Origin of the sequence: uncultured Paracoccus sp. (assembly GCF_945915435.1) — a bacterium.
In the GTDB taxonomy this organism is placed as follows: domain Bacteria; phylum Pseudomonadota; class Alphaproteobacteria; order Rhodobacterales; family Rhodobacteraceae; genus Paracoccus.
In genome coordinates this window covers 1-112503 of sequence record NZ_CAMEFG010000004.1, presented here as the reverse complement: position 1 = coordinate 112503, position 112503 = coordinate 1, and the positions used below count along the sequence as shown (strand labels likewise).

Below are 112503 nucleotides of genomic sequence, written 5' to 3'. Positions count from 1 at the left end.
CCACCATGCTGTTCGCGATGAGCGTGCTGTTCATCTTCCTGCTGCTGTCGGGGCTTTACGAAAGCTGGTCGATCCCGCTTTCCGTGATGCTGGTCGTGCCCCTGGGCATCCTTGGCTGCGTGCTGGCGGTGATGCTGCGCGACATGCCCAACGACATCTATTTCAAGGTGGGGCTGATCGCGATCATGGGGCTGTCGGCGAAGAACGCGATCCTGATCGTGGAATTCGCCAAGGACCTGCGCGAGGAAGGCCAGACCCTGATCGAGGCTGCCGTCAACGCTGCCCGCCTGCGCTTCCGCCCGATCCTGATGACCTCGCTGGCCTTCACGCTTGGCGTGGTGCCGCTGGCCATCGCGACGGGTCCCTCGGCGGCCAGCCAGAACGCCATCGGCACCGGCGTGATCGGGGGCATGGTCGCCGCGACGGTGCTGGCGATCTTCTTCGTGCCGGTCTTCTTCGTCTTCGTCCTGGGGCTGGTCAGCCGGTTGAGGGGTGAACACCGGGCAAAACCCGCAGCCTGACGAAAACCCGCGAACGAAAAGCCAAAAGGCCCCGGCATCCGCCGGGGCCTTTGTTCATGAGCAGCCCTTGCAGGCCGCTCCAACGCCCGTGGCAGCCCGCCCAGGCCGTGCTTGTGGTCCTTGCCGCGTATGGGTGGCCTGCGCCCGTCACAGCGCCGCGTGGCGGCTGCCAGGACTGCCCCATAGCCTTGGCTGCGCCCTGCCCCGGCCCACCGCTTTGCGCCGCCTGCAGCGCGTCCATTGCGCGAATACATGTTGCGGCCAGTTCGGGCTACCACCACCCCAGACGGCGGGCCATCCGGTCGCCCTCGCTGCGCGTGAAGCCCTTGGGCAATTCGCCACGCCGCTCTTTCATCTGCAAGATGAAGCGCAGCCGGTCGCGGCGGTCGCGCAGCGTCGGCTCGGCGGTGATCTGGGCCAGTTCGCTGCGCGTGAACAGGTGCGGGTCCAGGCCCAGGACGCGGGCTTCGGCGATATGACCCTGCGACAATTCCTGCGCCGCGCCACCGCCGGCGGTCAGCAGGAACAAGGTAATGGCAAGGGCGTGACAGGCTTTCATCATCCGATCATGCCAGCGGCCCGCCGAAAAGTCAGCCCCGTGCCGCCAGCCAAGACCTTTTTGCCCTAGCCCGTGGTCACCTCGACCTCTGCCACCGTAGGGTCGACGCGGCGCACCGCCGTGCGAAGCCGGTCGAAAAGGTGGGTGCGGACATAGGTTGCGTGAAACCTGCTGGGCGCCATCAGCACCAGCCGACCGTTCGCCAGGTCAGTCTGGATCAGGGGCGCGAACCAGGCCCCGTAACCCGCGGGGTCCTCGGCCAGCAGCCGGCTTTGGACCTGCGGCCAAAGCCCTTCGCCCGCAGGCGGTTGCGGACGAATGAAGGGAACGACCTTGTCGTCACGCGGCGTTTCCTCGGCGGGTCCGCCAAGACGTTCGACGAAATCGGGACCGATCCGTTCCCATTCGGGCCGAGTGTCCAGCAGGATGCGTGCAATGCCAAGTGAGAACACGGCCACCCTGCCCCGCGCACCGGCCCGGCGTTGCTCCAGCCAGCCAAGCGACCTGAACCGGGCCATCTCGCGCTTGACGGTGCGCTCATCGACGGACCAGAGCCGGGCGATCTCGCGTTGCCCGATGCAGAGTTCGTCCCTTTGCCAGTTGTAACGCGTGGTGATCAGCGCGATCAGTCGCAGAACCAGCCGCTGGCGGTGCTTGTCCCCCGCAAGGCCATGCGCCATCAGCGCCGACAAGAGGTCGTATTTCTTCGACGCCGCCTCGCGCCCGACTGCCCTCAACAGTTGCATCCGCTCTGCCCATTCATCAAGCCCGGCCCGGTTTATCCGGTCGGGTCGCGTCGCTGGCCTATTCTGGCCATTCGGAACGCTTTTCCTTCCACGGTGCCAATTTGCGTTCCGTTTTCCGATTCTGTCAAGCGGGTCCGTGACAAATGCCGGATAACTCTTCTGAACGGAATGAAAAATCCGGTATCAATGGTATTAGGGGACTCATATGGTGTCCCCGATTCGGCCAGGTTATGACACCCTATCTGCGGTTGTCCGGGGCGTTGCGTCACCAAATCGAATCCGCGCACCCACCCCTTACTTCCCCGACCGATTCGCGATTCGGTGCCTGGAACGGTGCGAATCGGCCAGTTTGGAACGTAAATTCCTTGAAAAACGCAATCCGGCGTAAATCGACAGTTGCCAGAAATTTACGATCTGCTAATTCGAAGAATATAATGAGCAGTATGGGACGGCAATATGTTCAATCACACCGATCTGGCGCGCCTTCAGGCCCAGTCACTCAAGATGCAGGGGTGGATCCGGCGCCAAACCTTCAGCCCCCTGGATGAGAAGACGCTGCGCCGCTTTTCGTCATGGGAAGTGTCCGAGCTGATCTTCAAGATGAATCAGTCGACCTTTCGCGGCAAGCTGGCGGCCGAGCCGAACCTTCCCGGCGGGGAAGTCGAAGAGGACGGGCGCCAGCGCTGGTTCTCGCTGGATGAGATCAATGAGCTGCGGCGCCGGATCAAGGTCAACCGCAAGTCGCTGATGCCCCCCCGGCCCGAAGGCAAGCGGGCGATCCGGGCGGCGATCGCGAACTTCAAGGGCGGTGCGGGGAAGTCGACGGTGGCCCTGCACTTTGCCCATGCAGCGGCTCTGGACGGTTATCGGGTGCTGGTCGTCGATTTCGACCCGCAAGCTACGCTGAGCCATTCGATGGGTCTGAACGACGTGGCCGAGGATCACACCGTCTGGGGCATCATGGCGCGCGACCTGGAAAAAGAGACCGACCGGATGAACCAGGCAGGTTCCGGCGCCGAAAGCGGCACCGCCCTGCCCCGCCGCAAACTGCCCGCCTCGATCCGCGACATGGGCCTGTCGCAGTTGCGGACCTCGGATTTCGTCAAGCCCACGGCCTGGTCCACGATAGATATCGTGCCCAGCTGTGCCAACGCGGCCTTTGTCGAATTCGCCAGCGCGCAGTATCGGCATCTCAATCCCGAATGGACCTTCTTCGGTGCGGTGTCACGCTTTCTGGACGGATTGCCGGACGATGCCTATGATCTGATCCTTTTCGATTGTCCGCCCGCGATTGGTTATCAGTCCATGAACGCCGTCTTTGCCGCGGATGTCCTCTATATCCCGTCGGGGCCGGGCTACTGGGAGTATGATTCCACCACCAGCTTTATCGGGCAGTTGTCCGAGGCGCTTGGGGATCTCTCGCATGGTTTCGATGCCTTCCCCACGGGGAAGATCCGTTTGCCCAAGACTTTTGCCGATATTCGTTTCCTGATGACGCGATATGAGCCGTCGAACGAATTGCATGTGGCGATGCTTGGCGCCTTCCAGCAGGTCTTCGGGGAACGGATGGCGACGCATCCCATTGAACTGACGCGCGCGGTCGAGCAATCCGGCCGCTTCCTGTCGTCGGTCTATGAAATCGACTATCGAGAGATGACACGGGGCACCTGGCGCCGGGCGCGCAGCACCTTCGACCGTGCTTATGAAGAGTTTCGCAGCCATCTGGTCGTTGCCTGGCACAAGTTGGAGGATGAGGCATGAGCCGTAAGCGCAGGGTTTTCGAAATCGACATGCCGGATGAGGATGCGGTTGAATCCGTAGAGGGCTTCCCCGTGGGGAAGGGTGGGCGTCGTGGCCCGATGGCTGCCGCAATTTCCGAAACGGCGGAAAGTTCGCGCAGTCGTGCCGAGTTGGAGGCCAGGATCCGGGCCGAAAACGATGCATTGGCGCAAGAACATGTGCGGTTGAAAAAGGCGGGGCTGATCACCGACCTGGTGCCGCTGGATCAGGTGATTACCGAAAAGCTGATCCGGGACCGTGCCGATGGGCCGGATGAGGAACTTTCCGAACTGGTGGCCTCGATCCGCGATATCGGACTGTCCAACCCGATCCGGGTCGAGCCGCGCGATGATGGCCGTTACGAGCTTATTCAGGGTTGGCGTCGGCTGTCGGCCTATCGCAAATTGCTGGAAGAAACGGGCGATACGGAGAAATGGGGCCGGATTCCGGCCGGCATTGCGGCCAAGGGTGAGCAGCTTGAAGGGCTTTATCGGCGCATGGTCGATGAAAACCTGGTGCGAAAGGATATCTCCTTCGCCGAGATGGCGCAGCTTGCACTGGGTTATGCGTCAGACCCTGACACGCAGGAAAACGACCCGGACAAGGCCGTTTCGCTGCTGTTCAGGTCGGCCGGATACCAGAAACGCAGCTATATTCGCGCCTTTATCAAGCTGATTACCGCCATTGGCGATGATCTGCGCTTTGCATCCGACATTCCGCGCGCGCTTGGCCTTGCGCTGGTCGCGCGTTTGGACGAGGTCCAGGGCCTGGCCGCAGCGGTCCGGGCCGAACTTGAGGGTTGGGAAAACCGCTCGGCCCAGGATGAGCTTGAGGTGTTGCGCCGGTTTGCGGCAGGGGCGGCGGCCCGCAAGAAGGGTGACGGAGAGCAATCCGCCACGACGACGCCCACGGGTCGCGCCAAGACCACCTTTCAGGTTCAGCGGCCGCAAGGCATGGCCAAATGCACCGCGTCCAATGGGCGGTTGGAGATCCGTTTGCAGCGGGATTTCTCGGCGATCGAACGGCGACGGCTTGAGGCGGCAGTGCAGGCCATGCTGGAGCAACTCGACTGATCTTCCCTGCGGGGAAGGTCCTTCCCACACCGCTGTCCAGGTGGTCCGCATTATGGCAGTTTAATGCGGATATGATGGGGAGGGACCTGCAAAGGCTGGCTTGAAGCAGCCCGCGCTCAAGACGCATTTAGGCATGTTTCAGGGCTGAAAACAACCTATTCCTTGCCGGACCGCACCGGGCTGTGGCGCTGGAACCTCACCCGGCGGGGCAGGGTTCAGGCTTCGGGAAGGGTGGTCAGGCTGGGGGCGGAATCGATCAGCGGCGCGGCGTCAGGCTCGGCATCCAGCATATCGGCAACGCGGATCAGGCTGGAGACGATGGCCATCTGTTCCCAGCCTTGCAGCTTGCCGAATTCCGAGGCGAATTTTTCCTGCAACCCGTCGGGTGTGCCGCGCAGCGCATCCTGCCCCAGGGGGCTGAGCGACAGCCAACTGCGGCGGCGGTCCAGACTGCATTGGCGGCGTGCGATCAGTCCGCGGGCCTCCAGCTTCTGGATCATGACGGTCATGGTCGCCTGGCTGACGCCAAGGCGCGCGGCAAGGCTGCTTGCCGTCAATTCTGTCCCGTCCAGCTTCTGCAACAGGACCAGTTGCGAGGGCGTCAGCCCCGTCCTGGTCATCAGCGCCCTGGCTTGGGTCTCGGTGCTGCGCAGGATGCGCCGCATCGCCGAAAAGGCCAGTTTCGTATTGCCGTCCATAACCGCATCCATCGTGATCTCTGGTCAACTATCTGTGCTGCCGATCATGCGGAAGCAAGCCCCGCGACATTTAGGGAAAGCTAACGATCACGGGAACCAAATCACGTTTTCGCGCCTGTTATGAACAGAACCCGGCGAAAGAATATCAGTGTGCCGTTCAATTCGCCTGTCGTTGACAGGAAATTGTTTAGCCAATACTAAGTATCACAGCCGGAAAATCTGTCGTGCCGTCAAGCGGCATCGGTTGGCCAGCACGGTCGGCAAGCGTCGCGGCACAAGAAGGAGAGGACCCCTGATGTCAGTAAGATCATCCGCCCGACTGAGGAAATTCCTTGCCAGCGCCGCCCTGGTGGCGCTTGCGACGCCCGCCGTCGCCGGTCCCCTGACCGACCGGATCGAGGCAGGCCAGCCCATCCGCATCGGCTTTGCCAACGAGGCCCCCTTTGCCTATCCCGGCGACAATGGCGAGCCGATGGGCTTCGTCAACGCCTATACCCTGGGGCTGCTGGCCGAGATGGGCCATGAGGATATCGAGGTCGTCGTGACCGATTGGGGCGGGCTGATCCCCGCGCTGAATGCGGGTCGCGTCGATATCGTGACCGGCGGGTTGAACATCATGGGCAGCCGCTGCGAGAACGTCGCCTTTTCCGAACCCTTCCTGATGGCGGGGGATGCCTTCATCGTCCCTGCCGGCAATCCCAAGGGGATCAACACCTATCAGGACCTGATCGACCAGGATGGCGTCTTCGTGACCGGCGCCGGTTACAACCAGGTCGAGATCGCGCGGCGCGAAGGCGTGCCCGACGGCCAGATCATGCAGGTGCCCGGCCCGACCGAGATCCTTGCTGCCTTGCAGGCCGGTCGTGCCGATGCCGGGGGCGTCACCCATTTCACCGCCATCGAAATGACCGAGGACCGCGACGATCTCGAGGTTTCGGACGTCACTCAACTGCCCGAATGGACGCTCAACTGGGCCTCGATCGCCTTCCGCAAGGACGATCAGGACTTCGTCGATGCCTTCAATCAGGCGCAGGAAAGCTATCTGGGCAGCAATGCGATGATGGCCGAGGTCGCGGAATACGGCTATGGGCCGGATAACATCCCGACCGGCCAGACCGCCGAATGGGTCTGCCAGAACCGCTGATGCCAACGCGGGCCTCTGACGCAAGAAGGCCCGCGTCCCTCGTCAACGATCAGGGAAAACCTGCGTGACCTATCCCGAGTTCATTTCCGCCCACGGCCCAAGGCTGCTGGACGGAACGCTGGTAACGATCCAGCAGACCATTCTTGCCGCCCTGCTGGCGGTGCTGATCGCCCTGACGTTCGGAATGATGAAGATCTCGCCCCTGCGGCCCGTGCGCGCGCTGGCGACGGTCTATATCGAGATCTTTCGCGGCACCTCGCTTCTGGTCCAGCTTTACTGGATCTTCTTCGTCCTGCCGCTGTTCGGGCTGACCATCGACAAGTTCACCGCCGGTTTCGTCGCTGTCGGCATGAACCTTGGCGCCTACGGGGCCGAGGTCGTGCGTGGCGCGATCCAATCCGTCCCCCGCGGCCAGTGGGAGGCGGGCGTGGCGCTGAACCTGTCCCCCGCGCGGCGCATGTGGCGCATCATCCTGCCGCAGGCGCTGGTCATCATGCTGCCCGCCTGGGGCAACCTGATGATCGAGGTGCTGAAGGGCACGGCGCTGGTCGCGATGATCTCGGTCGCCGACCTGATGTTCGCGGCGCGCCAGATCAACGGCACGACCTATCTTTCGGCGCAGGTCTTCGGCACGGCGCTGGTGATCTATTACGTCCTGGCGCGCTTTGGCATCACGCCCTTCATGCGCTGGCTGGAACGCTTCGTCGCCCGCCGCATGGGAAGGGTGTGACATGGGCGGCAACTGGAGCTGGGACTTCACCCTGCAAATCCTTCCCCGCCTGATCGAGGCGACGGGCTACACCCTGCTGGCCGCGCTGATCGGTTATCTGATTGCGATGGTTCTTGGCCTTGTGCTGGCGCTGGCGCAGCGCACCCCCTGGCGGGTGCTGACCCTGATCGCGCGGGAATTCGTGGAATTCATCCGCTCGACCCCGCTGATCCTGCAAATCTTCTTCGTCTTTTACGTCGCGCCGCAATTCGGGGTGCGCCTGTCGCCCTGGACCGCGGGGATGATCGCTATCGGGCTGCATTACGCCGCCTATCTGTCCGAGGTCTATCGCGGCGGGCTGGAAAGCGTCGAAAAGGGCCAGTGGGAGGCGGCGACGTCCCTGAACCTCGGCACGGCGCATTGCTATCGCCGCATCATCCTGCCGCAGGCCCTGCCGAACTGCATTCCGGGCATGGGCAACTACCTGGTGGGCATTCTCAAGGATACGCCGATGCTGTCGGTGATCGGGGTGGCCGAACTGATGCATACCGCCAACGCCATCGGCACGGAAACCTATCGCTTCCTTGAACCGTTCACGCTGGTCGGGCTGATCTTTCTTTGCATATCGCTGCCGCTGGCGGAACTGGTCCGGCGGGCCGAAACCCGGCTGCGGCGCAAATTGGGACTTGTGAAATGAAACAGGAACTGACCGGCTATCCGTTGACGCTGGATGGTCCCGACCGTCCGATGATCCGCTTTGCCGATGTCTCGAAAAGCTACGGCGACCTGCAAGTGCTGGACCGGCTGAACCTCGACGTGGCCGAGGGCGAGATGGTGACCATCATCGGCCCTTCGGGTTCGGGCAAGACCACGGTGCTGCGCATGCTGATGACACTGGAAACCATCGACGAGGGCGTGATCTATGTCGATGGCAATCCCCTGACCCATATGCCCAAGGGCGATCTGCTGGTGCCCGCCGACCGCCGCCACCTGCGGCGCGAACGGGCCAACATCGGCATGTGCTTTCAGCATTTCAACCTGTTCCCGCATATGACGGCGCTTGAAAATTGCACCGAAGGCCCGATCCACGTCCTTGGCCTGTCGCGCGATGCCGCCCGCGAAAGGGCCGAGGAACTGCTGGAAATGGTCGGGCTGATCGACAAGCGCGACGAATATCCCGCGCGGCTGTCGGGCGGTCAGAAGCAGCGCGTGGCCATCGCCCGCGCGCTGGCGATGCGGCCCAAGGTGATGCTGTTCGACGAGGTGACATCCGCGCTTGACCCCGAAGTCACCGGCGAGGTGACCGAGGTGATCCGCAAGCTGGTCGGCAAGCACAACCTGACCATGCTGATGGTGACGCATCAGATGGGCTTTGCGCGCGACATCTCGGACCGGATCTGCTTTTTCCACAATGGCCGAATCGAGGAACAAGGCCCGCCGTCGGAACTGTTCGGCAACCCGCAGTCCGAGCGCACGCAGCAATTCCTGTCCGCCGTGAACGAGGCGATCTGAGACCCGTAGGGCAGGGGGCATTGACATGAAAGGGCCGCCGTCCAAGACTGCGGACCCGACGGGTTCCGAGTCGAGGATGATCCGGCCGCCCCCTTCCATTCGTTTTCCCCTGTGCCGCGCCATGACCGATCCGATCCGTTCCTTGCCCCTTCCCCTGCGTCCCGCGCGGGTGCATGAGGCCGAGGGACCCCTGGCCTGGGGTTTTGCCGCCATCACCTGTGCGATGCGTGGCGGCAATCTCATGTGGATCAGGCCCGGCTGGCGGCGGGACGGGTTGCTGCCCCAGGCCCTTGCGCCGATCCTGCCGCCCGAGCGCCTGCTGCTGGCGCGCACCCCCGATGAGACCGCCACCCTTGCCGTCGCGGAAGAGGCGTTGAAGGACGGCGCGCTGGCAAGCGTGGTGGTCGAGATCACGCGGCCCCTGTCCCTGCGCGAAGGCCGCCGCTTGCAGCTTGCCGCCAGCGCGGGGGGAACGACGGGCCTGTGCCTGATCCCGTGGGGCATGGGTTCGGTCGCGGCGGAAACGCGCTGGCATTGCGCGCCCGCCTTTGGTTCGGGGGTGATGCGGTGGGAGATGTTCAAGAACAAATCAGGAACAACAGGGGCGTGGCATCTGCGCTGGAACGAATCGCAGGGCCGGGTCGAGGTGATGTCCCGCGCCTTGCCCGTCGCGGGGCTGGCTGGCCGCGCGGCAAGCCGGTCCGGCGGGGTGCTGCCGCCGGTGGCGGGCAATGCCGCGCCCCTGTCTGAAAGGGCGGGCTGATTGCGGGGCCGGGCCGTGGGTATTTGGGTGATGAAGAAAGGGATTTTCCGCGCGCGGGCGGCGTTCGTGCCGGCGTGAACGTGGTCACAGGATCAGCGCGAGGATCACCACCCATGCCGAGAGGGCGATTCCGCCCACCAGGATATAAGACCCGTTCCAGCCGATGCCCGCCTGTCGCGGCGACACGCGCGACAATGCCGCCGAGATCAGCACCGAGGCCGTGAAGGGCGAGGTCGTGCCGCTGAGCGCCCAGCCTCCGGTGATCGCCGTGACCACCACGGCGGGCGGCACCCCCATCTGGACGGGCGAGGGCAGGAGCGGCACCAGCAGTGACACCGCCAGGATCGGGTTCATCCCCATCTGTCCGGTCAGCGGCATGATCCAGACCATTGCGACCAGGATCAGCAGGGGCGGGACCGACTGCATGTCCAGCCCCTGCGCCGTGACGATGGGCAGCAGCATATAGGCCCCCATGCTGCCGATGAAGCCAGCCATGAAAAGCAGGATGATCTCGCTTCGGTAGCCGGGCAGTTCGCGCGTGACGAATTGCACGATGCGGCTGCCGGTCCAGCCCATGCGGGACATGCCGCGGGGCCGGGGCTGCGTGGCGATCCACAGGACCGCGATGGCCGGGACCGCCAGCATGACGCCGCCGATGATCGAGATGCCGGTGGCAAGGTGCAATGCGGCGACCGTCAGCATCACCACCGCCAGCAGGCCCAGCAGCGGGCGCAGGCGGGTGGACCATCGCTCGGTCTCGGGCGCGCGGGGGGGCGGGGCCTTGGACAGTCGCGGCTTGAAGATCGCATCCAGCCCCCATCCCAGGGACAACAGCAGCGCCGCGCTGACGAGGCAGGGCAGGATGGCGGCGGTCCAGCTTGCGCCCGGCACGATCGCCAGCGTCAGCGCCATCGACAGCCCCAGCGGCGACCAGCACAGGGTCGCCGCGAAGCCGCGCTGGATCGCCACCATCATGCGCCGGATGCGGTTTCTGCGCAGCTCGGCATCGGTTTCCTTCGCGGCGCTTTCGGCGGCCAGCGTGCCCAGAAGCGAGATCGAGCCGTAAAGCAGGATCAGCCCGAAGAGATGCCCGCCCATCGTCAGCGCGATATAGCGCAGGCCGGGCCGCTGGCGCGCGAGGAAGCGGCCGCATTCCAGGATGTCGGGCGAGGTCGTCGCCGCGCTGCGGATCGCGCTTAGCGCAACGAAAAGCGTGATGACCAGCGTGCCGCGCTGTGCGGCCTCGATGCTGCCCTGGATCCAGTCGCTGCGCGTGGCGGCGGCCCAGGCGATCAGAAGCAGGCCGATCAGGACGAAGACCTGGCGCGACGGGGCCACCCGCAGGGCGAAGACCGCCATCGTCGCCGCAGCGAAGCCGATGGAGAGCGCGGCTGCCACGGGCGAGTCGGTATAGGCCAGCGCGACGCCGGACAGCATGGCGGCAAGCGGAAGGAAACCGGCGGGGTCGGTGCGGGTCTGGGGGCTGGACATGGGCAAGGCTTATTCCGCGGCGCCCATCTGGGCAACGGCATTTTCGTGCGCGCTGGCCGTGGGCCACCGGGGCAGGGGGCATGCCGTCGTCATGGCAAGCGCCGCGCCGCCGCCTAACCCGCCTGCCAGTCGCGGATCGCGTCCAGTGGCCACAGCAGCATCAGCACGTTCAGCGCCAGCCCGTCGCGGATGATCCATAGCGTCAGCAGCTCGAACCCAAGCACCAGCGCGACCGAGACCCGGACCGGCAGCACCCGCGCCAGCCAGAAGCCTGCGATCATCGCAAGGATGTCGGCCACCGAATTCACCACGCTGTCGCCGTAATAATCCAGCGAGATGGTGACGGCGCGGTAACGCTCGATGATGCGGTCGGAATTCTCGACGATTTCCCATGCCGCTTCGATCAGCGTGGCGATGGTCAGCCGCCAGCCGAAGGACATCCGCCCCGCGAGCGGCCACAGCAGCCCGTAAAAGAGGATTCCGTGCAGCAGGTGAGAAGGCGTATACCAATCCGCGATATGCTGCGAGTTTTCCGCGCTCATGGTCTGGCCGTGCCATAGCTTGACCTGCCCGCAGGTGCAGATCGGTTCGCGCCCCGCCGCAAGCAGCCACAGCGCCGCGCCCGCAACGATCAGGGCGGTAAGGATATGGGGGATGAAACGCCGCATCGTCTGCCCTGTCCTGTCCGGGCCGTCCTTGCCCGTCCGGCGTGGCATAGCGGTTGGCAAGGCGCAGGGCCAGCCCTGCGGTTCAGGGCGTGTCGCAGCGGCCCATTGCCTGGTCGAAGGGCGCGCCGCTTTCTTCCAGCGTGCCGCCGTCGATCTGGATCGGGCGGAAGGGCGGCGTCTCTTGCGCGCTGGGCTGGACCTGCGTCAGGCGGTAGCAGCCGGTAAAGACCGTTTCGGTCCCGTCCGGGCTGGTCGCCTTCAGGGCGACCGGCACCAGCGAATGGATCGACCCTGCCGCGCCTTCGGTCTGCACCTCGCCGATGCGCAGCTCGACATGTTCGGTTTCGGCATAGCCTTCGCGGAAATCATCCAGCGGCGGCGCGGTGTCCTCTTGGAAATAGCTCCATGCGCGCAGGTATTCCTGCCGGTTGATGGCGTTGTAAAGCGAGACCACCACCCGCTCGGCTGAGGACCGATCGTCGATATAGGCATCGGCCTGCGCCTGGGCCAGGGCCGGTGCCGCGAGGGCGAGGGGAAGGCAGAACGAAAGGGCGAAACGCATGGCGGACCTCGTGTCGGGGTTGTCGTCGCCCGCAAGGTTACCGCGGTATCGCCGCCTTGTCGCGCGTCGTTGCTTGCGGGCGGCGCATGCAGTTCGGCAGGCAAGGCAGGAACATCCCGCATCCTGCGCGGTTGTCCTTTCCGCGCCGCCACACGGTGCGAAGCACAAGGAAAGGAATACGACATGCCGAAGATTGCCGATGCGAGGGTCCTGATCCTTGCCACCGACGGGTTCGAGCAATCCGAACTGGAAGTTCCCCGCGACCGGCTGCGCGAGGCGGGCGCGACGGTCGAACTTGCCTCGCCGGACGGCAACGCCATCCGGGGCTGGCAGGATGGCGACTGGGGCCAGGTGGTCGAGGCCGACCTGGCCCTGTCCTCGGCGGATGCCTCGGATTACGACGCGCTGGTGCTGCCGGGCGGCCAGCTCAACCCCGACAAGCTGCGGACCGAGGCCGGGGCGGTCGATCTGGTGCGGCGCTTCCATGACGGCGGAAAGATCGTCGCCGCCATCTGCCACGGCCCCTGGCTGCTGGTCGAGGCGGATGTGGTCAGGGGGCGCAAGGTGACCTCTTACAAATCCATCCGCACGGATCTGGTGAACGCGGGCGGCGACTGGTCCGACCGCCAGGTGGTGATCGACGGCCCCCTTGTCACCTCGCGCAGCCCCGAAGATCTCGATGCGTTCTGCAATGCCATCGTGGCGGGGCTTGAGGGCGGCGGCGGGCAGGGGTAGCCTTGGCCGGGAAAGGGGATCGCGGATGGATATTCGCCGGGCGATCGAAATCGCGCGTGCTGCGCATGCGGGGCAGACGGACAAGGCGGGCCAGCCCTATATCCTGCATCCGCTGCGGGTCATGGAAGCCTGTCCGGGTGAGGCGCAGCGGATCGTCGCGGTGTTGCATGACGTGGTCGAGGACAGCGACTGGACGCTGGATTCCCTGCGCGCCGCGGGCCTGCCGGAGGATCTGGCCATCGCGCTGGATGCCGTCACCCGCCGCGAGGGCGAGGATTACCTGGATTTTGTGCGCCGTGCCGGACGAAACGGGATTGCCCGCGTGGTGAAGATCGCCGATCTGCGCGACAACCTGGACATGACGCGTATCGCTTCGCCCACCGAGGCCGACCGGCGGCGCATGGCCAGATACCGCCAGGCGCTGGAAATCCTCGGCGCCTTGCCGGATTGAAAGCCCGCGCCGGGTTGAGGCCGGGCCATCGCCCGGTGCTTGCCTTTCCGGTCCCGGTCTGGAATGACCGCCGCCATGAAACTGGATATCGCCGTTGTCGGAGCCGGGATCGGGGGCCTTGCCACGGCATTGCTGGCTGCCGCCGACGGCCACAATATCACGCTGTTCGAGCGTTTCGAGGCGCCGCGCCCGGTCGGCTCGGGGCTGGTGATCCAGCCGGTCGGCCTTGCGGTGCTGGACTTGCTGGGCTTGGGGACGCAGGCGCGGGCGCTGTCCAGCCCGATCCTGCGGATGTATGGCGATGGGGCCGGAACCGGGCGGCGGGTGCTGGATGTCGGCTATCCCACGGGCGCGCCGGGGCGGGCGTTCCATCGCGCCAGCCTGTTCGGGCTGCTGTGGTCGCGGATCGCGGCGGCGGGGATCGGCGTGGTGACCTCGGCCAGCGTTGCCGCCGCGCCGCTGGATCGCGCCCGCCGCCATGTCGCGCTTGAGGATGGCCGGCGCTTCGGTCCCTTCGATCTGGTCGTGGATGCTTCGGGGGCCGGGTCGCGGTTGTCGCCGCTGGCGGCGCGGATCCTGCCCTATGGCGCGATTTGGGGAACCGTGCCCTGGCCCGAGGGCACGGGTTTCGCGCGCGATCACCTGCGCCAGCGCTACCGCCGCGCGGATCGCATGGTGGGCGTGCTGCCGATCGGGCGGTTGCCCGACGACCCCACCCCGATCACGGCGGTCTTCTGGTCGATGCCGACCGCCGGGCTGACCCGCTGGCCCGAAGCCTCGCTGAACGATTGGAAGGCCGAGGCCACGGCGCTGTGGCCCGAGATCGCGCCCTTTCTGGCGACGATCACCCGCAACGACCAGATGACGCCTGCCCGCTATGCGCATGGCACGCTGCGGCGGCCCTATGCGCAGGCGCTGGCCCATATCGGCGATGCCGCCCATCGCGCCAGCCCGCAACTGGGGCAGGGGGCGAACATGGCGCTGCTGGACGCCCTGGCGCTGACCCTTGCCCTGCGCGAGCCGCTGGACGAGGCGCTGCCCGCCTATGCCCGGATGCGGCGCTGGCATATCTTCAGTTACCAGGCATTCAGCGCCCTGCTGACGCCGATGTATCAGTCCGACAGCCGGATCCTGCCCCGCATCCGCGACGGCCTGCTGGCACCGATGGCGACATGGCCGGTGATCCGGCCGATGCTGTCGCGCCTTGTCGCCGGGGACCTGCTGCGCCCTCTGGCGGGCGAGGGGTTTCTGTAAAGGCCCCCGGCCGGCCTACATGCAGCTTTCGAACAGCGCGCGGGTGTTTTCGCGCGTCATTTCCACAGGGTTGCCGCCGCAGCTTGGATCCTCCAGCGCCATTTCTGTCAATTCGTCCAGACGCTGGGACTGGACGCCCAGTTCGGTCAGGTTCCCGGGGATGGCGAGTTCGCTGCGCAACTCCATCACCCGCGCGCGAAAGCCGTCGAAGCCGCCCCTGATGCCAAGGTAATCGGCGGCGCGGGCCAGCCGGTCCTCGATGGCGGGGCGGTTGAAGTCCAGCACCATCGGCATGACCACGGCATTCGTCGTGCCGTGATGCGTGCCATAGACCGCGCCGACCGGGTGGGACAGCGAATGGATCGCGCCCAGCCCCTTCTGGAAGGCGACGGCGCCCATTGCCGCCGCGCTCATCATGTTGGCGCGGGCCTCAAGGTCGTCCGGCGTGGCATAGGCGCGGGGCAGGTATTCGTTGACCAGCCGCAGCCCCTCCAGCGCGATGCCCTGCGACATGGGATGGTAATGGGGGCTGCAATAGGCCTCAAGGCAATGGGCAAAGGCGTCCATGCCGGTGCCCGCGGTGATGAAGCGCGGCATGCCAACGGTCAGTTCCGGGTCGCAGATCGTGACGGCTGGCATCAGTTTCGGGTGGAAGATGATCTTCTTCTTGTGCGTGGCCGAATTGGTCAGCACGCCCGCGCGCCCGACCTCGGACCCCGTGCCCGCCGTCGTCGGCACCGCGATGATCGGTGCGATGGCATCGGCATCGGCGCGGGTCCACCAGTCGCCGATATCCTCAAGGTCCCAGACGGATACGGTCTGTCCCGCCATCAGCGCGATCATCTTGCCCAGATCCAGCGCCGAGCCGCCGCCAAAGCAGATCACCCCGTCATGCCCGCCCGCATTATAGGCGGCGATTCCGGCCTGCATGTTGCCCTCATGCGGGTTGGGATCGACGTCGGAAAAGACGGCGCGGCCAAGGCCCGCCGCGTCAAGGATGTCCAGCGCGGCGGCGGTGATCGGCAGGCCCGCCAGCGCCTTGTCGGTCACCAGCAGCGGCCGCGCGATGCCCGTGGCCTTGCAATGCTGCGCCAGTTCACCGATGCGGCCCGCGCCGAATTTGATCGCGGTCGGATAGGACCAGTTCGCTTGGGGTGTCATTTCTGCACCTTTTTCAGATGGTAGGATTTGGGCCGCGTCACGGCCAGATAGCCAAGGTTCGACAGTGCGGCCCCGCGCCCGGTGTCCTTGCAGCCGGTCCAGCACAGCGCCGGGTCCAGATAGTCGCAACGGTTCATGTAGACCGTGCCGGTTTCAAGCTGGCTGCCGATCTCAGTTGCGGCAACGGCGTTGGCGGTCCAGATCGAGGCGGTCAGCCCATAGTCGCAGTCGTTCATCAGCCGGATGGCCTCGGCGTCGCCCGAGACCGGCATGATGCCGACGACGGGGCCGAAGCTTTCCTCGCGCATCACGCGCATGTCGTGGGTCACATCGACCAGAACCTGCGGCGCCAGATAGGCGCCCCCGTCGTCGGCGGGGAAATGCGCGGGGTCGATCAGGGGCCGCGCGCCTTGGGCCACCGCCTCGGCCACCTGCGCGCGGATCAGATCGGCAAAGCGGCGATGCGCCATCGGTCCCATCGTCGTTTCCGGGTCGTGCGGATTGCCCAGCTTCTGCGCATTGACCCAATCGACGGCCTTGGCCACGAAGGCGTCATACAGGCTTTCGTGGACATAGATCCGCTCGATCCCGCAGCAGCATTGCCCGCTGTTGAACATGGCGCCGTCCATCAGCCCGTCCACCGCCGCGTCCAGATCGGCGTCGGCGCGGACATAGCCGGGGTCCTTGCCGCCCAGTTCCAGCCCGACGCCGGTGAAGGTGCCCGCCGCCGCGCGCTCGATCGCCCGGCCACCGGCGACCGAGCCGGTGAAGTTCACGAAGCCGAAGCTGCGCTCCGCGATCAGTGACTCAGTGGTGCCGTGGTCGAGGACGACATTCTGCATGACATCGGCGGGAACGCCGCCGCGATGCAGCGCATCGGCCAGTCGCTCGCCCGCAAGCAGGGTCTGGCTGGCGTGTTTCAGGATCACGGCATTGCCCGCCACCAGCGCGGGAACGACCGTGTTGACGGCGGTCAGAAAGGGATAGTTCCAGGGCGCGACGACAAGGACCACGCCGACCGGCTCGCGCCGGATCTGGCGGGTGAAGGCGGCGCTGTCCTCGACCACGGTGGGGGCAAGCGCCTCGGGCGCGATGTCCAGCATATGGCCCGCGCGCTCGTTGACGCCGCCGAACTCGCCGCCATAGCGGACCGGGCGGCCCATCTGGTCGGCCAGTTCGGGCACGGCCTGGTCCTTCATGGCACCCAGCGCCTCGATCCCGGCGCGGAGGCGGGCGATGCGCTCGGCCAGCGGCAGGGCTGCCCATGCGGGCTGGGCGGCGCGGGCGCGGGCAACGGCGGCGCGGGCCTGATCCGCGTCCAGTGCCTGCCGTTCGATCAGGGTTTCGCCGTTGACCGGCGAGGTCAGGGTGATGGTCTTGCTCATTCGTTCCTCATGTGCGGGGTCAGGCGCGCTCGAAGCCGCGGGACAGTTCCCAATCGGTGACGGCGCGGTTGAATTCTTCGACCTCCCATCGGGCGGCGTGGGTGTAGTGATCGACGACCCCGTCGCCCATCGCCGCGCGCAGCATGGCCGATCCGTCCAGCGCATCGGCGGCCTCATGCAGGGTCTTGGGCACCTGCCGCGCGTCTTGGGCGGCATAGGCGTCGCCGGTGAATTCGGGTTCCAGTTCCAGCTTGCGCTCGATCCCGTCCAGCCCGGCGGCCAGCAGCGCGGCGCAGGCCAGATAGGGATTCAGGTCCGAGCCGCCGATGCGGCATTCGACGCGCACCCCTTTGGTATGGTCGCCGCAGACGCGGAAGCCCGCCGTGCGGTTGTCTACCGACCAGATCGCATTGGTCGGCGCGAAAAGCCCGGTCACGAAACGCTTGTAGCTGTTGACATAGGGCGCAAGGAAACAGGTCAGCTCGCGCGCATGTTCCAACTGCCCGGCCATATAGTGCCGCATTAGGCCGGACATGCCATGTTCGGCGTCCGGGTCGTGAAAGAGGTTGGCGCCGTCACGAAACAGCGACTGATGCACATGGCTGGACGAGCCTGCATGGCCCTGCGCGATCTTGGCAAGGAAGGTGGCTGACAGCCCATGCTGGCCCGCGATCTCCTTGGTCGCGGCCTTGACCAACACATGCATGTCCGAGGTGTCCAGCGCGTCGGAATATTTCACGTTGATCTCGTGCTGGCCGGCGTTGGCCTCGCCTTTCGAGTTCTCGACGGGGATGCCCGCGCCGTAAAGGCCATTGCGCAACTCGCGCATTACGGGTTCGTCCGCGAAGGTGCCGGTCAGGGCGTAATCGACATTGTGCCGCGCGGTCGGGACAAGGCTGCGATAACCATTGTCGAAATGGTGCTTGAGCGATTGTTCGAACAGGTAGAACTCCAGTTCGGTCGCCATCATCGGCTGGAAACCCATCGCCTGCGCGCGCTGAATCTGGCGGCGCAGCACGCTGCGCGGGGCGTGGGGGACCAGTTCGTGCGTCCTGTGATCGAGAAGGTCGCACATGCACAGCGCCGTTCCCGGCGCCCAGGGCAGGCGGCGCAGGGTCGAAAGGTCCGGCTTCATCACGTAATCGCCGTAACCCGTCGCCCAGCTTGCCGCCGCATAGCCCGGCACGGTGTTCATTTCCAGATCGGTCGCCAGCAGGTAGTTGCAGCAATGCGTCTCGTCGTGGTTTTCAAGGAAATGGGCCGCGTGGAAGCGTTTGCCCATCATGCGGCCCTGCATGTCGGCGAAGGCGACGGTCACGGTGTCGATCTCACCGGCCTGGACCGCCTGTTTCAGGGCATCGAGGGTAAGGTTGGCGGGCATGAATGGCTCCGGTCAGGGGGCGCACCGCCAGCGGGTGCGCCCGGTCGCAGGGATCACGAATAGCGATAGGGCGGGCCTGCCTTTTCCATCGCCTCGTTATATTCCTTGATCTGGGCCACGACGCGGGCCTTGACCTCGGATTCCGCGGCGATCTCGTCCCAGAACTCACGCGCGGCGGCCTCGACGGTGGCCCATTCCTCGGCGGGGATGGTGGTCAGCGTCATCTTGTCGCCACCCACGCGCAACTGCGCCTCGCCCGCCCAATACCAGTGCTGGCGATAATAGTGCGACTGGTCGAAGACGGCCTTCATCGCCTCTTTCAGGTGGTCGGGCACCTCGTCCCAGCGGCCCTGATTGGCGAAGAAATGGCCGATCCATGCGCCCGAGATGCTGTTGGTCAGGAAATGGCCCGTCGCCTCGGCCCAGCCCACGGTGTAATCCTCGGTGATGCCGCACCACGCCACGCCGTCCAGCTCGCCCGTTTGCAGGGCGACCTCGATATCCTCCCACGGCAGGGTGACGGGGACGACGCCGAATTGCGCCAGGAACCGGCCCGCCGTCGGAAAGGTGAAGACGCGCTTGCCTTGCAGGTCGGCCAGGCTGTTGATCGGCTGCTTGGTCGCGAAGTTGCACGGATCCCACGACCCGGCCGAAATGTGCTGGATGCCGTGCTTGGCGTATTCCTCCTTCCAGATCTCATCCAGGCCGTAGTGGTGAAACAGCGCGGGCACATCCAGCGAATAGCGCAGCGCGAAGGGGAAATAGCCGCCGAAAACCGTCACTTCGGTCGGCGAGGCCATGCTGTCGTCATCCGACTGCACCGCGTCGATGGTGCCGTTCTGCATCGCGCGGAACAGTTCGGGCGTGGGCACGATCTGGTCGGCATAGTAAAGTTCGATCTCCATCTCGCCGTTGGCGATGCGGTTGAAGGCATCGACGGCGGGCTTGCAGACATGTTCGCCAAGGGCCACGCCCGCATAGGTCTGCATCCGCCATTTCAGGGGCGCGCCCTGCGCGATGGCGGGGGCGGCAAGGGCGCTGGCCCCGGCTGCGGCGACGCCGCTGGTCAACAGGTTCCGTCTGGTCGTTTTCATCGTCGTTACCTCCTTGTCGGTTGTTATTGTCCGTAGATCGAATGGGGCAGCCACATGGCGATTCCGGGGAAGGCGATGACCAGTCCCAGCGTCAGCAGCATGATCATCACGAAGGGAAAGACCGAGCGGTAGATCACCCCAAGCGTGAAGTCCCGCGGTGCCATCGCGCGCATCAGGAACAGGTTGTAGCCGAAGGGCGGCGTCAGATAGGCGATCTGGCAGGTGATCGTGTAGAGGATGCCATACCATACCAGGTCAAAGCCCAGGGTGCGCGCCATCGTGACATAGATCGGCGCGACGATCACCAGCATCGCGGTGTCGTCCAGGAACATCCCCAGGATCAGGAATGACGCCTGCATGATCAGCAGCACCTGCAAGGGGGTCAGTTGCATCTCGCCCAGGAACAGCCGCTCGATCGCGCGGCCCGCGCCAAGGCCGTCGAAGACCGCCCCGAAGCTGAGCGCGGCCATGATGATCAGCATGAACATGCAGGTGATCGCCAGCGTCTGGCGGGTCGCCACCTCGAACACCTGCCGGGTGAAGCGGCCCTTCACAACCGCCGCGATCACCGCCGAGACCGCGCCGATGACGCTGCTTTCGGTCAGCGAGGTCCAGCCCTTGACGAAGGGGATGATCATCGCGGCGAAGATGACGACCGGCAGGATGCCCGCGCGCAGCAGGCGGAAGCGTTGGGGCCATGTGATGGCCGCGCGTTCCTCGGGCGGCATCGGGGGCGCCAGCGAGGGGTTCAGCGCGGTGCGGATCAGGATATAGACGATGAACAGCGCCGCCATCAGCAGCCCCGGCCCGATCCCCGCCAGCCAGAGCTGGCTGACCGGCTGGCGCGCGATCAGCGAATACAGCACCAGCACGACCGAGGGCGGCAGCAGGATGCCAAGGCTGGACCCCGCCTGGATGACGCCCGAGATCATCGGCTTGTCGTATCGGTGCTTGACCAGTTCGGGCAGGGCGATGGTCGCGCCGATGGCCATGCCTGCCACCGACAGCCCGTTCATGGCCGAGATCATCACCATCAGCAGTACCGTGCCGATGGCCAGCCCGCCCGGCAGCGGCCCGAACCAGACGTGAAACATCCGATAGAGATCGTCCGCCAGCCGCGATTCCGACATGACATAGCCCATGAAGACGAACATCGGCAGCGTCAGCAGCGCGTTCCAGCGCATCACCTTCATCACCGCCGAAAAGCCCATGTCGGTGCCGCCCGGTCCCCACAGCAGAAGCGCCGCCACCACCGCGACGAAGCCGATGGCGCCAAAGACCCGCTGCCCCGTGATCATCATCAGCAGCATGGTCGAGAACATGAGGATGGCGATCCATTCGTAGCTCATCTGTTGACCTCGCCGGGGAAGGGGTGGGGGATCTCGACGCCGCGCAGGATGGCGATGTCGCGAAGCAGGTGGGCGATGGCTTGCAGGATCATCAGCGCAAAGCTGATCGTGATGACGATCTTGATCGGCCATAACGGCGGCCGCCATGCGCTTGGCGCGCGTTCGTTGATCCGCAGGCTGTAGGCGGTGCTGTCTACCGCCCCCCACAGCATCACGCCCAGATAGAAGAGCAGGCAGAAGATGGTGACGATGTCCCAGATCGCCTGTCGCCTGACCGGCAGGCGGGCATAGAACAGGTCCATCCGCACATTCGCGCCAAGCTGCATCGCATAGGGCGCGCCCAGCAGGTAATAGGCGACCAGCGTGAACTGCGCCATCTCCAGCGTCCACAGCGACGGCACCCGCATCACCTTGCTGAAGGACGACCACAGCAGGATGCCCATGATCACGAACAGCAGATACATGACGACGCGGCCAAGGCGGTAATTCAGCGCCTCGACGCCCCTGACGTAGCATATCGTCCATTTCGGCATCACAGACACTCCTTCACGGCGGCAAGGATCGCCGGGGCCAGCCGGTCGGCCATGTCCCGCTGCGCCTGCGGGGTGGCGATCAGGTCGTTGCGGATTTCCAGCATCGCATGGGCCAGCCCAAGGGGCGTGGCGTGCAAGGCCAGCGTATGCGCCACCCCGTCGGCGGCGCTGTAGGGGTCGTTCAGCCGGCTCAGCAGGCCGGTGTCGCGGGCCAGGATCGCGCGGGCCAGCCGGTCGTCGGCGTCGTGGATGATGCCGAACTCGACCTCGCGTCGGGCGCCGAAATAGACGGGGGTAAAGCTGTGGACGGTGATCAGCGCGGTCGGCCTGCCACCGGCCAGCCTGCGGGCCAGCAGGGAAAACAGTGCCGCGTGAAAGGGGACGTAATGCGCCGCAGTCCGGCCCTGCCGCTGTGTCGCGGTCAGGTGGCGGTTGCCGGGGACATCGTGCGATTCGCTGCGCGTGGGCATTGCGCCCGGCGAATCGGGGGGCCGGTTCAGGTCGTAGATCAGGCGCGAGGCGGTGGCGTGGATCAACACCGCGTCCATCGCGGCGGCCAGTCCCCGCGCCACGCCAAGCGCGCCGGGGTCCCATGCGATATGGGCGTGGCGTAACTCTGCACTCAGCCCAAGCGCATCGTCCGCCCCGCCGAGGTCGTTCGAGGCATGTTCGCAGACGATGACCGCATCACCGCGGCCTTCCACGTTCTCGACCCGGAAAAAGGATGCTTGATCGGACATGCCCACTCCTTCGACGTTCAGGTTGAAACAGCCGGGCCGGTTCTGTCAATTATTTTTCAGGATAGTTTTTTCCTGTTAAGATCGTTACGAACATGCTGCCAACAGGAGGGCTTCCGATTTCACGCGATGCTGACATTTCGGGCACGATCGAGGATCGCCTGTCGCAGCGATTCGGCGCCCTGACCCCGACCGAACGCCTGCTGGCCGGGCACCTGACGCGGAACTTTCCGGTCGCCGGGCTGGCCTCGATGACCTACCTGGCGAAAGAGGCGGGGGTGTCCACGCCCACCGTCCTGCGGCTGGTGCAGAAGCTGGGGTTTCGCGGCTATCCCGAGTTCCAGGCCCAGTTGCGCGACGAGATCGAGGCGCGGCTGGAATCGCCGCTGTCCAAGCACGCGCGCTGGACGGACGGGGTGCCGCAGACCCATATCCTCAACCGTTTCGCCGATGCCGTGCTGGCCAACCTGACGCGGACGCTTGGCCGGATCGACCACGCCGATTTCGACGCCTGCGCCCGGATGCTGGCCGATCCGCAGCGCCGGGTTCTGGTGACGGGCGGTCGGATCACCCATGCGCTGGCGGATTACCTGGTGACGCAACTGGGGATCGTGCGGCCGGGGGTGTCGGCGCTGCCCAGCCAGTCCAGCGCATGGCCCTCGGCCCTGCTGGAAATGCGGCCCGGCGATGTGCTGATCGTGTTCGACATCCGCCGTTACGAAAGCGCGACGCCGCAAATGGCCGAAATGGCGGTCGAGCAGGGCGCCGAGGTCGTGCTGATCACCGATCCCTGGATCAGCCCGATCGCGCCCCACGCCCGTTTCCGATTTGCCGCGCAGATCGAGGTGCCCTCGGCCTGGGACAGCAGTTCCGCGCTGCTGGTGCTGGTCGAAACCCTGCTGGCGGCGGTGCAGGAACTGAACTGGCCGCAGGCGCAGGACCGCATGACCCGGCTTGAGGCGCTTTACGAACGCGCCAGCCTGTTCCGGCGCGGCAAGGGCTGAGCCGCGCCCCTGCGCGTGGCGGTCGGGGCCGTGCGGTGGTCATGGCGACAGGTTCCGCCGATGCCGAATTGGTCGTTTACTCATCTGGACGAGGTGGATACCCTTGAAACATATTGTTCAATTTCTGATTCGGAGAGACCCGTGAGATCCCATACGGCCATCGTTTTCGCAGCATCCGCAGTTCTTCTGACCGCTTGCAGCGGGGGTGGCAGCAGTGGCAACGGCGGTCCGGGTGGCGGTGGTGGTCCGGTGCCCGACAGCTTGGCCGGGATGGTGTCTCACGGCGAAAGGATTGAAGACAGGATTGCGGCTCTGCAGTCGCACACCACCACGATGCCGACTAGCGGAACGGGCACTTATCGCGGCGTAGCAGGCTTTGTGGCAGGTGATGGGTTTGCCAGGCCAGCCATGTCCGAAGCCACTCTGGTTGCACAGGCTGAACTGACAGCAGACTTTGGCGCGAGGAATATATCGGGCGAACTCACCAATTTCCGCGACGATCAGAACCAGCGGATTGAGGGGAGCATGCAGATTCGAAACGGTACCGGCCTGCCCGGCGCCAATACTTACCATAATGCGGATGTGATGGGATCGCTCAACCTTGATGGGACGCCATCCCAAGTCAACGGGCGAATGGACACCCAATTCATTGGCTCGGACGCCGAACTGCTCAGAGGTAACTTCCGGAACCTCACGATTGGGGGTGAGAACTATCGGGGCGGCCTGGTTGCCGAAAGGTAGGGACGACACCGACATGGGCGGGCCGGGCGCGTTTCCCGTCCAGCCCGGTCATGCTGAAAGAGGTCGCGCGCTTGCGTTCCATCAGCCTGCTTGCCTGCCTGTGCCTGTGGTCACCCGCCGCCGGGGCGGAAAGCGTGATCCCTTTGCTTGTCGAGTTCGGAAACACGCGGTCCTTACTGTGGGGCATTCTTGAAGAAAGGCCGCGGGGCGCCGCCACCGCCGCATTTCGCCTGGCTGATCAGCTTGCCCTGAACCCCGACCGCGAAAGCCTGCCCTATCTTGTCGGGACCAGCCTGACCTTCGCGCCGGTGCTGAAATATGACCGCAATGTCAACAACGGCTTCAGGAACGGCACGATCCATATCTGGGGCCTGCCCTTTTCCGTGGAAGAAGCCCGGAAGGCGGTCACCATCGGGGGTGCCGTCTCGGGCGGGGTTTCGCTGGGTCTGGCCAAGGGCACCACGCTGACCCTGGGGGCGCGTTCGGAATATCAGCGCGCCATCGGCAAGAGGTTCGAGGTGTTCGACACCACCGGCTTCCTGAGCCTCGACCACACCACCCAGAACTGGACCTATCTGAACGCCACCTATCTCGTGAACGAGGAAAAGCGCGCGCTTGGCACCGGGAACGTCAAGATCGCCTCGTTCACCGCGGGCAAGCTTTTCGGACAGGGCGGAAGCCACCTGCACGATGTGTCCGGGACCTTCTCGCGTGTCCAGGACAATTCCACCTGGCAGAGCAGGGCGCGCGTGGACTGGACCGGAACCTTCGCAGGCCGCGGGGTGTTCAGGTTCGGCCTTGAGCGCGGGGAAACCATCGACGGCGTTTTGCTGCCCCGAACCATCGTCACGGGGTCTTACGCGAATATCATGCTGGGTGCGCCGACCACCCTGTCGGCCTATTACAGTGAAAGGGTGGGAGGCGATTTCTTCGATCCCACCCGGAAGGACGACATCTACAGGGTCGGGATCACGCGAAAGATCACGGACCGCGTCAGCCTCCACGGGTCCTACGAATACAAGGACTCGACCAATGACAGCTTCGACGAATCGGGCATCGACATCGGCTTCAGCGTGACGGGCTTTTCGTTCTAGCCAGGAACGACCGCGCCCATTGTTCAGGCGTGACCGCTGATGCCGCGCGCGACATGGGTGCCTGCGCGGGTTTCGGTCAGCGCCCCGTCCTGCATCACGACCTGCCCGCGCAGCATGGTCAGCACCGGCCAGCCGGTCAGTTCCATCCCCTCGTAGGGCGTATAATCCGCGCCGTCGTTCAGCATGGCATGGGTCAGGCGATGCTTTACCTCGGGGTCCCAGAGGGCGATATCGGCATCAGCGCCGACCGCGATCGTGCCCTTTTTCGGGTAAAGGCCGTAGATGCGGGCGTGGTTGGTCGCAGTCAGCGCCACGAAGCGGTTGATGTCGATGCGCCCCTTCATCACCCCTTCGGAAAACAGGATCGGCAGCCGCGCGCCCACGCCCGGAATGCCGTTCGGGACCCAGCGGAAACTGGTGCGGCCCTTCGGGGCCAGCTTGCCCTGCGGATCGTCGTAGCGGAACGGGCAATGGTCCGACGAAAACAGGTCGAACACGCCCTGTTGCAGCCCTTCCCAGCAGGCATCCTGGCTTTCGCGGTCGCGCGGCGGGGGCGAGCAGACGTATTTCGCCCCCTCCATGTTCAGCCCTTCCAGATCGTCCTCGGTCAGGGTCAGGTATTGGGTGCAGGTTTCGCCCAGGATCTTCAGGCCCTTCTGCCGGGCGCGGCGGATTTCCTCCATCGCCTCGCGGTTCGAGACGTGGACGACCATCAGCGGCACCTCGGACAGTTCGGCCAGCGAGATCGCGCGATATGTCGCCTCGCGCTCGGCGATGACGGGGCGGGACGTGGCGTGAAAGCGCGGCGCGGTCTTGCCCGCCTGCTCAAGCTGGTCGGTCAGGTAGCGGATGACGTCGTAATTCTCGGCATGGACCATGACGAGGGCGCGGGTCTCGCGCGCGACAGCCATCACCTTAAGCAGCTCCAGATCGCTGAGCGCCAGCCCTTCGTAGGTCATGAAGACCTTGAACGAGGTATAGCCCTCATGCACCAGCGCGGGCAGGTCCTGCCCCAGAACCTGATCGGTCGGGTCCGAGATGATGAGGTGGAAGGACACATCCGTATGGCAATTGCCCTCGGCCTTCGCATGATAGTCCTTCAGGCTTTCGCGCAGGGGCACGCCGCTTTCCTGAAGGCAGAAGGGCAGCACCGTCGTATTGCCGCCAAGCGCGGCGGAACGGGTGGCGCTTTCGAAATCGTCGGCCATCACGATCCCCTCGCCCGAAGGCTGCGAGATATGGACATGGCTGTCGATCCCGCCGGGCAGGACCCATTTGCCGGTCGCGTCGATCACCTGATCCGCCGTGCCGAGGTCGTGGCCAAGCGCGGCGATGCGCCCGTCGCGGATGCCGATATCGCAGTCGAACGTGTCCGAGGCGGTCGAGACGCGGCCGCCCGCGATGATCGTGTCGAAGCGCGTCATGCTGATTTCTCCTTCTTTCCTCGGGGCTTTTGCTCGGCGATTTCGGCAAAGGTGCGGATCATCGCCTCGCCCGTCAGGCGGTTGTGTTCTTGCAGCCGCTCGGCCAGGTCCAGCCGCGCGCGGGCGCGCAGGGCGATCATGATATGTTCGTGTTCCTGGTAAGAGGTGGCCAGCCGCTCGTCGAATTCGTTGACGGCAAAGCGGTAGCGCCAGATCTTCTGTTGCAGCGCCTCGTAGTTCTGCGCCAGCAGCGCGTTGCCGCTGGCCTGCGCCAGAAGCTGGTGGAAGGCATAGTTGAGCCGCGTATAGGCGTTCTGGTCGCGGCGGGCCAGCGCCTCGCCAAGCGCGTGGTGATGCTGCTCAAGCGCGGTCATGGCGGCATCATCGGCGCGCAGGGCGGCAAGGGCGCCGATCAGCCCCTCCAGCGCGCCCTTCAATTCGAAGATCGGGCCGATGGCGGTGACGTCAATGGGGGTGACGACCGCTCCGCGATTGGGGCGCAAGGTCACCAGCCCCTCGGCGGCCATGACCTTCAGCGCCTCGCGCAGCGGCGTGCGCGAGATGCCGAAGCGCGCGCAAAGCTGCGCCTCGGGGATGCGGCGGCCGGCGGCGAATTCGCCCTCCAGCAGGATGTTGCGCAACTGCCCGACGACCAGATCGTGCAGCGTGGCCGCGCTTTCCGGCGTCTCGGTTTCGGTTCCGACGGGTCGCAGCATGATCGGCGGGCCTCCCATTCTTGCCAATGCCCCCGATATGATCACCGGGACGGGACGGCGCGCAATCCGTCATCGTCCCCTGATGCGAACATCTGCCCGTAACCCGCCAGTTTCTGCATCGGCACGCCGGTCTCGCGCAGGCAACCCCACAGGGTGAAGGCCACCGAATCGAGGACCGGGATGCCGGTCTGCCGCTCAAGCTCGGGCGCGATCAGCGGGCCGCGCATGTTCGTGCAGACGATGGCGATGGCGTCGGGGCGGGCCTGCGCCACGTCGAGGCACATCTCGCGGATCTCGTTCTCGCTCACCTCGGCGAAGGAATGGTTGTCGGACCGCCCGCTGTGACGCTCGGCCACGGTCTCGATGCCGATGGCCGCGTAATTGGCGATGATGCGCTGCTGCACGTCCTGCGTGTAAGGCGTCACCAGCCCCAGCCGCTTCACCCCCATCCGGGCCAGCAGCGCGTTGAGGCTGAGAATCGCGCTGGTCGCGGGAATGCCCGTGCGTTCGGTGATCGCGGCGCAAAGCCGTTCGTCGGTGTCGAAACCCAGCCAGCTTGCCGAGGTGCCGTTCCAGGCGATGATCGCGGGCTTGGCATCGGCCAGCAGGTCCGCCGCCGCCAGGATCGGCTCAAGCGAGAACTGATCGTCGGAACTTTCGTCCAGTGCGATCTTGGTCACGCGGAAACGGCCGAAATGCACGGTCACGTCGGGAAACAATGGCCAGGCCATCGCGCTGGTATAGGGTTCCACGACCGTGTTCGAGGAAGGGGTGAGCATCGCAAGCCCGATCTGCCTGTTGTTTTGCATTCATTTTATCCGGGAAAATTCCTGTTCACGCGCAGGATAGGGCAGTTCTCGTTTTGAATGCAAGTCCGAGATGTGGGTTTCGTCTGCCTTTCGAATGGTCGAGGCGCTGGCGTGCATCTTATTAAATTGCTGTTTTGTAGATCATATTTTGAACTCCTTCCTGATGATGCGCGAGTTTTCAGCAGGATCGATCATTCTTTCTTGCAATGAAGATATGAATCCGCAACACTCGATCAAAACGGCTTTTACATCAAAATGAATGCAAAACAGGGAAGGATCGAAACATGAAACTGTCGCATACCCTTGCAGCCGCCGGCATGGCGCTGCTTGCAGGCGCCACCCTGGCCCCCGCCGATACGCCCCTGCGTGTCGCGGGCAATTTTTCGCAAAATGTCAGTCAGGTTGCCATCGAGCGCGCCTTTTTCGACGGTCTGGGCGAGGCGTCGGGCGTCGGCATCTCGATGAACTACAACCCGATGGATGTCGTCGGCGTGAAGGCCCCCGACGCCCTGCGGATGCTGCGCGGCGGATCGTTCGACGTGATGTCGGTGCAGATCGGCATGGCTTCGCGCGACGATCCGTTCTTCGAGGGGATCGACCTGATCGGCGTCGCCCCGGACATGGAGACGCTGCGCAAGGTCGTCGATGCCTATCGCGAGCCTTTCGATCAGCGCCTGCAAGAACGCTTCAACGCCAAGGTGCTGACGCTGTGGCCCTTCGGTCCGCAGGTGTTCTATTGCAACCATCCGCTGGAAAGCGCGGACGACCTGCGCGGGCTGAAGGTGCGGTCCTTCACCCCGTCCATGTCGGCGATGCTGGAAAGCTTCGGCGCGACCCCCGTGACCTTGCAACTGTCCGAGGTCTATCCTGCCCTGCAACGCGGCGTGGCCTCTTGCGGGGTCACTTCGCCCACTTCGGGCAATGCCGCCAACCTGCCCGAGGTGACGACCCATTACCTGCCGATGTCGGTCTCCGGCTCGGTTCAGGGGCATTTCATCAGCCTGGATGCCTGGAACCGTTTCTCGCCCGAGGAACAGGAAAAGCTGACGGCCGAATTCGCAAGGCTGGAAGAACAGATGTGGGATCTGGCCATCAACGCCAGCGCAGTCGCCGACGCCTGCAACACCGGGCAGGACGAATGCAAGGACTACCGCAAGTTCTCATTGCAGATGGTCGAAGTCACCGACGCCGACCGCGAGCGGCTGAAAGAGATCGCCGAAAGCACGGTCCTGCCGATCTGGAAACAGACCTGCAACGCCGTCGATCCCCAATGTTCGGAAATCTGGAACGAAACCGCCGGTGCCGCTGTCGGGCTGCGGATCGATTGACGCGACGGCGCGCCTTTTTGGGGCGCGCCCCTCAACAAGGGTCTTTCCCATGATTTCTGAAAATCCTCTCACGCGCGCGGTCAACCCTCTCGCCCGGTTTCTTGCCCTGATCGCGGGATACATGCTGCTGGGCGTGGCGCTGTTCGTCACGGCCGAGATCCTCGTGCGCCGCTTCTTCAACATCTCGCTGCAGGGCGGGGACGAGCTGGGCGGCTACATGCTGGCGATCCTGGCGGCCTTCGGCTTTTCCCATGCGCTGATCGAGCGCGCCCATACCCGCGTCGAGATCCTGATCGAGCGTGTCGGCCCGCGCATGCAAGCGATGCTGAACGTCTTTTCGGCATGGTGTATCGCGCTGATGGCCGCCTTCATGGCATGGCGCGCCTGGACGACCTTGATGGAAAGCGTCGAATACCGCTCACTTTCCGGCACGCCGCTGATGACGCCCCTGTGGCAACCGCAATCGCTGTGGTTCGCGGGGTTGCTGCTTTTCGCGGGAATCTCGCTGGCGGTGGCGGTCCATGCCACCCTGCTGATGCTGCGCGACCGGCGCAGGCTGAACCGCTTTTACGGCATCAAGACCCTTGAAGAGGTGATCGAAGAAGAAACCGCCACCCCTGAAACCGGCATGGAGGCCTTGGGCAAATGATCGGAGTTTTCGGAACCGCCGTCGGCTTTCTGATGATGCTGGGTCTGATGCTGACCGGGCTGCCGGTGGCAGTAGCGCTGTTTCTGACGGCTTTCGTCGGGGCATGGGCGTTTCTGGGCCTGCCCACGCTGCTCAGCTTCGGCAACCAGATGTGGAGCGGGCAGAACGACTTCATCCTGACCGCCATCCCGCTTTTCGTCTTTCTGGGTGAAATCCTCGTGCGTTCGGGCGTGACGGACGGGCTCTACCGCTGCCTTTCGGACTGGCTGCGGCGACTGCCGGGCGGGCTGCTGCATACCAATATCGGGGCCAGCACCTTCTTTTCCGCTGTCTCCGGCTCGTCGGTGGCGACGGCGGCCACCATCGGCACGGTGGCGATGCCGATCATGCGACAGCGCGGCTATGACGCGCGGCTGACCACGGGCTCCATCGCGGCGGGGGCGACGCTGGGCATCCTGCTGCCGCCCTCGATCAACATGATCATCTACGGCTCGATGACGAACACATCGATCGGACAGCTTTTCGCCGCCGGTGTCGTGCCGGGGCTGCTCTTGGCCGGGCTGTTCATGGCGCTGATCGCGGGGATCTGCATCCTGAAGCCCGAACTCGCCGGGCCGATGCTGCCTGCGCGGTCCTGGCCCGAAAAACTCGCAAGCCTGGTGGATATCATCCCCCCGATCCTGATCTTCCTGATCGTGATGGGGACGATCTATCTGGGTTGGGCGACGCCCACCGAGTCGGCGGCCATCGGTGTCACCTGCGCGCTTGGGGTCGCCATCGGCAAGCGGCGCTTTTCACTGCCGATGATGCATGAATGCATGGTCTCGACCGTGCGCATCTCGGCGATGATCCTGCTGATCATGGTGGCGGCGCATTTCCTGAACTTCGTGATCGGTGTGCTGGGCATTCCGCAGGCGCTGACGGGTTTCGTCGCGGATGTCGGCGCCGGACCTGTTCAGATCATCTTGTTGCTGGTGGTCTTTTACCTGGTCCTGGGCTGCTTCATGGAAACGCTGTCGATGATGATCGCCACGCTTCCCGTGGTCTTTCCGTTGGTCCTGCATCTGGGCATCGACCCGGTCTGGTTCGGCATCTTCCTGGTCGTGATGATGGAGATCGGGCTGATCACGCCCCCTATCGGCATGAACCTTTATGTGGTGCAGGGGGTCCGGGGGCACGGTTCGATCATGGACGTGATCTGGGGTGCGCTGCCCTTCGTGTTGCTGATGCTGGGTTTCGTGGGCCTGCTGATCATCTGGCCGCAGATGGCCCTGTGGCTGCCGCAGAAGCTGTTCTGAACAGGCCGATCACCTGGCCGCCCATGCCGCCGCGCCCTGCAAAACGGGCGCGGTGGTTGCCATTCGGGGCGCCGTTCCGGCCAAGGAAAAAGGGCAGCCTTGCGACTGCCCCCGGTCGGGTTGGCGGGGCACAGGCCCGCGTCGGATAGCTGGCTGGCTGTCTTGCAACCGATATACGCGCCGCCAATGGCCGGGTCAAGGGGCGATGCACAAAAAACCTTATATTATCAAATAGTTGACAAGTTCTCTAGGGTGTCTTCACCCGACTGTTTCGCTCGGGTTGCGCATCCGGCTGCGGGTTTCAGGCGGTCTGCGCTTGTCTCTGCCTGCCGGTTCTGGCAGCCTGCATGCACAATCGGCAAGCAAGGCTGTCCGCACCTCGGACGCCACGACAGCCAGCCCTTCCAGAGCCACAGCTTGAATGACGAGATTCGGAAGGAAGCGGATGAACATTCGCATGACAGAGACCGGGGATGAAACGTATCCGGCGCAGGCGGGCTGCCTGTTTTCCTTCGACGGCCCGCATGGCGCGCTGAAGGGGCAGGGGGGTGCGCGGCCTCTTCCCTCTGGCGGCGCCGACACGCTGGAATCGCGGCTGGCGGGCGCAAGCGGCATGATCGGTGGGGCGCTGCCCTTTTCGGACCGGGACGGGGATTGCCTCTGGCAGGCGGAAACGGTGCAGCCGGGGCCGCTGGCGCTGCAATCGGCGGGGCCCATGCCCGGCTTCGATGAAATACGGCCCGACCCCCCGGTGGACGATTTCGCGGCTGCCGTCGCGCGCGCCTTGCGGATCATGGCGGACGGCGCCGGGCAGCCGGATGCGCTGGCCAAGGTGGTGCTGTCGCGGACGCTGGCCCTGGCCGCCGACGCGCCCATTCCCGCGGAACTGGTGCTGGCGCGGCTGGCGCGGGACCGCAGCGTGACCACATTCGCCACGCGCCTGCCCGATTTGCCCGGACACACCGCCCCCCGGCTGCTGGTCGGCGCGACGCCCGAACTGCTGCTGCGCAAATCCGGGGCGCAGGTGCTGTCGCATCCGCTGGCAGGGTCGGCCCCGCGCAGCACCGATTCCGCCCGCGACCGCGCTGCGGCCGAGGGGCTGCTGCAATCGGACAAGAACCGGCGCGAACATGCGCTGGTGGTGGAATATATCCTCGACACGCTTGCGCCCTTCTGCACGGCCCTGGACTGCCCCGAGGGCACGGCGCTGACCCATACCGGCAGCATGTGGCACCTGGGCACGCGGATCGAGGGGCGGCTGCGCGATGCGGCGCTGCCCTCGATCCTGCTGGCCGCGCGGCTGCATCCGACGCCCGCCGTCTGCGGGTTGCCCGTGCGCCGCGCCCGCGACCTGATCGCCGAACTGGAGCCCGTCCCGCGCGGCTTCTATGCGGGCGCGGTGGGCTGGAACGACGCGCAGGGCGACGGCGCCTGGTTCGTGGCCATCCGCTGCGCCGAGATCTGCGGCGACATGGCGCGGCTGCATGCCGGGGCGGGGATCGTGCCCGGCTCGGACCCGCTGGCCGAGGCGGTCGAGACCGGCGCGAAATTCGGCGCGCTTCTGGACGCGCTCGGCCTGCCACGCGCGGCGGGCATGACCGGCATTTCCCCAGACTGAAGCCCCCAAAACCCAAGGACGACCCGATGGCCCTGCCGACGATCCCCGCCTATGACCCGCCCGCAGCCGCGCTGCCGAAATCCCGCGCCGCATGGGATTTGCAGCCGGACCGCGCGGCGCTGCTGGTCCATGACATGCAGCGTTATTTCTGCCGCCCCTTCGACGCCGGGGGCGAGCCGCTGGCGTCCGTGGTCCCGAATATCGCGCGGATCATTGCGGCGGCGCGGGCGGCGGGGCTGCCCGTCTTCTACACCGCGCAGCGCGGCGGCCAGTTCCGTCCCGACCGGGGCCTGCAGGCCGACCTCTGGGGACCGGGGATGAGCGCGACCCCGGAACACGAGGAAATCCTGCCCGCCCTTGCGCCACAGCCTGGCGATCATGTGCTGGTCAAGCACCGCTACAGCGCGTTTCAACGCTCGAACCTGGCGCATCTGATGCGGGCGCGGGGGCGCGACCAGTTGATCGTGACCGGCATCTATGCCCATATCGGCTGCCTCGCCACCGCCGCCGAAGCCTTTCAGCGCGACATCCAGCCCTTTGCGGTGGCCGATGCACAGGCCGATTTCGGGGCCGAACAGCACGCCCGCGCGATGGACTGGATCGCCGGTTGCTGCGGCGTGGTGATGGACACAGTGCAGGCGCTGGCCGCGCTTGGAGAAGGAGAGCGCGCATGAGGCTGACGGGTTTCCAGGACCGGCTGGCCATCGTCACCGGCGCGGCGGGCGGCATCGGGCAGGCGCTGGTTGCCGCGCTGCATGATGCCGGGGCGATCACCGTCGCCACCGACACGTCCGACGCCATCGCGGCGGGCGGATTTGCCGACAGCGAGCGGGTGATCTGGCAGCCGCTGGACGTGACGCAGGAGGCCGACGCCGTGGTCGCCGGGGCCGAGGCGCGCTTTGGTCCGCTGAGGCTGGGCGTCCATGCGGCGGGGGTGGTCTCGACCCTGCCGCTGCTCGAGGCAGGGGCGCAGGAATGGGACCGGGTGATCGGCATCAATGCGCGCGGCACCTTCAATGTCCTGACCGCATTCGGGCGGGCGATGGCGGCGCATGGCAAGGGCGGCTCGATCGTCACGGTCAGCTCCAACGCCGCCGGGATTCCGCGCATGAACATGGGGGTCTATGCGGCGTCAAAGGCGGCGGCGACGATGCTGACCCGCTGTCTGGGGCTGGAACTGGCCGCGCAGGGCATCCGCTGCAATATCGTCGCGCCCGGCTCGACCCTGACGCCGATGCAGACCGGCATGTGGCAGGACGAGACCGGCGCGGCGCGGGTGATCGCGGGCGACGGCGCCAGCTTCCGCGCCGGTATCCCGCTGGGGAAACTGGCCACGCCCCAGGATATCGCGGCGGCGGCCATGTATCTGCTGTCCGAACAGGCCGGGCATGTGACCATGACCGACCTCTATGTGGATGGCGGCGCGACGCTGCGCGGCTGAACGGCAACCGCCGCACCGGATGCGGCGGTCGGCCTTACCCTTAGAACGGGCTGTCGGGATAGTGGAACTGTTCGGCGTTTTCCGGCGTGATCAACTGGCTGCCGATGATGAAGCGCCCCTTCATCGGCGCGTTCGAGACGAAGTTCAGCGCCGTCATCTCGATGGCCGAGGAAATCAGCGCCGGCGGATAGGTCACGTTCACCGGCAGTTGCGGGTCGCCTTCCATGATGCGGCCGACGATCTCCTTCATGCCGGCGCCGCCGATCACCCACATCTCTTCCGTGCGGTTCGCGGCGGAAATCGCCTCAAGCACGCCGATGGCCATGTCGTCGTCGGCGGCCCATACCGCGTCGATTTCGGGGTATTTCGACAGGTAGTCCTGCATCACGGTAAAGGCGTCGTCGCGGTTCCAGTTGCCGTGTTGCATGTCGAGGATCTCGACGCCCGAGCCTTCAAGCGCGGCCTGGAAAGCCTCGACCCGCTCGTTGTCCAGCGTCGTCGGGATGCCGCGCAGCACGACGATCTTCGCGCCCTCGTCCAGATTGTCGGCGAAATATTCGCCCGCCACGCGGCCAAAGGCGGTGTTGTCGCCCGCGACATAGAGGTCTTCAATGCCGTCCTGCGACAACCCGCGATCCACCACGGTCACGAACTTGCCCGCATCCTTGACGGCGGCGACGGGGGCGGTCAGCGGCTCGGATTCGAAGGGCAGGACCACCAGCGCGTCGATGTTGCGGGTGGCCATCATGTCCTCGATATCGTTGACCTGCCGGGCCGGATCGCTTGCCGTGGACAGCACGAATTCGATATTCGGATAGGTCTCGCCCAGCCGTCTGATCGTATCCTGCGCGTGCCAGTTCAGCCCGCCCATGAACCCATGCGTGGCCGAAGGGATCGACACGCCGATCACGGTCCGGTCATCCTGCGCCACGGCGGCGCTGCCCATGCCCATCGCCGCCACCAGCGCGGCGGCTTTCATCAGGCTTCTGCGTTTCATCATTTCTTCCTCCCTTTACCGCTCCTCGGCGGTGCGTTTCTCTCGTTGCAGGACGACTGCAAGCACGATGATGACCCCCTGGATGGCCCCGTTCAGATAGGGGCTGACCAGATCGGCCAGATTCAGGATATTGTCGATCATGGACAGGATCAGCACGCCGACGACCGTGCCCCAGACCCGCCCGCGCCCGCCCTTCAGCGCGGTGCCGCCGATGATGACGGCGGCAATCGCCTCAAGCTCCCACAAGACCCCCGTGGATCCCGAGGCCGAGCCGAGGCGCGGGACGTAAAGCACCACCGCCAGCCCCACCAGCATCCCCAGCAGCAGATAGGTCATCAGCCTGACCCGCCCCACGTCGATCGCCGAATAGCGCGCCACCCGGTCGTTCGAGCCGATGGCCTCGACATGGCGGCCGAAACGGGAATGGCGCATCATCCATTCGCCAAGCAGCGCGACCACCGCAAAGGCGATGATCGGCCATGTGATCCAGCCGATGCCGCCGTAATAGACCGGGCGGTAAAGCGTGCGCAGCCCGTATTCCAGCGACAACGTGCCGCCGTCGGCCAGCCATGTCACAAGGCTGCGGAAGATGCCCATCGTGCCAAGGGTGACGATGAAAGGCTCGATCCGCGCCTTGGTGACAAGCGCGCCGTTCAGGTATCCCGCGATCAGCCCACCCGTCAGCGCGACCGCCATGCCTATCAGGATCGTGCCCCAGTTCGGCCCCAGATAGGGCAGGACGGTGTTCATCGCGATGATCGCGATCCCCGCAAGGAACGCTGCCATCGAGCCGACCGAGAGGTCCAGCCCGCCCGCCGTGATCACGAAGGTCATGCCCACCGCGATCATGCCGATGAAGGCGGATCGCGCCAGCACATTGGTGATGTTCGCGGGCGCCAGAAAGGCCGGGTTCAGCAGCGCCCCCAATATGATCAGCGCGATCAGGGCGATGATGGGTCCAAGCGTATGCAGGTCCAGATGTTTCATGCGGCCTCTCCGCCCGGTTCGTTGCCGACGCCCATTGCAAGGCGCACGATGTTTTCCTCGGTCATGGTGGGGCCGAGGACTTCCCCGGCCAGCCGCCCCTCGCGCATCACCAGCACGCGATCCGAAAGGCCGATCACCTCGGTCATTTCGCTGCTGATGACGATGACGCTGCGTCCTTCGTCCGCCAGCTTGCGGATGAAGGCGTAGATCTGGCGTTTCGTGCCCACGTCGATGCCCCGCGTCGGCTCGTCTATGATGATGATGCGGGGGTCGGGCAGCATGGTCTTGGCCAAGAGCAGCTTCTGCTGGTTGCCGCCGGACAGCTTTCCCGCAACCATGTCGCGGCGGGGCGCGCGGATGTCGAAATCCTGCGTGGCGCGGTCCAGCGCGGCATCCTCGGCGCGCGTGTCCAGCCGCCAGGTGCCGAAGCGTTCCAGCGTCGCCAGCGTCAGGTTCTGGCGCAGACCCTTTTCCAGCAGAAGCCCGGCTTCCTTGCGGTCCTCGGTCAGATAGGCAAGGCCCGCGGCAAAGGCGTCGCGCAGGTCGCGGATGCGGACCGGCTGGCCGTTCACGCGTATCTTGCCGGTCGCGGCGCGCAGGCCCACCAGCCCCTCGGCCAGTTCGGTGCGCCCCGAGCCGACCAGCCCGGCGATGCCCAGAACCTCGCCCCGGCGCAGGGTCAGGCTGACATCGCGCACCCGGCCCGGCACGGACAGGCCCCGGACCTCAAGCGCCGGTTCGCTGCCGGGGTTGCCCTTGGGGGGATAGAAATCCTGCAATTCGCGGCCCACCATCGCGGTGGCCATGCCGTCCTCGGTCAACTCGCCGCGCAGGGCATGACGCACGACGCGGCCATCGCGCAGGACGGTGATGCGGTCGGCCAGATGCGCCACCTCGTCCAGCCGGTGCGAGCAATAGAGGATCGCCACCCCCTCGGCCCGCAGCCGGTCGATCTGTTCGTAAAGCGTGCCGACCTCGCGATGGGTCAGCACGGCGCTGGGTTCGTCCATGATCAGCACGCGCACCTTGCGCGACAGGGCCTTGGCGATCTCGACCATCTGGCGGTCGGGCACCGACAACTCGCGGATGCGCGCCTGCGGGTCGATGCGGCAATGCAGCCGTTCCATCAGCGCGATGGTCTGCGCCCGCATGGCCGCGTGATCCAGCCGCCAGCCGCCCGGCTCGCGGCCAAGGAAGATATTGGCGGCCACGGTCAGGTCGGGGGCGAGGTTGAATTCCTGATGGATGACCACGATGCCCGCCGCCTCGGCCTGCGGCCCGCTGGTAAAGCGGTGGGGCTGGCCGTCCAGCAGCACCTCGCCCGATGTCGGGTCGAGATAGCCGCCGAGCAGCTTCATGATGGTCGATTTCCCGGCGCCGTTCTCGCCGATCAGGGCGTGGACCTCGCCCGGTTCAAGCGCCAGATCGACGCCGTGCAGCACCTGAATGGGGCCGAAGCTTTTCGAGACGTTTTTCAGCGCCAGCACGGTCATGGCGTCACCGGGATCCATGCGCCGTCGCGGTCGGCAGATTGCTTGGCGGCGGCGATGAAACCCATGCCAGAGAGGCCGTCGGCCAGCCCCGGCACGCGGCCCGCGTGGGTGTCGTCGCCCCGGATGATCGCGGCCACATCGCTGTAAAGATTGGCGAAACACTCCAGATAGCCCTCGGGATGGCCGGGGGGCGTGCGGAACGAAGCCGAGCGATCCTGCGCCCGCGTCAGGATCTGCGCCGGGCCGTCCTTGGGCGTCAGGAGCAGCCGCTCGCTGTCCTGCAAGCGCCATTCCAGCGCGGCCTTCGTGCCGAAGATACGCAGCGAGACGCCGTTTTCCTGCCCGACCGCGACCTGGCTGGCCCAAAGCCCGCCTTTCGCGCCGCTGGTATAGCGCAGCGCCACCCGCGCGTCGTCATCGACGGGACGCCCCGGCACCATGCTGGACAGGTCGGCCGAGATATGGCTGGGCACCTGCCCGGTCACGAAACTGGCCAACTGCCAGGCATGGGTGCCGATATCGCCCAACGCGCCCGCGCCCGCCCGCGCCGGATCGGTGCGCCATTCGGCTTGCTTGCCCTGGGTTTCATCGGCCAGCCAGCCTTGCAGATATTCGGCCTGCACGATGCGGATGTCGCCAAGCGCGCCCTCGGCGACCAGCGCGCGGGCCTCGCGCACCATCGGCAGGGCAGAGTAGTTATGCGTCAGGAAGAAACGCGCGCGGCTGTCCGCCGCCGCGTCGGCAATCCGGGCGGCCTGCTGCGGCGTAGCAGTCAGCGGCTTGTCGCAGATCACATGAATGCCCGCGCGCAGGAAGGCCACCGCCGGATCGGCGTGCATGTGGTTGGGGGTGACGATGCTGACGGCCTCGATCCCGTCTTCGCGCGCGGCCTCGGCCTGCGCCATCGCGTTGAAGTCGTCGTAAGAGCGGATACCCAGTTCCCCGGCGCTGGTCCGCGCGCGGTCGGGGTCGCTGCTCAGCGCGCCCGCGACAAGCTGGAAATGCCCGTCCATGCGCGCGGCAATGCGGTGGATCGCGCCGATGAAGGCGCCGCTGCCGCCGCCGACCATGCCAAGGCGGATCGGCCTCATAGCCCCAGCGCCTTGTCGATGGCGGCGCGGTCCGGGCGGCTTGCCGCGAAATCGTCGAAGGCATGCGGCGTCACGCGGATGATGTGGTCGCGCACGAAAGCCGCACCCTCGCGCGCGCCGTCCTCGGGGTGTTTCAGCGCGCATTCCCATTCGACCACCGCCCAGCCGTCGAATCCATATTGCGTCAGCTTGGAAAACACCGTGCCGAAATCCACCTGCCCGTCGCCGGGGCTGCGGAAGCGTCCGGCGCGGTCGGTCCAGTTCTGGAACCCGCCATAGACGCCCTGCCGGCCCGAGGGGCGGAACTCGGCATCCTTGACGTGGAACATGCGGATGCGGTCGTGGTAGATGTCGATGTTCTGCAAGTAATCAAGCTGTTGCAGGATATAGTGCGACGGGTCGTAAAGCATGTTCGCGCGGGCATGGCCGCCCACGCGGTCCAGGAACATCTCGAACGTCACGCCGTCATGCAGGTCTTCGCCCGGATGGATCTCATAGCAGATGTCGATGCCGTTTTCCTCGGCCAGGTCCAGCAAGGGGCGCCAACGCGCCGCCAGCGTGTCGAAGGCGGTCTCGACCAGCCCCGGCGCGCGCTGCGGCCAGGGGTAGAGGTAAGGCCAGGCCAGCGCGCCCGAAAACGTCGCCATCGCCCCCAAGCCCAGCAGGCGGCTGAGGCGAATCGCCTTGCCGACCTGATCCACCGCCCATTCCTGCCGCGCGCGGGGATTGCCGCGCAGCCCCGCAGGCGCAAAGGCGTCGAAACCCGCGTCATAGGCCGGATGCACGGCGATCAACTGGCCTTGCAGATGGGCCGACAACTCGGTCACCGCGACGCCGTTCGCGGCGGCGATGCCCAGAAACTCGTCGCGATAATCCTGCGAATCCAGTGCCCGGTCCAGATCGAGGATGCGCGGATCGCCGGTCGGAACCTGCACGCCCTTGTAACCGCAATCGGCGGCCCAGCGGGTGATGCCGTCCCACGTATCGAAGGGCGCCTCGGCCCCGATGAACTGCGCCAGAAACAGCGCAGGACCCTTGATGGTTCGCATGATCGTCCTCTCTCCTCATGCCTAGGCTGCACTGGGTTGCAATCGATTGCAAGACCCGGTTTGCGGGCTTGTCGCGTCACCTGCCGCGCATTAGGGTCGCGGGCATGGAAAAGCCGTCCCTGCGGGTCAGATTGTCGGATGTGGCGCGGCGGGCGGGGGTCTCGGCCTCGACCGTCAGCCGGGTGCTGTCGCATCCCGACGTCGTGGCCGATGCCACCCGCAACGCGGTGATGCGCGCGGTCGAGGAAACCGGCTACCGGATGAACCACGCCGCCCGGAACCTGCGCAAGGGCCGCACCGGCGCGGTGGTGGCGCTGGTGCCGAACCTGGGCAATCCGTTCTTCGCCAAGATACTGGACGGCATCCGGCGCGAACTGGCCGGGGCGGGCTACGACCTGCTGGTGGCCGATACGCTGGACGGGCAGGGGCGGCACACCGCGCTGCGCCGCTTTCTGGACCCTTCGCGCGCCGACGGGATCATCCTGCTGGACGGGCTTGTCCCGCAGGACGGGCTGGACGCGCCCGGCCAGCCGCCGGTCATCACCGCCTGCGAATGGATCGAGGGCGCGACGCTGCCGCGCGTCATGCTGGACAATGCCCAAGGCGCGCGGCTTGCCGTGACCCATCTGCGCGAGGCAGGCCACGGCCATATCGGCCTGATCGGCGGCCCGCCCCCCAACGTGCTGCACAAGGACCGGATGCGTGGCGCGCGGGACGCGGCGCAGGGGCTGCGCCTGACCCTGTTTCCCGGCGATTTCACGCTGGCGGCGGGGCAGGCGGCGGCGGATCTCTGGGCGGAACTGCCCACCGGGGACCGCCCGACCGGCATCTTCGCCTTTTCCGATGAAATGGCCTGCGCCTTTCTGTCCACCTTGCAGCGGCGCGGCTTCACGGTGCCGCGCGACCTGTCGCTGATCGGCTTCGACGATATCGAACTGGCCTCGCATCTTGCGCCCGCGCTGACGACGATCCGCCAGCCCAAGCGGGACCTGGGCCAGAGTGCCGCGCGCGTCATCCTGGACCGGATCGAGGGGCAGACGGTCGCCCCCGTCACCCTGCTGGAGCCGCAACTGATGCGGCGCGAAACGGTGGCGCCCCCGCCCGGCCGTGGGTAAGGGCGCCCGGTGCCTGCGCGGGCGGCGGTTCGGGCGGCGGATCAGCCCATCCGCGCGATCATGTCCATCAGGCGAAGGGCGGCGTTGGTCAGGTTGCCGGGGGCAAGGCTGTCCAGCGCCAGCACGCTGCGCGGGTGGGCCGTGCGGGCGCGGTGGCGGGTATAGCGGGGGTCGTAATGGGCTGCGGTCAGCCCTTCGGCCAGCGCCTGCAAGTCGCCCGACGCCGCCAGTGTCTGCCATTCGGCGATCAGGGCCGCGGGGTGATAGAGGCGCAGCCGCTCGATGGTTGCGGCCAGCCGCGCGGGGTCGGCGGCCAGATCGCCGTAGCTGCGCGCCAGATAGGCGGCGCGTTCGGGTCGGGGCGCGGTGATCTCGATCCGGGGGGCGGCGCACATCGCCCGCCAAAGCTGCGGCGGCAGGCGCAGGTCGCCGATACGGGCGCTTTCGGCCTCGACCACCAGCACCCGCGCGGGGTCCAGCGCGGCCAGCGCGCAAGCCAGCCGCCCCTCGAACATGCGCTGCGAGGGCTGCCCGCCCATCCCCCCGAACAGCGAGCCGCGATGATTGGCCAGCCCTTCCAGGTCGATCACCTGCCCGCCAAGTGCCGCCAGCCGGGCCAGAAGTTCGGTCTTGGCGGTGCCGGTATTGCCGTCCAGCACCACCAGGGGCGCGCGCAGCGGAACCTCGACCAGTTCTTGCAGGACAAGGCGGCGCCAGGACTTGTAACCGCCCGCGACGATTTCGACCCGCCAGCCGATCTGGCCAAGGATGGTGGCGAAGGAACCCGACCGCTGCCCGCCGCGCCAGCAGTAAAGCAGGGGCCGCCAGCCGCCGGGTCGGTCGATCAGCGCGGTCTCGATATGGTGCGCGGCATTGCGGGCGATCAGCGCTGCCCCGGCCTTGCGCGCATCGAACGGCGCGACCTGCTTGTAGATCGTGCCCACGCGCGCGCGTTCGGCATCGTCCAGGACGGGCAGGCTGACCGCGCCGGGCATATGGTCGTCGGCATATTCCGCGGGTGAGCGCACGTCGATGATCTCATCGAAACCACGCGCGGCAAGATCGGTCAAAGAGGTCAGGGTGACAGCCATCCCGGCCTTTTACGGTATCACCCATGCGGCGGCAAATCCGTTCTGCATCACTGCGGCGGCTGACCGTTCGACGCCATGCAGCCGCCGTCCACGGGAAGGTTGACCCCGGTCACGAAGCGCGCATCGTCCGAGGCAAGGAAGGCGATCACCGCCGCCACCGCCTCTGGTTCGAGAGGCGCGCCCAGGGGCATCCGCTCGCGGAACCGGGCGATCAGGTCCTGATCCGACAGCATGTCCCGCGTCAGTTCCGAGCGCGTCAGCGCCGGATTCACCGCATTGACGCGGATGCCGTATTTCGCGCCGTCCAGGGCAAGCGCACGGGTGAAGTTCGTAACCGCCCCTTTCGAGGCGTTGTAAGCCAGCATCCCCCAGTCGCCCCCAAGGCCCGAGACCGAGGAGGTGTTGACGACATTGCCCCCCGACGCCCTCAGATGCGGCCAGGCGGCGCGGGTGACGATATAGGGGCCGAACACATTGGTCTGGAACTGCCTTTGCCAGTCTTCGGGCGACACCTGATCGATTTCGCCGTCGACGACGATACCCGCGTTGTTGACCAGCACGTCGATGCCGCCCATCGTCAGGGCGGTCTCGACGATGGCCGCCGCGCCGTCCTGCGATCCGACATCGGCGGACACCACGCGGGCATTGGCAAGCCCGGCGGCAACCCTTTCCAGCTTGCCCTCATCCCGTCCCACCAGCACGACGGCGGCACCCTCTTGCGAAAAGCGGGTCGCGGTCGCGGCCCCGATGCCGGAACCCGCGCCCGTCACGATGACGGTCTTGTCCTTGAACCTTTGCATGACGCATCCTTTCCCGACCGTAACGACGACCTTGGCCCCGCGGTTCCTTGCGGTTCCTCGCGGTCCGGCGGAACCGCCCCGCCGCCCCTGGCGTTTCGGTTCCGGCCCTGACTCACGCATGAATTTGCCGGTCGGACACTGGGCAAACCGATGGAAACCTGTAGTCTTTGCGTTTCACGCATGGCGGAACTCTGATCCAAGGAAACGAAATGCTGAAACCTGTCTCGCTGTCGTTCATCGCCTTTGCCGCCACGCTTGGCGCCGCCCAGGCCCAGGTCGTCGTGTCGTCCAAGATCGACACCGAGGGCGGGGTGCTGGGCCAGATCATCCTTCAGGTGCTGGACCATGCGGGCATCCCGACGCGCGACCGCATCCAGTTGGGCGGCACCCCCATCGTGCGCGAGGCGATCCTTGCGGGCGAGATCGACATCTATCCCGAATATACCGGCAACGCGGCCTTTTTCTTCAACCGCGCCGATGAACCGATCTGGCAGGACGCCAGCGCGGGTTTTGATGCCGCAAAGCAACTGGACCAGGACGCAAACGGCATCGCCTGGCTGGCCCCCGCGCCCGCCAACAACACCTGGGGCGTCGCCCTGCGCTCGGACCTGGCCGAAGAGGCGGGCGTGGGCACATTCTCGGAATTCGGGGAATGGGTGGCCGGGGGCGGCGCGGTCAAGCTGGTTGCCTCGGCGGAATTCGTCAACTCGGCCCCGGCGCTACCCGCCTTCCAGCAAGCCTATGGCTTCACGCTGACGCAGGACCAGTTGATCGTGCTGTCGGGCGGGGACACCGCCGCCACGATCCAGGCGGCGGCGAACGGGACCAGCGGGGCCAATGCGGCGATGGTCTATGGCACCGACGGCGCGCTGGCCTTTTCCGGCCTGACGGTGCTGGAGGACGACAGGAACGTGCAGCCGGTCTATCAGCCCGCCCCCATCGTCCGGGCCGAGGTGCTGGCCGAATATCCGCAGATCGCCGAATTGCTGGAACCGGCCTTCGCCGGGCTGGACCTCGAAACCCTGCAAGGGCTGAACGGCCAGGTCCAGGTCGAGGGCCTGCCCGCCGCCGATGTGGCGCGGACCTATCTGACCGAAGCCGGACTGCTGGACTGAGGCCCGCGCGCCGTGCCGCGCCCCGACCGGCTGACGGCCGTCATGGCCTTGCCTTTGCTGGCGGCGCTGGCGCTGCCCGCATTCGGCTTTCGCCCCAACCGCATCGCCCCGCCCGAGGCCCGGACAATCACCGATGCGTTCGGAACGCCCCTTGCCGCCACGCTGGCCGGTGGGACGATCCTGCTGGTGATCGCCCTGCTGTTCCTGCGCAGGCCGGGGATGCGGATGGTGCCGCTGGGGGCCGCGCTGGCCGTCCTGCTGGTGCTTCTGGGACGGGGCGCGGCGACGCTTCTGGATCAGGCGGTGCCTGCGGCGCGGGTCTCGCCCGGCGCGGGGTTCTGGCTGGCGGGCGGGGCGTTGGTGCTGCTGCTGGTCGATGCCTTCGCCCGGATGCGGCCCGGCCCTGCGGCAAGGGCGGGGCTGCTGGCCTGCGCCGTGGCGGGAATCGCGGCGCTGCTTGGCTCGGGCGCGCTGGCCGACCTGTCGGTCGCCGCCGAATTCCGCCTGCGCGCGGATGCCTTTCATCGGGCGACGGCGGACCATCTGTTCCTGGCCTTCGGCTCTTTCCTCGCCGCGCTGGCCGTGGGCCTGCCGACGGGGCTGGCCGTCCAGCGCCATGCGGGGCTGCGCGGCCCGGTGCTGAACCTGCTGACGCTGATCCAGACCATCCCGTCCATCGCGCTGTTCGGGATGCTGATCGTCCCGCTGGCCTGGGTCGCGGCCCATGTCCCCGCCGCGGCGAATGCGGGGATCAAGGGGATCGGCATGGCCCCGGCGATGATCGCGCTGTTTCTGTATTCGCTGCTGCCCATCGTCGCCAATACCGTGGCGGGGCTGGACGCCGTGCCGCGCGCCGTTACCGAGGCGGCGCGGGGCATGGGCATGACCGGGGCCGGGCGGCTGTGGATGATCGACCTGCCGCTGACCCTGCCGGTGATCCTGGCCGCCGCGCGCATCGTGCTGGTGCAGAATATCGGGCTGGCTACGGTGGGGGCGCTGATCGGCTCGGGCGGCTATGGCACCTTCATCTTCCAGGGCATCGGGCAGACCGCCACCGACCTGATCCTTCTGGGGGTGATCCCGACGGTGGCGCTGGCCTTCCTGACCTCCTCGGTCATGGACCTGCTGATCGCGCTGACACGAGGACAGCCGCAATGATCGAGATCGAGGCCCTGACCAAGAGCTACGACGGCAGGCCGGTGGTCGATGGCGTCACCGCCCGCTTCGCGCGTGGCACGCTGACCGCCATCGTCGGCAGTTCCGGCTCGGGCAAGACGACGCTGCTGCGGATGATCAACCGGCTGGTCGAGCCGACATCGGGCCGGGTGTTGATCGACGGCAAGGATGTCAGCCGCATCCCCGAGGTGCCCCTGCGCCAGGGTATCGGCTATGTCATCCAGGGCTACGGGCTGTTTCCGCACTGGACGGCGGCGCGCAATATCGGTGTCGTCCCTACGCTGCTGGGCTGGCCCAAGGCGCAGATCGTAGCCCGCACCGCCGAGCTGCTGCGGATGTTGCAACTCGACCCCGCCGAGATCGGCCCCCGCTATCCGCACCAGCTTTCGGGCGGGCAGGCGCAGCGGATCGGCGTCGCGCGGGCGCTGGCCGCGCGGCCCGAACTGCTGCTGATGGACGAACCCTTCGGCGCGCTGGACCCGCTGATCCGGCGGCAGGCGCAGCGCGACCTGGCCCGGATCCGCCGCCAGTCGGGCACGACGATCGTGCTGGTCACCCATGACATGAACGAGGCGCTCTATCTGGGCGACGCCATCGCCGTGATGCGCGGGGGCCGCTTCGAGCAATTCGACACCCCCGACCGGATCATCCGCGCCCCCGCGACGCCCTTCGTCGCCGATCTGGTCGGCGAGACCGGCCGCGCCCTGCGCCTGCTGGCGCTGCACCCGGTCGGCCCGCTTGTCGGCGCGGGCGAGGCCGGGGGTGTGCCGGTCGATGACACCGCCTCGCTGTCGGACGCGCTGGCCGAGATGATCTGGACCGGGCGCGACCGGCTGCCGGTGGCCGATGCGCAGGGGCGGCATCTTGGCATCGTCACCCGCGACGACATCCTGGCGGCGGGGCGGGAATGACGGCGCTGCGCTGGACCCTGCTGATCGGCATCACCGGCGGGCTGATCCTGTTCCCCGCCCTGTTCGAGCCGCTGCTGCGCCCTTTCGCGCCTGCGGGCGGGCCGGTGATCTACGACCGCGCCTCGCTGGCCAGCCTGACCCTGTCGCATCTGGGGCTGGTTGCGCTGGCGATGGTGCCCTCGGCCCTGATCGCGCTGTCGCTGGCCATCCTCGTCACCCGCCCCGCCGGGGCCGAGTTCCTGCCCCTGGCCCGGACGCTGGCGAATATCGGCCAGACCTTCCCGCCGGTCGCCGTGCTGGCGCTGTCGGTTCCCCTGCTGGGCTTCGGCGCCCGGCCGACGGTGCTTGCGCTTTTCCTCTACGGCCTGCTGCCGATCTTCGAGAACGCGCTGGCCGGGCTGCGGTCGGTGCCCGGTTCGGTCCTGCTTTCGGCCAGGGCGGTGGGCATGACGCAGCGCAGGATGCTGGCGCAGGTCGAGATGCCCCTGGCCCTGCCGCTGATCCTGGAAGGGATACGGATTTCGGTGGTCATCGCGCTCTCCACCGCCACCATCGGCTCAACCGTCGCGGCGCGCAGCCTGGGCGAGGTGATCATCGCCGGCCTGACCGCGAACAACCCGGCCTATGTCATCCAGGGCGGGGTGCTGACGGGCTGCATCGCCGTGCTGCTTTACGACGCCTTCGGCCTGCTGATCGCGATTGCGAAGCGCCGGACCGGCAAAGAGATGTGACCGGCAGGAACAATCGCGCGCGCCGCCGGTTCTTCGTCATGGGGACGCCTGAAAACGCAACTCTTGCGAAGGGGGAAACATGCCTGTCATCACGCGGCTTTACCAAGGCTGCCAAGAGGCCGTCGCGGCAGCCGGGCGGGTCGAGGCGCTGGCGCTGCCCGCCGTTGAAACCGCCATTTTCGGCGGCGAAACCCTGCGGGATTACCGCGACATGCGCGTCGAATGCGATCCCCGGACCGGCGCGCGCATCCAGGTGCCCGACCCTGCGCCCGCCACCGCCACCGGCGCGGCGGTCGGGGCTGCGGTGGGCGGCGGCGCGGGCCTGCTTGCGGGGCTTGGGGTGATCGTCGTTCCCGGTTTTGGCCCGATGATGGCGGCGGGCTGGCTGGTTTCGGCACTGGGCGGCGCGGCGGGGGGTGCGCTTGCGGGCGGCATGGCCGGGGTGCTGGTCGATCTGGGGGTCGCCCAGGACGACGCGGCAGGCTATGCCGATGCCCTTGGGCAGGGCGGCATCGCGGTCAGCGTCCGCTTTCCCGAAGAACACCGCCCCGCGGTCGAGGGCGCGCTTGGCCGCGACGCATAGCGCGGCCAAGGCAGGCGTGGGCGCACCCGCCTTTCCGGCATCAGTAATTCCCCGGCGGATCGCTGGCGGGAAAGGATTCGTCGCCCTGTTCGTCCACCATGTCCCAACGGCGGGGCGGATTTTCCATCTCGGCCCGGCCGGCATTGCGGATGCGCTGGCCGGGCGGGCGGGACGCGGCGCCCCTGTCCAGCGCGTCCCACAGGCTTTTGGCCACGAAACCGGCGGCCAGGCCGCCCAGGAACAGCGTTGCGGGATGTGTCATCGGTTGTCCTTTCCGTTTCAGATCATGGGCATGCCGCCGGTGACGGCAATCGTCGCGCCCGAGACATAGCTGGACATCGGCTCAGCCAGCATGACATAGGCCGAAGCCAGCTCGACCGGCTGCGCGGGACGTTTCATCGGATAGTTCGCGCCGAAATCGCGCACCTGGTCGGGCGACATGCTGGCGGGGATCAGCGGCGTCCAGACCGGGCCGGGGGCGACGGCGTTCACGCGGATGCCGCGTTCCGCCAGCATCTGCGCCAGCCCGGTGGTGAAATTCTGGATCGCCCCCTTGGTCGTGGCATAGGCCAGCAGTTGCGGGTTGGGCTTGTCCGAGTTGATCGAGGCCGTGTTGATGATCGCGCCCCCCTTGGGCATATGCGGCACGGCGGCCTTGGTCAGGTGAAAGATCGCGTCGATATTGGTCGCGAAGGTGTGGCGCCATTCCTCGTCCGAAATATCCTCGATCCGCTCGAACAGGCGCTGATGGGCGGCGTTGTTGACCAGGATGTCGATCCGGCCAAAGCGTTCCACCGCCTGCCGGACGATATGGCGGCAATGCTCGGGGTCCGAGATGTCGCCGGGAATGGGCAGGCATTCGCGCCCCTCGTCGGCGACAAGGCGCTGGGTGTCCTGGGCGTCCTCGGTCTCGTTCAGCCATGACAGGGCCAGGTCGGCGCCTTCGCGCGCATAGGCGATGGCGACGGCACGCCCGATACCGCTGTCGCCGCCGGTGATCAGCGCGACCTTGCCCGCCAGCCGGTTGGCCCCGCGCCAGCTATCTTCGCCGTGATCGGGGCGGGGGTCCATCTTGCGAAAGCTGCCGGGCAGGTCCTGCTGCTGCTTGGGGAAGGGTGGCCTGGGATAATCGCTCATCTGTCGCCTTTCCTGAGATCGGATCGAAGGACCGCCCGCCGGTGAAGCGGGACGAAGCGGCCCCTTGCCCCGATGCAACCGCTGCGGCGGCGGATTGTTCCAGAAAGAAGATCGCCTCCGCCGCGCGGCGGTGCCAGGGACCGCTTCGGGCCGGGCTGAAGGTCGGGCCGCTCGCATCTGGCGCGGATGCAGGGCAAGAGGCGCGAGGGCTGGCCGCCGATCATCGGCGGAGCTGGCCCGTGCCCTGTTCGTTCGGCTGAAGGAATTGCAGCCGCCGACCACTCGGCAAAACGCGCAAGGCCCGCCCCGAACTGGTGGCCAAGGCCGAACTCCGCGTCCGGCCCGCCATCCTGCGCAGCAGCGCCGTGCCGCCGTAGGTTTCCGGCAAGAGAACCAGCACCAACCGCAGGATTACCCGGTCAGTCGTGCGCACCCTCGGCCAGGATCGCATCGTGGCGGGCCTTTGATCGGAGGAATTCCGTCGATATCGCCAAACCTATCCCCGCCGCTTGGTAATAGTGACGGGTGGAATGCCGCGGAGTGCCCAGCCCGCATCCGGGTTCGAAGCAAGCGCCGCGCGTCGCGAGCGCCTGATGTCAATAACGGCAAAACCACCTGCGGCCAGGGCTAGCTACCATACAGGCCGCGCCGGTTAGCCGTATCCACCTGGCACGGCGGCCTTGCTCGGGCGTGGTCTTTTGGCGCAGTTTTTGTAGTGGGCGGTTTCGGTGGAACCAGATCATGAACCATGCCGCCGCGCCCCCCACGACCAGAAGCACGATCAGCGTCAGGATGAATTCGGTTTCGCGCGTCATCATGCCCCGCTTATGATCAATGCTTCGCCTTGGCGAGGGTTGTCGGCCGGTTTCAGGCGAATTTTCGGCCCCGCATCGCCTGATCCAGTCGGCTTTCCAGATCGTCGGGCAGGACACCTTCACGCGGAGCCAGAAGCGCGATCAGGCCCTGCGGCACGCCCGTTCTGGCCGGAACATCCAATCCCTGCATATATTCCATCAGCCACCTGCGCGTGACCTTCCATCTGTCGTAAGCGAAGGGTTCGGGGTTTGGATGCGGGCCGGGGGCTGCCCAGCTATTGCCCCATGCGGCCAATGGAAACCAGCGCTTACCCCGATTGCCCTCGATATCCTCTAGGGCAAAGGCAAGGCCCGTGTTGCGGGCGACGACGGTCACCGTCATTCGCACCGTTTTCCAGGGTGCGGCGAAAAGATGCCCACGATGAACGGTGTAAACCATTTGTCGGCGGCGGTCGAATACCAGCGGTGCATCGACGCGGCGCAGGATCGTGATGAAAAAAAGCAGGATCAAGACAAGTAAGACAGGAAGAAAGAAACCGTCCGACATGATGAATCTTTCGATCGCACGCCCAAGGCCGTAGTAATGGACAGTCCATTCGTTGAAGTAATCAGGATAGTTGTGTATACGGCTTATAATATAATCGCTTATCGTCGGGTCATAATAATCGGTGGCACGGCGGATTTCGCCATTCTCAACTACTGAGTACGAGTATGATCGGTGAATAGGCGTGCTGAAGAAACGCATCGCTTCCCAAAATGGGATCACAAAACTGATGAGAGAAATAGGAATAAAAATATATGAAACTCCCACTAAACGCCGCATGTAGTTATGCGCGGCTGCGCGCAGAACGGCCCGATCATTGTTGATGGCAAGAATATGTGGGCCACAATAAGGTGTAAACGGTGATCGCGCCCCTTCCGCGTCCTTGACACGGCTTTGCCATTTCGCGAACGGGACGAACCCCATCCGGGCACGCTTGTGCTTTTCACGCAGCTCGGGGGTCGTCCTTTTCAGGGGCTTCCGGGCAGGGTCCAGCAGATATGCGCGCAGAAAAAGCCAAGCTATCCCGATGCCGAACACGACAAGGACGATCACCGTCAGAATGAATTCGGTTTCGCGCGTCATCATGCCCCGCTTATGATCAATGCTTCGCCTTCACCGGCGCCCTCGTCGGTCCATTCGCCGCCGAATAAGGGTCCGAAAAAGGGATCGTTGTATTTTCGCGGCAGGATAAGGCCGGGAACGGGTGTATAAAGCCAGCCTTTTGCAAGTTCGACCTTCAGAAGACGCCATTTTATATCGTTGGTCGGGTCGCTATCCGCATTCCCCGGAATCCTGATTTCGAAGCTGCCAGTGACGATATCTTCCCGATCGTAACGGGCATTGGCCCAGAATTCTCGCGAGACGTCAAATTGCTGGGTACCGGCCACCCGCCGAACGTCGTTCATTCCGTGGATATGGGCGACGACACGTCCCTGGAAATCCGAATAACCCGGCACGAAGTTGGGCAGGCGGAAAGATATCTCGTATATCTTTCGCGATGCCGTCGATGGTTTCACGACACCCAGCCAATTGCGGGTGGTATCGTCAAACACAGCAGGATCTGGCGCGTTCTGCGGCGCATAGACGAGTTCGTGGAAATGCTGCATCTCGCGTGCGAAGAAACGGGGGACATCGTTGCCTGCGGCTCCGGCGCTGATATAGCGCCTCTGCTTTTCATGGTAGGAACCGGGTCCGTCCGCGATATCCTCGCGCAGTCGATCATCCCAGAACAGATATCTGTCCGTATCCCCCCAATAACAATTCCTCAGCCAGGCCGTCACCGGATCGTCGACCAGAAACGATAGAACGGCCCCGATGATGATCAGGATCAAACCGGCAACCGCCCCGATGCCCGTGGCTCCGGTCGTCAGCTTCACGAAGCCGCCCGTCGCCATCAGGATCGCACCTGTCCCAAGCGCCACGCTGGAGATCATCGCGATATTGTCGCCGCGGCGATAGGCCTCGTACGCGTTGAACAGGTCGAGAAAGCCAAGGGCGATGCCGGCCCCGCTGAGGATCTTGATCCCCACCTTGGCCATCATCGTGCGCGGCGGTGCGGCCTCGACCCGCGCGACGGTCGCATTGGGCCGGCCATCGATAAGGGTCCGCACCAGGTCGTTCGTCACCGCCTTGCCCTTCATCAGCGCGGTCAATTGCGCGCGGGTGACCGATCCCGAAATCTGGAAACCGCGCTGCCCGCCTGTTCCGGCCAGTTGCCGCACGCCCGCCGACAGCGCGAAAAGCTGGTTCAGCGTGTCGATCGTCGTCAGCGTCAGGCCCAGGTAGGGATTGCTGCCGATTGCCCCTGCGGCGCCGCGAAGGGTCGAAGTTCCGGTCTGGCGGGTCAATTCGAACATGTTCAGGGCATTGGCGAAAATGCCGAAACCGGCGCTTGCGCTGCCCATCGCCGCGATCCCCGGACTGCCCGCGACATGGATCGTGCCGTCGAACTTGTAGAGCATCGTCGGCGTCTGGATGCGGTGGATCGTGTGGCCTGGGCGCGGGTTGAACGTCGATTGGCCGGTGCGGGGGCGCGCGCGGACCTCGGCCATCATGTCGTCGATATCGACGGGCACCTGAACCACGGTGCGGTTGTAGATGCCGCTGCTGAAGCGGTTGACCTCGGTCAGCATGTCCATGCGCCGCAGCTGCGAGACCTGGCGCGCCATCGGCATGGCGATATCGCGCATCAGCTCGTCCGAAGCTGCGACCAGTGACGCCTTGTGCGCCTGCAAGTCACTGACGCTGCTCAATATCCCTGCGCCGACCAGGGTGAAAAACTTCTTGATCGGGTTGGTCTGGTCGTTCCAGCGATCTTCGTCCAGCATGACCTTGCCGATGTGGGCCTGCCCTTCCTGCGACGAGGTCAGGGCCACGACGCAGTCATGGGCAAAGCGGGCCAGCGCCACGATCTCGCGCGCTTCCTCGGCCCTGTTGTCGTAGTGCAGCATCTGCGTTTGCAACGAGCCGGGCGTATTCGTCGGATCGGCAAGGCCCATGCCGTAATACTTCGCCCAGGCGTCCAGCGGTCCCTTGATGGTCTTTTCAAAGTCCTTGAGCGTGGCCTCGGCCTCGACCAGGAAGGTGTCGCGTTCGGGACGGATCGCTTCGCCCCATTTGCGCAGGTTCCGGCGCGCGAAAAAGCCCAGATCGCGGTTGCGAAGCTGGCTCTCGCCATATTTCTGCAATGCCTGGGACGCCCGCGCCGTCGCCAGCGCATAGGTGTTGGCCTGAAGATAGTCCGCGCGCAACGCCATGCGGTTGGCGTGGCCCATGTTCATTTCCAGAACCACGCCGACCGGGTCGTGCAGCGCGACCATGATCGGCGCGACGCTCTTGCCCTTGGCCAGCGCCGCGCCGGTGATGGCCGCGGGATCAAGCTGGCGGCCCGGCGTTTCGCTGAGCGCCGCCCAGTCCTCGGCCGGCTGGACGCGACCGGGGCCGAATTCCTCGACCATCGCGGCCAGCTTTTCCAGCGGTGCCGAATAGGTCGCGTCCGAGGGCGCCGTCAGCGTGACCCTGGTCATCACCTTGTCGCGGAAACCGTCGGTATTGGCGTGTGCGCGCTGCATCGTGGCCAGCGACCAGGCATGTTCGACGAAGCAGATATGGATTTCGGTCGCACTGTCGGGCACATAGGCCATCGGCGCTGCCGCGTCGGTCTGGCGCCATTCGCGATGATCCGGGGTCGAGGTATAACGCGCAAAGCCCCCGCCCGCAGGCGTGTCGTCCGGCGTATAGACGAACATCGACCAGACCGAGGCCGCCGGATCGAAGATCATCACGTTGCCGGGCCGAAGGCGGCGCAGCGCAAAGCCGCCCGTGCGCGCAGGGCCGTCCGGTGCGGCGAAAGGCGCCAGGCCCGAAGGATAGGTGAAACCGTCGTTCACCTCGCCCTTCAGGTCGCCCCATGCGATTCTGACCGGATAGATACCGATGATGTCCTGCCGGTCGCAGGGCGCGGCAGTCGCCGATGCCTCGCCCGAGGCCGGAAGCGAATCGATGCCGTCATCGGCGGTTGCGTCATAGGATGTGTTGATCTGCGTCATCTGTCCTTATCGCCTCTGCCAAGGGTTGCGGCAAGATCGTGCGCGCGTTCGGTCTGTTCGCCGGGGCTGGCGGGCAGCCGGATGGCACGGGCGATCTCATCCGGCTGCATGGCCCGGCCACGCGCCAGCCCCGCCATCGCGATATGCGCGAAGGCCCGTTCCGGCCCGATGCCCGCCCGCCATGCCGCGTCGATGCTGCCTTCCACGATGGCGCGCCATTCGCGCGCGGGCAGGCTGGCTGCGTTTTCCTCGGTCAGCAGGACGGCCCGCGACACCCGCCGAAGCAAGCGCCTGCGCACGATTTCCCGCATGATACCGCGATATGTCTGATCCAGCACGAAGGGCAGGGAATGATCCGCCGCCGTTGCTGGGCCGGGACCGTGAACGATCATGCGATTGGCGTCGGCATCTGGTATCCAGAAACCGTCCACCACCTGCTGCCCGCGGTGGAAGAACCAGCGGTGCAGGCGTGCGGGGTCGTCGGCCAGCGTCTCAAGGATGACCGGCATCGCGTCCGGGCAATAGAAGCGCAGGAAGTATCGCTTGCCGCGCTCATCCGCGATCTGCGTGAAGCGGCGCAGATGCGCCCGGACGGTTGCAAGGTCGTGGGGCGACCGCAGCAGGACATGGCTGCGCGCGCCCCAAAGCCCTTTTGGATCGAACAGCCGCCGGGTCAGGCGCGAGTTGGCGTCCAGCGCGAACAGATGCGGTGCCGAGGATCCCAAGTCCCGCTCGGCCTGTCCGGCGAAGAGGCAGGCGGTTTCCTGCCCCTCGGCCATGATCCCGGCATCGAAGCCGGGGATGCGCGCCGCGTCGATGATGGCGTATGTATGCGCGCCGGGGGCGAATAGCGCGGCCTCCAATGGCCCTGGCATGTTTCTTCGCGGAAACTGGCCAAAAGCGTTCGATGCGGCCGGCACTGCGATCGAGCGGACCGTCATGCCGCATCCTGCCTTGCGATGACGGCGAATCCGCCCGCCATATCCATCGCCGCCATCGCGCGGGTTCCCGTGCAGAAGGATGCGATGTTGCCGGGCGCCATGCTGACGATCAGGGTGCGGAACACCATCGGGTCGTAGAAACGAAAGAACACGTGCCGCCCCGTCGCCGGATCGGCAAGCATCGTGAATTTCCGCAGGTGGCGCCACAACCCGTCCAGCGATACCGGGCTGGTCAGGAACAGCCCGTGCTTCAGCGCCCTTTCCGCCCGAAGCAGCCGCCTGGTCGTCGCGTTGTCCGCCGACAGTTCCACCAGCCACGGGGCGGCATCGGCGTGATCCCTTGCGGCCTTGCCCTGAAACAGGCAGCGTGCATCCAGGCCCGATTGCGCCAGGATCTCGGGCAGCCCGAAGATGCCGGCCCCGTCCAGCACCGCGAACACGCGCTCATCCCTGGATGGCAGCAGGACGCCCGGCAGCGCATCGAAGCCGCGCGCATCCGAAGGCGGCGGCGCTGCTGCGCGCACATGCAGGGGGGCGATCAGCGCGGCGTCCCCGACCCTCGCGAAACGTTCGGCACCCGACGCCACGGGATTGGCGGCGTCCAGCCGGGACAGCAGGGCGGCCTCTTCGTCCAGCGCCGCACCCGTCGCGGGCCGGTGATCCAGCACGCGCGCCCTTTCGCCGGCGATCCGCAAGGCCGCCTTGGACGTCGGCGCCAGCACGGCCATCCGCATCCGCATCGTGGTGCCGGGGGGCAGGGTCTCGGCGTCGATCAGCCAGGGGCGCCGGGGCGGGTGCAAGGTCTGGAAAGGGTCGTTCATGGGCCTGATACAAGCAGTTGCTAAGGTGATCGGCCTTTCCGCCGGGCCGGAAAGCGGCGTGGCGCGGGTTACCCGCGTGGCCGCAAAAGGCGGCCGAGCGCGCGGACCGGCGCCGACATCCGCCATGAGGTGCTGGACAGGTAGGCGTTGCTGATCTCGGCGATGTCGGCCTGGTGCTGGTGCTGCATCCTGGCGATTTCGGCGCGCTGTTGGGCAAGCGCCTCTTGCGCCTGGTCAAGCTGCTTGCGCAGCCGGACGGCGCGTTTCCTGTTTTCGTCGCGCAGATGGGTCAGGTTTTCGATCAGCCGGTCCTGGGACGGGTCCGGCTTCGGGGCGGCCTTCATCTGCTGGACCTGATGGTTCAGCGCGATGATCCGCTTGTCGCGGTCCACGAGGCGTTCGACGAAATCCGAGATTTCCTCTTCCAGGCTGTCGCGCTGTGTTTTCGCATCGGCCCGCGCGTGGGACAGGGCCTCTTGCGCCTCGGCCAGATCCTTGCGCAGCAGGGTCAGTTGCAGGGCCATGTCTTCAAGTTCGAGGGTGAGTTCCTCGACCGGGCGGTCGGAGACGGGGATGAAATCGCGCTGGTCTGGGTTCTGCAACTGGTGGGTTTCCGTTTTCAATCGTGACTGGTCGAACTGGTGCGAAGGGCCAAGGACAATATCAGACCCCGCGCGGATGCGGTCAAGCATTTGGGAACCGGCGCGAGGCGCGGCCATCACGCGACCTTCGTCTGGCTGGCGCGCAGCTTCTCAAGCTCGGATCGTTTCTGGTTCAGGTGGCGCAGGACCTCGCCGCGATAGGCGGGCCGGGCAAAGCGCAGGGCGTTTTCGCGGATGCCGATTTCCTGCTCGAACTTCGATTCCCGGCTGGCCCCCGTCCAGACGCTGTCCGGGTTCAGGCGATAGACGCTCATGACCTTGTCGATGAATGCGATCTTGCCGATACGGTCCAGATGGAAGCCAAGGGTGATTTCGCTGAGCCGGGGCAGGAAGGCCTGCCGGGGCAGGGCGGTCATGACATCCTTGCGAAACATCGTTGCCGAGAAGTTGACGATGGGGTTCAGAAATTGGTCGTCAATGATCTGTTGCCCGGTGATGACCGGCGGCAATCCGTCCTGACGCCGCAATGTCCGGCGGGTGCCGTCCTGCATGTTCAGCAGCTCTATGCGCGAAAAGGCCATGACGACCTCGGGATCGGCGCGGAAGCGTTCGGCCTGGCGCAGGTTCTTTTCGGGGTCGGTCCAGTAATCGTCGCCCTCCAGCACGGCGACGACCTCGCCTGCCGCCTCGCGGAAGCAATGGCGGTAGTTTTCGGAAATGCCATGATTGCCACCCCGGCTGATATTGCGGATTTTCGTGGGGTGTTTCGTCGCATATCGTTCGATGATGCGTTGGGTGCCATCGGTCGATCCGTCGTCGGAAATCAGGATCTCGTGCCGGAAATTCCCCTTCTGGGATAATGCGCTTTCGATCGCCTCGACAATGTATTTTTCGTGGTTGTAGGTCAGGATCACTGTCGAGACGGTTGGCTCGGGCTGATGTTTCAGGTGGATTGTGGTATAAGCCTTGAGAAAGGATTCCGAGACGGAAATCCGATCCTCATGTTCTTCGTCGGTATAATCCAGCCCGATGATCGACATATATGACGGATCCTTGTGGCGAGTGTAGCGGATCGCCAGATCCCAATCGACCAGCCTGCGCATTTCCGCGTCGAAACCGCCGAAACGACCCACCAGCGACTTGCGATGGACGAAGACGCCAAGGTCGATAATGTTTTGCTTGGGCAATTCGTTGCGATCGAAGGGCCTGCCAATGACGCGGCCGCTGTTGACCTGGATCATCTTGCAATAAATCGCGTCGCAGTCGGGGTCCTCAAGAGTCTTGTTCGCCATTATCGTCAGGTAATAGGGGCGCATCGCGTTATCCGTGTCGGCATAGGCGATCCAGGGATTGCGGGCGAATGACAGGCCGATATTGCGCGCATTGCAGACCCCGACATTTTCGGGCAGGGGGATATAGCGGATGCGCTTTTCGGCCAGTTCGGCGGCGAAGGTTTCGCGGATCAGCGCCTCGGTCCCGTCCGACGATCCGTCATCGACGATGATCAATTCGTAATTGCGATGGGTCTGCGCCAGCACAGCGCGGATCGCGGTCTCGATGCACCACGCCCGGTTGAAGGTTGGCATGATGATCGAAAAGGCGACATCGTCGGCTTCTTCGAATCGCTGAATGTTGATATCGGAAACCATCACCTCGTAAAGCTCGGGATCATGTTGTTGCATCCATGCCAATACGCGGTTCTGCCCGTCGGTATTGGTTCGCGATGAGATCATCGACTTTACTTTGACAAGCGGTGAACCATTTTTCAGCGTATGCAAGGGGAGTATGGTTATGTTTTGATATGTCGGGTCGTCCGGATGGACGCCCTTCAGGTCGTTCTCGACCATCGCGCCGCATTCGAAACCCGCATCCTGCAAAACCCTGGTCATGCCAAGTTCGTAATTCTGAATGACGGCCTGGACGTTTTCCTCCTTCGTCACGCCTTCGATAAACCCCGTGAAGGCGTCCGAGGTAAAGACCTTGCGCGTCAGCACGACCCAGTAGCTTTGCAGGTGATAGCTGAACTGGTGGCTGTCCGTCGCGCCCCAGAAATCCAGCCCGCGCGCCTCCATCCGCGAAAACATCGGCTGGAACGATCCCACCGGGCCGAAACAGCTGTCGTTGCACAGGATCAGGTCGTCCGCCCCGTCCAGCAACCCGTTGTCGCGCGCCCAGAGGGTGCCGCGCTTGTAGGAACCGAAATCGTATTCGCCGTGCCGGCCCGCGATGATGTGGGTGACGTATGGCGCCAGCTTTTCGCGCTCGCCGGGGGCCAGGTCGTTGTCGCAGGCGAAGACGATGGCGTCGGTCAGGGGCTGCAACCCCTTCAGATAGGGCAGGACCTGCGGCGGCAGATAGCCGTCCTCGCTGTAGGATGCGAAGACGGCGATCCGCTTGCGGGGGGAAAGGCCGGGCGTGGACGGGTGGCAAGGTGCGGTCATGGGGCGATACCTGCGGTCAGGATACGGTTCGGACGGCGGCCGGGCGTTCCCGCGCGCGCCCCGAATACAATGAGGGCGGCAGGCGGCCTGCGGGTCGTGTTAAGGTATCATTGGTCTGCTTTCTAGGCGCTGTGGGCCGGTTTTTGAACAAAAAGTCCAGAACTTCGCCCCGCCGTGATTTTTCGGCGACGGTTCGCCTGTGCGGCCCGCCCCTGCGCCCTCGCCGGTGAAAAGGGGCGCGTAAACGGGCTGGCGAAGGCGGTGCAAATGGGGTTAGACGGCTGCAAGTGAAATCTCGGGTGCCGGACATGAGTATCAATCTTTACCTCAACGACCTGCCTGACGATCTGGATCTGGGTCCGGTCGTGGCCATCGACACCGAGACGATGGGCCTCGATCCGCGCCGCGACCGGCTTTGCCTGGTGCAGATGTCATCGGGCGACGGGAATGCGCACCTGGTCCAGATCGCGCGCGAACAGCGCAGCGCGCCCAACCTGGTGCGGATGCTGGCCGACCCCAAGGTGCTGAAGCTGTTCCATTTCGGGCGCTTCGACATCGCCGCGCTGGAGGCGGCCTTCGGCGTCGTCACCGCGCCCGTCTGGTGCACCAAGATCGCGTCAAAGCTGATCCGCACCTATACCGAGCGTCACGGCCTGAAATACCTGCTGAGCGAGTTGGTCGGCGTCGATATTTCCAAGCAGCAGCAGACCAGCGACTGGGGTGCCGCCGACCTCAGCGATGCGCAACTGGAATATGCCGCTTCGGACGTGCTGCATCTGCATGCGCTCAAGGCCGAACTGGAAAAGCGGCTGGAACGCGAGGGCCGGATCGGCCTTGCGCAGGCCTGTTTCGATTTCCTGCCCGCCCGCGCCCATCTGGACCTGATGGGCTGGGGGGATGAAAACGACATCTTCCACCACTAGATTGCCCAGATGGACGCTTACCTGAACACCGCCCGCCAAGTCATCCGCACCGAAGCCGAGGGGCTGGCGCAGCTTGCCGCCGGCCTGGACGACAGCTTCAACCAGGCGATTACGCTGATCCTGGCGGCCAAGGGGCGGGTGATCGTGTCGGGCATGGGCAAGTCGGGCCATGTCGGGCGCAAGATCGCGGCGACGCTGGCCTCGACCGGGACGCCCGCGCAATTCGTCCACCCCGCCGAGGCCAGCCACGGCGACCTGGGCATGGTCACGCAAGGCGATGTCGCGCTGGTGCTGTCCAATTCGGGCGAGACGCCCGAGATCGCCGATATCGTCGCCCATACCCGGCGCTTCGGCATCCCTCTGATCGGGGTCGCGGGGCGCGAAGGGTCCACGCTCTTGCGCCAGTCCGACGTGGCGTTGCTGCTGCCGCCCGCGCCCGAGGCCTGCGGCACCGGCGTCGTGCCCACCACCTCGACCACGATGACGCTGGCGCTTGGTGATGCGCTGGCCGTCGCGCTGATGGAGCATCGCCGCTTCACGCCCGAACATTTCCGCACCTTCCACCCCGGCGGCAAGCTGGGCGCGCGGCTGTCGAAGGTCGGCGACATGATGCACCGCGACCTGCCGCTGGTGGCCGAGGACGCGCCGATGGCGGATGCGCTCTTGGTCATCAGCCAGAAGGGTTTCGGCGTCACCGGCGTCACCGACGCGCAGGGGCGGCTGACCGGCATCATCACCGACGGCGACCTGCGGCGCCACATGCAGGGCCTGCTGGATCAGACCGCCGCGCAGGTGATGACGCGCGGCCCGCGCTCGATCGGTCCCGAGGCGCTGGCCGAAGCCGCGCTGGCCGAAATGCAGGGCCGCAAGATCACCAGCCTTTTCGTGGTCGAGGACGGCCGCCCCGTCGGCATCCTGCATATCCACGACTTCCTGCGGATCGGGGCGGTCTAGATGCGCCGCACCCGCATCGTCGGCTGGCTGCGGGTGATCCTGCCCCTGCTGGCGCTGGCGATATTGTCCACGCTTTTCCTGTTCAGCTCGCGCCCGGATTCGGATGGCTCGGCCCTGCCTTACGCGGATGTGTCGCCGCAGGAACTGGCGGGCCGCCCGGTCATCACCCAGCCCAGCTATGCGGGCGTGGCCAGCGACGGGACCGAGATCGAGATGACCGCCGCATCCGCCAATCCCGACGATGCCGAGGGGCGCAGCCAGATCTCGCAGGTGCAACTGATCCTGCGCGCCGCCGACGGGCTGGTGGCCGAACTGACGGCGGGCGAGGGCGAAAAGCAGGGCCAGTTGATCCGCCTGGCGCAGGACGTGACCATGACCACCTCGACCGGCTGGCGGCTGGTGGCGGATGAATTCCTGGCCCGTGCCGACGACGGTGTCGTGACCTCGGACCGGCCCGTCCATGTTCAGGGACCGTTCGGCGAGTTGGAAGCGGGCGGCATGTCGCTGCGTCGCATGCCGGATAATTCGCAAAATCATGTTCTTGATTTGAACGGGGGTGTGCGGATGATATACCAGCCCTGACCCCGCGCCCCGCCGCCCGTCCCCCGATCTTGCAAGAGGATATGATGCCGCCCCTCGCCCGCCTTGCCCTAGCCGCGCTGCTTTTGTCCGCGCCCCTGACCGCCAGCGCGCAAAGCGTTTCCTTCGGGCAGCGTGCCGATGTCGGCGCCCCGGTCGAGGTGACGGCGGACAATCTCTCGGTCGATCAGGGAACGGGCCTTGCGACCTTTTCGGGCAATGTGCTGATCGGCCAGGGCGAGATGCGGCTGGCCGCCGACAGCGTGACCGTGACCTATGCGCAGGACGGCCCGGAACGCATCAGCGCCATGCGGGCGCAGGGCAACGTGACGCTGGTCAACGGTCCCGACGCCGCCGAGGCCGCCCGTGCCGATTACGACGTTTCGGGCGGCAATGTCGTGCTGACCGGCGACGTCGTGCTGACGCAGGGCGCGAACGTCCTTGCCGGTGAGCGGGTCGAGGTCGACCTGGCCACGGGCAGGGCGAATGTCACGGGCCGGGTCCGCTCGATCTTCCAGCCGGGATCGCAATGATGGCGGCGGCTTCCGCCCAGGGGCTGGTCGTCCGCAGCCTGCGCAAGAGCTATCGCAACCGGCTGGTGATCCGCGACTTCTCGCTGGACCTGGCACAGGGCGAGGTGGTGGCGCTGCTGGGTCCCAACGGTTCGGGCAAGACGACCTGCTTTTACTGTATCGCCGGGCTGATCGTGCCCGATGCCGGGCAGGTGGTGATCGACGGGCAGGACGCCAGCGCCCTGCCGATGTTTCGCCGCGCGCAGCTTGGGATCGGCTACCTGCCACAGGAAATGTCGATCTTTCGCGGGCTTACGGTCGAGCAGAACATCATGGCCGTGCTTGAGGTCGCCCTTGACGACCCCCACCACCGCCGCGACCGGCTGGAGGAGTTGCTGGGCGATTTCTCGATCGGGCACCTGCGCAATGCCTCGGCCTTGGCGCTGTCGGGGGGCGAACGCCGCCGCACCGAGATCGCGCGCTGCCTTGCCTCGAATCCGCGCTACCTGCTGCTGGACGAACCCTTTGCCGGGGTCGATCCCATCGCCGTGGCCGAGATCCGCGGCCTTGTGCAGGACCTGAAAAGCCGCCGGATCGGGGTGCTGATCACCGACCACAACGTGCGCGAGACGCTGGGGATCGTGGACCGCGCCTATATCCTGCACGACGGCCATGTGCTGCGTTCGGGCACCGCGCAGGAAATCGTCGAGGACGCGCAGGTCCGGCAGGTCTACCTGGGCGAAGGCTTTCGCATGGGCTGAATGGCGATGCGTGGCATTTCGCCCATGAGAAGCCGTTGACAGAACCCGTTTGCTGTTCCCAAATGTTGTCATGGAAGACGCGCGAATTGGCGCGCGTCGGCCAATCGAAAGGACGAAACACATGCGCTACCAAATCAGCGGAAAACAGATCGACGTGGGCGACGCGCTCAGCACCCATGTCGAGACCGAGCTTGGCGGGACCATCGAGAAATATGGCCAGAACCCGATCGACGCGACGGTGACATTTTCGCGCAGTGCGCATGAATACCTGTGCGACACGGTGGTGCATCTTTCGACGGGGCTGACCGCGCAGGCCCAGGGCCGCGCGACCGAGATCTACGCCGCCTTCGAGGCGGGCCGCGACAAGCTGGAAAAGCAGCTTCGCCGCTACAAGCGCCGCCTGAAGGACCATCACAAGGGCCGCGCCGAACCCGTCACCTTCGAGACGGCGGACCTTTACGTCCTGTCCTCGGACGACGAACAATGGCAGGCGCAGGAAAGCGGCCCGCAACCCATGATCATCGCCGAGATGGAGACCCGCGTGCCGACCCTTTCGGTCGGCGAGGCGGTCATGCAGATGGAACTTGCGGGCAAGCCGATGCTGGTTTTCCGCAACGAAAAGCATGGCGGCGTGAATGTCGTCTATGGCCGCGATGATGGAAATGTCGGCTGGATCGACCCCCGGAATCTGAAAAGCTAGGCAGCGCCGCGACAGGTGCGGCCAGACAATCGCCCCGGTTGCATTCCGCAGCCGGGGCAGGGATAATCAGGTATGCAGATAGCCGATATTCTTTCGTCCGGGGCGGTCAAGACCCTGGGGCAGACCACCAGCAAGAAAAGGCTGTTCCAGGATATTTCCGAACTGGCCCGCTCGGTCTATGGGGTCGATGCGACGCAGACGCTGGACGCCTTGCAGGAACGCGAAAGTCTTGGGCCGACCGGGGTCGGTCACGGGGTCGCGCTGCCGCATGCCCGGCTGCATGGGCTGGACCGGGTGGTCGGGCTGTTCCTGCGGCTGGAAAGGCCCTTGGATTTCGACGCCGTGGACCGTCTGCCGGTCGATCTGATCTTTGCGCTGCTGGCGCCCAAGAATGCCGGGGTGGACCACCTCAAGGCGCTGGCGGTGGTGTCGCGGACCTTGCGCGACCAGGACTTGCGGGCCAAGCTGCGCGCGAATGAGGATCCGGTGGCCCTGCATGCGCTGCTGGTCGCCGCGCCCGGAATCAAGGCTGCCTGAAAGGGGTGAAATCCGCGCCGGAACCGGCTATATTGCCCCCATCCGTTCACCATGAGAGGAGGGCATGCGATGAACAAGGATGCCGCGACCCCGGACAAGCCCGAGGGCAGCCGCCTGAAGAACTTCACCCGGCATGAGCGCGAATCCGGCCTGCATCCGGCGATTCGCGCGCTGCATTCCCGCCCCGTTTCGCGCGACCCCGCGCAAAACACCCGCGCGGTGCATTACACCCGCATCCAGCGCGGCTGGGAGGTCTGAATTGCGCGGTGCAGGATCGGGGGCGGGGCGCAAGCACGGCCCCGCCCTTTTTCGGCTGCGTTATTCGCGGACCAGCGATTCGTAGCGTTCGGCGATCTTGCGGGTGGTTTCGCCGATGGTGAAATGCCAGTCGCCGATCTGCGCGACGGGGGTGATCTCGGCGGCGGTGCCGGTCAGCCAGCATTCGTCGAAATCGGCCAGTTCCTCGGGCTTGATGCGGCGCTCATGCACGGTCAGGCCGCTGTCCTTCAGCAATTCGATCACCGTCTGGCGGGTGATGCCGTTCAGGAAGCGGTCGGCCAGGGGGGTGTGGATCTCATTGCCCTTGGTAAAGAAGATATTGGCGCCGGTGGCCTCGGCGACGTAGCCTTCCCAATCCATGAACAGCGCGTCGGAACAGCCCTTCGCCTCGGCGGCGTGCTTGGACATGGTGCAGATCATGTAAAGCCCCGCGGCCTTGGCGGCGGTGGGGATGGTGTCGGGGCTGGGCCGCTTCCATTTCGCGACGTCCAGCTTCGCGCCCTGCCATTTCGCGTCGCCGTAATAGCTGCCCCATTCCCACGCCGCGACCGCCATGCGCACCGGGTTGCCCTTGGCCGAGACGCCCATTTCCGGCCCCGAGCCGCGCCACATCACTGCGCGCACATAGGCGTCGGTCAGGTTGTTGGCGCGCAGGACCTCTTCCTTGGCGGCGTCGATTTCCTCGGCGGTATGGGGCGAGGGCATGTCCAGCAGCCGGGCCGATTCGATCAGGCGCAACGAATGTTCATGGCCCTTGAAGATCTTGCCGGAATAGCACCGCTCGCCCTCGAAAACCGAGCTGGCGTAATGCAGCGCGTGGGTCAGGATATGGACATTTGCCTCGCGCCAGTCGACAAGTTTGCCGTCCAGCCAGATCTTGCCGTCCCGATCATCATAAGCGCCCGCCATCCTTTACCCCTTGGTCATTTTGCGTTTGTTGCGCAACACGCCGTTTTGCCGCCATGAAAGTTGCGCAGGAATTCGTTTTTGCTATCCATAGGTTGTTGGAAAGTCAATAACTCTGACGTAATGATTGCGAAGGTGACGGAAGGATGGACATGCGCGACAAGGCAATCGTCTCGGGAATCGACAGCGAAAGCCTGCTTTTCCTGACGGATGAACAGATCCGCCGGGGGATCGAGACGCTCTATTTCGCCTATCGCGCCTTCACCTCGGACCCCGACCTGATCCTGGCCGAGATCGGCTATGGCCGCGCCCATCACCGCGCGCTGCATTTCATCGGGCGCGACCAGGGGCTGACGGTGACCGCCCTGCTGGCGGTGCTGGCGGTGACCAAGCAATCGCTGAACCGGGTGCTGCGCACGCTGATCCAGGACGGTCTGGTCGAAAGCCGCGTGGGCCGCCACGACCGGCGCGAAAGGCTGCTGTATCTGACCCGCAAGGGCGCCGAACTGGAACGCCGCCTGTCCGAGCCGCAGCGGATGCGTGTGCGGCAGGCCTATCGCGCCGCCGGGCCGCAGGCGGTCGCCGGTTTCCGCCAGGTGCTTGAAGCGATGATGGACCCCGAAACCTTTGGCCGCTACCGCGCGATGAAAGACGGCGAATGACCGAGGCTGCGCATATCCTTGTCGTGGACGACGACGAACGCATTCGCACGCTGCTGCGTCGCTTCCTGATGCGCGAGGGTTTCATGGTCACGACCGCGCGCGATGCCGGTCATGCCCGGCGGTTGCTGGCCGGGCTGGATTTCGACCTGATCGTGCTGGACGTGATGATGCCGGGCGAGGACGGCTATTCCCTGACCCGCTGGCTGCGCCGCAAGTCGGCGACCCCGGTGCTGCTGCTGACCGCCAGGGGTGAGACCGGCGACCGGATCGAGGGGCTGGAAAGCGGTGCCGACGACTACTTGCCCAAGCCCTTCGAGCCGCGAGAACTGATCCTGCGCATCGCCGCCATCCTGCGCCGCATCCCCGCGCCCGAGATGAAGGGACCCAAGTTCCTGACCCTGGGCCGCCTGCGCTACGACATCGACAAGGCCGAGTTGTGGCAGGGCGAATCCCTGCTGCGCCTGACCGGGACCGAGCAGGCCCTGCTGCGCCGCCTTGCCGAAAGCCCGCGCGAACCCGTCAGCCGCGCCGAACTGATCGAGGACATGGGCCGCGGCCACGGCGACGAGGCGGCCGAGAATTCCGAACGCGCCATCGACGTGCAGATCACCCGCCTGCGCCGCAAGATCGAAAGCGACCCGCGAGAGCCGCGTTTCCTGCAAACCGTGCGCGGCACCGGTTATATGCTGGTGCCGGATTAAAGTCTTCGCAAAAATGCCGGGCATTTTATCTGTTTTTCGTGGCTTGCCATCTTGGAAACCGTCCCCATTTGGGGTCTGATGCGCCCCGAGACGGTCGATAGGTAGGGCGGTCGATGGGTGAGAACGTGTCTGGATAATCGTGAAACGGGCTGCCGTGGCCGGGTGGATCCCGGTCGAACTCTTGATTCCTTGAATTGCGGGAAACGACAGGAATGCGCATTCCCAAGCCTAGCCGATATTCGATCCTTGCCCTGTGCATCGCCGCCTGCCTGGGTTTCGCGGCCTTCTGGGCCTTTGGTCCGCGCTGGGCGGTTTTCCCCTTTGCGGGTTTTCTGCTGCTGTCCTTGCTGGGCATCCGCGACCTGATCCAAAGGCGGCATGCGATCCTGCGCAACTACCCCATCGTCGGGCATCTGCGCTTTCTGCTGGAAAGTTTCCGCCCCGAAATCCGCCAATACCTGATCGAAAGCGACAGCGACGAACTGCCCTTTTCGCGCGAGGCGCGCAGCCTCGTCTATCAGCGCGCCAAGGGGGTCGAGGACAAGCGCCCCTTCGGCACCACCGAAAAGGTCTATGAATCGGGCTATTCCTGGGTCACGCATTCGGTGGCGCCCAAGACGATCACCGGCACGGATTTCCGCGTGACCATCGGCGGGCCGGATTGCCGCCAGCCCTATGCCTCGTCGCTCTACAACATCTCGGCGATGAGCTTCGGCGCCCTGTCGGCCAATGCGGTCCTGGCGCTGAACCACGGCGCCAGGATGGGCGGATTCGCCCATAACACGGGCGAGGGGGGCATCAGCCGCCATCACCGCCGCCACGGGGGCGACCTGATCTATCAGGTGGCCTCGGGCTATTTCGGGTGCCGCGACGAACAGGGCCGTTTCGATCCCGACAGGTTCCGCAAGCAGGCGCTGGACCCGCAGGTCAAGATGATCGAACTGAAGCTGAGCCAGGGCGCCAAGCCCGGCCACGGCGGCATGTTGCCCGCCGCCAAGATCAGCCCCGAGATCGCCGAGGCGCGCGGCGTCCCGCTGGGCGTCGATTGCATCTCGCCCCCCGCGCATGGCGAATTCTCGACCCCGATCGAGTTGATGCAATTTGTCGCACGTCTGCGCGAACTGTCCGATGGAAAGCCCGTGGGCATCAAGCTGTGCATCGGGCACAGGCGTGAATTCATGTGCATGGTCAAGGGGATGCTGGAAACCGGCGTCACCCCCGACTTCATCACCGTGGACGGGGCCGAGGGCGGGACCGGCTCGGCTCCGCTGGAATTCACGAACCGCGTCGGCATGCCCATGCTGGAAGGGCTGGCCTTCGTCCACAACACCATGCGCGGGGCGGGGCTGCGCGACCGCATCCGCATCGGTGCGGCGGGCAAGATCGTCAGCGCCTTCGACATCGCCCGCGCGCTGGCGCTTGGCGCGGATTGGTGCAACTCGGCCCGCGGGTTCATGTTCGCCATCGGCTGCATCCAGTCGCAGTCCTGCCACACGAACAAGTGCCCCGTCGGCATCGCCACGCAGGACAAGCTGCGCCAGCGCGCGCTGGAACCCGAGGGCAAGGCGCTGCGCGTGCTGCGCTTCCACCGCAACACCCTGCACGCGCTGGCCGAGATCGCGGGGGCGGCGGGCCTGTCCTCACCGGGCGAGTTCCTGCCCTATCACTTCATGTTCCGCCAGGGCGACGGCACCTTCGAGGATGGGAACGAAGCCTTCCCCTACCTGCCCGAAGGCTTCCTTGTCGCCCCCAGCCGCGATGCCGAGTTTGAAAGCTGGCACCGCCGCTGGGACCGCGCCTCGGCCCAAAGCTTCGCGCCCGAGATGATCCCGCAGGGGCGCTTCCCCCGCGCGCGCGCCGCCGCCGGCTAGGGCAGGGGGCGGGCGTCAGCCCTGCGGCCTGGGCCGCCCCGCCATCCGCGACAGCGTGCCGTCGCGCCATTTGCGTTCGTGGACAGCGACCATGACGATATGGCCAAGGATCGCCGCCAGCAAAAGCCAGGCCAGTTCGCCATGCAGCAGCCCGGCAAGCTGGCCGGTCCAGGCGATGACGGGTTCCTGCGCCGGAAAGATCTGGAACCCGAAGGGCGCGAAGGCCCGATCCGACCCCCAGGCCCGCAGCAGCGCGACCGAGGGGATGATCAGCATCAGCGCGTAAAGCGCCAGGTGGCCAAGCCGCGCGGCGATGGCGACCGGCCCGGTCCCGTGATCGGGCCGGTTGCGGCGATTGGCCACGGCCCACAGGATGCGCAGGACGACCAGCACGAACAGCACCGTGCCCACCGGCTGGTGGCTGCCCACGAAAAAGGAAACGAAGGGCTGCCTGCCGAAGATCAGCCGCAGGCCCATGCCCAGGAACTGCCACAGGATCAGCGCACCCATCGCCCAATGCAGGATGCGGGTGATCAGCCCATAGGCTTGCGGGGTGTCGCGGAAGGGGATTGGCGGCATCTGGTTTGTCCTTGGGCTGCGATGGGTTTCGACAGGTGCCCACATAACCGCTGCGATCGGGCGGACCAATAGGCTGACCTAAAGTTGACTAGTTTTCTCTGTTACACTATCTGCGGGGCGGAAGCCGCTTTTTCAGCAAGTCGAGGTCCTTGTCCCGTGTCAGATGCTCCTGTGATCGAGCCGCGCCAGGTCTGGCCCGCGGAATTCGCGGAACGCTATCGCCAAAAGGGCTATTGGCGAGGCGAGACGATGGGCGGTTTCCTGCGCCGCGCCGCGACCGAGCATCCCGACCGCATCGCCGTCGTCGATCCCGACCACCGTTGGAGCTATGGCGAACTGCTGGCCCGTGCCGAACGCGCCGCGCAGGGCTATCTTGGGCTGGGGTTGCGGCAGGGCGACCGGGTGCTGGTGCAGATCCCCAATATCGCGCATTTCTTTCCGGCGGTCTTTGGCCTGTTCCTGGCCGGGCTGGTCCCGGTCTATGCGTTGCCCGCCCATCGCCAGACCGAGCTTGTCCATTTCGCCCGCCGTGCCAGTGCCCGCGCGCTGGTGGTGGCGGACCGTCACGAAGGCTTCGACTATCGCGATCTGGCCGGGCAGGTGCAGGCCGAGGTTCCCGCGCTGGCCCATGTCGTCGTCATCGGCGATCCGGGGCCTTGGCTGGGTTTCGACGCGATGCCCGCGGGCGATCTGCCGCTGCCGCAGGTCGATCCGTCCCGGGTGGCGTTCCTTCAGATCTCGGGCGGTTCGACGGGGCTGTCCAAGCTGATCCCGCGCACCCATGACGACTATATCTACAGCTTCCGCGCCAGCGCCGAGATCTGCGGGCTGGACGGCGACAGCGTCTATATGGGCGCGCTGCCCGTGGCGCATAACTTCCCGATGAGTTCGCCCGGCGTGATGGGCGCGCTTTACGCGGGTTCGCGCGTGGTGATGTGTCCCAACCCCAGCCCCGATACCGCCTTTTCCCTGATCGCGCGGGAAGGGGTCACGATCACCGGCGTCGTGCCGCCGCTGGCGCTGCTCTGGATGCAGGCTGCGCCGCGCACGAAACACGACATCTCCAGCCTGCAAGTCCTGCAAGTGGGCGGTGCCAAGTTCACGCCCGAGGCGGCGGCGCGCGTCCGCCCGACCCTTGGCTGCACCCTGCAACAGGTTTTCGGCATGGCCGAGGGGCTGGTCAACTACACCCGTCTGGACGACGCCCAGGATATCGTCACCGGCACCCAGGGCCGCCCGATCAGCCCCGATGACGAGGTTCTGGTGCTGGACGATGCGGGCCAACCCGTCCCCGACGGCCAGCCCGGCCACCTGCTGACGCGCGGTCCCTATACGATCCGCGCCTATCACGACGAACCGGCGGCGGATGCGCGCAGCTTCACGCCCGACGGCTTCTATCGCACCGGCGACATCGTGAAACGCTTGGCCGGCGGCTATCTGGTCGTGCAGGGCCGGGCGGGCGACCATATCAATCGCGCGGGCGAAAAGATCTCGGCCGAGGAAATCGAGGATCACCTGCTGGCCCATCCGGCGGTCTTCGACGCCGCCGTTGTCTCGATCCCCGACGCATTCCTGGGCGAGCGAAGCTGCGCCTTCATCATCGCGCAGCCCGACACCTCGCCGCGCGCGCCGGAAATCAAGGCCTTCATGCGCAGCCGCGGCCTGGCCGAGTTCAAGGTGCCCGACCAGGTCGTCTTCGTGCCCGAATTCCAGACCACCGCCGTCGGCAAGATCAGCCGCAATGTCCTGCGTGCGAACCTGCGCGCCCGCTTCCTGAAGGAGGAAGAACGCAAATGACCCTGACGCTGGAACGGATGCGCGCCGATATCGCGCAGGCCATCGACCTCGACCCGTCCGAGATCGGCGACAGTGACAACTTGGCCGACCTGGGGTTGGATTCGCTGCGCCTGATGCGGCTGGTGATGGAATGGGAAGGGGCGGGGCTGAAGGCCGACTTCGGCCTTTTCGCGGAATATGCGACGCTTGGCGAATGGTGGGCGCAGGTCGTGCGTCCCGAAGGCTCTGCTGCGTAAGATGAATATCGCCGGGGATTTCGACCTGTCCGCCAAGGATACCCACGCCCTGACCGAGGCGCAGGAAGGTCTGTGGTATGCCCAGGCCCTGGACCCCGCCAACCCGATCCTGAACACCGGCCAGTATCTGGAACTGACCGGCCCGCTGGATCTGCCCGCGCTGGAACTGGCCCTGCGCCGCACCATCGCCGAATCGCAATGCCTCCAGCTGCGTTTCGCGCAAGGGCCGGACGGTCCCCGCCAATGGCAGGAACCCGACCTTGCCCGCGTGGCGACCATCGATCTGCGCGACCACCCCGATCCGCAGGCCGAGGCGCTGGCCCGGATGCGCGCCGACAGCGACAGGCCGCTGGACCTGGCCCACGAGCCCGCCGCCGCCTTCGCTATCTTCGTGCTGGGACCGGACCGGCATTTCCTTTACGAGCGCGTCCATCACCTGGCCATCGACGGCTACGGGATGGTGCTGGTCACGAACCGGATCGGTGAACATTACTCGGCCATCCTGCGTGGCGCCCCCGCGCCCGCGCCCTTCCCGCCGCTAAGCCGCGCCGATGACGAGGATGCGGCCTATCGCGCATCCGACCGCCGGACGCAGGACGGGGAATGGTGGCGCGCGCGGCTGGCCGACCTGCCCGAGGCCACAGGCCCCGCACAGGGCCGTGCCGTCAGCGCCCACCGTTTCCTGCGCGAAAGCCGCTGGCTGGATGCGTCGCTGATCGCCGCTCTCGGCGATTTCTCGGATACCCACCGGCTGGGCTGGCCGGATGTGCTGACCGGGCTGGTCGGCGCCTATCTTGCCCGCTTCAGCGGGGGGCAGGCGGTGATCGGCGTGCCCTTCATGGCGCGGATGGGCCGCAAGATCGCGCGGGTTCCCTGCATGGCGATGAACGTCCTGCCCCAGGCCGTGCGCCCGGACGAGGACGCGGCCCTGCAAGACTGGCTGGCCCCCCTGGCCGCCGAGATGCGCGAGGCGCGCAAGCACGGCCTTTACCGCAGCGAATACCTGCGCCGCGACCTTGGCCTGATCGGCGGCACGCGGCGGCTTTACGGGCCGCTGGTCAACGTCCAGCCCTTTGACCGCCCGCCCCATTTCGAGGGTTTGCAGGTCGGGCTGCATATCCTTGGCGCGGGGGCGGTTGACGACCTGACCGTGACCTTCCGCGGCGATCCGCAATCGGGCATCCTGTTCGAGGTGGACGCGAACCCCGACCTTTATTCCCCGGCCGATGTCGCGGGCCATTGCGCGCGTCTGCCCGAGTTTCTGGCGGCGGCGCTGCGTCACGGCGCGCTGGCCCCCGTGCCGACCGCCAGCCCGGCCGAGATCGCCGCGCAGGACGCCCGCCGCGACGCCGCGCGCCACCCGGTCCCCGATACCACGCTGGTCGAACTGATCGCCGCGCAGATCGCCGCCACCCCCGACGCGCCCGCCGTGCGTTTCGGCGACGAGGTGCTGAGCTTTGCCGACCTGGACCGCCGCAGCGCCACGCTGGCCGGGCGGCTGGCCGCGATGGGGGCGGGACCGGGCCGCATCGTCGCGGTCGCGCTGGAGCGTTCCGCCCACCTGCCGGTCGCGCTGCTGGCCGTCCTGCGCGCGGGCGCGGGTTATCTGCCGCTGGACCCCGACCACCCGCCCGAACGCATCGCCCGCATCATGGCGCAGGCGCGGCCCGTCGCCGTCCTGACCTCGGACGATCTGGCGGGGCTGTTCGCGCCGGATGCGCCGCTGCTGCGCGTCGCGGACTGGCCGCAATCGGGCACCGCACCCACCGGGTGCCCCGCGCCGGGGGACATGGCCTATGTCATCTTCACCTCGGGTTCCACCGGCGAACCCAAGGGCGTCGTGATCGAGCATCGCGCCATCGTCAACCGCCTGCTGTGGATGGCCGACCATTACGCCGTCACCCCCGCCGACCGCATCCTGCAAAAGACCCCGGCCACCTTCGATGTGTCGGTGTGGGAATTCTTCCTGCCCATGATCGCGGGTGCCGAGCTGGTCATGGCGGCCCCCGGCGCGCATCGCGACCCGGTGGCGCTGGCGCAGGCGATCCGGCGGCACGGGATCACGGTGATGCATTTCGTGCCCTCGATGCTGTCGGCGTTTCTGGCCTCCAGCGCCTCGCAAGGGCTGGCCTTGCGCTGCGTCTTTTGTTCGGGCGAGGAACTGACCCCCGACCAGCGCGACCGTTTCCACAGCCGTATCCGGGCCGAGTTGCACAACCTCTACGGCCCGACCGAGGCGGCGGTGGACGTAAGCTGGTGGCCTGCCACGCCGCAGGACCGCTCGAACCCGCTGCCGATCGGCTTCCCGGTCTGGAACACCGAACTTTGTGTGCTGGACGACCGGATGCGCCCAGTGCCTGCGGGGCTTGCGGGCAACCTGTATCTGGGTGGCGTGCAGCTTGCGCGCGGCTATCTGGGGCGCGACGACTTGACGGCGGAACGCTTCATTGCCGATCCGCGCCATCCGGGCGAAAGGCTTTATGCGGCGGGCGATCTGGCGCGGCTGCGCGATGACGGGGCGGTGGTCTACCTTGGCCGCTCGGACCATCAGGTCAAGCTGCGGGGCCTGCGCATCGAGCTGGGCGAGATCGAGGCCGCCATCACGCAGACCGGCCTTGCGCGCGAGGCGGTCGTGATCGCCCGCAAGGACAATGGCGGCGAGGCGCGGCTGGTCGCCTATGTCGTGCCCGCGCCCGGCTACGATCCCGACCGGCTGGCGCTGGAAATCGGCGCGGTCCTGCCCGCCTACATGGTCCCCGCCGCGCAGGTCGCGCTGGAGGCACTGCCCGTCACCTCGAACGGCAAGCTGGACCGCAAGGCGCTGCCCGCGCCGCATTTCGCCGCCACGGGCCGCGATGCCGAGACCCCGACCGAGCGGATGCTGGCCCGCCTTTACGCCGAGATCCTGCATCTGCCTACCCCCCCGTCCGCCGAGGGGGACTTCTTTGCCCTGGGCGGCGATTCGCTGTCCGCCGTCCGGCTGGTCCAGCGCATCGCCGAGGAAACCGGCCAGGATCCGGGGCTGGGCACGGTCTTTGAACATCCCGTCCTGTCGCTGCTGGCCGCGATGCTGGATCGCGGCGGGCAGGGTGGCGACGGGCTGGGGCCATTGCTGCTGCTGGCCGACGGGGCCGAGGAACCCGCGCCGCTGTTCCTGATCCATCCCGCGGGCGGCTTGGGCTGGGGCTATCGCCACCTGGCGCGCGAGCTGGGCGGGACGCGCAAGGTCTGGGCCTTGCAGCATCCGGGGCTGGACCCCGAAAATGCGCTGCCCGGCGGTCTCGACGCGCTGGCGCGGGACTATATCGCGCGCATCCGCGCGGTCCGGCCCGATGGTCCCTGGCATCTGGCGGGCTGGTCGGTTGGCGGGATCGTTGCGCAAATCATGGCCGCGATTTTGCAGGACATGGGCCTACCCGCCGGTGCGGTCATCGCGCTGGACAGCTATCCCGCCGATGTCTGGCGGGCCGAACCCGAACCCGATCCGGTCGAGGCCCTGCGCGCTCTTCTGGCCATCGCGGGCTACGATCCCGACGCCCATCGCGACCTGGACAGCCGCGCGGCGGTGGTGGCCTTCCTGCGCCAGGGCGATACCGCGCTGGGTGCGCTGCCCGAGCGTGCGCTGGACGGCGTGGTGCGGGTGGTGACGGATACGAACCGCCTTGTCCGCCATCACCACCATCGCCGCTACGACGGCACGCTGATCCATTTCCGCGCCGCGCTGGATCACAAGGAACGCCGCCTTGTCCCCGAGATGTGGGCCGATTACGCGCGCAAGATTCAGGTCATCGACACCCCCTTCATGCATTCGGGGATGAGTTCGCCCGAAGCCTCGCGCCTGATCGCGCCGCATATCCTGCGCCTGCTAGACGGCACCTGACCGCCTGCCATCCGTGAATGTCCCATGATTCGCATCCCAATTCCCTTTCCCTGGGATCAGGAAACACCAAGGGGATTAAGATTGCGTTGATGCGCTGGCGAAAGGCAGGACCAGCGGCAGGGAACCGGCGATCGTCTCGATATGGATCAGCCCCGGCAGGACGTGGATGCGCGGCGCAAGGCCGGGCCGCTCGCGCAGGTCGCGCAGAAAGGCCATCGTCGTGGGCGAGGGCGCATCCGGCGGCGGCCCGTCGCTGCCCGAGCGTTTCTCGCGGTCGCCAAGCGCCACCAGCAGAGGCGGCTGCGGCTGGGGAATGTCAGCCGCCCCGGCGATGCGGCGGATCAGCGGCTCGTCCCACCAGATCGAGGGGCTGATCGCCGCGAAACGCGCGAAGCTGCCGGGCCGGGTCAGCAGGGCGTAAAGCGCGAACAGCCCGCCGAAGGAATGGCCCCAGAGCGTGCGGCGCGCGGGGGCGATGTGCAGGCCTTGCTCGGCCGCTTGCCGCAGCGGGCCGGTCAGGCGGTCCAGGAACTGCGCCGCCCCCCCGGCCATCCGCCCCGGATGCACCGGGTCGGGGCGGATGCCGTCGCCCGGACCGTCGGGCGCGGTGAAATCCAGCGTCCGCCTTTCACGGGCGAATTGCCGGTCGGTGTCATAGCCGATCCCCGCCAGCACCAGCCCCGGCGCGGCGGCCAGATGCTGCGGCGTCAGGAAGTCGAAGGCCGCGTTTCCGTCCAGCAGGTAAAGGATCGGCCAGCCGCCCGCCGGGGCTTGCCCGCGCGGCACCGCCAGAAAGATCCGGTGCCCCGGCCCGCAGTCCACGGTCCTTTGCGACAACTCATGCGTTTCGACCCCGGCGTCGAAAATGCGCAGGCTGGCGGGCTTGCGCGCGTGATCGGGACCGACTTTTCCGGTTTGCGACATCTTTTGAACTTCCTTCGGCGCTTTTAAGGGCAGGGAATGGTTGACAATCCCTGTCGGGAATATACTGCTGCGTGGCATCGAAGCCAGTCCGTAACATCCGGTCAAGCCTGCAATCCATCATCAATCATTCAGGAGAACATGATGAAGGGAAATCTTCGCTTTCCGATCCGCAGCCTGATCGGAGCCTCTGCGCTGGCACTGTCCCTTGCGGCCCCCGCCTTCGCGCAAAGCGTATTCACCCCCGTTGCCGAGGATTTCGCGGGCGCCCTGCGCGCGGCCCCGTCGGAAGGCGCCGCGATCTATCCGGGCAGCACGGCGACGATCTCGGGGCGCGGGCTGATTCCGGGGCAAGAGATCACGCTGATGCGCGGCACCACGGTGCTGAACGCCGACGGCCCGCGGACCGTGAACGACGAGGGCGAGGTCAGCTTCGAACTGACCGTTGACGAAGAGGCCGCCGTCGGCCTGCAACCCGTCGTCGCCATCGCCGAGAACCCTGCCGCCGCAACCGTGGTCGAGCTGAAGGTCTCGCCCCAGGTCCCGCTTTCGGGCGAGGATCTGTTCACCGTCGAAAGCAAGCCGGTGACGCGCGGGCTGTATCAGGTCGCCTACAGCCCGAAATCGGACGCGCTCTTCGTCACCGCCGCCGTCGGTCGTCCGCCGGTCGCGGAATCGTCGATCAGCAAGCTGGATCCCGAAACGCTTGAGGTCGTGGCCTCGGTCACGCCGGACGCGGCGCCGGCCCGTCCCGACGGCAGCGATGGCGGCGTCTTTGCCGTCTACGGCGTCGATGTCGACGATACGAACGGCAATGTCTGGGTCAGCGTGACCCGCCAGGACAGCGCCGCCGTCTACAAGCAGGACGACCTGTCGCTGGTCAAGCAGTTCGACGCCGGTTCGGTCGCCCACCCGCGCGACGTGGTGGTGGACGAAACCCGCGGCCGCGCCTATTTCAGCACCAGCTTCGAGCCTCATCTCGCGGTGTTCGACACCGCCACGCTGGAACCGCTCGACCCGATCGAGATCACCTCGACCATCCGCCGCGAGACGTTCGGCGCCCGCAGCGTCCAGATGGACGAGGAAGCGGGCAAGCTGTTCGTGGCCAGCATCAGCACCCCCGAGGTGGCCGTGGTCGATCTGAACAGCGGCGAGGTCCGCGTCCTGGCGCTGAAGAACCTGACGGCCGGTTCGGATGCCGCCTATGACCGCCAGGAAGGGCTGATTTTCGTCGTCGGCCAGGGCAGCGACAACCTGCTGATCGTCAAGGAAGAAACCGGCGAGATCCTGCATGATGTCGGGGTCGGCGCCAACCCGCTGAGCGTCAGCTTCGATCCGAACCAGCGGCTGGCCTATGTCACCGTCCGCGGCTCGGGCACGATCACGGTGGTCAATCCCGAAGGCGAGATCGTCGCCAACCTGGACGGCGGCAGCTACCCCAACCAGGTGCGTGTGCTGGACGACGGCACCGCATATGTCATCAACAAGTCGCAAGGCGCGGACGATCCGGCGGGCGACCGCATTTCGCGCGTTCGTCCCGTCGCCGAATAAGCGACCCCGAAACCGGGCGCCGGGGGGCAGCACGCCCCCCGGTTGCCGTTCACGACATGGAAAACCGCCGATGACCCCCTTCCGCCTTGCCCTGTCCGCGATGCTTGCCGCCCTTGCCCTTGCGCTGCCCGCGCGGGCCGAGGTGGCGGTCACCGACATCGCCGGGCGGCAGGTGGTGCTTGAGCGGCCCGCCGAGCGTGTCGTGCTGGCCGAGGCGCGCCATCTTGCGGTCCTTGGCCTGATCCATGACGACCCGGTGTCGCTGGTCGCGGGCTGGCGCATGGCGCGCGGTCTGGACGAACCGACGCTGGCCGCCTATCGCGCGCGCTTTCCGCAGATCGACGCGATCCGGCCCGTCGGATCGGGCAATCGCGACCTGTCGGTCGAGGCAATCATTGCGCTGGAACCCGACCTGGTGGTGCTGACGCCCATCGACCTTGGCGATCCGGGGGCCGAGGTTTCGCGCCAGAGGATCGAGCAGGCAGGCATTCCCGTCGTCTATGTTGATTTCTATTCCCATCCCCTGACCAACTCGATGCCCAGCCTGCGCATCCTGGGCACCCTGACCGGGGCCGAGGCGCGCGCCGAGGAATTCATCGAGTTCTACGAGACCCGCCTGAACCGTATCTCGAACCGGCTGGCCGATCCTGCGATCACCCGGCCGCGCGTCTTCTTCCACGTCCATGCCGCGCCGCAGGGCTGCTGCTCGACGGCGGGGACGGGGGTGTTCAACGACTTCATCCGCGCGGCGGGGGGCGAGAATATCGGGGCCGAGGCGGTGCAGGGCATCGTTGGCAACGTCAGCCTGGAATACCTGCTGGGCGCCGATCCCGACGTCTATATCGCCACCGGCGGCACGCATATGGCGGCGCGGGGCGGGCTGGTGCTGGGTTCGGGGGTCGAGGCCGAGACCACCCAGGACAGCTTTGCCGCGCTGCTGGCGGGGCGGGGCATTTCCAGCCTGCGCGCGGTCGAGGAAGGGCGCGCGGCGGGCGTCTGGCAGATGTTCAACGATTCGCCCATCCATATCTCGCTGATCGAGTTCCTGGTCCAGAGCTTCCACCCCGAACTGTTCGCCGACCTGGACCCCGACGCCACCCAGGCCGAATTGCAGGAACGCTTTTCCCCCGTCGAGGTGCCCGGCACCTGGTGGGTCCGGCCAGGGCGGTAGCCATGACGCAAGCCCTGCTCGATCGTTATCACCGGCAAAACCGCCGCCGCGCCGCGCTGGTCGTGGTGATGGCCGTCATGGCCGCGCTGGCCGTGTTGCTGGACCTGATGACAGGTCCCGCCGGGCTGCCGCTGGGCGATACCATCGCCGCGCTGACGGGCGGGACCGACGTGCCGCGCGGCACCGCCATCATCGTGTGGGAGGTGCGCCTGCCCGTCGCCGCCCTTGCCCTGCTGGTGGGCGCCGCGCTGGCCCTTGCGGGGGCCGAGATGCAGACCGTGCTGGAAAACCCGCTGGCCGAGCCTTTCACCCTTGGCGTGTCCGCCGCCGCGGCGCTGGGGGCGGCGACGGCCATCGTGCTGGGCCTGACCGTTCCCTTCCTGCCCGCCGTCTGGAGCGTGTCGGCCAATGCCTTCGTCTTCGCCCTTGGCGCGCTGGGGCTGCTGCAACTGCTTGGCCGCCTGCGCGGCGGCGGTCCCGAGGTGCTGATCCTGTTCGGCATCGCGCTGAGCTTCGCCGCCGCCTCGCTGCTGTCGCTTTTGCAATTCATCGCCTCGCCCGATGCCTTGCAGCAACTGGTGTTCTGGACGATGGGCAGCCTTGCCGCCGCCGAATGGCGCAGCGTGGGGGTGCTGGCCGTGGTGCTGCTCGTGACCGCGCCCTTTTCGCTGCGCGCCGCCTGGCAGTTGACCGCGCTGCGCATGGGCGCCGACCAGGCGCGCAGCTTCGGCGTGAATGTCGAATCGCTGCGCCGCTGGACGCTGCTGCGCGTCAGCCTGTTGTCGGCCAGTGCCGTGTCGCTGGTCGGCGTCATCGGCTTTGTCGGCCTTGCCGGTCCCCATATCGCACGGATGCTGGTGGGCGAGGATCATCGCTTCTTCCTGCCCACCAGCCTGCTGACGGGGGCGCTGATCATGTCGCTGGCCTCGACGCTGGCCAAGGTGGTGGTGCCGGGCGTGCTGCTGCCGATCGGGCTGGTGACCTCGCTGATCGGGTTGCCGATCTTCTTTTCGCTGATCTTCCGCGGGGGCGCGCGCAGATGAGCGGGCTGAGCGTTCAGGACGTCAACGTCCGCTACGGCGCCCGCCGGGTGATCGAGGGGCTGAGCCTGCCCGAACTGCACGCAGGCGAGGTCACCGTGCTGGCCGGGCCGAACGCGGCGGGCAAATCGACCCTGCTGCGCGCCATCGCCCAGCTTGCCCCCTATCAGGGCCGGATCGCGCTGGGGGACGAGGATCTGGCGCGGCTGCCCGCCAACCGCCGTGCCAAGGTGGTGGGCTTCATGCCGCAGACGCTGCCCTCGGCCTCGACGCTGATCGTGCTGGAAAGCGTGATCGCGGCGTTGCGCGCGGGGGGGCAACTGGGCATCCACGACGCGGAATCGCGCGTCATGGCGGTGCTGGAGCGGCTGGGTATCGCCGATCTGGCGCTTGAGCGGCTTGAACAGCTTTCCGGTGGCCAGCGCCAGATGGTCAGCCTTGCGCAGGCCATCGTCCGCGATCCCCGCCTGCTGCTGCTGGACGAGCCGACCAGCGCGCTGGATCTGGCCCGGCAGGTGCGCCTGCTGGCCGAATTGCGCCGCCTTGCCGCCGAGGGCCGCGTCGTCATCGCCGTGCTGCACGACCTTGGCCTTGCCGCGCGCTGGGCCGACCGGATCGTGGTGCTGGAACATGGCCGCCTTCACGCTTCGGGCGCCCCCGAGCAGGTGCTGACCCCGGCCATGCTGGCGCAGGTCTACGGCGTCGAGGCGCGGGTCGAGCGTTGTTCGATGGGGCGGCTGACCGTGATGATCGACGCCGAGCGCGCGTGATGAAGGACCTTCTGCCCGACACCCCGCCGCATGGCGTGCTTGGCGCGATCAGCCGCCACCTGCTGCGGGCCGAGCTGTTGCTGGGCGCGGCGCTGGCGGCGGTCATCTTCGCGCTGATCCCCGCCAATGCGGTGCTGCGCCATTACGGCCAGCCGCTGCTGTGGGCCGAGGAAATGGCGGTGCATCTGATGGTCTGGCTGGCTTTCATCGGCGGCTCGGTCTGCATCGCGACGCGCCAGCACATGGCCATCGGCCTGTTGCCCGACCGGCTGTCGCCGAAGGGACGGCAGCGGCTGGCGGTGCTGTGCGACCTGCTGGTGCTGTGCTTCCTGCTGGTCATGGCGTGGCTGTGCTGGCTGTGGTTCGACCCGGTGGGGCTGTGGCGCGCGGGCGATGCGCGCAGCTATGCCCAGGCCAGTTTCAACTTCACCTGGTCCGAGCCGATGCTGACCATGCACCTGCGCAAGGTCTGGTTCTGGCTGATCGTCCCGGTTTCGCTGGCCGTGGCGGTGGTCCATGCGCTGGCGGTGCTGGCCGACGACATCGCGGGTCGCATCCCGCCCCGGTCCGAGGTGCCCGCATGATCGCGCTGGCCTTTTGCTGCGTGCTGCTGGCGCTTGGGGTGCCCATCGCCTTCGTGCTGATCGCGACCGCGCTGGTCATGGTTGCGGTGGGCGGGCACGGGCTGCTGCTGCAAGGCTTCCAGCAGCAGCTTTTCGCGGGTATCGAAAGCTCCAGCCTGCTGGCGCTGCCGCTGTTCATCCTGCTGGGCGAGTTGATGAACGCGGGCGGGATCGGGCGCCGCCTGCTGGGGCTGGCCTCGGCGCTGATGGTGCCGGTGCGCGCGGGGATGGCCTATGTCAGCCTGCTGGCGAACCTGATGGTGGCGACGGTCATCGGCTCGACCGTGGGGCAGTTGACTGTGATGTCGCGCCTCGCGGTCCCCGAGATGGTGCGCGCCGGCTATCCGCGCGACCTTGCCGCGACGATCACGGCGGCGGGCGGGTTGCTGGCGCCGGTCATCCCGCCCTCGATGAACCTGATCGTCTATGCGGCGGTGGCGCAGGTGCCGGTCGCGGACCTGTTCATCGCGGGCATCCTGCCGGGGCTGGCCATCGCGCTGGCCTTCACGCTGGTCATCGCCTGGCTGGGCTGGCGCCACAACCTGCCCAAGGTCCCGCCCCTTGGCGCGGCGGCGCGCGCCCGCGCCATCGCCGATTCGCTGCCCGCCGTCGCGGTGCCGGTGCTGGCTGTCGGCACCATCGTCGGCGGGCTGGCCACGCCGACCGAGGCCGCCGCCTTCGCGGGCCTTGCCACGCTGCTGATCGGCGGGTTTGTTTACCGCGAATTGCGTCTGCCCGACCTTGGCGTGGCGCTGGTGCGCACGGCGGTCACCTCGGGCGCGGTGATCTATCTGGTCGCCGCCGCGCAGGTGCTGGGCTGGGTCGCGACCTTCGACAACCTGCCCGCCGCCACCGCCGAGCTGATCCAGCAATGGGCGCATTCGCCCCTGATGTTCCTGCTGCTGCTGAACCTGCTGTTGCTGGCCCTTGGCACCGTGCTGGAGCCGATCCCGGCGATCATCCTGGTCGCGCCGGTGCTGCTGCCGGTGGCGACGGCAACCTATGGGATCGACCCGATCGCCTTCGGGATCATCCTTTGCGTCAACCTTGCGCTGGGGCTGCTGACGCCGCCGGTGGGTGCGGGGCTATACACGGCCTCGCTGCTGACCGGGGTGCGGGCCGAGCGGCTGTCCTGGCTGCTCATGCCGTTTTTCGGGGCGGTGCTGGCGGTCGTCGCGGGCCTGTCGGTCATCGCCGCAATGAATGCCAATTGATTGGGGGTTAAGATGTCGTTTTCCGTTCTTCGCCGTGGACTGGCCGCGATGGCCCTTCTGGTCGGGGGGCTTGGCCAGATGGCCGGGGCCGAGGTGCTGCGTATCGGCATGATCACGCCGCCCTCGCATCAATGGACGATCTCGGCCCATGCCGTGGCCGAAAGGCTGAACGCGCAGACCGAAGGGCGGCTGGTGCTGTCCGTCATGCCCTCGGGGCAGTTGGGGAATGAGGCGCAGATGCTGCAACAGTTACGTTCCGGCGCGCTGGACATGGCCTTCCTGACGGTGGGCGAACTGGCCAACCGCGACCCCGATTTCGGCATCCTGGTCGCGCCCTACCTGGTTCCCGACGCCGAGACCGCCGCGCGTCTGCTGGAGGGGCCGACGGCGGCCTCGCTTCTGGAAAACAACCTTGCGCCGCTGGGGCTGCATGGGCTGGGCTATGGCATGGCGGGAATGCGTATCGTGCTGCTGTCGCGTCCGCTGGCTGACGGCGGGACCGTCGCCGGGCGCAAGATCCGCACGGTGCCGCTGGCGCAGGAACTGGACTTCTGGTCCACCGCCGGCGCGGTGCCGACGCCCTTGCCGCTGCCCGATCTGTTCGACGCCTATGCCAACGGCCAGATCGACGGGATGCAGCTTGATCTGGAAGGGACGTGGAACAACCGCTTCCAGGATTATTCCGCCGTGATCCTGGACAGCGAACATATGATCTTTCCGATGTTCGCCGTCGCCTCGGGCCGCAAGTGGCAGTCGCTGGACCCTGCCGACCGCGATCTGATCGCCCGGCTGGTGGCCGAGGAAGCCGCCCATATCCGCGCCGCCTATCCGCAGATCGACGCCGATTATCGCGCCCGCCTGACCGAGGCAGGTGCCCCGATCATCCGCCCCGGTCCCGAGATCTTCGGCGATGCGGTCGAAAAGTGGTATGAGACTTGGCGCGAGCGCACCCCCCTGCTGGTCCAGCTTGAGGATGAGGCCCGCGCCCTGCAAGCCGACTGATCTATCCGGGCAGGGTGGCGGCGATATTGTCGATCAGCCGCACCCCGCCAAGCCAGGCCGCGGCCAGCAGCCGGGCGGGTTGGCCGGGCTGCGGCTGCGCCAGCGTCCGGGCGTCGCGCAGTTCCAGATAATCGACGGGGCCGAAACCCGCCCCGGCCAGCGCGGCGCGGGCCTGCGCCAGCACGGGGGCCGCATCCTCGCCCGCCTCGATCCTGCGGGCGGCGTCGAAGAGCGTCCGGGGCAGAAGCGCGGCCCTTTCGCGATCCGCCGCCGTCAACCGCTGGTTGCGCGAGGACAGCGCCAGCCCGTCCGGCGCGCGGGTGGTCGGGCAGGCGACGATCTCGACCGGCATGTGCAGGTCGCGCACCATCTGGCGGACGACCTGCAACTGCTGCCAGTCCTTTTCCCCGAAATAGGCGCGGTGCGGGCGGGTCAGGTTCAGAAGCAGCGTCACCACCGTCGCCATGCCGTCGAAATGGCCGGGCCGGTGCGCGCCCTCCAGTTCGTCGGTGATCCGGGTGACGGAAACGCTCGTGGCATGGCCGGGCGGGTAGATCAGCGCGCCATCCGGCACGAAGACCGCATCGACGCCCAGGGGGGCCAGCAGCGCGGCGTCCGCCTGCTCGGTCCGGGGATAGCGGGCCAGGTCCTCGGGGTTGTTGAACTGGCGGGGGTTGACGAAGATCGTCACGATCACCCGGTCGCAGCTTTCGCGGGCCATGCGCACCAGGCCAAGATGCCCGTCATGCAGCGCGCCCATCGTCGGCACCACGCCGATGACCTGCCCCGCCGCCAGCCATGCATCGGTCAGGGCATGCAATTCGCCGGGCTGGCGGATGATCGGCGCGCTCATCCCTTGCTGTCCTGGGCCTTGCTGTCCTGGGGGCTGTCCGAAAATGCATGTTCCGGCGCGGGAAAGGCGCGGCTGCGCACCTCGTCGGCATAGGCCTGGATCGCCTGCGCCGCGTCCCCGCCAAGTTCGGCATAGCGTTTGACGAAACGGGGCCGGAAATCGGCGAAAAGGCCCAGCATGTCGTCGATGACAAGGATCTGCCCGTCGCAGTCCACGCCCGCGCCGATGCCGATGGTGGGCACGGGCAGGGCTTCCGTGATGCGGCGGCCAAGCGCGGCGGGCAGCTTCTCCAGCACGACCGAGAAGGCCCCAGCCTCGGCCACGGCAAGGGCATCGTCCATGACGCGCGTGCCCGCCTGCCCCCGGCCCTGCACGCGATAGCCGCCAAGCGTGTTCACCGCCTGCGGGGTCAGTCCGACATGGCCCATGACGGGGATGCCGCGCGCCACCAGAAAGCGGATCGTTTCGGCCATATGCGCGCCGCCTTCCAGCTTGACGGCCTGGCAGCCGGTCTCGCGCATCAGGCGGGCGGCGTTGCGGAAGGCCTGTTCGGGGCTTTCCTCGTAGCTGCCAAAGGGCATGTCCACGACAAGGCAGGCGCGTTGCGATCCGCGCGCGGCGGCCTGTCCGTGCAGGATCATCATCTCCAGCGTCACGCCGAGGGTCGAGGGCAGCCCGTGCAGCACCATCCCCAGGCTGTCGCCGACCAGCAGCACGTCGCAGGACCGATCGACCAGCTTCGCCATCGGCGTGGTATAGGCGGTCAGGCAGGCGATCGGCGCGGCGCCCTTGGCTGCGCGTATGTCGTCGGGCGTGATGCGGCCCTTTGCGGCTGGGGTGATGCTCATCCTCGTCCTCCACTTGCGATTGTCCACGGGCGGGACGCCTGCGCCATAGCAGTTGACGATCCGCAGGCCAAGCAAAGGGTGATTCGCCGCGCGGGACCCGAAGCCCGAAAACGGAAGCGTTCAGAGGTCCGGGCGACAAGTTCGGATAGTAAGGTTTTCCAAGTGTTTCAATCCAGGGGTGTAAAATATATAATTGAAAATGTTATTGCGGGTATTTGAATCGGCAACTCCGCCCAATTGTCTGGAATTGTCGGCGGAACCCTGCCACCCGGTATTTAGCGGTAACTTGACGGATGATCCATATCCCACAACAAAAGCGCATGCAGTGGAAGCTGCCTTTTTCTGTTGGGTGATCGGTTTATCGTGGCTGGGCATGTCTGAAATGCGGATTTCAGGCGGGATGGCGATGCCTTGGGGTATTGCCTGCGCTGCGGGGACTGCATGCCTTTCGCGCCTTGCCGCGGGCATGTCCGTCCGAACCATCCTTCCCCGAAGAAGGCCGGGAACCGCTTGAAATACAGGAGAATCCCATGTCGTCGCCTTTAGGTTCAAACGTCTTCTACGTCGGCCACAGCCTGGTCAGCCCACGGCTGCCGGGTATGATGGACAGCCTTGTCCGGGATGGCGGAGCGGCAGGAGATATCGACTATCAGATCATCAACGGCGCGCCGCTGAGCTATAACTGGAACAATGGCGCGGGGGCCGAGGGCCAGAATGCGCGCAATGCGCTGGCAAGCGGAAATTACGATGTCGTCGTGCTGACCGAGGCAATCCCGCTTGCCGAACATATCCGTTATTCCAACGCCAATGGCGCGGCGTTGAATTACTTCAACCTGGCGGTTTCGTCCAATCCCGATGCGCAGGTCTACATGTATGAGACCTGGCACGGTTTCAACCTTGCGGGTATCGACGGCAACCCCGCCGCATGGCGGCAGCGCATCCTGGACGATGCCGCGCAATGGGAATCCATTGTCGATCATGTGAACGCCAATCGCCCCGAAGGCACGAAACCGATGCTGCTCGTCCCCGCCGGGCAGGCTATGGTCAAGCTGCATGACGCGATCGAGGCGGGGCAGGTGCCCGGCGTGAACTCGATCACCGAACTGTTCAGCGACGATATCCACCTGACGGATGTTGGTATGTATTTTGTAGCGGTGGTGATGTTTGCCACGATCTTCGGCACCGATCCGTCGGGGCTGACGAACCAGACGACGAACCAGTGGGGCGGGAATTTCCCGGCGCCGTCGGCGCAGATGGCCGAGGCGTTCCAGAAGATCGCATGGGATACGGTCAACGAATACGACCGCGACGGGGTGAACGACGGCGGGGCCTCGCCCGCGCCGGTCGACCCTGCGCCCGTCGATCCCACGCCGGCAGAGCCTGCGCCGGTCGAGCCGGAACCTGAACCTGAACCCGAACCCACGCCCGAGCCTGCGCCCGAGCCCGTCGATCCGGCCCCCGGCGTTCCCGATCCGGGCAATCCCGGCGGCGGGGCGAACGGGCACCTGACCAACCCCTCGGTCGGCCTGGGCCTGAACGGGGTCGAGGACTGGACCACGCAATCGCCTTTCCTCGACGTTTTCAAGACCGCCCGCGAATGGACCGGGCACGAGCCGGGCAGGTGGGGCGGCGTTTCGCGCGATGCGGTCGATGCGGTGCTGGACGAAAACGGCTGGCCCACGCGGCTGCCCGACGGCGCGCAATCCATCGGCACGCTGATCCTGACCGAACTGCCCGCCGACATGGTTTCCGCCGCCGGGCGCTATCGGCTGACCCATGACGGCGAAGGCCAGATCGAGATCGCCGGGGCATCGAACGTCACCTATGGCGATGGCGAGATCTGGTTCGACTATCGCCCCACCGGGCGCGGCATGGTCACCATCGACATCACCGCGACCCAGCAGGGCAACCACATCCGCAATATCGAGATCGTCCACCAGGACCATATCCCGGCCTTCGACCAGGGCGCGATCTTCAATCCCGCCTGGCTGGAGCTGGTCGGCCAGATGCGTTCGCTGCGCTTCATGGACTGGATGGAGACGAACGACTCGCGCCAGTCGGAATGGGCTGACCGCCCGCAGGCGGGCGACTATAGCTGGGCCACCAGCGCGGGCGTCCCGCTGGAGGTGATGGTCGAACTGGCCAACCAGACCGGCACCGATCCCTGGTTCACCCTTCCGCACCTGGCGACGCCGGAATATATCCAGAACTTCGCCGCCTATGTCCGCGACAACCTGGACCCCGGTCTCAAGGCCCATTTCGAATATTCGAACGAGGTCTGGAACTGGCAGTTCGACCAGGCCCAATGGGCCGATGCGCAGGGCAAGGCGCAATGGCCGGGCGCCGGCGATGCCTGGGTCCAGTTCTATGCCGGCAAGGCCGCCGAGATGGCGCAGATCATCGACCGGGTCTATGGCGATCAGGCGGATGACAGGGTGGTCAAGGTGCTGGCCACCCAGACCGGCTGGCTGGGGCTTGAGGATGCGATCCTGAACGCGCCCCGCTGGGTTGCGGGCAATCCCGGCAGCAGCGCGCCCGCCAGCTATTTCGACAGCTATGCCGTGACCGGCTATTTCGACGGCGGGCTGGGCCGGGGCGACAAGCCCGAGCTGGTCAAGTCCTGGCTGGCCGAATCGATGTCGCGGGCGCAGGCCGAAGCGGACCGGCTTGGCCTGTCCGGTCAGCCGCGCGAGGCCTATATCGCCAGCCACCGTTACGATCACGCGGGCGAACTCGCCTTTCGCGAACTGCTGGACGGTTCGGTCACGGGCGATACGGACGGCTCGTTGCAGGACCTGTTCGAGCAATTCGCCTATCACAAGCAGGTCGCCGACCGTCACGGGCTGCAACTGGTCATGTATGAGGGCGGCACCCATGTCGTCGGCGTCGGCCGCTGGGTCGGGGACGACGAGTTGACCGGTTTCTTCACCTGGCTGAACCAGCACGACCGGATGGGCGATCTTTACGCCTTGCTGCTGCAAGGCTGGCGCGACGCGGGCGGGACGCTGTTCAACGCCTTCGTCGATGTGGGCCGCCACAGCCAATGGGGGTCATGGGGCGCGCTGGAACATATCGACGACGTGTCCGCCCGCTGGGCCGCGCTGGAAGAGTTCAACCGCAACAATCCCGGCTGGTGGGAAGAGCGCGACCCCGATGCCTTCATCGGCACCGCCGAGGGCGGCGCGCCCCGGCCCGACAATCCCGATCCGACCGACCCCGAGCCTGTCGATCCCGATCCGGTCGATCCGCCGGTGACGGGCCGTCCGCCGGTCGATCCCCAGCCTGCCCCGCCGCCGACCGTCGATCCCGACGGCACGATCCGCGGCAATGACGGGTCCGAGCTTATTCGCGGCACCACGGGCGACGACCGTATCCTGGGCCTTGGGGGCAGTGACACGATCAATGGCCGAGCGGGCAACGACACGCTGGAGGGCGGCGCGGGCCATGACCTTCTGCAAGGCGCGGCTGGCGACGATCTGCTGATCGGGGGGCCTGGCAACGACACGCTGAACGGCGGGACCGGCGACGACACCCTGCTGGGCGGCCGTGGCGACGACCGGCTGATCGGCGGCGACGGCAACGACCTGCTGGAGGGCGGGGCCGGGCAAGACTTCCTGAACGGCGGCGCGGGCAACGACACGCTGAACGGCGGCGCGGGCGACGACCGCATTCTGGGCGGTGCGGGCGCCGACCTGATCGACGGCGGCAAGGGCGACGACTTCCTGCACGGTGGTGCGGGCAACGACACCATCCAGGGCGGCTTTGGCGCCGATACCGTGAATGGCGGTGCGGGCGACGACCTGATCATGGGCGGTGCGGGTCACGACCTGCTGGTGGGCGGCGGCGGCAACGACACCATCCACGGCGGGATCGGGCACGACACGATCCGCGGCACTTCGGGCGACAACGTGCTGATGGGCGAGGCGGGCAACGACTCGATCGACAGCGGCAGCGGGAACTCGACCATCAACGGCGGGCTTGGCGACGACGTGATCTTCGTGCGCACCGTCTTTGGCCAGGACCACCTGCTGACCGGCGGGCCGGGGGCGGATACGTTCATCTTCCAGAACGCCAGGGGCACGCCCGACAGCACCAGCGTCATCACCGACTTCGAGCTGGGCACCGACCGGCTGTTCGTCCAGGGGACCGAGATCCTCGTCGATGGCGACCTGGCCGGATATGCCGACCGGGGGATTACCTTCGACACGGACGAGGCGGGCGACATGGTGGTGCGCTTCGACGGGGGCGACACGATCACGCTGCGCGGCGTCGGGCAGGACCTGTTCTGGGCCTGACGGCAACCCCCTGAAAACCGCTTGACGGGTCCGCGGCGCGGGCCTGTCCTTCTTTCGGGCGGCGGCGGACTCATCCCCCGGCAAGGCGCCGGACGTGGTCGCGCACGGCGGCCTCGCCCGGTGCGCAGGCGTCCAGCAGGCGGGCGCGGGTGTTCGCGGGCAGGGCATCGGCGCGGCTGGGGCGGGTGCGGGGCAGGGCGGCGGCGCGCCTCAGCCAGTCCTCGGGCGCGCTGCCCGCCAGGAAATCGCCAAGCCGGGCAAGCTGGGCGGCGGGGTCGCGGGTCAGCGATTCATAGGACAGGTGCAGGATCCGGCCCGGCGGGATCGCCGCCATCGCCTGCGCCCCCCGGATCATCATATGCGACCAGAATGCCGCCACATCGGCCAGATCGGGGCGGCGGTCCAGGATAGACGCCTTGGGCATCACGCCGCCCGCCGCCTGCAACCAGCGCCAGACCCCGGCGCGGCCATAGTGGCCGCCCGGCGCCAGCAGGTCCAGCCCAAGCGGGCGCAGCCGCTTCCACATCCAGACCGCCATCCGCGCCGCCGGATAGTCGCGCATCGACAGCACCGTATCCGCACCGTTGCGGGTCAGCCAGACGAAGCGCGCCTGCGGAAACATTTCTTGCAGCGTCGCCGCCGCCACCACCGACCCGCCCGAGCGTTCGACCCAGACCCGCCGGCCCATGCGCTGCGCCAGTGCGCCGAACAGATCGCGGTAATGCGCGCCCGCATCCTGGCGCGGGGCTTGCAGGGCGACCTGGCCCAGCCAGTGAAACAGCGCGTCGGGCCGGTCGCTCAGATGGGGCAGGGCGACGGACAGAATGGGTGGACAGAAATGCGGATCGAAGCGGCAATCGGATTGCGCGCCATAGAGAAACTCGTCCGGTGCGCGGGTCGGGTTTCCCATCGCCGCACCCAACCGCGTGGGCCGCGACAGCCCGCGCCAGAACCGGGCGGCGCTGATCTGGCCTTGGGGAAAGGCATGGGGACCTGCGGTCGAAAAGACCTCGGACAGGCTGAGCAGCTCGGGATGCATGCGGATGACCCGCGACACCAGCGTCGAGCCGCAGCGGGCCGAGCCAAGGACGAGAGCCGTCACGACGGATAGCGCGCCAGCACCGCGTCCAGCATCGCCCCCGCGATGCCCTGCGCGCTCTGGCCCGTCACCAGGTCCAGCCGCCGCCCGAGGTCCAGCGCCAGCGTGCCGTGGATCGCGACATAAAGCTGTTCGGCCAGTTCCATCGCCTGCGATTCGTCCAGCGCGGGGGCGTGTTCGCGCAGTAGGCCGCCGACCTGGCCCAGAAGCGCGCGGATCGCCTGCACATACCAGTCGGGAAAGGCCTCGCGCTGGCGGGTGCCGCCGAAAAGCGCGCCGAAAAGGGCGGGATTGTCCTGCATGAAGCGGATGTATTCGCCGCATAGCCGATGCAGCCGGTCGCGCGGGGTGCCCGTGGCCGGCAGTTGCGCAAACAGCGATCCGATCCGGGCCAGCGTATCGCGGTTGACCTCCATCAACAGGTCGGACATCGAATCGAAGACATTGTAGATTGAGGCCGCCGTATAGCCCACGCGCCGGGCGATGGCGCGCGCGCTCAGGCCCTCGACCCCTTCGTGGCGCAGGATCTCGCGGGCGGTTTCAAGGATGGACTGGCGCAATTCCTCGCGCGGGAGACGTTGGGGGCGGCTCATGCGGCACCTTTAATTAACACTGTTCAAAAATTAGCTTGACGCAGTTGGCGGGCTGGGTCAAGTTGTTAATGAACGGTGTTCAATAATGGTGAGCCAGATGAGTGTCATGTCGCCTGTGAACGGATTGCGCATCCTGGGAACGGGGAAATACCTGCCCGAAAGGCGCGTCGCCTCGGATGAGATCGACGCGCGCATGGGCTGGCCTGCGGGCCATACGCAGGCCCGCTACGGGCTGGGTGCCCGCCATGTCGCGCAAGGCCCCGAGACCAGTTCGATGATGGCCGAGGCCGCCGCGCGGCAGGCGCTGGAGCGCGCGGGCCTGCACCCGCAGGACCTGGACCTGATCCTTGGCGGTTGCGGCGTGATGGAGCAGGCGATCCCCTCGACCGCCACGCTGGTCCAGGCGCGGCTGGGGCTGGGGGCGTCGGGGATACCGGCCTATGACGTGAATGCGACCTGCCTCAGCTTCGTGCAGGCGCTGGACCTGGCGGCGATGAAGATCGCCTCGGGGCAGGCGCGGCGGGTGCTGGTCTTTGCCGCCGATATCGCCTCGGTCGGGCTGGACTGGGACGAACCCGACACGGCGGCGATCTTCGGCGACGGCGCGGCGGCGGTGGTCCTGGGCGCGGATGAGGGCGGGGACGGGGGCATCCTTTCCAGCCGGTTCGAGACCTATGGCGATGCTCGCGACGCCTGCGTGCTGGAAGGCGGCGGCACCCGGATTTCCGCCGCCGTCGATCCGCAGGCGGCCGCCCGCGCGTCCTATTTCCGCATGGACGGGCAGGCCGCCTTTCGCGCTGCCGCCCGCCATCTGCCGCGATTCCTGCGCCGCCTGCTGGGCGATGCCGGGGTCGCCATGTCCGACCTGGCCTGTATCGTGCCCCATCAGGCCAGCGGGTTGGCCTTGCAGCACGGGCTTGCCCGGCTGGGCCTGCCGCCGGACCGCGTGATGATGACCTTTGCGCGCCACGGCAACCAGATCGCGGCCTCGATCCCCATCACGCTGGATGCCGCCGTGACCGAGGGGCGGCTGAAGCGCGGCCAGCTTGCGCTGATCCTTGGCACCTCGGCCGGGGTGTCCATCGGCGGCATGGTGGTGCGCTACTGATGGGCGCGCTGGTGACCGGAGCGACCGGCTGCCTCGGCGCCGCGCTGGTGGATCTGCTGCTGGCCCAGGGGGTCGAGGTCACGGCGCAGGGCCGCGACCCCGTGGCAGGCGCGGCGCTTGAACGCAAGGGCGCGCGCTTCCTGCCGCTGGACCTGCGCGATCCGCAGCCGCTGCTGCCGCATCTGCGCGGGGTGCGGACCGTCTATCACTGCGCGGCGCTTTCGACCGCATGGGGCCGCGCCGCCGATTTCCAGGCGATCAACGTCACCGCGACGCAGCACCTGCTGGGTGCCGCGCGGCTGGCGGGGGTCGGGCGGTTCGTCTTTGCCTCGTCCCCCAGCATCTACGCCGACGGGACCGACCGGCTGGACCTGCCCGAGGACGCCCCGCTGCCCGCCCGTTTCGCCACCGATTACGCGCGCACGAAGTTCCAGGCGGAATGCGCGGTGCTGGATGCCGATGCGCCGGGGTTTCGCACCGTCGCGCTGCGTCCTCGCGCGATCTATGGCAAGGGCGACCGCGCGCTGATGCCCCGGCTGGAACAGGCGATGCGGCGCGGTACGCTGCCCCTGATCGGCGGCGGCGACAGCCTGATCGACGTGACCCATGTCAGCGACGCCGCCCGCGCGATGCATCTTGCCGCGCAGGCCGCCGAGCGGGCAGGCGGTCGGGCGTTCAATATCACCTCGGGGCAGGCATATCGCTTTCGCGATCTGGCGCGGATGGCGGCGCGGGTGCTGGGGCTGGACCCGCGCGAAAGGCGGCTGCCCTATGGCCTGGCGATGGCGCTGGCCTCGGGGCTGGAGGGGTTCCACCGCGCCTTTCGTCCGCAGGCCGAGCCGGTGCTGACCCGGCAGGCCGTCGCCTCGCTTGGCCGCAGCCTGACGCTGGACATTTCCGCCGCGCGCCAGGTGCTGGGCTATGCCCCGCGGGTTTCGCTGGAACAGGGGGTGCAGGATTATGCCCGTGCCTGAGGTCACGCCCCTGCGCATCGGTGAATGCCGAGGCCCCGATTTCGCGACCCGCCGGGGCGGGGCGCTGCGCATGGCGCGCTTTCCGGCGGGGGCTGCGCTGATCGGCCTGCCCGACGGGCGGCGGGTGCTGTTCGACACCGGCTATGGCCGCGCCTTCTTCGACGCGACCCGCGCCCTGCCCGAGCGCGCCTATCGCTGGACCACCCCCGTGCGGCTGGACCCGCATGAAAGCCTTCCCAAGGCCCTTGGCGGCCAGCCGCCGTCGCTGGTCATCCTGTCGCATCTGCATGCCGATCACGTCGCGGGGCTGTTCGACCTGGACCCCACGCCGCCCGTCCTGCTGTCGGGGGATGCGCTGGCACGGCTTGGCGCCATGTCGCGGGTGCAGGCATTGAAGGCCGGTTGTCCGCGCCTGCTGCGCGACAGGCTGCTGGCCCTGCCGGCGCAGTTCTTCCACGACCTGCCGCAGGCCGCGCCGCCGCCCGGCTTCGCCGGCTTCGGCCCTGTCCGCGACGTGACCGGGCAGGGCGACCTGCTGCTGGTCCCGCTGCCGGGGCATGGCGACGACCAGCATGGGCTGTTCCTGCCGCGCTCTTCGCACGGGCCGCTGTTCCTGATCGCCGACGCGGCCTGGAGCGTGGAGGCGCTGCGCCGCGACACGCCCCCGCCGCGCTGGACGCTGGCGCGGCTTGGCGATGCGGCCGCCTATCTTGCCACCTTCGCCGCGCTGCGCGGGCTGATGCGCCAGCGCCCCGAGATCACCCTTCTGCCTGCGCATTGCCCGCAGGCGCTTGCGCGAAAGGACAAGCGATGATCCGCAGTTTCTGGCAGGCGCGCTATGGCGCGGGTTTTCCCGACCGCGATGCCGTCGCCCACCACCAGGCGCGGGGGATGGACCGCCTGCGCCGCCGCATCATGGGGCGGTCCCCCCTTTATGCGCCCCTGGCCGACCGCCCGGTCGAGGACTGGCCGCTGATGGACAAATCCCGCATGATGCGCGATTTCACCGCCATCAACACCTGCGGCATCACCCTTGAACAGGCGCTGGACGTCGCCACGAAAGCCGAGGAAAGCCGCGATTTTTCCCCGATGATCGGACAGGTCGCGGTGGGGCTGTCCACCGGCACCTCGGGCCAGCGGGGGCTGTTCCTGACCAACCGGCGCGAGCGCGCGATATGGGCCGGGGTGATGCTGGGGCGGTTCTGGCCGCAGCCCCTGCTGCGCCGCCAGAGGATCGCGTTTTTCCTGCGCGCGAACAATGCGCTGTATGAAACGCTTGGCAATGCGCTGATGCAGTTCCGTTTCTACGACCTGCTGGACACGTTCGAGGGCCACATCCCCCGGCTGGCCACGCAGGACCCGACCGTGCTGATCGCGCCCGCGCAGATCCTGTGCCTGCTGGCCCAAGCGCAAGAGGCCCGCGCGCTGCGCCTGCGCCCCTGCCGCATCATCTCGGTCGCCGAGGTCCTGTCGCCCGAGGACGCCGCCCTGATCCGCCGTGCCTTCGGCGTTCCGGTCGATCAGGTCTATCAATGCACCGAGGGGGTGCTGGGCTACACCTGCCGGGCCGGCAGCCTGCACCTGAACGAGCGTTTCATCCGCTTCGACCGCGACGTGATCGACCTGGATACCGGCGCCTTCTGCCCGGTCATCACCGATTTCACCCGTGAATCGCTGCCGATCCTGCGTTATCGGCTGGACGACGTGCTGGTGCCCGACCCGGCGCCTTGCCCTTGCGGCTGCGCCTCGGTGCGGCTTGCGAGGATCGAGGGGCGGGCGGATGACATCCTGTGGTGGCCCGCCGCGCAGGGCGGGCTGCGCATGATCCCCTCGGACGCGATCCGGCAGGCGGTGGCGCTGCTGCCGGTGCCGGTGCGGGACTATCGCGCGATCCAGCACGGCCAGCGCAGCCTGCACGTCTGGCTGGACACCGACCGGCCCACGCAGGCGGCCACGGACCTGCGCGAAAGCCTGTCCAGGCTGGCCGCGCGCCACGGCTGCACGCTGCCCGCGCTGACGCTGCACAGCGGCCTGCCCGTCGAAACGGCACCCAAGCGGCGGCGGGTCGTCGCGTTGCCCTGATCCGGCCCTTGTCCTCAAACCATCTTGACATCGCGTCAACTGATGTGATGCCTCGCCCATCGGTTTGCTTTGCTGCCATGCGGAAGGGACACTCAATGGACATGATGATCGACGATGCGCTGTCGCGCGGGGGCGCGGGGCGGTTCCAGGCCCGGCTTCTGGGGATTTTCGGACTGGTCTGGACCGCCGACGCGATGCAGGTGATCGCGATCGGATTCACGGCGGCCTCGATCGCGGCGACATTCGGGCTGACGGTGCCCGAGGCGCTGCTGACCGGCACGCTGTTCTTTCTGGGCATGTTCGTCGGCGCCTCGGTCTTTGGCCGGATCGCAGACCGGATCGGGCGGCGCAACGTGCTGCTGCTGACCGTCTCGGCCGAGGCGGTGTTCGGGATGCTGTCGGTCTTTGCGCCCAGCTTCGGCATCCTTGTCGCGCTGCGTTTCCTGACCGGGGTGGCGGTGGGCGGCACATTGCCCGTCGATTACGCCATGATGGCCGAGTTCCTGCCGCCGAAGAACCGGGGCCGCTGGCTGGTCTGGCTGGAAGGCTTCTGGGCCGTGGGCACCATCATCATCGCCGTGACCGCATGGATCGCCAGCCAATACAGCGACGAGGCATGGCGCTGGATCTTCTTCATCGCGGCGATCCCCGCCGTGGTCGGCGCGGGGCTGCGCCTGTGGGTGCCCGAATCGCCGATGTATCTGCTGCGCACGGGCCGCGACGCCGAGGCGCGGCAGGTCGTCGACAAGGTGCTGCGCGTGAACCGGGCCGAGCCGCTGCCCGCCAGCGTCCGCATCGTTCCCGCCCCGGTCGAAAGCCACCCGCAGGGCATCTTCGGCGCGCAGCTTCGCACCCGCACCATCGCGATCCTGGCGGTCTGGTTCCTGGTGTCGCTGTCCTATTACGGCGTTTTCGTCTGGCTGCCCCCGCAGCTTGCGAACGAAGGCTTCGGCTTCGTGCGCGGCTACGGCTTCCTTGTCCTGATGGCGCTGGCGCAGATCCCTGGCTATGCGCTGGCCGCCTATGGGGTCGAGAAATGGGGCCGCCTTCCGACGCTGCAACTGTTCCTGATCCTCAGCGCGCTTGGCTGCTTCCTGTTCACGGTGGCCAGCGGCACGGCGATGGTCGGAGGCTCGCTTCTGCTGATGAGCTTTGCGTTCCTGGGCGCTTGGGGCGCGCTTTACGCCTTTACGCCGGAACTGTATCCGACCGGGCTGCGCGGCACCGGCATGGGCACGGCGGGCGCGGTGGCGCGGCTTGGCGGGTTGCTGGCGCCCTCGATGCTGGGGGGCGTGATCGCGCAGGGCTTCGGCGTCGCCATCGGCCTTTTCGCGGCGCTTCTGGTGCTGGGGGCGGTGATGACGCTGCTGATCCGGGTCGAGACGCGCAACGTCTCGATCGGCTGACGCCCCCTTGCGGCGGTGCGGCGAGTTTGGCAGGGAATGCGCATGAGCAGCGTATCACAGCTTTACCATGCCCGCACCGCCTCGGGCGGATTGCAACCCGATCCGGCGCAGCAGGCGGTCCTGCCCGCGATGGACGCGGTGATCGCGCGGCTGGAGCAGTCGCCCGCGCCATCCGCGCGCGGCGGCTGGCTGTCGCGCCTGTCGCGCAAGCCCGCCGCGCAGGCGCCCGCGCCCAAGGGGCTTTACCTGTGGGGCGGCGTCGGGCGCGGCAAGTCCATGCTGATGGACCTGATCATCGAGGCCGCGCCGACCCCTGCCAAGCGGCGTGTCCATTTCCACGAATTCATGCAGGAAATCCAGGCGGGGCTGGACCGCGTGCGCAAGACCGGCGTTCAGGACGTCGTTCTGCCGGTCGCCAACCAGGTCGCCGACCAGACGCGGCTTTTGTGCTTCGACGAGATGCAGATCACCGACATCGCCGATGCGATGATCGTGGGGCGGCTGTTCCAGGTGCTGCTGGACCGGGGGGTGATGATTGTCACCACTTCGAACCGGGTGCCCGAGGACCTGTACAAGAACGGTCTCAACCGCCAGCTTTTCCTGCCCTTCATCGCGCTGATCCGCGACAGGATGGAGGTGGTCGAGCTGGTCAGCGACCAGGACCACCGCCAGAACCGCGACGAGGGCGGCCAGATCTGGTTCACCCCCGCCGATCTTGCCGCCAGCCACGCGCTGGACCGGATCTGGGCGCGGCTGACCGGCGGCCAGCCCGCCGCCCCGCTGATCCTGCCGGTGATGGGGCGCGAGGTGCAGATCCCCCGGCATGTGGACCGCATCGGGCGCGCTGGCTTCTGGGACCTGTGCGGGCGTCCGCTTGGCGCCGCCGACTACCTTGCGCTGGCCGACGCGCTGGACGTCATCTTCATCGACGCGATTCCCCGCCTTGGCCAGTCGAACTACAACGAGGCGCGGCGCTTCGTCACCCTGATCGACGCCCTCTATGAGGCGAAGGTGCGCCTGTTCGCCAGCGCGGCGGACGAACCCGAACGGCTCTATGCCGAAGGCACGGGCGCGTTCGAGTTCGAGCGTACCGCCAGCCGCCTGCACGAGATGCGCGACGCCAACTGGGGCAATCGCGATGCCGGAGACCATGCCTGATCACCCGAATGGGCGGGACCTGATGAATCAGTGATCCGGGCGTCTGCTCTGCGGGACGGGGAGCGGTCATAGACAAACCGAAGAGATTTAAAAGAAGCTAACGGAGACGCGATGCCCTTGGAAACCCTGCTCCTGTTTGTGCCGGCCTGTTTTGCGCTGAACATGGCATTCGGACCAAACAACCTGCTCTCGATGACAATCGGCGCGCGGTGTGGTTTGCAGACCGCTTTGTTCGCTGCGGTGGGCCGCCTCATCGCGTTCATCATGATGATCGCCGTCACCGCGCTTGGCATGGGCGCATTGCTCATGGCCTCTGAAATCGCATTTACGGTCGTGAAGTTTCTGGGCGCAGCCTATCTTGTCTGGCTCGGTATCAAGATTCTGCGCTCCGAGGCGGAACTGCCTGCGGAAAATCCGGAATTTGGCAGGTATGGGGTTCGTGGGTTCATCCGGCAGGAATTTCTGGTCGCCATCGGAAACCCGAAAGCGATCCTGATCTTCACGGCCTTCTTCCCGCAGTTTGTGGATGCGACGAATTACTGGGGCAGTTTTATGGTCCTCGGGGCCATTTTCCTTGCTCTGGAAATGCTGGCAATCGCCCTCTACGCCTATGCCGGAACCCGGCTTTCAGGGCTGATGCGGAATACGCGTGGCCTGCGCTGGATCAACCGCGTCAGCGGCAGCACCATGATTGCATTCGGCGCGCTTCTCGCAGCAGCAAGGCGACCGACCGCTTAGGGCTCAAACGCACATCACGGCCCCGCCTCCCGCCGGACACCGTCGGTCTGCGATGGCGGGTGGCTTTGCCCGCCTGAATCAATGCTGCCTTGACGCGTGTCGTCCGGAACGCGCGGCCCCTAGCCGTTTTCGCGCAGGATGCGACCGGCGAGGTAGAGCGATCCGCAGATCAGGATGCGCGCGCCGGGATGGCCTTGGGCGATCCGCGCGACGGCGGCCTGCGCATCGGGGGCGGTGGTGGTGGCCAGGCCCAGGCTGGCGGCATGGGCGGCGGTTTCCTGCGCGGGCAGGGTGTTCGGCTCGCCGGGGATCGCGATGGCGGTCAGGCTTTGCGCGGCCTGCGCCAAGGGGCGCATGTAGCCCGCGACGTCCTTGGTGTTCAGCATCCCGCAGACCAGATGCAGCGGACGCGGCGGCAGCGCGGCCAGCGTCGCGGCGACGGCCTGCCCCCCGGCGGGGTTGTGGCCGCCGTCCAGCCAGATCTCGGACCCCGGCGCGGCCTGGGTCAGCGGGCCGTGCGTCAGGCGCTGCATCCGGGCGGGCCATTCGGCTTCGGTGACGGCGGCGCGCGCCTCGATCCGCCCATATCCAAGTGCGCGCAGGGCGGCGATAGCGGTGCCCGCATTCTCGATCTGATGCGGTCCGGGCAGAACGGGCAGGGGCAGGTCCATCAGCCCGTCGCCGTCCTGAAAGACCAGCGAATCGCCCTCGCGCCGGGACTCCCAGTCCTGCCGGGCGATATGCAGCGGGGCCGACAGCGCCTCGGCCCGCGCCTCGATGACGGCCCGCGCCTCGGGCGGTTGGGGGGCGACGATGCAGGGCACGCCGCGTTTCAGGATGCCCGCCTTTTCGCCCGCGATCTCGGGCAGGGTCTCGCCCAGATATTGCGTGTGATCGACGGAAACGGGTGTGATCACGGTCAGGCGGGGATTTGTGATCACATTCGTCGCGTCCAGCCGCCCGCCAAGCCCGACCTCAAGCAGCGTGAAATCGGCGGGCGTGCGGGAAAAGGCCAGGAAGGCGGCGGCGGTCGTGATCTCGAAGAAGGTGATGGGCTGGCCGCCGTTCGCGGTCTCGCATTCTTCCAGCGTGGCGGCCAGTTCGGCCTCGCCGATCAGATCGCCCGCCAGCCGGATGCGTTCGCGAAACCATGCCAGATGCGGCGAGGTATAGGCATGGACTCGCAGCCCCGCCGATTCCAGCCCGGCGCGGATCATCGCCTGGGTGGACCCCTTGCCGTTCGTCCCCGCGATATGGATCGCGGTCGGGATGCGCCGCTCGGGGTGGCCAAGCGCGGCCAGCAGGCGATGCATCCGGTCCAGCGACAGGTCGATCACCTTGGGGTGCAGCGACATCAGGCGGTTGAGGATGGCGTCCGAGGGGCTGGAGGCGGTCATGTGGCACCGTTGCGGCAAGAGGTGACGAGGGGCTTGCCCCTCAGCCCTGAAGGCCCCTCAATGGGGCCGCGCAGGGCTTCGCCCCTCCTTTGCAGGGGCGTGCGGTTCAGTCCGCCTTGGCGGGCGCGGTTTCGGCGGGCGCGGGTGCCGCCCCCCCGGCGTCGGGCTGCGCCTCGGCCACCGGCTCGGGCGCGGGCAGGTCGGCGGTGACGGCGGCGGGCTGGCGCAGCAGCAGGCGCAGGATGGTGGTCAGTTCGTCGCGCATGTCCTTGCGATGGGTGACGCGGTCCAGCATCCCGTGTTCCAGCAGGTATTCGGCGCGCTGAAAACCCTCGGGCAGCTTTTCGCGGATGGTCTGCTCGATCACGCGCGGCCCGGCAAAGCAGATCAGCGCGTTGGGTTCGGCGATCTGGACATCGCCCAGCATGGCATAGCTGGCGGTGACGCCGCCGGTCGTGGGGTGGGTCAGCACGACGATATAGGGCAGGCCCGCCTCTTTCAGCATCTGCACGGCAACCGTGGTGCGGGGCATCTGCATCAGCGACAGGATGCCTTCCTGCATCCGCGCCCCCCCGGCTGCCGAAAACAGCACCAGCGGGCGATGCAGCGCGACCGCGCGTTCCGCCGCCGCGATGATGGCATTGCCGACATACATCCCCATCGAGCCGCCCATGAAGGCGAAATCCTGCGCAGCCGCCACGACCGGGGTGCGGCCGATCTCGCCTTCGGCGACCAGCATGGCCTCGTGTTCGCCGGTGGTTTTCTGCGCGGCCTTCATGCGGTCGGGGTATTTCTTCTGGTCGCGGAACCCCAGCGGATCGGCGGTCGGTTCGGGCACCTTGACCTCAAGAAAGACGCCGCCGTCGAACAGCGCGGCAAAGCGTTCGCGCGGGGTGATCGCCAGATGATGGTCGCAATTCGTGCAGACGTTCAGGTTTTCCGCCAGTTCGCGGTGAAACAGCATCGTTCCGCATTCGGGGCATTTCGTCCACAGATTCTCGGGCACTTCGCGGCGCGAGAAAAGCGAGTTGATGCGCGGGCGGACGTAATTCGTGATCCAGTTCATCGTTGGCCTTTCGCTGCGGTCGCTTCGACAGATAGGCCGCGCGGCGCGGAATTGCAATTCCGCAGGCCGCCATAGTAAAGGCGAATGATGTTGACGGATGGAACCGCCCTTCTGCATTACGCTGCGGCCTTGCTGGTCTCGGTCCGGGTCCTGCTCAGGCCCCGGCTGGAGCCGACCGTCCGCCTGTCGTGGATCCTGGTGGTCGAGCTGGTGCCGCTGATCGGCATCATCGCCTATGTCCTTTTCGGAGAGATCAGGATGCGCGGGGCCGAGGTCCAGCGCATGGCCGACGTGCGCGACCACCTGTCGGGCCTGTGGCAGCGCAGCCGCCACAGCGTGGACGAGGGGCTGGGCTATGCCGCGCCGATGGTCGCCGCCGCCCGCGCCACCGGCGGGTTCGAGGCCGTCTCGGGCAACCGGGTCGAGCTGCTGTCCGAGGAGGACAGCGCCATCGACGACATGGTGGCGGCCATCGACGAGGCAAAGGGACACGTCCATATCCTGTTCTACATCTGGCTGGACGACGTATCGGGCCGCAAGATGGCCGAGGCCGCCATCCGCGCCGCCGAACGCGGGGTCAAGGCGCGGGTGATCGTGGACGCCATCGGTTCGCGCGCCTTCACATGGTCCGAGACCTGGTCGCGGATGAAGGCCGCCGGGGTCGAATGCGTCATCGCGCTGCCCCTTGGCCTGCCGGTCATCGGCGCGCTTTTCCAGCGCATGGACCTGCGCAATCACCGCAAGATCGTGGTGATCGACAACCGCATGGGCTTTTCGGGCAGCCGCAACTGCTCGGACAAGGCCTTTGCGATCAAGCCGCGTTATGCGCCCTGGGTCGATATCCTGCTGCGGGTCGAAGGCCCGGTCGTGCGCCAGATGCAGGCGCTGTTCCTGCAAGACTGGATGAGCTACACCGGCGAGGACCTGGGCGGCATGCTGCAATCCGTCGAGGCGGTGCGCACTCCCGGCACCATCGCGCAGGTGGTGGGCACAGGGCCGGACCTGCGGCAAGGCTCGATCTCGGATTGCATGGCGACGATGATCCACGGCGCGCGCGAACGCATCACCATCACGACGCCTTATTATGTTCCCGACAACGCGCTGGACGCCGCCATCCGCGCCGCCGCCCGGCGCGGGGTCGCGGTCACCATGATCCTGCCCGAGCGCAACGATTCCTTCATCGTCGCCGGCACCAGCGAAGGCTTCTATTACGGCCTGCTGGCCGCCGGGGTGCGGCTTTACCTGTTCCGCCCCGGCCTGCTGCACACCAAGGCGATCAGCATCGACGGCTGCGTGGCGATGGTCGGCAGCGCGAACATGGACCGCCGCAGCTTCGAGATCAATTACGAGATCAGCATGCTGATCCTGGACGAGGAACTGGTGGCCCAATTGGACGAACGCCAGCAAAGCTATGTCGAGCGGTCCCGCCCGCTTTTGCGCATCGAGGTCCTGCGCTGGTCGGTCTGGCGGCGGTTGCGCAACAACCTGCTGGCGCTTGCCAGCCCGCTCTTGTGATAGGCTGGCGGCGAAACCATCGCGAAAGGAACGGCGGATGACGGAAGATCTTGCAAGGGAAACGATCGTTCAGGACGCGGCGCCCATTTCCGCCGCGCAGCTTGAGCAGGCGCTGGCGGGGCTGGAAGGCTGGGCGGCCTGCAACGGCGGCAAGGCCATCCGGCGCGCGTTCGAGACCCGTAACTTTGCCCGCGCGCAGGTGATCGCCGGGCTGGCTGGCGGCATAGGCGAGATGGCGGGCCATCACCCCGATATCGCCTATGGCTGGGGTTACTGCCGCGTCACCTTCACCACCCATTCGGCGCAGGGTGTCACGCGCAACGACCTGATTTGCGCCGCCCGGCTGAATGCGGTCGCCTAGTTCGGGCGGAAAGCCGGTCAAAGGCTTGCACCTTGCTTTGCGGGGGAATATCGCTTCTTGGCAAGCCAGAGCGCCCAGCCAGGAGTAACCGATGAGCACGAACCAGCGTTTCGACAAGTCCCGCCTGCCCTCCCGCCATGTGACCGAGGGGCCGGCCCGCGCGCCGCATCGCAGCTATTTCTACGCCATGGGGATTTCCGAGGATGAGATCCATTCCCCCTGGGTCGGCGTCGCCACCTGCTGGAACGAGGCCGCGCCCTGCAACATCGCCCTGAACCGCCAGGCGCAATCGGTCAAGCAGGGCGTGAAGAAAGGCGGGGGCTGCCCGCGCGAATTCACCACCATCACCGTCACCGACGGCATCGCGATGGGGCATGAGGGGATGCGGTCCTCGCTGGCATCGCGCGATGCCATCGCCGATACGGTGGAACTGACCATGCGCGGCCATTGCTACGACGCGCTGGTGGGGCTTGCGGGCTGCGACAAGTCGCTGCCGGGGATGATGATGGCGATGGTGCGGCTGAACGTGCCGAGCGTGTTCATCTACGGCGGCTCGATCCTGCCGGGCAAGCTGAACGGCAAGGATGTCGTGGTCCAGGACGTGTTCGAGGCGGTCGGCCAGCATGCCGCCGGGAACATGTCGGATGCCGAGCTTGAAATTCTGGAACGTGTCGCCTGCCCGTCCGCGGGGGCCTGCGGCGGGCAATATACCGCGAACACGATGGCCTGCGTCTCCGAGGCGATCGGGCTGGCGCTGATGAATTCCTCGGGCGCGCCTGCGCCCTACGAATCGCGCGATCAATACGGGCTGGCCTCGGGCGAGGCGGTGATGAACCTGATCGAGAAAAACATCCGCGCCCGCGACGTGGTGACCCGCAAGGCGCTGGAAAACGCCGCGCGCGTGGTCGCCTGCACGGGCGGCTCGACCAATGCCGGGCTGCACCTGCCCGCCATCGCGCATGAGGCCGGGATCGACTTCGACCTGTTCGACGTCTGCGACATCTTCCGCGACACGCCCTATTTCGTGAACCTGCGTCCGGGCGGCGAATATGTCGCCAAGGACCTCTACGAGGTCGGCGGCGTGCCGCTGGTCCTGCGCGAATTGCGCAAGGCCGGGCTGGTCCACGAGGATTGCCTGACCGCATCAGGCCGCACGATGGGCGAGGAACTGGACCTGATCACGCGCGAGATCGACGGCAAGGTGATCCACCCCGTCGAGACCCCGATCACCGCCACCGGCGGCGTCGTCGGCCTGAAGGGCAACCTTGCCCCCGACGGGGCCATCGTCAAGGTCGCGGGCATGGCGGCGCAGGACCAGGTCTTTACCGGCCCCGCGCTGGTCTTCGAATGTGAGGAAGAGGCTTTTGACGCCGTCCAGAACCGCCAGTATAAGGAAGGCGACGTCTTCGTCATCCGCAACGAAGGCCCCGCAGGCGGGCCGGGAATGCGTGAAATGCTGGCCACCACGGCCGCGCTTTCGGGCCAGGGCATGGGCAAGAAGGTCGCGCTGATCACCGACGGGCGCTTTTCGGGCGCCACGCGCGGCTTCTGCGTCGGCCATGTCGGCCCCGAGGCGGCGCATGGTGGACCGATCGCGCTTCTGCAAAACGGTGACATGATCACCATCGACGCGGTCAAAGGTGAGATTTCCGTCGCCCTGTCGGATGCGGAACTGGAACGGCGCAAGGCCGAATGGAAAGGCCCGCGCAGGACCGATTACGAATCCGGTGCGCTGTGGAAATATGCCCAGCTTGTCGGCAAGGCGCGATTCGGAGCCGTGACCCATCCGGGCGCGGAAAAGGAAACGCACGTCTATATGGACCAGTAAGGAAGACGGCATGGCATTTCGCCCGCGCAAGTGGTTGGACCGCGTAACCCGCGAAAGGGCCTATCGCGGGTGGAGCGAACTTGCGGTTTCGGGCGAGGGTCTGGGCATGGCCCGCAAGAGGCTGCTGCGCGAACATGCCTTCGCGCTGCGGCGCAAGCTGGACCTGTTCCTGATACGGACCGACCGGCGCAACGAACTGGCGCGCGAGGAACTGGACGCGCTGCACCTGCCCGTGGGCACGGACTGGCGCTGGCGGCCCGATTTCCTCAGCGCGCAGATCCGGCCTTCTGCATTGCCGCGCCGGAAAACGGCGCGACGCTTGGGGGTCAGGCGGCGGTCTGGCACGATTGCCCCGAACGTGCGCTGATCCTGGAGCAGGTGCCCAACCTGCGCGCCACCGACCTGTCGCCCTTCGGGCTGCGGATGGAGGTGTTCGGCTTTGCCGGCAACTACCTTGCCGTGTCCTTCGATCTGCCCGACGGCGCGCTGGAGGGGCTGACCCAAAGCCATATTCTGCGCATGGAAACCGGCTTGGTGCTGGAGCGCGAGATGGGCGTCTATGCGCGGCTGAACGTCGCGAACGGGCCGAATACCGATCAGGTCACGCATCCGCTTGGCATGCTGGGACCGGGGGCCGAAAGCCGCCATGTGGTCGAGTTCGACCTGGCCTATACCGAGATCAACGAGAAGCGCCTGGAAAAGTGCTGGATCGACCTGATCTTTGAATCACCCCATATGAACGCTTTGGAAATACGCGAACTTTTCATGTCGCGCCATTTGCGCGCGGATTTTTGACACAATCTTTCAGGCGGGCCGGACAAGCCCGCAGGGGAATTTCGGATGACCGACCAGTTCGAGACGATCAGCTTCAAGGGCGGGGTCTGGCAGGGCCTGCTGCAAGCGCCCCAGCCGCCGCGGCGCGTGATCCTGACCCATCTGGGCGAAACCGTCGCCCCCGCCCGCCTGACCGACGAAGGCGACCGGGGCTGGCGCGTTGCCGTCGCCATCCCGCCCGAGCGGCTGGCCGAGGGCGTCCACAGCTTCGTCCTGCTTGCCGATGAGGGCGAAGGGGCCGGGCCGCCCCTGCCCGGCGCGATCCGCCTTGCCACGCTGCCCTTGATGGCGGGCGGGGTGCTGGATCAGGACCTGCTGGCGGAAATAAACCTGCTCAAGACGGAAATCGAGCTGCTCAAGCGCGAATTCCGCCGTATCGCCCTGAATCCGGGGCGCGGGCAGGGTCAGGACCAGTAATCATAGACCCCGACCTGCTCGAACCCCAGCTTTTCGTATAGCGCCACGGCGGGCCGGTTCGCTAGCGTCACCGCCAGCGCCAACCGCGAGGCGCCGTTCTCGGCAGCGAAGAAGCCCGCCTCGCGCACCAGCCATTGCGCCAGCCCCAGGCGGCGCGCGTCCCGCGCGATTTCCAGCGCGTGCAGCATGGCGACATCGCCCGCCACCGCGACGAAGGCCGCGCCGCCCGCGCGGTCGCGGATCCGCCCCAGGATTGCGCTGCGGGGCAGGGCGGTGCGCCGCATCACGGCCTGCCGGGCATCGTCGATGCCGCCCTCGGACCAGATCCGGGACTGGATCGCCAGCGGCGGCCAACTGCGCAGCGCGGTCAGGGGCGGCGGCGTGGCATCGGTCAGGCGCCCAGCCGCGATCTGCATGACGGCGGTGGGCCTGGAGGGGGCAAGGCCGCGTGTGCGCAAGGCTTCGGCCAGCGGCAGGTCGTCCTGCGCGGCGCGAAACAGCGGCGGCTGGTCCCATTCGCGATGCTGGCGGATGGCCGCTTCGATCCCCTGGGGCGTCCAGCCGTCCAGCGGCCGGGCCGAGCCGACCCGCCCGCCCGCGCCAAGCCCCCGTCCGACGCGAAAGCCGCCCGCATCGCGGTATTCGGCGGCGGGCCATGTTTCTTCAAAGGCGAGGCGCAGCGCGGCGTCGCCGATCACAGGGCCAGCCTTTCGCGCAACCGCGTCATCGCATCGGTCACGCGGGTCTGGTCCAGCCCCCGGATCACCAGGCTGGTGCCATAGCGGTCGCCGCGCTTGAACGGATATGACCCTAGCGAGAGGTCCGCGAACTCCGCCGCCACTTCGCGGAGGGGGTCGGCCACGTCGGATTCGGGGCGCAGGACCTCCAGCGCCTCGCTGACGGTGGCGCGGCCCGTGGCAAGGCCGGGGCGGACGGATTCCACCATCGCCTTGAAGACCTCGGGCACGCCCGCCATGACGTAGGTATTGCCGATGCGGAAACCCGGCGCGGCGGAAACCCCGTTCTCGATCAGCGCGGCGCCGTGGGGGATGCGGGCCATGCGCAGGCGGTTCTCGGTCACCTCGACACCGCGGCTGCCCCAGTTCCTTTCCAGGATGGCGCGCGCCTCGGGGTTGATGGAAATGCCGGTGCCGAACGCCTTGGCCACCGCGTCGGCGGTGATGTCGTCATGGGTCGGCCCGATGCCCCCGCTGGTGAACAGCATGTCCCAGGCCCCGCCAAGCGAATTGTCCAGCGCCCGGATCGCGGCGACGATCTGGTCCTGATCGTCGGCGACGATGCGGACCTCGCGCAGGTCGATGCCGATGCTGTTCAGGACCTGAGACAGGTAATGGGCATTGCCCTCGCGCGTGCGGCCCGACAGGATTTCGTCGCCGATCACGAGGATGGCCGCGGTGGGGTTGTCCGATTGCATCTGCCGATTTCCCAAGCTGTTCGTCCCGCATAAAGGTATAGGTCCGCGTCAGGGGCTGGAACAAGTGCCCTTGGGGGTCTATCTGTGGCCTGACCATGAATGCGAGGACGCGATGAACGACGGCAGGCTGACGAAAGAGGGTATCCGCATCCACAACCCCGATGATTTCGCGGGGATGCATGCCGCCGGGCAGGTCGCCGCGCAGATCCTCGATGAGGTCGGGCCGCTGATCGCCCCCGGCGTCACCACGGGCGAGCTGGACGATTTCATAAACCGCCGCGTCACCGAACTGGGCAGCACCAGCGCCACGATCGGATATCGCGGCTATCAGCACGCAAGCTGCATCAGCGTGAACCATGTCGTCTGCCACGGTATTCCGGGCGACAAGGTGCTGAAGGACGGCGATATCCTGAACATCGACGTGACGGTGATCGTGGATGGCTGGTATGGCGACACCAGCCGGATGTATGTCGCAGGCCGCGCCAGCCGCAAGGCCGAGCGGCTGATCCAGGTCACCCACGACAGCCTGATGCGCGGGATCGAGGCTGTCCGCCCCGGCGCCACCTTCGGCGACATCGGCCATGCGATCCAGTCCCATGCCGAAGGCCAGCGCATGTCGGTGGTGCGCGATTTCTGCGGCCACGGGCTTGGCCGGACCTTCCACGCACCGCCGAACGTGCTGCATTATGGCCGCCCCGGCAAAGGCCCGGTGATCGAGGAGGGGATGTTCTTCACCATCGAACCCATGATCAACCTCGGCCGTCCCGAGACCAAGATCCTTGCCGACGACTGGACCGCCGTGACCCGCGACAAGTCGCTGTCGGCGCAGTTCGAGCATTCCATCGGCGTGACGGCGGACGGGTGCGAGATATTCACCCTCTCGCCCGGCGGGCTGTTTCTGCCCGCGATGGGCTGAAAGGCGCGGGTCCGGCCCCGCGCCTTTGGGCCGCCTTTCAGCGCGTCGTTTCCGTCAGGCGGCGGCGCACATAGGTCTGGACGGTCTGGATCATCGGCTTCATATGCGCCTCGTCGTCGCGGAAGAAGTGGTCCGCGCCCTCGACTTCCTCGTGGCTGACGGTGATGCCCTTCTGCTCGCGCAGCTTGGCGACCAGCGAATGGGTGTCGCGTGCGGGCGCCACGCGGTCGGCGGTGCCGTTGATGATCAGCCCCGACGAGGGGCAGGGCGCGAGGAAGCTGAAATCATACATGTTCGCGGGCGGCGCGACGCTGACGAAGCCGGTGATCTCGGGGCGGCGCATCAGAAGCTGCATCCCGATCCACGCGCCGAAGCTGAAGCCGGCGACCCAGCAATGCTTGGAATTGGGGTTCATCGCTTGCAGATAGTCCAGCGCGGACGCCGCATCGGACAACTCGCCGATGCCCTGGTCGAATTCGCCCTGGCTGCGGCCCACGCCCCGGAAGTTGAAGCGCAGGACGGTAAAGCCCATGTTGTGAAACGCATAATGCAGGTTGTAGACCACCCGGTTGTTCATCGTCCCGCCGAATTGGGGGTGAGGATGCAGCACGATGGCGATGGGCGCATCGGGCTTGGACTGGGGGTGGTAGCGCCCTTCCAGGCGACCTTCGGGACCGGGGAAAATCAGTTCAGGCATGGACTTCCTTCAAACTCGGATTTCTTGACGCTCGGACGGTGCGGCTTTAGACGAATATCTGGGAAGCACGCATGTGGAACGCAAGCGACGGCAGGACAGCTTTGGCCGCTTAGCCCGAAGCGCGCCCCGCCGTCAATCTTGCTGCACCCCCGCGTTTGCGCGCGAATTGAGAGGATGTGAGAATGAAGCTTTCCACCAAGGGCCGTTACGCGATGGTCGCGCTGGTCGATCTGGCCATCGCCAAGCCCGACGACCTGACCTCGCTGGCCGAGATTTCGCAGCGTCAGGATATCTCGCTGCCCTATCTGGAACAGCTTTTCGTCCGGCTGCGCCGCGCCGGGCTGGTCGAATCGGTGCGCGGTCCCGGCGGCGGCTACCGGCTGGCCCGCCCGCCAAGCGAGGTGCGCGTGGCCGAGGTGCTGGAGGCCGTCGATGAAACCGTCAGCGCGCTGCATGTCGGCGCGGGCGTGACGGGGGGCGTGTCGGGATCGCGGGCGCAGACCCTGTCGAACCGGCTGTGGGAAAGCCTGTCGGCGCATGTCTATGTCTTTTTGCACAACCACACGCTGGCCGATGTCGCCCGCAACCAGTTGCTGCCCTGCCCGGCGCTGCCGCAGATCCTGGCGGTGGTGGACGACTAGTCCCCCCTTAGCCTGCCCCGCCCATCCGGCGCGCCAGCAACAGCGCGCCGTCCAGCGCCGTGCCGCGCGCGGCGCGCAGCTCCATCCCCGCACCCAGCCTTTCGGCAAAGACCGGCCCCAGCCCCCCGGTGAAGGTCACCGGCAGCGCCGCGCCTTCCTGCAAGCGGTCGATGGCGCGCAGCAGGTAGGTGTCGGCCTTGGCCAGCACCTCTTGCGTGGCGGGGTCGTCGGGGGCGTCCAGTATCCGCCGCGCGACTCTGGCGATTTCGGCAGGCGGGGCGGATTGCGCGAACTCGACGATGCTTTGCGCGCCCCCCATGTCTTGGCGCAGCGCGGTGGTCAGGGGGCTGTCGGGCACCAGCCCGTCCAGCGCATGCAAGGCCCGTGTCATCAGGTGGCGGCCGATCCACGCGCCGCTGGCCTCGTCGCCCAGGTGCATGCCCCATCCGCCGATGGTCAGCACCCGCCCGGCCAACTGCCGCGAGAGGACCGAGCCGGTCCCGATCGCCGCGACGATGCCGTCATCCATCCCGATCGCCCCCGCGACCGAGGTGGTCGCGTCATGGACCACCCGCGCCCGCCCAAAGGGCAAGAGCGGCACCAGCCATTCGTCCGCGTTCGAGATATTGGCCCCCGCCAGCCCCAGGCAGGCGGTCACCTGCGCCGGATCGCGCCCGTCCAGCACCTGCGCGGCCACCTGGCGGATCGTCGCCAGCGCCCCCTGGGGATCGGAATTGATATTGGCAGGCCCGCCCTCGGCCCGCCCGATCTCGTGCCCCCGCAGGTCGGCCAGCACCGCCCGGCATCCGGTCCCGCCGCCGTCCAGACCCAGAAAGAACTCCATCCCCAACCCCTTCTTCGCGCCGGGCGAAAGGCCCGGCCTTTCCTTGCTAGCAGAAGCCGCGAAACCCCCGCAACGGGGCAGGGCGGCCAATTCGCGCCGCTGTCACCCGGTCGTTACGCTTCCTTGCGAAACCATGCTACTGCCCCTATATCGCGCCTTTCCGAGCAGTTTACCAAGGTGTTCGCCGATGACGGATCTTCAGACGCCCCATTACCTCATCGACCTGGCCCGACTGCGCCGGAACATGGAGCGGATCGCCCATCTGCGCGAGGCGTCCGGGGCGAAGTGCCTGCTGGCGCTGAAATGCTTCGCCACATGGTCGGCCTTCGACTTCATGCGGCCCTTCATGGACGGCACCACCTCGTCTTCGCTGTTCGAATTGCGGCTGGGGCGCGAGGAGTTCGGCAAGGAAACCCACGCCTATTCCGTCGCCTGGGCGGATCATGAGATCGACGAGGCCATCGGCTACGCCGACAAGATCATCTTCAACAGCCTTGGCCAGCTCGACCGATTCGGCGAAAAGGCGGCAGGCATCGCGACCGGGCTGCGGCTGAACCCGCGCTTTTCGACCAGCGGATTCGACCTCGCCGACCCGGCGCGTCCGTTCAGCCGCCTTGGTGAATGGGATCCGGCGCGCCTGAACGCCGCGCTGGACCGCATCAGCGGCGTGATGATCCATTACAACTGCGAAAACGGCGATTTCGCGCTGTTCGACCAGCAATTGACCCGGATCGAGCGCGAATTCGGCGCCTTCCTGGAAAAACTGGACTGGGTTTCCCTTGGCGGCGGCATCCATTTCACGGGCGAGGGCTATCCGCTGGACGATCTGGCCCGGCGGCTGCGCGCCTTCGCCGATCGTTTCGGCGTGCAGGTCTATCTGGAACCGGGCGAGGCCAGCATCACCAACTCGACCAGCCTCGAAGTCACGGTGCTGGACCTGATCGACAACGGCAAGCAGGTCGCCATCGTGGACAGTTCCATCGAGGCGCATATGCTGGACCTGCTGATCTATCGCGAAACCGCGAAACTGCCGCAAGAGGGCGCGCATGAATACCAGATCGCGGGCAAGACCTGCCTTGCGGGCGACATCTTCGGGGACGCGCGTTTCGCGCAGCCGCTGAAGATCGGCGACCGCATCAGCATCGCGGATGCCGCCGGTTACACGATGGTCAAGAAAAACTGGTTCAACGGTGTTAACATGCCCGCCATCGCGATCCGCGATGAAGGCGGCGAAACCCGGCTGATCCGCAGCTTTACCTATGACGACTACAAGGACAGCCTGTCCTGACCCTGTTCAGCCAGCAAAGCAAGGAGACTGAATTGGCAAAGAATGTTCTCATCATCGGCGCGGGTGGCGTCGCTCAGGTGACGGCGCACAAGGTCGCGCAGAACGCCGCCGAATTCGGCGCGCTGCATATCGCCAGCCGAACGCAATCCAAGGCGGATGAGATCATCGCCAGTATCAGGGACAAGGGCCATCAGGCCGAATTCACCAGCCATGCGCTGGATGCGATGGACAGCAAGGCTGTGGCCGGTCTGATCGCCGCGCATGACATCGCCATCGTCATCAACGTCGGTTCGCCCTTCGTCAACATGACCGTGCTGGATGCGTGTATCGAGACCGGCGCGGCTTATATGGACACGGCCATCCACGAAGACCCCTCCAAGATCTGCGAAACCCCGCCTTGGTATGCGAATTACGAATGGAAAAAGCGCGAGGCCTGCGAAAATGCAGGCGTCACCGCCATCCTGGGCGTGGGCTTCGATCCGGGCGTGGTCAATGCCTATGCGCGGCTGGCCGAGGACGAATATTTCGACAAGATCGACAGCATCGACATCGTGGACATCAACGCCGGTTCGCATGGCCGTTATTTCGCCACGAATTTCGACCCCGAAATCAACTTCCGCGAATTCACCGGCACCGTCTATTCCTGGCAGGGCGGCGAGTGGAAGCAGAACCGCATGTTCGAGGTCGGTCGCGAATGGGACCTGCCCGTGGTCGGCAAGCGCACCGCCTATCTGTCGGGCCATGACGAGATCCACAGCCTGTCCGCGCGCTATCCCGATTCGGACGTGCGCTTCTGGATGGGCTTCGGGGACCATTACATCAACGTCTTTACCGTGCTGAACAGCCTTGGCCTGCTGTCCGAACAGCCCGTCACCACCGCCGAGGGGCTGGAGGTCGTGCCGCTGAAACTGGTCAAGGCCGTCCTGCCCGACCCCGCCAGCCTTGCGCCGGATTATCAGGGCAAGACCTGCATCGGCGATCTGGTCAAGGGCACGAAGGACGGCAAGCCGGGCGAGGTCTTCATCTACAACACCGCCGATCACAAGGACGCCTATAACGAGGTCGGCAGCCAGGGCATCAGCTATACAGCCGGCGTTCCCCCGGTCGCGGCAGCGATCCTGATCGCGCGGGGCGAATGGGACGTCAAGAAGATGGTCAACGTCGAGGACCTGCCCGCAAGGCCCTTCCTCGAACTGCTGGGCAAGCTGGGCCTGCCCACCCGCGTCATCGACGCCACCGGCGACCATCCGCTGTAACCTTGCACCGATATGCGAACCGGCGCCCCAGGGCGCCGGTTTTCGCATATGCCGGTTTTCATGGTGACCCCGACAGGACTTGAACCTGTAACCTGCCCCTTAGGAGGGGGCTGCTCTATCCAGTTGAGCCACGGGGCCGCCAGCGCCTTTTTGCACCTGATCGGGTGGGATGGCAAGGTTGTGGCCCGTGGCTGATCGCGCTAACGATGCTTTATTTGACACGAGGCGCCCATGCCCCTGAAACGCCCCCACCGCCCGCTGACGCTTCGC

The 112503-nt window shown here is 66.5% G+C and carries 107 protein-coding genes, 1 tRNA gene and 1 pseudogene (1 of these 109 only partly in view); 64 read left to right on the top strand and 45 right to left on the bottom strand.

What is annotated here, in order from left to right:
* On the top strand, positions 1-521 hold part of the coding region annotated (locus tag Q0O97_RS02770) for an efflux RND transporter permease subunit (protein ID WP_294924521.1) (this coding region is incomplete at its 5' end). 1788 nt of the annotated region lie to the left of the window's left edge; 521 of 2309 annotated nt are visible.
* A 271-nt stretch (positions 522-792) separates the two neighbouring features.
* Here the strand turns inward: Q0O97_RS02770 and Q0O97_RS02765 are convergent.
* Both Q0O97_RS02765 and Q0O97_RS02760 read right to left on the bottom strand, forming a co-directional pair.
* Positions 793-1080, bottom strand: coding sequence for a hypothetical protein (locus Q0O97_RS02765; RefSeq protein WP_294924519.1), 288 nt, complete (start codon positions 1078-1080; stop codon positions 793-795).
* 65 nt (positions 1081-1145) lie between these two features.
* Positions 1146-1826, bottom strand: coding sequence for a DnaA N-terminal domain-containing protein (locus Q0O97_RS02760; RefSeq protein WP_294924516.1), 681 nt, complete (start codon positions 1824-1826; stop codon positions 1146-1148).
* 456 nt (positions 1827-2282) lie between these two features.
* Between Q0O97_RS02760 and Q0O97_RS02755 the strand changes: the two genes are divergently transcribed.
* Together Q0O97_RS02755 and Q0O97_RS02750 are read left to right on the top strand one after the other, a co-directional pair.
* Positions 2283-3587 carry an AAA family ATPase gene (locus Q0O97_RS02755; RefSeq protein ID WP_294924513.1) on the top strand — a complete coding sequence of 435 codons (1305 nt, stop codon included), beginning with the start codon at positions 2283-2285 and terminating at the stop codon, positions 3585-3587.
* Positions 3584-4678: a ParB N-terminal domain-containing protein gene (locus Q0O97_RS02750; protein ID WP_294924509.1), complete on the top strand. Its 1095-nt coding sequence runs from the start codon at positions 3584-3586 to the stop codon at positions 4676-4678. Before Q0O97_RS02755 ends, Q0O97_RS02750 begins: the two co-directional genes overlap by 4 nt.
* Positions 4679-4893: 215 nt before the next feature.
* On the opposite strand, the gene Q0O97_RS02745 is transcribed toward Q0O97_RS02750, so the two are convergent.
* Positions 4894-5388 carry a MarR family transcriptional regulator gene (locus tag Q0O97_RS02745; protein ID WP_294924506.1) on the bottom strand — a complete coding sequence of 165 codons (495 nt, stop codon included), beginning with the start codon at positions 5386-5388 and terminating at the stop codon, positions 4894-4896.
* Between the two features lie 283 nt (positions 5389-5671).
* Here Q0O97_RS02745 and Q0O97_RS02740 point away from each other — a divergent pair, with 283 nt between their 5' ends.
* From Q0O97_RS02740 to Q0O97_RS02720, 5 genes are all read left to right on the top strand, one after another.
* Positions 5672-6520: a transporter substrate-binding domain-containing protein gene (locus tag Q0O97_RS02740; RefSeq protein ID WP_294924503.1), complete on the top strand. Its 849-nt coding sequence runs from the start codon at positions 5672-5674 to the stop codon at positions 6518-6520.
* Between the two features lie 64 nt (positions 6521-6584).
* Positions 6585-7250: an ectoine/hydroxyectoine ABC transporter permease subunit EhuC gene (ehuC, locus tag Q0O97_RS02735; RefSeq protein WP_294924500.1), complete on the top strand. Its 666-nt coding sequence runs from the start codon at positions 6585-6587 to the stop codon at positions 7248-7250.
* A 1-nt stretch (position 7251) separates the two neighbouring features.
* Positions 7252-7926: an ectoine/hydroxyectoine ABC transporter permease subunit EhuD gene (gene ehuD / locus Q0O97_RS02730; RefSeq protein ID WP_294924497.1), complete on the top strand. Its 675-nt coding sequence runs from the start codon at positions 7252-7254 to the stop codon at positions 7924-7926.
* Positions 7923-8741 carry an ectoine/hydroxyectoine ABC transporter ATP-binding protein EhuA gene (gene ehuA, locus Q0O97_RS02725; protein ID WP_294924495.1) on the top strand — a complete coding sequence of 273 codons (819 nt, stop codon included), beginning with the start codon at positions 7923-7925 and terminating at the stop codon, positions 8739-8741. Before ehuD ends, ehuA begins: the two co-directional genes overlap by 4 nt.
* Before the next feature lie 121 nt (positions 8742-8862).
* On the top strand, positions 8863-9504 hold the full coding sequence (locus Q0O97_RS02720) for a hypothetical protein (protein WP_294924492.1): 642 nt from the start codon (positions 8863-8865) through the stop codon (positions 9502-9504).
* 84 nt (positions 9505-9588) lie between these two features.
* Here Q0O97_RS02720 and Q0O97_RS02715 read toward each other — a convergent pair whose 3' ends face one another.
* From Q0O97_RS02715 to Q0O97_RS02705, 3 genes are all read right to left on the bottom strand, one after another.
* A complete protein-coding gene (locus tag Q0O97_RS02715) occupies positions 9589-10995 on the bottom strand; it encodes a hypothetical protein (RefSeq protein WP_294924490.1) in 1407 nt (468 codons plus the stop codon).
* Positions 10996-11108: 113 nt separating this feature from the next.
* Positions 11109-11663, bottom strand: a complete 555-nt coding sequence (locus Q0O97_RS02710; RefSeq protein ID WP_294924487.1) for a DUF2585 domain-containing protein — start codon at positions 11661-11663, stop codon at positions 11109-11111.
* Between the two features lie 82 nt (positions 11664-11745).
* Entirely contained in the window at positions 11746-12225 is a 480-nt protein-coding gene (locus Q0O97_RS02705) for a hypothetical protein (protein ID WP_294924484.1), read from the bottom strand.
* Between the two features lie 183 nt (positions 12226-12408).
* Between Q0O97_RS02705 and Q0O97_RS02700 the strand changes: the two genes are divergently transcribed.
* The 3 genes from Q0O97_RS02700 (at position 12409) to Q0O97_RS02690 (ending at position 14665) form a co-directional block, all read left to right on the top strand.
* Complete coding sequence (locus Q0O97_RS02700) at positions 12409-12960, top strand: type 1 glutamine amidotransferase domain-containing protein (protein WP_294924481.1); 552 nt, start codon at positions 12409-12411, stop codon at positions 12958-12960.
* Positions 12961-12985: 25 nt separating this feature from the next.
* Positions 12986-13411 carry a phosphohydrolase gene (locus tag Q0O97_RS02695; RefSeq protein ID WP_294924478.1) on the top strand — a complete coding sequence of 142 codons (426 nt, stop codon included), beginning with the start codon at positions 12986-12988 and terminating at the stop codon, positions 13409-13411.
* A gap of 75 nt (positions 13412-13486) precedes the next feature.
* Complete coding sequence (locus Q0O97_RS02690) at positions 13487-14665, top strand: NAD(P)/FAD-dependent oxidoreductase (RefSeq protein WP_294924475.1); 1179 nt, start codon at positions 13487-13489, stop codon at positions 14663-14665.
* 15 nt (positions 14666-14680) lie between these two features.
* On the opposite strand, the gene Q0O97_RS02685 is transcribed toward Q0O97_RS02690, so the two are convergent.
* From Q0O97_RS02685 to Q0O97_RS02655, 7 genes are read right to left on the bottom strand one after another with little or no spacing between them, the layout of a single operon-like run.
* Positions 14681-15826 (bottom strand): iron-containing alcohol dehydrogenase, encoded by a 1146-nt coding sequence (locus Q0O97_RS02685; protein ID WP_294924472.1) that lies wholly within the window; start codon positions 15824-15826, stop codon positions 14681-14683.
* Positions 15823-17211: an aldehyde dehydrogenase family protein gene (locus tag Q0O97_RS02680; protein ID WP_294924469.1), complete on the bottom strand. Its 1389-nt coding sequence runs from the start codon at positions 17209-17211 to the stop codon at positions 15823-15825. Before Q0O97_RS02680 ends, Q0O97_RS02685 begins: the two co-directional genes overlap by 4 nt.
* A 19-nt stretch (positions 17212-17230) precedes the next feature.
* Positions 17231-18592: a glutamine synthetase family protein gene (locus tag Q0O97_RS02675; RefSeq protein WP_294924467.1), complete on the bottom strand. Its 1362-nt coding sequence runs from the start codon at positions 18590-18592 to the stop codon at positions 17231-17233.
* Positions 18593-18645: 53 nt separating this feature from the next.
* Entirely contained in the window at positions 18646-19686 is a 1041-nt protein-coding gene (locus tag Q0O97_RS02670; protein ID WP_294924464.1) for a TRAP transporter substrate-binding protein, read from the bottom strand.
* A gap of 23 nt (positions 19687-19709) precedes the next feature.
* Positions 19710-21035, bottom strand: a complete 1326-nt coding sequence (locus Q0O97_RS02665) for a TRAP transporter large permease subunit (protein WP_294924462.1) — start codon at positions 21033-21035, stop codon at positions 19710-19712.
* Entirely contained in the window at positions 21032-21568 is a 537-nt protein-coding gene (locus tag Q0O97_RS02660; protein ID WP_294924459.1) for a TRAP transporter small permease subunit, read from the bottom strand. The genes Q0O97_RS02665 and Q0O97_RS02660 overlap by 4 nt, the downstream gene beginning before the upstream one ends.
* Positions 21568-22308, bottom strand: a complete 741-nt coding sequence (locus Q0O97_RS02655; RefSeq protein ID WP_294924456.1) for an N-formylglutamate amidohydrolase — start codon at positions 22306-22308, stop codon at positions 21568-21570. The genes Q0O97_RS02660 and Q0O97_RS02655 overlap by 1 nt, the downstream gene beginning before the upstream one ends.
* A gap of 92 nt (positions 22309-22400) precedes the next feature.
* Between Q0O97_RS02655 and Q0O97_RS02650 the strand changes: the two genes are divergently transcribed.
* The 3 genes from Q0O97_RS02650 (at position 22401) to Q0O97_RS02640 (ending at position 25144) form a co-directional block, all read left to right on the top strand.
* A complete protein-coding gene (locus tag Q0O97_RS02650; RefSeq protein ID WP_294924453.1) occupies positions 22401-23309 on the top strand; it encodes a MurR/RpiR family transcriptional regulator in 909 nt (302 codons plus the stop codon).
* 60 nt (positions 23310-23369) lie between these two features.
* Positions 23370-24050, top strand: a complete 681-nt coding sequence (locus tag Q0O97_RS02645; RefSeq protein ID WP_294924450.1) for a transferrin-binding protein-like solute binding protein — start codon at positions 23370-23372, stop codon at positions 24048-24050.
* A 71-nt stretch (positions 24051-24121) separates the two neighbouring features.
* On the top strand, positions 24122-25144 hold the full coding sequence (locus tag Q0O97_RS02640; protein WP_294924447.1) for a hypothetical protein: 1023 nt from the start codon (positions 24122-24124) through the stop codon (positions 25142-25144).
* Between the two features lie 23 nt (positions 25145-25167).
* Here Q0O97_RS02640 and hydA read toward each other — a convergent pair whose 3' ends face one another.
* The 3 genes from hydA to Q0O97_RS02625 are packed head-to-tail and all read right to left on the bottom strand — an operon-like array spanning position 25168 to position 28093.
* A complete protein-coding gene (gene hydA / locus Q0O97_RS02635) occupies positions 25168-26568 on the bottom strand; it encodes a dihydropyrimidinase (RefSeq protein ID WP_294924444.1) in 1401 nt (466 codons plus the stop codon).
* Positions 26565-27284 (bottom strand): GntR family transcriptional regulator, encoded by a 720-nt coding sequence (locus Q0O97_RS02630; RefSeq protein ID WP_294924441.1) that lies wholly within the window; start codon positions 27282-27284, stop codon positions 26565-26567. Before Q0O97_RS02630 ends, hydA begins: the two co-directional genes overlap by 4 nt.
* A 41-nt stretch (positions 27285-27325) precedes the next feature.
* A complete protein-coding gene (locus Q0O97_RS02625; RefSeq protein WP_294924438.1) occupies positions 27326-28093 on the bottom strand; it encodes an aspartate/glutamate racemase family protein in 768 nt (255 codons plus the stop codon).
* Between the two features lie 284 nt (positions 28094-28377).
* Between Q0O97_RS02625 and Q0O97_RS02620 the strand changes: the two genes are divergently transcribed.
* The 6 genes from Q0O97_RS02620 to Q0O97_RS02595 all read left to right on the top strand — a co-directional run bounded on the left by Q0O97_RS02620 (position 28378) and on the right by Q0O97_RS02595 (position 34427).
* Entirely contained in the window at positions 28378-29421 is a 1044-nt protein-coding gene (locus tag Q0O97_RS02620) for a TRAP transporter substrate-binding protein (RefSeq protein ID WP_294924435.1), read from the top strand.
* 49 nt (positions 29422-29470) lie between these two features.
* Entirely contained in the window at positions 29471-30070 is a 600-nt protein-coding gene (locus Q0O97_RS02615; RefSeq protein ID WP_294924433.1) for a TRAP transporter small permease, read from the top strand.
* Positions 30067-31368, top strand: coding sequence for a TRAP transporter large permease (locus tag Q0O97_RS02610; RefSeq protein WP_294924430.1), 1302 nt, complete (start codon positions 30067-30069; stop codon positions 31366-31368). The genes Q0O97_RS02615 and Q0O97_RS02610 overlap by 4 nt, the downstream gene beginning before the upstream one ends.
* Before the next feature lie 457 nt (positions 31369-31825).
* The gene (locus Q0O97_RS02605) at positions 31826-32986 is read left to right on the top strand and encodes an isochorismate synthase (protein WP_294924427.1); all 1161 of its coding nucleotides are present in this window, start codon (positions 31826-31828) and stop codon (positions 32984-32986) included.
* 26 nt (positions 32987-33012) lie between these two features.
* Positions 33013-33660, top strand: a complete 648-nt coding sequence (locus Q0O97_RS02600; protein WP_294924424.1) for an isochorismatase family protein — start codon at positions 33013-33015, stop codon at positions 33658-33660.
* Positions 33657-34427 (top strand): SDR family oxidoreductase, encoded by a 771-nt coding sequence (locus Q0O97_RS02595; protein ID WP_294924421.1) that lies wholly within the window; start codon positions 33657-33659, stop codon positions 34425-34427. The genes Q0O97_RS02600 and Q0O97_RS02595 overlap by 4 nt, the downstream gene beginning before the upstream one ends.
* Positions 34428-34467: 40 nt before the next feature.
* On the opposite strand, the gene Q0O97_RS02590 is transcribed toward Q0O97_RS02595, so the two are convergent.
* Genes Q0O97_RS02590 through Q0O97_RS02570 form a run of 5 tightly spaced genes read right to left on the bottom strand, consistent with a single transcriptional unit; the run spans position 34468 to position 40044 of the window.
* Entirely contained in the window at positions 34468-35424 is a 957-nt protein-coding gene (locus Q0O97_RS02590) for an ABC transporter substrate-binding protein (RefSeq protein WP_294924530.1), read from the bottom strand.
* Positions 35425-35439: 15 nt separating this feature from the next.
* Positions 35440-36411, bottom strand: coding sequence for an ABC transporter permease (locus Q0O97_RS02585; RefSeq protein WP_294924418.1), 972 nt, complete (start codon positions 36409-36411; stop codon positions 35440-35442).
* Complete coding sequence (locus Q0O97_RS02580) at positions 36408-37904, bottom strand: sugar ABC transporter ATP-binding protein (protein WP_294924527.1); 1497 nt, start codon at positions 37902-37904, stop codon at positions 36408-36410. Before Q0O97_RS02580 ends, Q0O97_RS02585 begins: the two co-directional genes overlap by 4 nt.
* A complete protein-coding gene (locus tag Q0O97_RS02575; protein ID WP_294924415.1) occupies positions 37901-38995 on the bottom strand; it encodes a Gfo/Idh/MocA family oxidoreductase in 1095 nt (364 codons plus the stop codon). Before Q0O97_RS02575 ends, Q0O97_RS02580 begins: the two co-directional genes overlap by 4 nt.
* Entirely contained in the window at positions 38992-40044 is a 1053-nt protein-coding gene (locus tag Q0O97_RS02570) for a sugar phosphate isomerase/epimerase (RefSeq protein WP_294924412.1), read from the bottom strand. Before Q0O97_RS02570 ends, Q0O97_RS02575 begins: the two co-directional genes overlap by 4 nt.
* Before the next feature lie 104 nt (positions 40045-40148).
* On the opposite strand from Q0O97_RS02570, the gene Q0O97_RS02565 reads away from it, so the two are divergent.
* Complete coding sequence (locus Q0O97_RS02565; protein WP_294924409.1) at positions 40149-41159, top strand: LacI family DNA-binding transcriptional regulator; 1011 nt, start codon at positions 40149-40151, stop codon at positions 41157-41159.
* A 41-nt stretch (positions 41160-41200) separates the two neighbouring features.
* Here Q0O97_RS02565 and mnmH read toward each other — a convergent pair whose 3' ends face one another.
* Together mnmH and Q0O97_RS02555 are read right to left on the bottom strand one after the other, a co-directional pair.
* Positions 41201-42250: a tRNA 2-selenouridine(34) synthase MnmH gene (gene mnmH, locus Q0O97_RS02560; protein WP_294924406.1), complete on the bottom strand. Its 1050-nt coding sequence runs from the start codon at positions 42248-42250 to the stop codon at positions 41201-41203.
* 47 nt (positions 42251-42297) lie between these two features.
* A complete protein-coding gene (locus Q0O97_RS02555; protein WP_294924403.1) occupies positions 42298-43050 on the bottom strand; it encodes an SDR family oxidoreductase in 753 nt (250 codons plus the stop codon).
* A 209-nt stretch (positions 43051-43259) separates the two neighbouring features.
* Between Q0O97_RS02555 and Q0O97_RS02550 the strand changes: the two genes are divergently transcribed.
* From Q0O97_RS02550 to Q0O97_RS02530, 5 genes are all read left to right on the top strand, one after another.
* Positions 43260-44165, top strand: a complete 906-nt coding sequence (locus tag Q0O97_RS02550) for an ABC transporter substrate-binding protein (RefSeq protein ID WP_294924400.1) — start codon at positions 43260-43262, stop codon at positions 44163-44165.
* 12 nt (positions 44166-44177) lie between these two features.
* Positions 44178-45323, top strand: a complete 1146-nt coding sequence (locus tag Q0O97_RS02545) for an ABC transporter permease (protein WP_294924397.1) — start codon at positions 44178-44180, stop codon at positions 45321-45323.
* Positions 45320-46252: an ABC transporter ATP-binding protein gene (locus Q0O97_RS02540; RefSeq protein ID WP_294924394.1), complete on the top strand. Its 933-nt coding sequence runs from the start codon at positions 45320-45322 to the stop codon at positions 46250-46252. The genes Q0O97_RS02545 and Q0O97_RS02540 overlap by 4 nt, the downstream gene beginning before the upstream one ends.
* Entirely contained in the window at positions 46249-46983 is a 735-nt protein-coding gene (locus Q0O97_RS02535) for an ABC transporter permease (RefSeq protein ID WP_294924391.1), read from the top strand. Before Q0O97_RS02540 ends, Q0O97_RS02535 begins: the two co-directional genes overlap by 4 nt.
* A 79-nt stretch (positions 46984-47062) precedes the next feature.
* Positions 47063-47566 (top strand): hypothetical protein, encoded by a 504-nt coding sequence (locus Q0O97_RS02530; RefSeq protein ID WP_294924389.1) that lies wholly within the window; start codon positions 47063-47065, stop codon positions 47564-47566.
* Between the two features lie 40 nt (positions 47567-47606).
* On the opposite strand, the gene Q0O97_RS02525 is transcribed toward Q0O97_RS02530, so the two are convergent.
* The 8 genes from Q0O97_RS02525 to Q0O97_RS02490 all read right to left on the bottom strand — a co-directional run bounded on the left by Q0O97_RS02525 (position 47607) and on the right by Q0O97_RS02490 (position 58415).
* Positions 47607-47828, bottom strand: a complete 222-nt coding sequence (locus Q0O97_RS02525; protein WP_294924386.1) for a hypothetical protein — start codon at positions 47826-47828, stop codon at positions 47607-47609.
* Between the two features lie 17 nt (positions 47829-47845).
* Positions 47846-48703 (bottom strand): glucose 1-dehydrogenase, encoded by an 858-nt coding sequence (locus Q0O97_RS02520; protein WP_294924383.1) that lies wholly within the window; start codon positions 48701-48703, stop codon positions 47846-47848.
* An 867-nt stretch (positions 48704-49570) separates the two neighbouring features.
* Positions 49571-50644 carry a hypothetical protein gene (locus Q0O97_RS02515; RefSeq protein ID WP_294924380.1) on the bottom strand — a complete coding sequence of 358 codons (1074 nt, stop codon included), beginning with the start codon at positions 50642-50644 and terminating at the stop codon, positions 49571-49573.
* Entirely contained in the window at positions 50644-53610 is a 2967-nt protein-coding gene (locus Q0O97_RS02510) for a toxin VasX (protein WP_294924377.1), read from the bottom strand. Before Q0O97_RS02510 ends, Q0O97_RS02515 begins: the two co-directional genes overlap by 1 nt.
* Positions 53607-54485 carry a DUF4123 domain-containing protein gene (locus tag Q0O97_RS02505; RefSeq protein WP_294924374.1) on the bottom strand — a complete coding sequence of 293 codons (879 nt, stop codon included), beginning with the start codon at positions 54483-54485 and terminating at the stop codon, positions 53607-53609. Before Q0O97_RS02505 ends, Q0O97_RS02510 begins: the two co-directional genes overlap by 4 nt.
* A 62-nt stretch (positions 54486-54547) precedes the next feature.
* Positions 54548-55372, bottom strand: coding sequence for a DUF4123 domain-containing protein (locus tag Q0O97_RS02500; RefSeq protein ID WP_294924371.1), 825 nt, complete (start codon positions 55370-55372; stop codon positions 54548-54550).
* Between the two features lie 68 nt (positions 55373-55440).
* Entirely contained in the window at positions 55441-56064 is a 624-nt protein-coding gene (locus Q0O97_RS02495) for a hypothetical protein (protein ID WP_294924368.1), read from the bottom strand.
* Between the two features lie 26 nt (positions 56065-56090).
* Complete coding sequence (locus Q0O97_RS02490) at positions 56091-58415, bottom strand: glycosyltransferase (protein ID WP_294924365.1); 2325 nt, start codon at positions 58413-58415, stop codon at positions 56091-56093.
* A gap of 308 nt (positions 58416-58723) precedes the next feature.
* Here Q0O97_RS02490 and Q0O97_RS02485 point away from each other — a divergent pair, with 308 nt between their 5' ends.
* The 8 genes from Q0O97_RS02485 (at position 58724) to Q0O97_RS02450 (ending at position 63639) form a co-directional block, all read left to right on the top strand.
* Entirely contained in the window at positions 58724-59338 is a 615-nt protein-coding gene (locus Q0O97_RS02485) for a ribonuclease H-like domain-containing protein (RefSeq protein WP_294924362.1), read from the top strand.
* Between the two features lie 9 nt (positions 59339-59347).
* Positions 59348-60292 (top strand): KpsF/GutQ family sugar-phosphate isomerase, encoded by a 945-nt coding sequence (locus Q0O97_RS02480; protein ID WP_294924359.1) that lies wholly within the window; start codon positions 59348-59350, stop codon positions 60290-60292.
* Entirely contained in the window at positions 60293-60874 is a 582-nt protein-coding gene (lptC, locus tag Q0O97_RS02475; protein WP_294924356.1) for an LPS export ABC transporter periplasmic protein LptC, read from the top strand.
* A gap of 41 nt (positions 60875-60915) precedes the next feature.
* Positions 60916-61404, top strand: a complete 489-nt coding sequence (lptA, locus tag Q0O97_RS02470; RefSeq protein ID WP_294924353.1) for a lipopolysaccharide transport periplasmic protein LptA — start codon at positions 60916-60918, stop codon at positions 61402-61404.
* Complete coding sequence (lptB, locus tag Q0O97_RS02465; protein WP_294924350.1) at positions 61404-62144, top strand: LPS export ABC transporter ATP-binding protein; 741 nt, start codon at positions 61404-61406, stop codon at positions 62142-62144. The genes lptA and lptB overlap by 1 nt, the downstream gene beginning before the upstream one ends.
* Positions 62145-62265: 121 nt before the next feature.
* Complete coding sequence (gene raiA / locus Q0O97_RS02460) at positions 62266-62844, top strand: ribosome-associated translation inhibitor RaiA (protein ID WP_294924347.1); 579 nt, start codon at positions 62266-62268, stop codon at positions 62842-62844.
* Positions 62845-62916: 72 nt separating this feature from the next.
* The gene (locus tag Q0O97_RS02455; RefSeq protein ID WP_294924344.1) at positions 62917-63381 is read left to right on the top strand and encodes a PTS sugar transporter subunit IIA; all 465 of its coding nucleotides are present in this window, start codon (positions 62917-62919) and stop codon (positions 63379-63381) included.
* Between the two features lie 69 nt (positions 63382-63450).
* Entirely contained in the window at positions 63451-63639 is a 189-nt protein-coding gene (locus tag Q0O97_RS02450; protein WP_294924341.1) for a hypothetical protein, read from the top strand.
* A gap of 60 nt (positions 63640-63699) precedes the next feature.
* Here Q0O97_RS02450 and Q0O97_RS02445 read toward each other — a convergent pair whose 3' ends face one another.
* Entirely contained in the window at positions 63700-64569 is an 870-nt protein-coding gene (locus Q0O97_RS02445; protein ID WP_294924339.1) for a branched-chain amino acid aminotransferase, read from the bottom strand.
* A 149-nt stretch (positions 64570-64718) separates the two neighbouring features.
* On the opposite strand from Q0O97_RS02445, the gene Q0O97_RS02440 reads away from it, so the two are divergent.
* The 3 genes from Q0O97_RS02440 (at position 64719) to Q0O97_RS02430 (ending at position 67800) form a co-directional block, all read left to right on the top strand.
* Entirely contained in the window at positions 64719-65228 is a 510-nt protein-coding gene (locus Q0O97_RS02440) for a MarR family transcriptional regulator (protein ID WP_294924336.1), read from the top strand.
* Complete coding sequence (locus Q0O97_RS02435) at positions 65225-65929, top strand: response regulator (protein WP_294924333.1); 705 nt, start codon at positions 65225-65227, stop codon at positions 65927-65929. The genes Q0O97_RS02440 and Q0O97_RS02435 overlap by 4 nt, the downstream gene beginning before the upstream one ends.
* Before the next feature lie 212 nt (positions 65930-66141).
* The gene (locus tag Q0O97_RS02430) at positions 66142-67800 is read left to right on the top strand and encodes an FMN-binding glutamate synthase family protein (RefSeq protein ID WP_294924330.1); all 1659 of its coding nucleotides are present in this window, start codon (positions 66142-66144) and stop codon (positions 67798-67800) included.
* 15 nt (positions 67801-67815) lie between these two features.
* On the opposite strand, the gene Q0O97_RS02425 is transcribed toward Q0O97_RS02430, so the two are convergent.
* Positions 67816-68379 (bottom strand): cytochrome b, encoded by a 564-nt coding sequence (locus Q0O97_RS02425; RefSeq protein ID WP_294924328.1) that lies wholly within the window; start codon positions 68377-68379, stop codon positions 67816-67818.
* A 156-nt stretch (positions 68380-68535) separates the two neighbouring features.
* Between Q0O97_RS02425 and Q0O97_RS02420 the strand changes: the two genes are divergently transcribed.
* From Q0O97_RS02420 to Q0O97_RS02410, 3 genes are read left to right on the top strand one after another with little or no spacing between them, the layout of a single operon-like run.
* Positions 68536-70176, top strand: coding sequence for an AMP-binding protein (locus tag Q0O97_RS02420; RefSeq protein ID WP_294924326.1), 1641 nt, complete (start codon positions 68536-68538; stop codon positions 70174-70176).
* Positions 70173-70412 (top strand): phosphopantetheine-binding protein, encoded by a 240-nt coding sequence (locus Q0O97_RS02415; RefSeq protein WP_294924324.1) that lies wholly within the window; start codon positions 70173-70175, stop codon positions 70410-70412. Before Q0O97_RS02420 ends, Q0O97_RS02415 begins: the two co-directional genes overlap by 4 nt.
* A gap of 1 nt (position 70413) precedes the next feature.
* Positions 70414-74292, top strand: a complete 3879-nt coding sequence (locus Q0O97_RS02410; protein ID WP_294924321.1) for an amino acid adenylation domain-containing protein — start codon at positions 70414-70416, stop codon at positions 74290-74292.
* A gap of 75 nt (positions 74293-74367) precedes the next feature.
* Here Q0O97_RS02410 and Q0O97_RS02405 read toward each other — a convergent pair whose 3' ends face one another.
* Entirely contained in the window at positions 74368-75216 is an 849-nt protein-coding gene (locus tag Q0O97_RS02405; protein ID WP_294924318.1) for an alpha/beta hydrolase-fold protein, read from the bottom strand.
* Between the two features lie 141 nt (positions 75217-75357).
* Here Q0O97_RS02405 and Q0O97_RS02400 point away from each other — a divergent pair, with 141 nt between their 5' ends.
* The 7 genes from Q0O97_RS02400 (at position 75358) to Q0O97_RS02370 (ending at position 82584) form a co-directional block, all read left to right on the top strand.
* Entirely contained in the window at positions 75358-76764 is a 1407-nt protein-coding gene (locus Q0O97_RS02400; RefSeq protein WP_294924315.1) for an ATP-binding protein, read from the top strand.
* 70 nt (positions 76765-76834) lie between these two features.
* Entirely contained in the window at positions 76835-77935 is a 1101-nt protein-coding gene (locus tag Q0O97_RS02395; RefSeq protein ID WP_294924312.1) for an ABC transporter substrate-binding protein, read from the top strand.
* Between the two features lie 2 nt (positions 77936-77937).
* Positions 77938-78978 (top strand): iron ABC transporter permease, encoded by a 1041-nt coding sequence (locus Q0O97_RS02390; RefSeq protein WP_294924309.1) that lies wholly within the window; start codon positions 77938-77940, stop codon positions 78976-78978.
* Positions 78975-79745 carry an ABC transporter ATP-binding protein gene (locus tag Q0O97_RS02385; protein ID WP_294924306.1) on the top strand — a complete coding sequence of 257 codons (771 nt, stop codon included), beginning with the start codon at positions 78975-78977 and terminating at the stop codon, positions 79743-79745. The genes Q0O97_RS02390 and Q0O97_RS02385 overlap by 4 nt, the downstream gene beginning before the upstream one ends.
* The gene (locus tag Q0O97_RS02380; RefSeq protein ID WP_294924303.1) at positions 79745-80329 is read left to right on the top strand and encodes a TRAP transporter small permease; all 585 of its coding nucleotides are present in this window, start codon (positions 79745-79747) and stop codon (positions 80327-80329) included. Before Q0O97_RS02385 ends, Q0O97_RS02380 begins: the two co-directional genes overlap by 1 nt.
* The gene (locus Q0O97_RS02375) at positions 80326-81582 is read left to right on the top strand and encodes a TRAP transporter large permease (protein WP_294924299.1); all 1257 of its coding nucleotides are present in this window, start codon (positions 80326-80328) and stop codon (positions 81580-81582) included. Before Q0O97_RS02380 ends, Q0O97_RS02375 begins: the two co-directional genes overlap by 4 nt.
* Positions 81583-81594: 12 nt before the next feature.
* A complete protein-coding gene (locus Q0O97_RS02370; protein ID WP_294924296.1) occupies positions 81595-82584 on the top strand; it encodes a TRAP transporter substrate-binding protein in 990 nt (329 codons plus the stop codon).
* Between the two features lies 1 nt (position 82585).
* On the opposite strand, the gene panC is transcribed toward Q0O97_RS02370, so the two are convergent.
* Both panC and panB read right to left on the bottom strand, forming a co-directional pair.
* Positions 82586-83437 carry a pantoate--beta-alanine ligase gene (panC, locus tag Q0O97_RS02365; RefSeq protein ID WP_294924293.1) on the bottom strand — a complete coding sequence of 284 codons (852 nt, stop codon included), beginning with the start codon at positions 83435-83437 and terminating at the stop codon, positions 82586-82588.
* A complete protein-coding gene (panB, locus tag Q0O97_RS02360) occupies positions 83434-84285 on the bottom strand; it encodes a 3-methyl-2-oxobutanoate hydroxymethyltransferase (RefSeq protein ID WP_294924290.1) in 852 nt (283 codons plus the stop codon). The genes panC and panB overlap by 4 nt, the downstream gene beginning before the upstream one ends.
* A 530-nt stretch (positions 84286-84815) precedes the next feature.
* Here panB and Q0O97_RS02355 point away from each other — a divergent pair.
* Positions 84816-88580, top strand: a complete 3765-nt coding sequence (locus Q0O97_RS02355; RefSeq protein WP_294924287.1) for a calcium-binding protein — start codon at positions 84816-84818, stop codon at positions 88578-88580.
* Between the two features lie 70 nt (positions 88581-88650).
* Here the strand turns inward: Q0O97_RS02355 and Q0O97_RS02350 are convergent, their stop codons facing one another.
* Together Q0O97_RS02350 and Q0O97_RS02345 are read right to left on the bottom strand one after the other, a co-directional pair.
* Positions 88651-89682, bottom strand: coding sequence for a sulfotransferase (locus Q0O97_RS02350; RefSeq protein ID WP_294924285.1), 1032 nt, complete (start codon positions 89680-89682; stop codon positions 88651-88653).
* Entirely contained in the window at positions 89679-90272 is a 594-nt protein-coding gene (locus Q0O97_RS02345) for a TetR/AcrR family transcriptional regulator (protein WP_294924282.1), read from the bottom strand. The genes Q0O97_RS02350 and Q0O97_RS02345 overlap by 4 nt, the downstream gene beginning before the upstream one ends.
* A gap of 106 nt (positions 90273-90378) precedes the next feature.
* Here Q0O97_RS02345 and Q0O97_RS02340 point away from each other — a divergent pair, with 106 nt between their 5' ends.
* From Q0O97_RS02340 to Q0O97_RS02310, 7 genes are all read left to right on the top strand, one after another.
* Positions 90379-91380, top strand: coding sequence for a beta-ketoacyl-ACP synthase 3 (locus tag Q0O97_RS02340; RefSeq protein WP_294924279.1), 1002 nt, complete (start codon positions 90379-90381; stop codon positions 91378-91380).
* An 11-nt stretch (positions 91381-91391) separates the two neighbouring features.
* Positions 91392-92354, top strand: coding sequence for an NAD-dependent epimerase/dehydratase family protein (locus Q0O97_RS02335; protein WP_294924276.1), 963 nt, complete (start codon positions 91392-91394; stop codon positions 92352-92354).
* Positions 92341-93168, top strand: a complete 828-nt coding sequence (locus Q0O97_RS02330; RefSeq protein WP_294924273.1) for an MBL fold metallo-hydrolase — start codon at positions 92341-92343, stop codon at positions 93166-93168. The genes Q0O97_RS02335 and Q0O97_RS02330 overlap by 14 nt, the downstream gene beginning before the upstream one ends.
* Complete coding sequence (locus Q0O97_RS02325; protein ID WP_294924270.1) at positions 93165-94436, top strand: F390 synthetase-related protein; 1272 nt, start codon at positions 93165-93167, stop codon at positions 94434-94436. The genes Q0O97_RS02330 and Q0O97_RS02325 overlap by 4 nt, the downstream gene beginning before the upstream one ends.
* Before the next feature lie 95 nt (positions 94437-94531).
* Positions 94532-95842 carry an MFS transporter gene (locus Q0O97_RS02320; protein WP_294924268.1) on the top strand — a complete coding sequence of 437 codons (1311 nt, stop codon included), beginning with the start codon at positions 94532-94534 and terminating at the stop codon, positions 95840-95842.
* A gap of 36 nt (positions 95843-95878) precedes the next feature.
* Positions 95879-97000: a cell division protein ZapE gene (gene zapE, locus Q0O97_RS02315; protein WP_294924265.1), complete on the top strand. Its 1122-nt coding sequence runs from the start codon at positions 95879-95881 to the stop codon at positions 96998-97000.
* A 111-nt stretch (positions 97001-97111) separates the two neighbouring features.
* Entirely contained in the window at positions 97112-97738 is a 627-nt protein-coding gene (locus Q0O97_RS02310; protein ID WP_294924262.1) for a LysE family translocator, read from the top strand.
* A gap of 119 nt (positions 97739-97857) precedes the next feature.
* Here Q0O97_RS02310 and Q0O97_RS02305 read toward each other — a convergent pair whose 3' ends face one another.
* Positions 97858-99135 carry a folylpolyglutamate synthase/dihydrofolate synthase family protein gene (locus Q0O97_RS02305; protein ID WP_294924259.1) on the bottom strand — a complete coding sequence of 426 codons (1278 nt, stop codon included), beginning with the start codon at positions 99133-99135 and terminating at the stop codon, positions 97858-97860.
* Between the two features lie 106 nt (positions 99136-99241).
* Entirely contained in the window at positions 99242-100201 is a 960-nt protein-coding gene (accD, locus tag Q0O97_RS02300) for an acetyl-CoA carboxylase, carboxyltransferase subunit beta (RefSeq protein ID WP_294924256.1), read from the bottom strand.
* 87 nt (positions 100202-100288) lie between these two features.
* Between accD and cls the strand changes: the two genes are divergently transcribed.
* The 5 genes and pseudogenes from cls to Q0O97_RS02270 all read left to right on the top strand — a co-directional run bounded on the left by cls (position 100289) and on the right by Q0O97_RS02270 (position 105156).
* The gene (gene cls, locus Q0O97_RS02295) at positions 100289-101716 is read left to right on the top strand and encodes a cardiolipin synthase (protein WP_294924253.1); all 1428 of its coding nucleotides are present in this window, start codon (positions 100289-100291) and stop codon (positions 101714-101716) included.
* 37 nt (positions 101717-101753) lie between these two features.
* Positions 101754-102077 carry a 4a-hydroxytetrahydrobiopterin dehydratase gene (locus Q0O97_RS02290; protein ID WP_294924250.1) on the top strand — a complete coding sequence of 108 codons (324 nt, stop codon included), beginning with the start codon at positions 101754-101756 and terminating at the stop codon, positions 102075-102077.
* A 91-nt stretch (positions 102078-102168) separates the two neighbouring features.
* The gene (ilvD, locus tag Q0O97_RS02285) at positions 102169-103905 is read left to right on the top strand and encodes a dihydroxy-acid dehydratase (RefSeq protein ID WP_294924247.1); all 1737 of its coding nucleotides are present in this window, start codon (positions 102169-102171) and stop codon (positions 103903-103905) included.
* Between the two features lie 10 nt (positions 103906-103915).
* A pseudogene (locus Q0O97_RS02275) lies at positions 103916-104700 on the top strand (DUF6478 family protein).
* A 45-nt stretch (positions 104701-104745) separates the two neighbouring features.
* A complete protein-coding gene (locus tag Q0O97_RS02270) occupies positions 104746-105156 on the top strand; it encodes a hypothetical protein (RefSeq protein WP_294924242.1) in 411 nt (136 codons plus the stop codon).
* Here Q0O97_RS02270 and Q0O97_RS02265 read toward each other — a convergent pair.
* The gene (locus Q0O97_RS02265) at positions 105144-105854 is read right to left on the bottom strand and encodes a GNAT family N-acetyltransferase (protein WP_294924239.1); all 711 of its coding nucleotides are present in this window, start codon (positions 105852-105854) and stop codon (positions 105144-105146) included. The genes Q0O97_RS02270 and Q0O97_RS02265 overlap by 13 nt on opposite strands.
* Positions 105851-106591 carry a molybdopterin-binding protein gene (locus tag Q0O97_RS02260; protein ID WP_294924236.1) on the bottom strand — a complete coding sequence of 247 codons (741 nt, stop codon included), beginning with the start codon at positions 106589-106591 and terminating at the stop codon, positions 105851-105853. The genes Q0O97_RS02265 and Q0O97_RS02260 overlap by 4 nt, the downstream gene beginning before the upstream one ends.
* Before the next feature lie 112 nt (positions 106592-106703).
* Here Q0O97_RS02260 and map point away from each other — a divergent pair, with 112 nt between their 5' ends.
* Positions 106704-107507, top strand: a complete 804-nt coding sequence (map, locus tag Q0O97_RS02255; RefSeq protein WP_294924233.1) for a type I methionyl aminopeptidase — start codon at positions 106704-106706, stop codon at positions 107505-107507.
* A 37-nt stretch (positions 107508-107544) separates the two neighbouring features.
* On the opposite strand, the gene Q0O97_RS02250 is transcribed toward map, so the two are convergent.
* Positions 107545-108204: an alpha/beta hydrolase gene (locus Q0O97_RS02250; RefSeq protein WP_294924231.1), complete on the bottom strand. Its 660-nt coding sequence runs from the start codon at positions 108202-108204 to the stop codon at positions 107545-107547.
* Positions 108205-108386: 182 nt separating this feature from the next.
* On the opposite strand from Q0O97_RS02250, the gene Q0O97_RS02245 reads away from it, so the two are divergent.
* Complete coding sequence (locus Q0O97_RS02245) at positions 108387-108845, top strand: Rrf2 family transcriptional regulator (protein WP_294924228.1); 459 nt, start codon at positions 108387-108389, stop codon at positions 108843-108845.
* Between the two features lie 7 nt (positions 108846-108852).
* Here Q0O97_RS02245 and Q0O97_RS02240 read toward each other — a convergent pair whose 3' ends face one another.
* Entirely contained in the window at positions 108853-109689 is an 837-nt protein-coding gene (locus tag Q0O97_RS02240; protein WP_294924225.1) for a BadF/BadG/BcrA/BcrD ATPase family protein, read from the bottom strand.
* A gap of 187 nt (positions 109690-109876) precedes the next feature.
* Here Q0O97_RS02240 and nspC point away from each other — a divergent pair, with 187 nt between their 5' ends.
* Complete coding sequence (gene nspC, locus Q0O97_RS02235) at positions 109877-110977, top strand: carboxynorspermidine decarboxylase (protein WP_294924222.1); 1101 nt, start codon at positions 109877-109879, stop codon at positions 110975-110977.
* Positions 110978-111009: 32 nt separating this feature from the next.
* Positions 111010-112233, top strand: coding sequence for a saccharopine dehydrogenase family protein (locus tag Q0O97_RS02230; RefSeq protein WP_294924219.1), 1224 nt, complete (start codon positions 111010-111012; stop codon positions 112231-112233).
* A gap of 61 nt (positions 112234-112294) precedes the next feature.
* On the opposite strand, the gene Q0O97_RS02225 is transcribed toward Q0O97_RS02230, so the two are convergent.
* Positions 112295-112371, bottom strand: a tRNA-Arg gene (locus tag Q0O97_RS02225).
* Positions 112372-112503: the final 132 nt, after the last annotated feature.

Coding starts and splice junctions, on each gene's coding strand:
- Q0O97_RS02765 (WP_294924519.1), bottom strand. CDS start 1,080: ATGAAAGCCTGTCACGCCCTTGCCATTACCTTGTTCCTGCTGACCGCC.
- Q0O97_RS02760 (WP_294924516.1), bottom strand. CDS start 1,826: ATGCAACTGTTGAGGGCAGTCGGGCGCGAGGCGGCGTCGAAGAAATAC.
- Q0O97_RS02755 (WP_294924513.1), top strand. CDS start 2,283: ATGTTCAATCACACCGATCTGGCGCGCCTTCAGGCCCAGTCACTCAAG.
- Q0O97_RS02750 (WP_294924509.1), top strand. CDS start 3,584: ATGAGCCGTAAGCGCAGGGTTTTCGAAATCGACATGCCGGATGAGGAT.
- Q0O97_RS02745 (WP_294924506.1), bottom strand. CDS start 5,388: ATGGATGCGGTTATGGACGGCAATACGAAACTGGCCTTTTCGGCGATG.
- Q0O97_RS02740 (WP_294924503.1), top strand. CDS start 5,672: ATGTCAGTAAGATCATCCGCCCGACTGAGGAAATTCCTTGCCAGCGCC.
- ehuD (WP_294924497.1), top strand. CDS start 7,252: ATGGGCGGCAACTGGAGCTGGGACTTCACCCTGCAAATCCTTCCCCGC.
- ehuA (WP_294924495.1), top strand. CDS start 7,923: ATGAAACAGGAACTGACCGGCTATCCGTTGACGCTGGATGGTCCCGAC.
- Q0O97_RS02720 (WP_294924492.1), top strand. CDS start 8,863: ATGACCGATCCGATCCGTTCCTTGCCCCTTCCCCTGCGTCCCGCGCGG.
- Q0O97_RS02715 (WP_294924490.1), bottom strand. CDS start 10,995: ATGTCCAGCCCCCAGACCCGCACCGACCCCGCCGGTTTCCTTCCGCTT.
- Q0O97_RS02710 (WP_294924487.1), bottom strand. CDS start 11,663: ATGCGGCGTTTCATCCCCCATATCCTTACCGCCCTGATCGTTGCGGGC.
- Q0O97_RS02705 (WP_294924484.1), bottom strand. CDS start 12,225: ATGCGTTTCGCCCTTTCGTTCTGCCTTCCCCTCGCCCTCGCGGCACCG.
- Q0O97_RS02700 (WP_294924481.1), top strand. CDS start 12,409: ATGCCGAAGATTGCCGATGCGAGGGTCCTGATCCTTGCCACCGACGGG.
- Q0O97_RS02695 (WP_294924478.1), top strand. CDS start 12,986: ATGGATATTCGCCGGGCGATCGAAATCGCGCGTGCTGCGCATGCGGGG.
- Q0O97_RS02690 (WP_294924475.1), top strand. CDS start 13,487: ATGAAACTGGATATCGCCGTTGTCGGAGCCGGGATCGGGGGCCTTGCC.
- Q0O97_RS02685 (WP_294924472.1), bottom strand. CDS start 15,826: ATGACACCCCAAGCGAACTGGTCCTATCCGACCGCGATCAAATTCGGC.
- Q0O97_RS02680 (WP_294924469.1), bottom strand. CDS start 17,211: ATGAGCAAGACCATCACCCTGACCTCGCCGGTCAACGGCGAAACCCTG.
- Q0O97_RS02675 (WP_294924467.1), bottom strand. CDS start 18,592: ATGCCCGCCAACCTTACCCTCGATGCCCTGAAACAGGCGGTCCAGGCC.
- Q0O97_RS02670 (WP_294924464.1), bottom strand. CDS start 19,686: ATGAAAACGACCAGACGGAACCTGTTGACCAGCGGCGTCGCCGCAGCC.
- Q0O97_RS02665 (WP_294924462.1), bottom strand. CDS start 21,035: ATGAGCTACGAATGGATCGCCATCCTCATGTTCTCGACCATGCTGCTG.
- Q0O97_RS02660 (WP_294924459.1), bottom strand. CDS start 21,568: ATGCCGAAATGGACGATATGCTACGTCAGGGGCGTCGAGGCGCTGAAT.
- Q0O97_RS02655 (WP_294924456.1), bottom strand. CDS start 22,308: ATGTCCGATCAAGCATCCTTTTTCCGGGTCGAGAACGTGGAAGGCCGC.
- Q0O97_RS02650 (WP_294924453.1), top strand. CDS start 22,401: ATGCTGCCAACAGGAGGGCTTCCGATTTCACGCGATGCTGACATTTCG.
- Q0O97_RS02645 (WP_294924450.1), top strand. CDS start 23,370: ATGCCGAATTGGTCGTTTACTCATCTGGACGAGGTGGATACCCTTGAA.
- hydA (WP_294924444.1), bottom strand. CDS start 26,568: ATGACGCGCTTCGACACGATCATCGCGGGCGGCCGCGTCTCGACCGCC.
- Q0O97_RS02630 (WP_294924441.1), bottom strand. CDS start 27,284: ATGCTGCGACCCGTCGGAACCGAAACCGAGACGCCGGAAAGCGCGGCC.
- Q0O97_RS02625 (WP_294924438.1), bottom strand. CDS start 28,093: ATGCAAAACAACAGGCAGATCGGGCTTGCGATGCTCACCCCTTCCTCG.
- Q0O97_RS02620 (WP_294924435.1), top strand. CDS start 28,378: ATGAAACTGTCGCATACCCTTGCAGCCGCCGGCATGGCGCTGCTTGCA.
- Q0O97_RS02615 (WP_294924433.1), top strand. CDS start 29,471: ATGATTTCTGAAAATCCTCTCACGCGCGCGGTCAACCCTCTCGCCCGG.
- Q0O97_RS02610 (WP_294924430.1), top strand. CDS start 30,067: ATGATCGGAGTTTTCGGAACCGCCGTCGGCTTTCTGATGATGCTGGGT.
- Q0O97_RS02605 (WP_294924427.1), top strand. CDS start 31,826: ATGACAGAGACCGGGGATGAAACGTATCCGGCGCAGGCGGGCTGCCTG.
- Q0O97_RS02600 (WP_294924424.1), top strand. CDS start 33,013: ATGGCCCTGCCGACGATCCCCGCCTATGACCCGCCCGCAGCCGCGCTG.
- Q0O97_RS02595 (WP_294924421.1), top strand. CDS start 33,657: ATGAGGCTGACGGGTTTCCAGGACCGGCTGGCCATCGTCACCGGCGCG.
- Q0O97_RS02590 (WP_294924530.1), bottom strand. CDS start 35,424: ATGAAACGCAGAAGCCTGATGAAAGCCGCCGCGCTGGTGGCGGCGATG.
- Q0O97_RS02585 (WP_294924418.1), bottom strand. CDS start 36,411: ATGAAACATCTGGACCTGCATACGCTTGGACCCATCATCGCCCTGATC.
- Q0O97_RS02580 (WP_294924527.1), bottom strand. CDS start 37,904: ATGACCGTGCTGGCGCTGAAAAACGTCTCGAAAAGCTTCGGCCCCATT.
- Q0O97_RS02575 (WP_294924415.1), bottom strand. CDS start 38,995: ATGAGGCCGATCCGCCTTGGCATGGTCGGCGGCGGCAGCGGCGCCTTC.
- Q0O97_RS02570 (WP_294924412.1), bottom strand. CDS start 40,044: ATGCGAACCATCAAGGGTCCTGCGCTGTTTCTGGCGCAGTTCATCGGG.
- Q0O97_RS02565 (WP_294924409.1), top strand. CDS start 40,149: ATGGAAAAGCCGTCCCTGCGGGTCAGATTGTCGGATGTGGCGCGGCGG.
- mnmH (WP_294924406.1), bottom strand. CDS start 42,250: ATGGCTGTCACCCTGACCTCTTTGACCGATCTTGCCGCGCGTGGTTTC.
- Q0O97_RS02555 (WP_294924403.1), bottom strand. CDS start 43,050: ATGCAAAGGTTCAAGGACAAGACCGTCATCGTGACGGGCGCGGGTTCC.
- Q0O97_RS02550 (WP_294924400.1), top strand. CDS start 43,260: ATGCTGAAACCTGTCTCGCTGTCGTTCATCGCCTTTGCCGCCACGCTT.
- Q0O97_RS02540 (WP_294924394.1), top strand. CDS start 45,320: ATGATCGAGATCGAGGCCCTGACCAAGAGCTACGACGGCAGGCCGGTG.
- Q0O97_RS02535 (WP_294924391.1), top strand. CDS start 46,249: ATGACGGCGCTGCGCTGGACCCTGCTGATCGGCATCACCGGCGGGCTG.
- Q0O97_RS02530 (WP_294924389.1), top strand. CDS start 47,063: ATGCCTGTCATCACGCGGCTTTACCAAGGCTGCCAAGAGGCCGTCGCG.
- Q0O97_RS02525 (WP_294924386.1), bottom strand. CDS start 47,828: ATGACACATCCCGCAACGCTGTTCCTGGGCGGCCTGGCCGCCGGTTTC.
- Q0O97_RS02520 (WP_294924383.1), bottom strand. CDS start 48,703: ATGAGCGATTATCCCAGGCCACCCTTCCCCAAGCAGCAGCAGGACCTG.
- Q0O97_RS02515 (WP_294924380.1), bottom strand. CDS start 50,644: ATGACGCGCGAAACCGAATTCATTCTGACGGTGATCGTCCTTGTCGTG.
- Q0O97_RS02510 (WP_294924377.1), bottom strand. CDS start 53,610: ATGACGCAGATCAACACATCCTATGACGCAACCGCCGATGACGGCATC.
- Q0O97_RS02505 (WP_294924374.1), bottom strand. CDS start 54,485: ATGCCAGGGCCATTGGAGGCCGCGCTATTCGCCCCCGGCGCGCATACA.
- Q0O97_RS02500 (WP_294924371.1), bottom strand. CDS start 55,372: ATGAACGACCCTTTCCAGACCTTGCACCCGCCCCGGCGCCCCTGGCTG.
- Q0O97_RS02495 (WP_294924368.1), bottom strand. CDS start 56,064: ATGCTTGACCGCATCCGCGCGGGGTCTGATATTGTCCTTGGCCCTTCG.
- Q0O97_RS02490 (WP_294924365.1), bottom strand. CDS start 58,415: ATGACCGCACCTTGCCACCCGTCCACGCCCGGCCTTTCCCCCCGCAAG.
- Q0O97_RS02485 (WP_294924362.1), top strand. CDS start 58,724: ATGAGTATCAATCTTTACCTCAACGACCTGCCTGACGATCTGGATCTG.
- Q0O97_RS02480 (WP_294924359.1), top strand. CDS start 59,348: ATGGACGCTTACCTGAACACCGCCCGCCAAGTCATCCGCACCGAAGCC.
- lptC (WP_294924356.1), top strand. CDS start 60,293: ATGCGCCGCACCCGCATCGTCGGCTGGCTGCGGGTGATCCTGCCCCTG.
- lptA (WP_294924353.1), top strand. CDS start 60,916: ATGATGCCGCCCCTCGCCCGCCTTGCCCTAGCCGCGCTGCTTTTGTCC.
- lptB (WP_294924350.1), top strand. CDS start 61,404: ATGGCGGCGGCTTCCGCCCAGGGGCTGGTCGTCCGCAGCCTGCGCAAG.
- raiA (WP_294924347.1), top strand. CDS start 62,266: ATGCGCTACCAAATCAGCGGAAAACAGATCGACGTGGGCGACGCGCTC.
- Q0O97_RS02455 (WP_294924344.1), top strand. CDS start 62,917: ATGCAGATAGCCGATATTCTTTCGTCCGGGGCGGTCAAGACCCTGGGG.
- Q0O97_RS02450 (WP_294924341.1), top strand. CDS start 63,451: ATGAACAAGGATGCCGCGACCCCGGACAAGCCCGAGGGCAGCCGCCTG.
- Q0O97_RS02445 (WP_294924339.1), bottom strand. CDS start 64,569: ATGGCGGGCGCTTATGATGATCGGGACGGCAAGATCTGGCTGGACGGC.
- Q0O97_RS02440 (WP_294924336.1), top strand. CDS start 64,719: ATGCGCGACAAGGCAATCGTCTCGGGAATCGACAGCGAAAGCCTGCTT.
- Q0O97_RS02435 (WP_294924333.1), top strand. CDS start 65,225: ATGACCGAGGCTGCGCATATCCTTGTCGTGGACGACGACGAACGCATT.
- Q0O97_RS02430 (WP_294924330.1), top strand. CDS start 66,142: ATGCGCATTCCCAAGCCTAGCCGATATTCGATCCTTGCCCTGTGCATC.
- Q0O97_RS02425 (WP_294924328.1), bottom strand. CDS start 68,379: ATGCCGCCAATCCCCTTCCGCGACACCCCGCAAGCCTATGGGCTGATC.
- Q0O97_RS02415 (WP_294924324.1), top strand. CDS start 70,173: ATGACCCTGACGCTGGAACGGATGCGCGCCGATATCGCGCAGGCCATC.
- Q0O97_RS02410 (WP_294924321.1), top strand. CDS start 70,414: ATGAATATCGCCGGGGATTTCGACCTGTCCGCCAAGGATACCCACGCC.
- Q0O97_RS02405 (WP_294924318.1), bottom strand. CDS start 75,216: ATGTCGCAAACCGGAAAAGTCGGTCCCGATCACGCGCGCAAGCCCGCC.
- Q0O97_RS02400 (WP_294924315.1), top strand. CDS start 75,358: ATGAAGGGAAATCTTCGCTTTCCGATCCGCAGCCTGATCGGAGCCTCT.
- Q0O97_RS02395 (WP_294924312.1), top strand. CDS start 76,835: ATGACCCCCTTCCGCCTTGCCCTGTCCGCGATGCTTGCCGCCCTTGCC.
- Q0O97_RS02390 (WP_294924309.1), top strand. CDS start 77,938: ATGACGCAAGCCCTGCTCGATCGTTATCACCGGCAAAACCGCCGCCGC.
- Q0O97_RS02385 (WP_294924306.1), top strand. CDS start 78,975: ATGAGCGGGCTGAGCGTTCAGGACGTCAACGTCCGCTACGGCGCCCGC.
- Q0O97_RS02380 (WP_294924303.1), top strand. CDS start 79,745: ATGAAGGACCTTCTGCCCGACACCCCGCCGCATGGCGTGCTTGGCGCG.
- Q0O97_RS02375 (WP_294924299.1), top strand. CDS start 80,326: ATGATCGCGCTGGCCTTTTGCTGCGTGCTGCTGGCGCTTGGGGTGCCC.
- Q0O97_RS02370 (WP_294924296.1), top strand. CDS start 81,595: ATGTCGTTTTCCGTTCTTCGCCGTGGACTGGCCGCGATGGCCCTTCTG.
- panC (WP_294924293.1), bottom strand. CDS start 83,437: ATGAGCGCGCCGATCATCCGCCAGCCCGGCGAATTGCATGCCCTGACC.
- panB (WP_294924290.1), bottom strand. CDS start 84,285: ATGAGCATCACCCCAGCCGCAAAGGGCCGCATCACGCCCGACGACATA.
- Q0O97_RS02355 (WP_294924287.1), top strand. CDS start 84,816: ATGTCGTCGCCTTTAGGTTCAAACGTCTTCTACGTCGGCCACAGCCTG.
- Q0O97_RS02345 (WP_294924282.1), bottom strand. CDS start 90,272: ATGAGCCGCCCCCAACGTCTCCCGCGCGAGGAATTGCGCCAGTCCATC.
- Q0O97_RS02340 (WP_294924279.1), top strand. CDS start 90,379: ATGTCGCCTGTGAACGGATTGCGCATCCTGGGAACGGGGAAATACCTG.
- Q0O97_RS02330 (WP_294924273.1), top strand. CDS start 92,341: ATGCCCGTGCCTGAGGTCACGCCCCTGCGCATCGGTGAATGCCGAGGC.
- Q0O97_RS02325 (WP_294924270.1), top strand. CDS start 93,165: ATGATCCGCAGTTTCTGGCAGGCGCGCTATGGCGCGGGTTTTCCCGAC.
- Q0O97_RS02320 (WP_294924268.1), top strand. CDS start 94,532: ATGGACATGATGATCGACGATGCGCTGTCGCGCGGGGGCGCGGGGCGG.
- zapE (WP_294924265.1), top strand. CDS start 95,879: ATGCGCATGAGCAGCGTATCACAGCTTTACCATGCCCGCACCGCCTCG.
- Q0O97_RS02310 (WP_294924262.1), top strand. CDS start 97,112: ATGCCCTTGGAAACCCTGCTCCTGTTTGTGCCGGCCTGTTTTGCGCTG.
- Q0O97_RS02305 (WP_294924259.1), bottom strand. CDS start 99,135: ATGACCGCCTCCAGCCCCTCGGACGCCATCCTCAACCGCCTGATGTCG.
- accD (WP_294924256.1), bottom strand. CDS start 100,201: ATGAACTGGATCACGAATTACGTCCGCCCGCGCATCAACTCGCTTTTC.
- cls (WP_294924253.1), top strand. CDS start 100,289: ATGTTGACGGATGGAACCGCCCTTCTGCATTACGCTGCGGCCTTGCTG.
- Q0O97_RS02290 (WP_294924250.1), top strand. CDS start 101,754: ATGACGGAAGATCTTGCAAGGGAAACGATCGTTCAGGACGCGGCGCCC.
- ilvD (WP_294924247.1), top strand. CDS start 102,169: ATGAGCACGAACCAGCGTTTCGACAAGTCCCGCCTGCCCTCCCGCCAT.
- Q0O97_RS02270 (WP_294924242.1), top strand. CDS start 104,746: ATGACCGACCAGTTCGAGACGATCAGCTTCAAGGGCGGGGTCTGGCAG.
- Q0O97_RS02260 (WP_294924236.1), bottom strand. CDS start 106,591: ATGCAATCGGACAACCCCACCGCGGCCATCCTCGTGATCGGCGACGAA.
- map (WP_294924233.1), top strand. CDS start 106,704: ATGAACGACGGCAGGCTGACGAAAGAGGGTATCCGCATCCACAACCCC.
- Q0O97_RS02250 (WP_294924231.1), bottom strand. CDS start 108,204: ATGCCTGAACTGATTTTCCCCGGTCCCGAAGGTCGCCTGGAAGGGCGC.
- Q0O97_RS02245 (WP_294924228.1), top strand. CDS start 108,387: ATGAAGCTTTCCACCAAGGGCCGTTACGCGATGGTCGCGCTGGTCGAT.
- Q0O97_RS02240 (WP_294924225.1), bottom strand. CDS start 109,689: ATGGAGTTCTTTCTGGGTCTGGACGGCGGCGGGACCGGATGCCGGGCG.
- nspC (WP_294924222.1), top strand. CDS start 109,877: ATGACGGATCTTCAGACGCCCCATTACCTCATCGACCTGGCCCGACTG.